Annotated in this window: 97 protein-coding genes and 1 pseudogene (1 of these 98 running past the window's edge); 56 read left to right on the top strand and 42 right to left on the bottom strand. The window is 66.5% G+C overall.

Annotation, left to right across the window (positions count from 1 at the left end):
- Window positions 1–354 carry the 3' portion of an HD domain-containing phosphohydrolase gene (locus tag LGM89_RS23640; RefSeq protein WP_226274194.1) on the top strand. It extends 1,122 nt beyond the left edge of the window, so 354 of the gene's 1,476 nt are visible here — the last part of the coding sequence; its start codon lies off the left edge, out of view; its stop codon occupies window positions 352–354.
- A 186-nt stretch (window positions 355–540) separates the two neighbouring features.
- On the opposite strand, the gene LGM89_RS23635 is transcribed toward LGM89_RS23640, so the two are convergent.
- The 8 genes from LGM89_RS23635 to LGM89_RS23600 form a co-directional block, all read right to left on the bottom strand.
- A complete protein-coding gene (locus LGM89_RS23635) occupies window positions 541–849 on the bottom strand; it encodes an EthD family reductase (RefSeq protein ID WP_226274048.1) in 309 nt (102 codons plus the stop codon).
- Between the two features lie 60 nt (window positions 850–909).
- Window positions 910–2,391 carry an MFS transporter gene (locus LGM89_RS23630; protein ID WP_226206094.1) on the bottom strand — a complete coding sequence of 494 codons (1,482 nt, stop codon included), beginning with the start codon at window positions 2,389–2,391 and terminating at the stop codon, window positions 910–912.
- Window positions 2,392–2,441: 50 nt separating this feature from the next.
- Window positions 2,442–3,038 (bottom strand): TetR/AcrR family transcriptional regulator, encoded by a 597-nt coding sequence (locus tag LGM89_RS23625; protein ID WP_226274047.1) that lies wholly within the window; start codon window positions 3,036–3,038, stop codon window positions 2,442–2,444.
- Window positions 3,039–3,170: 132 nt separating this feature from the next.
- Window positions 3,171–4,643: an NAD-dependent succinate-semialdehyde dehydrogenase gene (locus LGM89_RS23620; RefSeq protein ID WP_226274046.1), complete on the bottom strand. Its 1,473-nt coding sequence runs from the start codon at window positions 4,641–4,643 to the stop codon at window positions 3,171–3,173.
- A gap of 106 nt (window positions 4,644–4,749) precedes the next feature.
- Complete coding sequence (locus tag LGM89_RS23615) at window positions 4,750–5,241, bottom strand: Lrp/AsnC family transcriptional regulator (RefSeq protein ID WP_006749694.1); 492 nt, start codon at window positions 5,239–5,241, stop codon at window positions 4,750–4,752.
- Between the two features lie 91 nt (window positions 5,242–5,332).
- Window positions 5,333–6,733 (bottom strand): aspartate aminotransferase family protein, encoded by a 1,401-nt coding sequence (locus tag LGM89_RS23610; protein WP_089498397.1) that lies wholly within the window; start codon window positions 6,731–6,733, stop codon window positions 5,333–5,335.
- A 160-nt stretch (window positions 6,734–6,893) separates the two neighbouring features.
- On the bottom strand, window positions 6,894–7,820 hold the full coding sequence (locus LGM89_RS23605; protein ID WP_089498398.1) for a 2-hydroxyacid dehydrogenase: 927 nt from the start codon (window positions 7,818–7,820) through the stop codon (window positions 6,894–6,896).
- Window positions 7,821–7,832: 12 nt separating this feature from the next.
- Complete coding sequence (locus LGM89_RS23600) at window positions 7,833–8,693, bottom strand: GNAT family N-acetyltransferase (protein WP_226274045.1); 861 nt, start codon at window positions 8,691–8,693, stop codon at window positions 7,833–7,835.
- A 471-nt stretch (window positions 8,694–9,164) separates the two neighbouring features.
- Here LGM89_RS23600 and LGM89_RS23595 point away from each other — a divergent pair, with 471 nt between their 5' ends.
- The 14 genes from LGM89_RS23595 to LGM89_RS23530 all read left to right on the top strand — a co-directional run bounded on the left by LGM89_RS23595 (window position 9,165) and on the right by LGM89_RS23530 (window position 27,160).
- Window positions 9,165–9,833 carry a haloacid dehalogenase type II gene (locus tag LGM89_RS23595; RefSeq protein WP_226274044.1) on the top strand — a complete coding sequence of 223 codons (669 nt, stop codon included), beginning with the start codon at window positions 9,165–9,167 and terminating at the stop codon, window positions 9,831–9,833.
- 178 nt (window positions 9,834–10,011) lie between these two features.
- Window positions 10,012–11,550, top strand: coding sequence for a methyl-accepting chemotaxis protein (locus LGM89_RS23590; protein ID WP_226274043.1), 1,539 nt, complete (start codon window positions 10,012–10,014; stop codon window positions 11,548–11,550).
- 892 nt (window positions 11,551–12,442) lie between these two features.
- A complete protein-coding gene (locus LGM89_RS23585; protein WP_226206103.1) occupies window positions 12,443–14,026 on the top strand; it encodes an ABC transporter substrate-binding protein in 1,584 nt (527 codons plus the stop codon).
- Between the two features lie 79 nt (window positions 14,027–14,105).
- Complete coding sequence (locus LGM89_RS23580) at window positions 14,106–15,059, top strand: ABC transporter permease (RefSeq protein WP_226274042.1); 954 nt, start codon at window positions 14,106–14,108, stop codon at window positions 15,057–15,059.
- Between the two features lie 30 nt (window positions 15,060–15,089).
- The gene (locus tag LGM89_RS23575; RefSeq protein WP_089498403.1) at window positions 15,090–16,046 is read left to right on the top strand and encodes an ABC transporter permease; all 957 of its coding nucleotides are present in this window, start codon (window positions 15,090–15,092) and stop codon (window positions 16,044–16,046) included.
- Window positions 16,046–17,932 (top strand): ABC transporter ATP-binding protein, encoded by a 1,887-nt coding sequence (locus LGM89_RS23570; RefSeq protein ID WP_226274041.1) that lies wholly within the window; start codon window positions 16,046–16,048, stop codon window positions 17,930–17,932. The genes LGM89_RS23575 and LGM89_RS23570 overlap by 1 nt, the downstream gene beginning before the upstream one ends.
- A 199-nt stretch (window positions 17,933–18,131) precedes the next feature.
- The gene (locus LGM89_RS23565) at window positions 18,132–19,409 is read left to right on the top strand and encodes an NAD(P)/FAD-dependent oxidoreductase (RefSeq protein ID WP_089498405.1); all 1,278 of its coding nucleotides are present in this window, start codon (window positions 18,132–18,134) and stop codon (window positions 19,407–19,409) included.
- A 24-nt stretch (window positions 19,410–19,433) separates the two neighbouring features.
- Complete coding sequence (locus tag LGM89_RS23560) at window positions 19,434–19,883, top strand: helix-turn-helix domain-containing protein (protein ID WP_089498406.1); 450 nt, start codon at window positions 19,434–19,436, stop codon at window positions 19,881–19,883.
- A gap of 120 nt (window positions 19,884–20,003) precedes the next feature.
- Window positions 20,004–20,738, top strand: a complete 735-nt coding sequence (locus LGM89_RS23555; RefSeq protein WP_089498407.1) for a cupin domain-containing protein — start codon at window positions 20,004–20,006, stop codon at window positions 20,736–20,738.
- A gap of 2 nt (window positions 20,739–20,740) precedes the next feature.
- Window positions 20,741–22,066 carry an NAD(P)/FAD-dependent oxidoreductase gene (locus tag LGM89_RS23550; protein WP_226206108.1) on the top strand — a complete coding sequence of 442 codons (1,326 nt, stop codon included), beginning with the start codon at window positions 20,741–20,743 and terminating at the stop codon, window positions 22,064–22,066.
- 133 nt (window positions 22,067–22,199) lie between these two features.
- On the top strand, window positions 22,200–23,477 hold the full coding sequence (locus LGM89_RS23545; protein ID WP_226274040.1) for an NAD(P)/FAD-dependent oxidoreductase: 1,278 nt from the start codon (window positions 22,200–22,202) through the stop codon (window positions 23,475–23,477).
- The gene (locus LGM89_RS23540) at window positions 23,474–24,931 is read left to right on the top strand and encodes an aldehyde dehydrogenase family protein (protein WP_226274039.1); all 1,458 of its coding nucleotides are present in this window, start codon (window positions 23,474–23,476) and stop codon (window positions 24,929–24,931) included. Before LGM89_RS23545 ends, LGM89_RS23540 begins: the two co-directional genes overlap by 4 nt.
- Before the next feature lie 75 nt (window positions 24,932–25,006).
- Window positions 25,007–26,194 carry a M20 aminoacylase family protein gene (locus LGM89_RS23535; protein ID WP_226274193.1) on the top strand — a complete coding sequence of 396 codons (1,188 nt, stop codon included), beginning with the start codon at window positions 25,007–25,009 and terminating at the stop codon, window positions 26,192–26,194.
- A gap of 81 nt (window positions 26,195–26,275) precedes the next feature.
- On the top strand, window positions 26,276–27,160 hold the full coding sequence (locus tag LGM89_RS23530) for a GNAT family N-acetyltransferase (RefSeq protein ID WP_226274038.1): 885 nt from the start codon (window positions 26,276–26,278) through the stop codon (window positions 27,158–27,160).
- 70 nt (window positions 27,161–27,230) lie between these two features.
- On the opposite strand, the gene LGM89_RS23525 is transcribed toward LGM89_RS23530, so the two are convergent.
- The 5 genes from LGM89_RS23525 to LGM89_RS23505 form a co-directional block, all read right to left on the bottom strand.
- Complete coding sequence (locus LGM89_RS23525) at window positions 27,231–27,635, bottom strand: cupin domain-containing protein (RefSeq protein WP_226274037.1); 405 nt, start codon at window positions 27,633–27,635, stop codon at window positions 27,231–27,233.
- Window positions 27,636–27,639: 4 nt separating this feature from the next.
- Window positions 27,640–28,119 (bottom strand): carboxymuconolactone decarboxylase family protein, encoded by a 480-nt coding sequence (locus LGM89_RS23520; RefSeq protein WP_046546535.1) that lies wholly within the window; start codon window positions 28,117–28,119, stop codon window positions 27,640–27,642.
- Window positions 28,120–28,318: 199 nt separating this feature from the next.
- Window positions 28,319–29,320, bottom strand: a complete 1,002-nt coding sequence (locus LGM89_RS23515) for a bestrophin family protein (protein ID WP_089498412.1) — start codon at window positions 29,318–29,320, stop codon at window positions 28,319–28,321.
- Window positions 29,321–29,442: 122 nt separating this feature from the next.
- Window positions 29,443–29,943: an Ohr family peroxiredoxin gene (locus LGM89_RS23510; protein WP_089498413.1), complete on the bottom strand. Its 501-nt coding sequence runs from the start codon at window positions 29,941–29,943 to the stop codon at window positions 29,443–29,445.
- Between the two features lie 301 nt (window positions 29,944–30,244).
- Window positions 30,245–31,810, bottom strand: coding sequence for a PLP-dependent aminotransferase family protein (locus LGM89_RS23505; RefSeq protein WP_226274036.1), 1,566 nt, complete (start codon window positions 31,808–31,810; stop codon window positions 30,245–30,247).
- A gap of 205 nt (window positions 31,811–32,015) precedes the next feature.
- Here LGM89_RS23505 and LGM89_RS23500 point away from each other — a divergent pair, with 205 nt between their 5' ends.
- The 4 genes from LGM89_RS23500 (at window position 32,016) to LGM89_RS23485 (ending at window position 36,721) form a co-directional block, all read left to right on the top strand.
- Window positions 32,016–32,759 carry an SDR family oxidoreductase gene (locus LGM89_RS23500; RefSeq protein ID WP_226274035.1) on the top strand — a complete coding sequence of 248 codons (744 nt, stop codon included), beginning with the start codon at window positions 32,016–32,018 and terminating at the stop codon, window positions 32,757–32,759.
- An 80-nt stretch (window positions 32,760–32,839) separates the two neighbouring features.
- Complete coding sequence (locus tag LGM89_RS23495) at window positions 32,840–33,877, top strand: LysR family transcriptional regulator (RefSeq protein WP_089498416.1); 1,038 nt, start codon at window positions 32,840–32,842, stop codon at window positions 33,875–33,877.
- Window positions 33,878–34,355: 478 nt separating this feature from the next.
- Window positions 34,356–35,066: a lytic polysaccharide monooxygenase gene (locus tag LGM89_RS23490; RefSeq protein WP_226274034.1), complete on the top strand. Its 711-nt coding sequence runs from the start codon at window positions 34,356–34,358 to the stop codon at window positions 35,064–35,066.
- A 479-nt stretch (window positions 35,067–35,545) separates the two neighbouring features.
- A complete protein-coding gene (locus LGM89_RS23485) occupies window positions 35,546–36,721 on the top strand; it encodes a chitinase (RefSeq protein ID WP_319001511.1) in 1,176 nt (391 codons plus the stop codon).
- 156 nt (window positions 36,722–36,877) lie between these two features.
- On the opposite strand, the gene LGM89_RS23480 is transcribed toward LGM89_RS23485, so the two are convergent.
- From LGM89_RS23480 to LGM89_RS23470, 3 genes are all read right to left on the bottom strand, one after another.
- On the bottom strand, window positions 36,878–37,879 hold the full coding sequence (locus tag LGM89_RS23480) for a fatty acid desaturase family protein (protein WP_226274033.1): 1,002 nt from the start codon (window positions 37,877–37,879) through the stop codon (window positions 36,878–36,880).
- A gap of 56 nt (window positions 37,880–37,935) precedes the next feature.
- Entirely contained in the window at window positions 37,936–38,895 is a 960-nt protein-coding gene (locus LGM89_RS23475; protein ID WP_226274032.1) for a GNAT family N-acetyltransferase, read from the bottom strand.
- A 390-nt stretch (window positions 38,896–39,285) separates the two neighbouring features.
- Window positions 39,286–39,561 carry a hypothetical protein gene (locus LGM89_RS23470; protein ID WP_144023159.1) on the bottom strand — a complete coding sequence of 92 codons (276 nt, stop codon included), beginning with the start codon at window positions 39,559–39,561 and terminating at the stop codon, window positions 39,286–39,288.
- Window positions 39,562–39,668: 107 nt separating this feature from the next.
- Here LGM89_RS23470 and LGM89_RS23465 point away from each other — a divergent pair, with 107 nt between their 5' ends.
- From LGM89_RS23465 to LGM89_RS23435, 7 genes are all read left to right on the top strand, one after another.
- Window positions 39,669–40,550 (top strand): endo alpha-1,4 polygalactosaminidase, encoded by an 882-nt coding sequence (locus LGM89_RS23465; RefSeq protein WP_226274031.1) that lies wholly within the window; start codon window positions 39,669–39,671, stop codon window positions 40,548–40,550.
- 326 nt (window positions 40,551–40,876) lie between these two features.
- A complete protein-coding gene (locus tag LGM89_RS23460) occupies window positions 40,877–41,350 on the top strand; it encodes a hypothetical protein (RefSeq protein ID WP_089498421.1) in 474 nt (157 codons plus the stop codon).
- 143 nt (window positions 41,351–41,493) lie between these two features.
- Window positions 41,494–41,964 (top strand): universal stress protein, encoded by a 471-nt coding sequence (locus LGM89_RS23455; protein WP_089498422.1) that lies wholly within the window; start codon window positions 41,494–41,496, stop codon window positions 41,962–41,964.
- A gap of 66 nt (window positions 41,965–42,030) precedes the next feature.
- Entirely contained in the window at window positions 42,031–42,306 is a 276-nt protein-coding gene (locus LGM89_RS23450) for a DUF1488 domain-containing protein (RefSeq protein WP_089443921.1), read from the top strand.
- A 180-nt stretch (window positions 42,307–42,486) separates the two neighbouring features.
- Window positions 42,487–42,921, top strand: coding sequence for an Hsp20/alpha crystallin family protein (locus LGM89_RS23445; RefSeq protein WP_089443922.1), 435 nt, complete (start codon window positions 42,487–42,489; stop codon window positions 42,919–42,921).
- 257 nt (window positions 42,922–43,178) lie between these two features.
- Window positions 43,179–43,829 (top strand): BON domain-containing protein, encoded by a 651-nt coding sequence (locus LGM89_RS23440; RefSeq protein WP_089443923.1) that lies wholly within the window; start codon window positions 43,179–43,181, stop codon window positions 43,827–43,829.
- A 70-nt stretch (window positions 43,830–43,899) separates the two neighbouring features.
- Window positions 43,900–44,139 carry a hypothetical protein gene (locus LGM89_RS23435; RefSeq protein ID WP_226274030.1) on the top strand — a complete coding sequence of 80 codons (240 nt, stop codon included), beginning with the start codon at window positions 43,900–43,902 and terminating at the stop codon, window positions 44,137–44,139.
- Window positions 44,140–44,248: 109 nt separating this feature from the next.
- On the opposite strand, the gene LGM89_RS23430 is transcribed toward LGM89_RS23435, so the two are convergent.
- The 3 genes from LGM89_RS23430 to LGM89_RS23420 are packed head-to-tail and all read right to left on the bottom strand — an operon-like array spanning window position 44,249 to window position 46,673.
- Window positions 44,249–45,268: a TIGR00730 family Rossman fold protein gene (locus LGM89_RS23430; protein ID WP_226206136.1), complete on the bottom strand. Its 1,020-nt coding sequence runs from the start codon at window positions 45,266–45,268 to the stop codon at window positions 44,249–44,251.
- A gap of 22 nt (window positions 45,269–45,290) precedes the next feature.
- Window positions 45,291–45,626, bottom strand: coding sequence for a c-type cytochrome (locus LGM89_RS23425; protein WP_226206138.1), 336 nt, complete (start codon window positions 45,624–45,626; stop codon window positions 45,291–45,293).
- A 45-nt stretch (window positions 45,627–45,671) separates the two neighbouring features.
- A complete protein-coding gene (locus tag LGM89_RS23420; protein WP_226274029.1) occupies window positions 45,672–46,673 on the bottom strand; it encodes an Acg family FMN-binding oxidoreductase in 1,002 nt (333 codons plus the stop codon).
- A gap of 174 nt (window positions 46,674–46,847) precedes the next feature.
- Here LGM89_RS23420 and LGM89_RS23415 point away from each other — a divergent pair, with 174 nt between their 5' ends.
- On the top strand, window positions 46,848–47,837 hold the full coding sequence (locus LGM89_RS23415) for a zinc-dependent alcohol dehydrogenase family protein (RefSeq protein ID WP_226274028.1): 990 nt from the start codon (window positions 46,848–46,850) through the stop codon (window positions 47,835–47,837).
- Between the two features lie 32 nt (window positions 47,838–47,869).
- Here LGM89_RS23415 and fnr read toward each other — a convergent pair whose 3' ends face one another.
- Both fnr and LGM89_RS23405 read right to left on the bottom strand, forming a co-directional pair.
- Window positions 47,870–48,643: a fumarate/nitrate reduction transcriptional regulator Fnr gene (gene fnr / locus LGM89_RS23410; RefSeq protein ID WP_089498428.1), complete on the bottom strand. Its 774-nt coding sequence runs from the start codon at window positions 48,641–48,643 to the stop codon at window positions 47,870–47,872.
- 337 nt (window positions 48,644–48,980) lie between these two features.
- Window positions 48,981–49,628: a response regulator transcription factor gene (locus LGM89_RS23405; RefSeq protein WP_089499043.1), complete on the bottom strand. Its 648-nt coding sequence runs from the start codon at window positions 49,626–49,628 to the stop codon at window positions 48,981–48,983.
- A gap of 322 nt (window positions 49,629–49,950) precedes the next feature.
- On the opposite strand from LGM89_RS23405, the gene LGM89_RS23400 reads away from it, so the two are divergent.
- A complete protein-coding gene (locus tag LGM89_RS23400; RefSeq protein ID WP_089498429.1) occupies window positions 49,951–50,421 on the top strand; it encodes a universal stress protein in 471 nt (156 codons plus the stop codon).
- 48 nt (window positions 50,422–50,469) lie between these two features.
- Here the strand turns inward: LGM89_RS23400 and LGM89_RS23395 are convergent, their stop codons facing one another.
- The 3 genes from LGM89_RS23395 to LGM89_RS23385 form a co-directional block, all read right to left on the bottom strand.
- Entirely contained in the window at window positions 50,470–51,303 is an 834-nt protein-coding gene (locus LGM89_RS23395) for a universal stress protein (RefSeq protein ID WP_089498430.1), read from the bottom strand.
- On the bottom strand, window positions 51,300–51,803 hold the full coding sequence (locus tag LGM89_RS23390) for a universal stress protein (RefSeq protein WP_089498431.1): 504 nt from the start codon (window positions 51,801–51,803) through the stop codon (window positions 51,300–51,302). Before LGM89_RS23390 ends, LGM89_RS23395 begins: the two co-directional genes overlap by 4 nt.
- Before the next feature lie 213 nt (window positions 51,804–52,016).
- On the bottom strand, window positions 52,017–52,856 hold the full coding sequence (locus LGM89_RS23385) for a universal stress protein (RefSeq protein ID WP_226274027.1): 840 nt from the start codon (window positions 52,854–52,856) through the stop codon (window positions 52,017–52,019).
- Between the two features lie 497 nt (window positions 52,857–53,353).
- Between LGM89_RS23385 and LGM89_RS23380 the strand changes: the two genes are divergently transcribed.
- Complete coding sequence (locus tag LGM89_RS23380) at window positions 53,354–54,394, top strand: zinc-dependent alcohol dehydrogenase family protein (protein ID WP_226274026.1); 1,041 nt, start codon at window positions 53,354–53,356, stop codon at window positions 54,392–54,394.
- 70 nt (window positions 54,395–54,464) lie between these two features.
- Here the strand turns inward: LGM89_RS23380 and LGM89_RS23375 are convergent, their stop codons facing one another.
- On the bottom strand, window positions 54,465–55,868 hold the full coding sequence (locus LGM89_RS23375; protein WP_089498434.1) for an MBL fold metallo-hydrolase RNA specificity domain-containing protein: 1,404 nt from the start codon (window positions 55,866–55,868) through the stop codon (window positions 54,465–54,467).
- A 527-nt stretch (window positions 55,869–56,395) separates the two neighbouring features.
- Between LGM89_RS23375 and LGM89_RS23370 the strand changes: the two genes are divergently transcribed.
- The 9 genes from LGM89_RS23370 (at window position 56,396) to hutC (ending at window position 66,322) form a co-directional block, all read left to right on the top strand.
- Window positions 56,396–57,043, top strand: coding sequence for a BON domain-containing protein (locus LGM89_RS23370; protein ID WP_089498435.1), 648 nt, complete (start codon window positions 56,396–56,398; stop codon window positions 57,041–57,043).
- Window positions 57,044–57,086: 43 nt separating this feature from the next.
- Window positions 57,087–59,000: an ATP-dependent zinc metalloprotease FtsH gene (gene ftsH / locus LGM89_RS23365; protein WP_226274025.1), complete on the top strand. Its 1,914-nt coding sequence runs from the start codon at window positions 57,087–57,089 to the stop codon at window positions 58,998–59,000.
- Window positions 59,001–59,265: 265 nt separating this feature from the next.
- On the top strand, window positions 59,266–60,399 hold the full coding sequence (locus LGM89_RS23360; RefSeq protein WP_226274024.1) for a TIGR03364 family FAD-dependent oxidoreductase: 1,134 nt from the start codon (window positions 59,266–59,268) through the stop codon (window positions 60,397–60,399).
- Window positions 60,400–60,757: 358 nt separating this feature from the next.
- Entirely contained in the window at window positions 60,758–61,618 is an 861-nt protein-coding gene (locus LGM89_RS23355) for a transporter substrate-binding domain-containing protein (protein ID WP_039353370.1), read from the top strand.
- Between the two features lie 92 nt (window positions 61,619–61,710).
- On the top strand, window positions 61,711–62,433 hold the full coding sequence (locus LGM89_RS23350) for an ABC transporter permease (RefSeq protein WP_039353368.1): 723 nt from the start codon (window positions 61,711–61,713) through the stop codon (window positions 62,431–62,433).
- 10 nt (window positions 62,434–62,443) lie between these two features.
- The gene (locus tag LGM89_RS23345) at window positions 62,444–63,190 is read left to right on the top strand and encodes an ABC transporter permease (protein WP_226274023.1); all 747 of its coding nucleotides are present in this window, start codon (window positions 62,444–62,446) and stop codon (window positions 63,188–63,190) included.
- A gap of 27 nt (window positions 63,191–63,217) precedes the next feature.
- Entirely contained in the window at window positions 63,218–64,009 is a 792-nt protein-coding gene (locus LGM89_RS23340; protein ID WP_089443946.1) for an ABC transporter ATP-binding protein, read from the top strand.
- 7 nt (window positions 64,010–64,016) lie between these two features.
- On the top strand, window positions 64,017–65,510 hold the full coding sequence (locus tag LGM89_RS23335) for an HAL/PAL/TAL family ammonia-lyase (protein ID WP_226274022.1): 1,494 nt from the start codon (window positions 64,017–64,019) through the stop codon (window positions 65,508–65,510).
- 56 nt (window positions 65,511–65,566) lie between these two features.
- On the top strand, window positions 65,567–66,322 hold the full coding sequence (gene hutC / locus LGM89_RS23330; protein WP_069250104.1) for a histidine utilization repressor: 756 nt from the start codon (window positions 65,567–65,569) through the stop codon (window positions 66,320–66,322).
- Window positions 66,323–66,428: 106 nt separating this feature from the next.
- Here hutC and LGM89_RS23325 read toward each other — a convergent pair whose 3' ends face one another.
- The 7 genes from LGM89_RS23325 to LGM89_RS23295 form a co-directional block, all read right to left on the bottom strand.
- Window positions 66,429–67,763: an LLM class flavin-dependent oxidoreductase gene (locus tag LGM89_RS23325; protein ID WP_226274021.1), complete on the bottom strand. Its 1,335-nt coding sequence runs from the start codon at window positions 67,761–67,763 to the stop codon at window positions 66,429–66,431.
- A gap of 29 nt (window positions 67,764–67,792) precedes the next feature.
- Window positions 67,793–69,481 (bottom strand): dipeptide ABC transporter ATP-binding protein, encoded by a 1,689-nt coding sequence (locus LGM89_RS23320; protein ID WP_226274020.1) that lies wholly within the window; start codon window positions 69,479–69,481, stop codon window positions 67,793–67,795.
- Window positions 69,478–70,347, bottom strand: coding sequence for an ABC transporter permease (locus LGM89_RS23315; RefSeq protein ID WP_226274019.1), 870 nt, complete (start codon window positions 70,345–70,347; stop codon window positions 69,478–69,480). The genes LGM89_RS23320 and LGM89_RS23315 overlap by 4 nt, the downstream gene beginning before the upstream one ends.
- A 13-nt stretch (window positions 70,348–70,360) precedes the next feature.
- A complete protein-coding gene (locus tag LGM89_RS23310) occupies window positions 70,361–71,389 on the bottom strand; it encodes an ABC transporter permease (RefSeq protein ID WP_226274018.1) in 1,029 nt (342 codons plus the stop codon).
- 53 nt (window positions 71,390–71,442) lie between these two features.
- Window positions 71,443–73,083, bottom strand: coding sequence for an ABC transporter substrate-binding protein (locus tag LGM89_RS23305; RefSeq protein WP_226274017.1), 1,641 nt, complete (start codon window positions 73,081–73,083; stop codon window positions 71,443–71,445).
- 92 nt (window positions 73,084–73,175) lie between these two features.
- Entirely contained in the window at window positions 73,176–73,751 is a 576-nt protein-coding gene (locus LGM89_RS23300; RefSeq protein ID WP_226274016.1) for a GNAT family N-acetyltransferase, read from the bottom strand.
- On the bottom strand, window positions 73,748–74,899 hold the full coding sequence (locus LGM89_RS23295) for an MsnO8 family LLM class oxidoreductase (protein WP_226274015.1): 1,152 nt from the start codon (window positions 74,897–74,899) through the stop codon (window positions 73,748–73,750). Before LGM89_RS23295 ends, LGM89_RS23300 begins: the two co-directional genes overlap by 4 nt.
- A gap of 326 nt (window positions 74,900–75,225) precedes the next feature.
- Between LGM89_RS23295 and LGM89_RS23290 the strand changes: the two genes are divergently transcribed.
- The 10 genes and pseudogenes from LGM89_RS23290 to LGM89_RS23245 all read left to right on the top strand — a co-directional run bounded on the left by LGM89_RS23290 (window position 75,226) and on the right by LGM89_RS23245 (window position 88,972).
- Window positions 75,226–76,533, top strand: coding sequence for an NtaA/DmoA family FMN-dependent monooxygenase (locus LGM89_RS23290; protein ID WP_226274014.1), 1,308 nt, complete (start codon window positions 75,226–75,228; stop codon window positions 76,531–76,533).
- 33 nt (window positions 76,534–76,566) lie between these two features.
- Window positions 76,567–77,240 (top strand): annotated as a pseudogene (locus tag LGM89_RS23285) (pyridoxamine 5'-phosphate oxidase family protein).
- A gap of 604 nt (window positions 77,241–77,844) precedes the next feature.
- A complete protein-coding gene (locus LGM89_RS23280) occupies window positions 77,845–79,338 on the top strand; it encodes an NAD-dependent succinate-semialdehyde dehydrogenase (protein ID WP_226274191.1) in 1,494 nt (497 codons plus the stop codon).
- A gap of 29 nt (window positions 79,339–79,367) precedes the next feature.
- The gene (locus LGM89_RS23275) at window positions 79,368–80,534 is read left to right on the top strand and encodes an iron-containing alcohol dehydrogenase (protein WP_226274013.1); all 1,167 of its coding nucleotides are present in this window, start codon (window positions 79,368–79,370) and stop codon (window positions 80,532–80,534) included.
- Window positions 80,535–80,586: 52 nt separating this feature from the next.
- Window positions 80,587–82,050 carry a flavin-containing monooxygenase gene (locus LGM89_RS23270; RefSeq protein WP_089498453.1) on the top strand — a complete coding sequence of 488 codons (1,464 nt, stop codon included), beginning with the start codon at window positions 80,587–80,589 and terminating at the stop codon, window positions 82,048–82,050.
- 12 nt (window positions 82,051–82,062) lie between these two features.
- Window positions 82,063–83,046, top strand: coding sequence for an alpha/beta hydrolase (locus LGM89_RS23265; protein ID WP_226206180.1), 984 nt, complete (start codon window positions 82,063–82,065; stop codon window positions 83,044–83,046).
- Between the two features lie 336 nt (window positions 83,047–83,382).
- Window positions 83,383–84,873, top strand: coding sequence for a flavin-containing monooxygenase (locus LGM89_RS23260; RefSeq protein WP_226274012.1), 1,491 nt, complete (start codon window positions 83,383–83,385; stop codon window positions 84,871–84,873).
- 32 nt (window positions 84,874–84,905) lie between these two features.
- Window positions 84,906–85,856 (top strand): alpha/beta hydrolase, encoded by a 951-nt coding sequence (locus LGM89_RS23255; RefSeq protein WP_226274011.1) that lies wholly within the window; start codon window positions 84,906–84,908, stop codon window positions 85,854–85,856.
- A gap of 222 nt (window positions 85,857–86,078) precedes the next feature.
- Window positions 86,079–87,707: a GMC family oxidoreductase gene (locus LGM89_RS23250; protein WP_226274010.1), complete on the top strand. Its 1,629-nt coding sequence runs from the start codon at window positions 86,079–86,081 to the stop codon at window positions 87,705–87,707.
- Between the two features lie 575 nt (window positions 87,708–88,282).
- A complete protein-coding gene (locus LGM89_RS23245; protein ID WP_089498458.1) occupies window positions 88,283–88,972 on the top strand; it encodes a response regulator transcription factor in 690 nt (229 codons plus the stop codon).
- Between the two features lie 194 nt (window positions 88,973–89,166).
- Here the strand turns inward: LGM89_RS23245 and LGM89_RS23240 are convergent, their stop codons facing one another.
- The 5 genes from LGM89_RS23240 to LGM89_RS23220 form a co-directional block, all read right to left on the bottom strand.
- Window positions 89,167–90,141, bottom strand: coding sequence for a WD40/YVTN/BNR-like repeat-containing protein (locus LGM89_RS23240; RefSeq protein WP_226274009.1), 975 nt, complete (start codon window positions 90,139–90,141; stop codon window positions 89,167–89,169).
- A 16-nt stretch (window positions 90,142–90,157) separates the two neighbouring features.
- The gene (locus LGM89_RS23235; RefSeq protein WP_226206187.1) at window positions 90,158–92,557 is read right to left on the bottom strand and encodes an efflux RND transporter permease subunit; all 2,400 of its coding nucleotides are present in this window, start codon (window positions 92,555–92,557) and stop codon (window positions 90,158–90,160) included.
- A gap of 7 nt (window positions 92,558–92,564) precedes the next feature.
- The gene (locus LGM89_RS23230; RefSeq protein ID WP_089498461.1) at window positions 92,565–94,271 is read right to left on the bottom strand and encodes a DUF1302 domain-containing protein; all 1,707 of its coding nucleotides are present in this window, start codon (window positions 94,269–94,271) and stop codon (window positions 92,565–92,567) included.
- A gap of 16 nt (window positions 94,272–94,287) precedes the next feature.
- Window positions 94,288–95,607 carry a DUF1329 domain-containing protein gene (locus LGM89_RS23225; protein ID WP_089499045.1) on the bottom strand — a complete coding sequence of 440 codons (1,320 nt, stop codon included), beginning with the start codon at window positions 95,605–95,607 and terminating at the stop codon, window positions 94,288–94,290.
- 405 nt (window positions 95,608–96,012) lie between these two features.
- On the bottom strand, window positions 96,013–96,993 hold the full coding sequence (locus tag LGM89_RS23220) for an aminotransferase class IV (RefSeq protein WP_089498462.1): 981 nt from the start codon (window positions 96,991–96,993) through the stop codon (window positions 96,013–96,015).
- 567 nt (window positions 96,994–97,560) lie between these two features.
- Here LGM89_RS23220 and LGM89_RS23215 point away from each other — a divergent pair.
- The gene (locus LGM89_RS23215; RefSeq protein WP_226274008.1) at window positions 97,561–99,021 is read left to right on the top strand and encodes an aldehyde dehydrogenase family protein; all 1,461 of its coding nucleotides are present in this window, start codon (window positions 97,561–97,563) and stop codon (window positions 99,019–99,021) included.
- Window positions 99,022–99,162: 141 nt separating this feature from the next.
- On the opposite strand, the gene LGM89_RS23210 is transcribed toward LGM89_RS23215, so the two are convergent.
- A complete protein-coding gene (locus tag LGM89_RS23210; protein ID WP_089498464.1) occupies window positions 99,163–99,762 on the bottom strand; it encodes a TetR/AcrR family transcriptional regulator in 600 nt (199 codons plus the stop codon).
- A 581-nt stretch (window positions 99,763–100,343) separates the two neighbouring features.
- The gene (locus LGM89_RS23205; protein ID WP_089498465.1) at window positions 100,344–100,973 is read right to left on the bottom strand and encodes a TetR/AcrR family transcriptional regulator; all 630 of its coding nucleotides are present in this window, start codon (window positions 100,971–100,973) and stop codon (window positions 100,344–100,346) included.
- 777 nt (window positions 100,974–101,750) lie between these two features.
- Here LGM89_RS23205 and LGM89_RS23200 point away from each other — a divergent pair.
- From LGM89_RS23200 to LGM89_RS23180, 5 genes are all read left to right on the top strand, one after another.
- Window positions 101,751–102,608 carry an NAD(P)-dependent oxidoreductase gene (locus LGM89_RS23200; protein WP_226274007.1) on the top strand — a complete coding sequence of 286 codons (858 nt, stop codon included), beginning with the start codon at window positions 101,751–101,753 and terminating at the stop codon, window positions 102,606–102,608.
- 21 nt (window positions 102,609–102,629) lie between these two features.
- A complete protein-coding gene (locus LGM89_RS23195) occupies window positions 102,630–103,508 on the top strand; it encodes a phytanoyl-CoA dioxygenase family protein (protein WP_226274006.1) in 879 nt (292 codons plus the stop codon).
- Between the two features lie 244 nt (window positions 103,509–103,752).
- Window positions 103,753–104,901: an MFS transporter gene (locus LGM89_RS23190; protein ID WP_226274005.1), complete on the top strand. Its 1,149-nt coding sequence runs from the start codon at window positions 103,753–103,755 to the stop codon at window positions 104,899–104,901.
- A gap of 206 nt (window positions 104,902–105,107) precedes the next feature.
- Window positions 105,108–105,797 carry a hypothetical protein gene (locus tag LGM89_RS23185; protein ID WP_226274004.1) on the top strand — a complete coding sequence of 230 codons (690 nt, stop codon included), beginning with the start codon at window positions 105,108–105,110 and terminating at the stop codon, window positions 105,795–105,797.
- A 51-nt stretch (window positions 105,798–105,848) separates the two neighbouring features.
- Entirely contained in the window at window positions 105,849–106,145 is a 297-nt protein-coding gene (locus LGM89_RS23180; protein ID WP_226274003.1) for an EthD family reductase, read from the top strand.
- A gap of 303 nt (window positions 106,146–106,448) precedes the next feature.
- On the opposite strand, the gene LGM89_RS23175 is transcribed toward LGM89_RS23180, so the two are convergent.
- A complete protein-coding gene (locus LGM89_RS23175) occupies window positions 106,449–107,717 on the bottom strand; it encodes an aminotransferase class III-fold pyridoxal phosphate-dependent enzyme (RefSeq protein WP_226274002.1) in 1,269 nt (422 codons plus the stop codon).
- Between the two features lie 1,096 nt (window positions 107,718–108,813).
- A complete protein-coding gene (locus LGM89_RS23170) occupies window positions 108,814–109,689 on the bottom strand; it encodes a phytanoyl-CoA dioxygenase family protein (protein WP_089498471.1) in 876 nt (291 codons plus the stop codon).
- A gap of 928 nt (window positions 109,690–110,617) precedes the next feature.
- On the opposite strand from LGM89_RS23170, the gene LGM89_RS23165 reads away from it, so the two are divergent.
- A complete protein-coding gene (locus LGM89_RS23165; protein WP_076841491.1) occupies window positions 110,618–110,764 on the top strand; it encodes a DUF3096 domain-containing protein in 147 nt (48 codons plus the stop codon).
- 16 nt (window positions 110,765–110,780) lie between these two features.
- Here LGM89_RS23165 and LGM89_RS23160 read toward each other — a convergent pair whose 3' ends face one another.
- Entirely contained in the window at window positions 110,781–112,586 is a 1,806-nt protein-coding gene (locus LGM89_RS23160) for an alkaline phosphatase D family protein (protein ID WP_226274001.1), read from the bottom strand.
- Window positions 112,587–112,838: 252 nt separating this feature from the next.
- Here LGM89_RS23160 and LGM89_RS23155 point away from each other — a divergent pair, with 252 nt between their 5' ends.
- A complete protein-coding gene (locus tag LGM89_RS23155) occupies window positions 112,839–115,259 on the top strand; it encodes an AsmA family protein (protein ID WP_226274000.1) in 2,421 nt (806 codons plus the stop codon).
- Window positions 115,260–115,343: the final 84 nt, after the last annotated feature.

Here is a 115,343-nt window from a genome sequence, read left to right as displayed (position 1 = left end):
TCGGCCCGCCCGTGGCGAGCGGCGCTCGACGATGCGGCCGCCGCCGGCCAATTGCAGGAAGAAGCGGCGCGCGGCCGGCTATGCGGCGACGTGGTCGCGGCGCTCGTCACGGGTGGCGCGCCTGCGGCCCGGCGCATGGCCGCTCGCGCGTCGCACGACGGCCCGCGCCTGTCGCCACGGGAAATCGACGTCCTGCGGGCGATCTCCCGAGGGGCGAGCAACAAGCAGGTCGCGCAGGCGCTCTCGATGAGTCCGAGCACGGTGCGCACCCACGTCGAGAAGGCGTTTCGCAAGCTCGAATGCTCGACACGCGCCGCGGCGACGCTCAAGGCATCGGCGATGGGGTTGCTTTGACGCGATCCGCGACGCACGAAGCACGACGCACGAAGCACGACGAGCATCCGTGAATGCATCGACCCACGACCCGGCCGACATGAGGTTCAAGGTTCGCCGGTTCTGCCGTGTACGTCGTGAATCAAAAATCGCGTTGCGCCATTCAGGTAGGCCAGTCGTTCGTCGGCCCCCCGCGACCGGCGGTATTCATTCGACGCGCGAGAACACGTCCGTGATGTAGCGATCGGGCGCGATATCGGTGAACGCGTCGATATCGGCCATGATGGCGGCCGTCTCCGCGGACGCGAACGCGGCGTCGAGCGCTGCCCGATCCGCGAAGCGGCACATGGCCACGACGGCCACTTCGCTATCCTGCCGTGCGGGGAAGAACGCATCGACGTATTCGAGCCCGTACGGTTTCCACGCCTTTTCCACCAGAGGAATGTGCTGCTCGACGTAGTAGCGGGCATCGAATCGCGCACCCGTCGCGCGGCGATAGGAAACGACGAAAACCATGACGAACCTCCGGGTTGGACTGATGCAACGTTGAATGTCGATACGGGCGATCTCGGGCGATCACGGTCGTTTGCGCGCCGGGCCGAAGGCCGGCTGGCCGGCGGAGCGCACCGACGACGGCGCGGCCGGTGCACGTGCCAGCGAGATGCCCAGCGCGGCGCCGACGGCGAGGAACACCGAGATCGACAGGAGTGCGACGATAAACGCGTGCGCAATGGCTGCGGGATCCTGGCGCGCGCCCAGCACCGTATAAAAAATCCCGCCGATGATCGCGACGCTGAGCGACGTGCTGACCTGCAGCGTCGAGCTGGCGATACCGGCGATCATCCCCGACACCGCGGGTGCGACGCGCCCCGTCACCATGCGCATCAGCGTCGGCAGCGCGAGACCTTGTCCGAACCCGATCACGAAGAGCGCGGCGGCGAGCGGCACGGACGCGAGCGGCATCCCGATCGGCGTCGTGTCGATCAGGCAGGCGAGTCCGACGAGCCCCGCGATCTCGAGGCCCATGCCGAGCGGATTCACATAAGCGCCGATTGCACGCGTGCACAAGGGCGTCGACAGCGGGCCGAGCAGAAACCCCACGCCGAACGGCAGGAACACGAGGCCCGCGCTCAACGCGTCGACGTGCAACGCATTCTGCAGATACACCGAGAACAGCAGGAAGAACGCGCCGATCGCGTACAGCAACAGCGCGATCAGCAACGCGCGGCCGAGCCCCGGTGCGCGCAGCGCGGCCGGATCGAGCAGCGGTGCGCCGCCGCGGCGGCCCAGCCGGCTCTCGTAACGCCAGAAGCCCCACGCGAGTGCCGGCGCCGCGATCAGCGATGCCCAGGCCCACACGGGCCAGCCGGCCTCGCGCCCTTCGATCAGCGGCACGATCAACGCGCCGAGCGTCAGCATCGACAGCGCGGTGCCGCCGAGGTCGAGCTTGCGCGCATGCTGCGCACGCGTTTCCTTCAGCAGCGGAATGCCGAACACGACGACCAGCATCGCCAGCGGCAGGTTGACGAGGAAGATCGTCCGCCAGCCGAGGTTCAACAGGTTCAGCGAGATCAGGATCCCGCCCAGCGCTTGCCCGATGACGGCGGCGAGGCCGAAGACCGCGCCATACAGGCTGAGCGCGAGCGGCTTTTCCGATTCGGGGAAGATCGCCTGGATCGACGCGAGCGCCTGCGGCGCCATGATCGCGGCCGTCACACCCTGCAACGCTCGCCCGGCGATGAGCATCCCCGGGGAACCTGCGAGGCCGCACAGCGTCGACGCGATGGCAAAACCGATCAACCCGAGGAAAAACACGCGGCCGCGACCGTACAGGTCACCCAGCCGCCCGCCGGTGATCAGCGTCACCGCGTACAGGCCGGCATACGACGAAATCACCAGTTGCTCGGCGGACGACGACGCGCCCAGCTCCGCGCGAATCGACGGCAGCGCGACATTGACGATGAAGAAATCCAGCGGTGGCAGAAACGCGCCGACGAGCAGTACCGCAAACATGGCCCACCGACGCGGGTCGGGCGATACGGGATCATTCCGTGACATGAACGGTTCTCCATACGGAACCAATCGATTCCAAAGTGGGTAAAAAAATTTCAATCGAGAACGCGCATCGTGCGGTCGACCAGCGCGAGCATGTCGGCCTCGGACACGCCGGTCTTGCCCAGCACGCGCATGCCCTCGACCTGGCAGACGAGCAAACGCGCCAGCACCTGCTCGTCCTGCTCGGCGATCTCGCCGCTTGCCTGGCCGCGCACGATCGCGCCGGCATAGAGCTGCTGCAAGCGGCGGAACATGCGCCCGGTACGCTCCGCGACATCCGCGTCGCGTGCGGCCAGTTCCGTGGTCATCGCGACCGCGAGACAGCCCCGCCGGCCGGCCTCGCCGACGGACAGGCGCGCATAGCGCAGCAGCGAGTCCCGGATGGCGTCTTTCACGGTGCCGGGTTGCGACAGGATGTCCGCGGTTGCCTTGAGCCCGTCGGCCATATACAGGTCGAGCGCCGCCAGCAGCAGCGCCTTCTTGTCGCCGAAGGCCTTGTACAGGCTGCCGCGCGACAAGCCCGTGCCGGCAATCAGGTCGGGCAGGGACGCGCCTTCGTATCCGTGGTCCCAGAAGACAGCCATCGCGTCGCGCGCGGCATCTTCAAGTTCGAATTCGCGTGGGCGGCCCACGCCGGCGGAATTGGCCATTGATCGGTTTCGCAAACGATGCGGTGTCCAGGAATGGATCGCATTATAAGAACCGATCGGTTCCTATGTCAACGCGCGTTTTCAGGCCGGGCAGCGCGAGGCCGCCCTCGCGGACGGCTCGCGCCCGTCCAATCAATCCAGCCCGCCCTGGCACAGATACTTGATCGACAGGTAATCGTCGAGCCCGTAGCGCGAGCCTTCGCGGCCGTAGCCCGATTCCTTCACGCCGCCGAACGGCGCGGCCTCGCTCGCGAGCGCGCCTTCGTTGATGCCGACGATGCCTGTTTCGAGCCGCGCCGACACGCGCGCGATGCGCCGCACGTCCTGCGTGTAGAAATACGCGGCGAGGCCGAACGGGGTGTCGTTCGCGGCGTCGATGGCGTCATCCTCGGTGTCGAACCGGAACAGCGGCGCCACCGGGCCGAACGTTTCCTCGCACGTGAGCTGCATGTCGACGCTCGCGTCGGCGAGCACCGTCGGCGCGTAGAAGTTCGGCCCCAGCTCGGTCAGGCGCTTGCCGCCCGTCAGCACGCGCGCGCCGCGTTCAACGGCATCGCCGACGTGCCGCGCGATCTTGTCCACCGCGCGCGCGTTGATCATCGGGCCGATCTGCGCGGCCGGGTCGGACGCCGGCGCGACCTTCAGCGCGGCGACGCGCGCCGCGAGCTTCGCGGCGAACGCGTCGTACACGCCGGCCTGCACGTAGATGCGGTTCGGCGATACGCACGTTTGCCCGCCATTGCGGAACTTCGCGGCCATCAGCCCGTCGACCGCGGCGTCGAGCTCGGCATCGTCGAACACGATGAACGGCGCATTGCCGCCCAACTCCAGCGACAGCTTCTTCAGCGTCGCGGCCGAATCGCGCGCGAGCAGCTTGCCGACGGCCGTCGAGCCGGTGAACGTGATCTTGCGCACGCGGCTGTCGGCGAGCCAGTCGGCGGCCGCGTCGATGCCGCGCTCGCGCGACGCCGTGATCAGGTTCAGCACGCCCGCCGGCACGCCGGCTTCCTGCGCGAGGAACGCGAGCGCGAGCGCGGTGAGCGGCGTGTCCTCCGCGGGCTTCGCGACGACCGTGCAGCCGGCCGCGAGCGCCGGCGCGATCTTGCGCGCGATCATCGCGAGCGGGAAGTTCCACGGCGTGATCGCCGCGACGACGCCGATCGGCTCCTTCACCGCACTCAGCCGCTTGCCGCGCTGCTGCTGCGGAATGATGTCGCCGTACGTGCGCGTCGCTTCCTCGGCAAACCACAGCACATACGACGCGCCGTACGCGACTTCGCCGCGCGCTTCCGCGAGCGGCTTGCCCTGTTCGCGCGACATCAGTTTCGCGAGATCGTCGGTATGCGCGATGATCGCCGCGTGCCAGGCTCGCAGGATCGCCGCGCGGTCGCGAGCGGGCGTCGCGCGCCAGGCGGGCAGCGCGCGTACCGCCGCATCGGTCGCCGCGCGCGCGTCGGCGGCGCCGCTGTCGGGTGCATGGGCAACGGTGTCGAGCCGTGCCGGATCGGTCACGGGGAAGCGGCTGCCGTCGAGCGCGTCGCGCCACGTGCCGTCGATCAGGTTGGCGGAGCGCAGGAGTTCGGTGCGGGTCAGCGAAAGCGGCATGGCAGGTCCTTGGATGAAGCGGTTCGACGACGGCGGCGCGGCACGCGCGCGACTGTCCCGTACGGACAGCGACGCTGCCGTATTCGCGGGGGCCGCGCGCGGTGCGTCAGTGACGTTCGCCGAACAGCGATTCGAGCGGGTAGTGCCGTTTGACGAACGGCGATTTGATGATCACGTAACTGAAATACTTCTCGATGCCGATGTTCTGCTCGAGCAGCCCTTCGACGATCGTCTGGTAATGGCTCACGCTGCGCGTGATGAACTTCAGCAGATAGTCGTAGCCGCCGCTCGCGAGGTGGCATTCGACGATCTCGTCGACGTTGCGGATCGCCGCGACGAAGCGGTCGAAATCCTCGCGTCGATGGTCGGCCAGCGTGACTTCGGTGAACACGACCTGCACGTCGCCGAGTTTCTCGAGCTGGATGTGCGCGCCGTAGCCGCCGATGTAGCCGGCCTTCTCGAGCCGCTTCACGCGGATCAGGCAGGGACTGGGCGACAGCCCGACCGCATCGGCCAGTTCGACGTTGGTCATGCGGCCGCGCTTCTGCAACTGGGAGAGGATGCGCAGGTCGATGCGATCCAGCTTGCTGTCCGTCATGTTCACGTGAGTCGGGAGTCGGAAAAATGGAATGTCCGGTTACTTTAGAGTCGAAAGATATCCGCTACAAGCCCGGCTTTCCCTCGGCCCGTCAGGCCGGCTGCGCGTGCGCGGCGTCGAGCGCGCGCTGTACGCCCGAATCGGCCAGCACGTCGTCGAGCGTCTTGCGCACGCGCTCGAACAGCAGGTCGAACTCGCCCGCGGTGAAGCTCAGCGCCGGCGCGAAGCCGAGCACGCCGTCGCCGAACGCGCGGAAGACGATGCCGTTCGCATAGGCGGCCGCCGCGATCTTGTCCGGCACGTTCAGCGCCGCATCGAAGCGCGTCTTGTGCGCCTTGTCGGCCACCAGTTCGAGCGCGCCGAGCAGGCCGACCGAACGCGCGTCGCCGACGAGCGGATGCGCGCGCAGCGCGTCGAGGCCCGCGGCAAAGCGGGGCGCCATCGCCTGGCCGTTCGCGAGCAGCCCGCCGTCGTGATAGAGCTTCAGCACCTCGAGGCCGATCGCCGCACTCACCGGATGCGCGGAATACGTATGGCCGTGGCCGACCACCGGCGAATCGGCGCGGCTGCCCGCGATCCCTTCGTAGATCTCGTCGGACATCAGCACCGCGCCCATCGGCGCATAGCCGGCGGTCAGCCCCTTCGCGACGGTCATCAGGTCCGGATCGACCTGTTCGGCCTCGCACGCGAACAGCGGGCCCGTGCGGCCGAAGCCGGTGATCACCTCGTCGGCGACGAACAGGATGCCGAGGCGCCGGCACGCATCGCGCATCGCCTTCAGCCAGCCGGCCGGCGGCACGATCACGCCGCCGGAGCCCTGCACGGGCTCGCAGAAGAACGCGGCGACGTTGTCCGCGCCGAGTTCGGCGACCTTCGCTTCGAGCGCGGCGACCGACGCGGCGATCAGCGCCTGCGGATCGCTGCCGAGCGGATGGCGATACGGGTAGGGCGACGGAATGTGGTGCTGATCGGCACGCGGCAGGTCGAAATGGCGATGGAACGCCGGCAGCGCGGTGAGGCCGGCGCCGATCGACGACGAACCGTGATAGCCGCGCTCCAGCGCGATCATCTGCTTTTTCGACGGGCGGCCGGTCGCGTTGAAATAGTGCGTGATGAAACGGATCGCGGAATCGACGGCATCCGAGCCACCGAGCGTGAAGTAGACGCGGTTCAGCGACGGCGGCGCGAGCGCCGCGAGCCGCTCGGCGAGTTCGATCGCCGGCTGCGAGCCGAAATGGAAATAGCCGGTCGCGTACGGCAGCTTGGCCAGCTGGTCGGCGGCGGCTTTCACGATGCTGTCGCGGCCGTAGCCGACGTTCACGCACCACAGGCCGGAGAACGCGTCGAGCAGCGTATGGCCGGCGGCATCGCGCAGGAACACGCCGTCCGCGGATTCGAGCACGGTGACGCCGCGCGCTTCGTGCGCACGGTAATTGACGACGGGGTGGATCAGGTGTTGACGATCGGCTTCGATCAGCGCGGCTTGGTTCATGGCAGGCAGGACTCTCGTCAGGTGTCAGCGGTGAGGTCATGCTAACGGGCGAGAAATCCGGATGCGTCTTCAATTTGCGGCCCGAAACGTATGCGCGCGGCGTTTGCACGGGGCGCTTCGGCATTTTCTGCTGCGCGTCCCGTGCGGCCGGACATGGACGTCAGTAGCCGCGCGCGCGATCGACGACGCCGATCATCGGCTGGCCCGCGCGATGGCGCGCGAGGTTCGCGAGCACCGCATCGACCGCGGTGTCGGGCCGTGTCGCGCTCGCGATGTGCGGCGTGATGCGAATGCGCGGATGGGCCCAGAACGGATGGCCGGCCGGCAACGGTTCGGGGTCCGTCACGTCGAGGATCGCGCTGTCGACGCGGCCGCTCGCGAGCGCCGCGAGCAGCGCGGCTGCATCGAGCTGCGGGCCGCGCCCGACCTGCACGAGCGACGCGCCTGCGGGCAGCGCATCGAACACGCGTGCGCCGAGCAGCCCGCGCGTGCTGTCGGTGAGCGGCAGCAGGCAGATCAGTATGTCGGTGCGCGCCAGGAACGCGTCGAGCGCCGCGTCGCCCGCATAGCACTCGATGCCGTCGAGCGAGCGCGGCGTGCGGCTCCAGCCGGCGCACGGGAAACCGAAGCGCCGCAGCGTATCGAGCACGGCCTGGCCGAGCGTGCCGAGGCCGAGTACGCCGACGCGCCGCGACGCGGCCGCCCGTACGGGTTTCTCGTGCCATACCTGGTCGCGCTGCTGCGCGGCATAGTCGAACAGGTCGCGATGGATCGTCAGCACGGCCTGCGTCACGTATTCGACCATCCCTTCGACGATGCCCGGCTCGATCATCCGTACGACGGGGATGTGCGACGGCACGCGCGACAGGTCGAACTGGTCGATGCCGGCGCCGACCGAGAACACGACTTCGAGATTCGGCAACAGCGCGACCGGATCGTCCGGCGGCTGCCAGGCGGCGAGATAGCGGACGGCCGCGGCGTCGCCGAGGTCCGGCCAGATCCGGAACGGCAGATCGGGCGCCTGTTGCGCGAAGCGTGCCGCCCACTGCGCGCCGCGCACCGGGTCGGCCTTGTAGAGAAAGCTCATCGTGTGTCCCGTTCAGCCGAGCGCCTGGCTCACGATCGCGAACGCGCGCAGCGCCGGGTCGCGCGCGGGCGTCGCACCGCGCGCCATCGTGACGACGGTATCGACGCGCGGCAGCCCGAGCCCGTCCAGCCAGTCGGACAGCCCGCTGTCGCTCGGCAGGTCGACCCGCACGAACATCCCTTCGTTCAGCGCGAGCCAGTGACTGATCAGCGCCTGCGCGCGCAGCGCATCCGGCGCGATCACCGGGCCGATCACGTGGCCCGGGCCGAAGCGGCGGAACAGCGCGAAGCCGAGCAGCTCGCCGTCGCGATCGAGCGCGATGCCGTTCGCGACGTCGAGCAGCGCGTCGGTCACCGCGCCGCGCTCGTAGCCGGCCGCGCGCGACGCGAGCGCGGCGAGGCGCGGCCCGTCGTTGGTGCCGAGCGGGCGCAGGCGCTCGCCGGGCGGCAGCGAGATCAGCGGCGGCCGGAACGCCGCGCCCTGATGCTGGTTGATCGTATCGATCGGCGCGAAGCCGAACGCCGCGTACAGCGGCTCGCGTCCCGGCATCGCATGCAGAAAGACGGTGCGGGTGCCGAAGCCGTCGAGCGCGCGGGCAAGGAGCTCGCGTTCGATGCCGCCGCTCGCGCGCTCGGGCGACACGATCACCATGCCGAGCGCCGCGTGCGATTCGCCGAGGCGCCAGCCCAGCGCGGTCCCCACGACGCCGGTCTCGTCTTCGGCGACGATGCCGCCGCCGAGCTGGAGCACGAAGCGCCAGTCCTCGAGCCGGTGCGGCCACTTGACCGCCTCCGACAGCCGATGGGCGGCGGGCAGGTCGGTGTCGGCGAACGGGCGATAGGTGAGCGTGCGGGAAGGGTTGAGGTCGGACACGCCGGACTCCGGATGGGTGGAAATGACGCAGTCACTCTGCCAGCGCGGGTGCGGCGCGGATAGGACGATTCGCCTGTTTTCCGGCGCCGACGGGCGCGCCCGCGAGATCGACGCAAACCCGTTCGATCGGCGCGGACGAACGCGTGGATCGTGCTGGCGCGGCCGGTCAATCCCGCCACTCCTGCTGTGGGAGCACCACTAAGATAAATGCACGGCGGCGCTCCCGCCTGCCGGCGGGCCGCACGGTAGGCGAGCCCGCTGCGGCAGCACGGCGGCCACCGGCCGGCCCCGCCCAGCCGCGCCGCGCCCGATCGCGCCGCAGATCGTGCTGCATGTGCCGGGCAACTTGCGGCGATTGTGCGCTTTGAGCGGCGCCGAACGATGCGCGAACGACTTTTTGCCCTGATTCAATTTCGTTGAACCCAGCCCATCCCCGGCCCTGCCGGGGCTTCACACCGACAGGACGTCACCATGATCCAGTTTGAACCGAAGTACATCACCTTCGACTGCTACGGCACGCTGACCCATTTCCGGATGGCCGAGACGGCGCGCGAAATCTACGCGGACCGGCTGTCGCCGGCGACGATGGAGGCCTTCGTGCGCGCGTTCGCCGCCTATCGGCTCGACGAGGTGCTGGGCGCATGGAAGCCGTACCGCGACGTCGTCGTCAACGCGATTCGCCGCACCTGCGCACGGGTCGGCGTGACGTTCGACGAAGCCGAGGCCGAGCTGTTCTATCACGCGGTGCCGACCTGGGGCCCGCACCCGGACGTGCCGGCCGGGCTGTCGCGGCTGGCGTCGAAGTACAAGCTGGTGATCCTGTCGAACGCGATGGACGAGCAGATCATGAGCAACGTCGACAAGCTCGGCGCGCCGTTCCATGCGGTGTTCACCGCGCAGCAGGCGCAATCGTACAAGCCGCGCATGCAGGGCTTCGAATACATGTTCGACAAGCTCGGCTGCAAGCCGGAGGACGTGCTGCACGTGTCGTCGAGCCTGCGCTACGACCTGATGACGGCCGAGGATCTCGGGATCAGGCACAAGGCGTTCGTGAACCGCGGCCACGAGCCGGGCACGCCGTTCTACAACTATTACGAAGTGTCGGACATCGGCCAGCTCGCGACGCAACTCGGCCTGTAAGCCGCTAGCGCCGGCCGATTCGTCGATCGTCGCGACGGGACGCGGCCGCGAGGCCGCCGGGGCCCGTCGCGCGTTCGATCAGCGTACGCAACGAGGGTAATTACCGATATCGAGTCGTTCAAGGCGGGGCCGCCCGGGCCGATATATGTACCGAACGGTTAATATTTAGAGGCCCCGCATGAAGTTGTCCACCAAACTGCTGATGCTCGTCGCCGCGGCGCTGCTCGGCGTCGTCCTGCTCGCCGCATTGTCGCTGCACACGCTGCGCGACGCGCTGATCGACAGCCGCCGCGAAGAGATCGTCATGCTGCTGACCAAGGCCGAGCATCTGGTCGATTCGTATCGCGCGATGCAGACGAGCGGCACGCTCACGCAGGAGCAGGCGCAGCAGCAGGCCAAGGCCGCGCTGGCGGCGCTCAACGCGAATTCGAAGAGTTACTTCTGGGTCACGACGTCCGACGGCGTCAACCTCGTGCACCCGAACGCGAAGTTCATCGGCACGCGCGCGAAAGGCAACCGCACGACCAGCGGCCTGACCGACAGCGAGGCGTACCGCGCGGGCATGGCGCAGTCGCATTTCGCGCTCGTCGACGTGCTGATCAAGCGCAGCCCCGACGCGGACCTGGAGCCGAAGCTGCAGGGCGTGGTCGCGATTCCGGACTGGGACTGGTGGATCGGCACCGGATTTTTCTACGACGACATCAACGCGGCGTTTGCCCGGCTCGCGACGGTGCTAAGCGCGATCACGCTCGTCATCGCCGCGGCGCTCGCGGCCATCGCATGGGGCGTGCTGCGCAGTGTCAGGCGCACGCTGGGCGGCGAGCCTGCGCATGCGACGCAGATCGCCGCCCGCATCGCCGCCGGCGAACTGGATGTGCGGTTCGATACGGCGCACGCCGCGCCCGGCAGCCTGCTCGTCGCGCTCGGCGACATGAAGGCGCGGCTGACCGACACCATCGCCGAAATCCAGACCACGACGCACTCGATCGCCACCGGCACCGGCGAGATCGCGCAAGGCAACCTGGACCTGTCGCAGCGCACGGAGCAGCAGGCCGCGTCGCTGCAGGAAACGGCCGCGAGCATGGAGCAGATGACGTCCACGGTCAAACAGAACGCGGACAACGCACGCCAGGCGAATGCGCTCGTGGGCCAGGCGAAGGCGGCGACCGAACTCGGCGGCGCCGCCGTGCAGGCGGTCGTCGAGACGATGCGGCAGATTTCGGACGGCTCGGTGCGGATCGCCGACATCACCGTCGTCATCGAAAGCATTGCGTTCCAGACCAACATTCTCGCGCTCAATGCCGCGGTGGAGGCCGCGCGGGCCGGCGAGGAGGGGCGCGGGTTCGCCGTCGTCGCGTCGGAAGTCCGCTCGCTCGCGCAACGCAGCGCCGCGGCCGCGAAAGACATCAAGGGATTGATCGACGCGTCGGTCGAGCGGGCCGGCAGCGGCAGCCGGCTCGTCGAGACAGCGGGCGAACGCATGACGGAGATCGTCCGGTCGATCGACCGCGTGGCCGGCATCATGGGCGAGATTTCGGCGGCATCGGCCGAGCAGAGCACCGGCATCGAACAGATCGGGCTGGCGGTCGCGCAAATGGACGAAGTCACCCAGCAGAACGCCGCGCTCGTCGAGCAGGCGGCTGCGGCCGCGTCGTCGCTGGACGAGCAGGCGGCGCGCCTGCGGGCCGCCGTTTCGGTATTCCGGCTGGCCGCGTGACGGCTGCGCGCCGTCCGCCCACGGCCGGCGCATCGTCCTGCCTGACCGTTTGACCGTTTGACCGCCCGACCGTCTGACCGTCTGACCGTCTGACCGTCTAACTGCCCGACTGCCCGACTGCCCGACTGCCCGACTGCCCGACTGCCCGACTGCCCGACTGCCTGACTGCCTGACTGCCTGACTGCCTGACTGACTGCCTGACTGACTGCCCGACTGCCCGACTGCCCGACTGCCCGACTGCCCGACTGCCTGCGCCGCGCCGGCACACGCCCTGCGTGCGCGCCGACATGCCGGTGATGGACACGTCGCCGCCTGGCGGCGCGGTTCCTGACGGCTGCACGGCCCCGGTTTCCGGGCAGTCCTGTCATCTTCCCGTCTTCCCCCGAAGCCGTTCCGATCGAGCGGCATTCTTCTGAACTTTCCCACCCGACGTACCGTCGCGATCCCCGCTGCCGACGCCCGTGCGTGCGGCGATTCGCCGTGACGTACCGCTCGTTTCGGCCGTCGTCGGCAGGCGCGCACGCGTTCGATACAAACATGCGGTTTGCGTGAACCAAACGCGCGCCGGATGCCGAACGGGCAATTTTGTCGGCGCAATCTGCGGCGGCTGCGGCCTTACGATTTCCTGCATCGACACGGGTTGGGCAGCCGCCGCGACATGCCGCCGGGCACAGGGCGACACGTACGCGCACGCAGCAAATCATGCTGCGCAGGCTACCCAAAACGGTCGATTCGTATCGTGCGGGCCGCCCGAATCGCGACAAACCGCATTTTGGCGATGCTTAAATGAATTGCATGACGACGTTGCGACCGCCACCAGCACGCGGGCGCGGCGGGATTCGAGAACACGCTGGACCCACGACCCCACTTTCCACAGTCAGGAGCAGTTCGGATGAGCGACGATATCGACAATGGCGGCAAGGGCGGCTTCACGCGCCGCGACATGATGAAGGTCATGGCGGCGGGCGGCATGATGGCCGCCGGCGCCGGCGGACTGCTGATGACCCCCGGCGCTGCGTTCGCCGCGCCCGCGCCGAAGCGCGGCGGCAAGATCCGGGTCGCGAACGAAGCCGGCTCGACGGCCGATACGCTCGATCCGGCCAAGGGCTCGACGGGCGCGGACTACACGCGCTTCTTCATGTTCTACAGCGGCCTCACGCAGCTCGATGCGAGCCTCACGCCGCAGATGAACCTCGCCGAATCGCTGCAGACGACCGATGCGAAGACCTGGATCATCAAGCTGCGCAAGGGCGTCACGTTCCACGACGGCAAGCCGGTCGGCCCGGCCGACGTGGTGTTCTCGCTGATGCGCCACAAGAACCCGGCCACCGCGTCGAAGGTCAAGACGCTTGCCGAACAGTTCACGGATGCGAAGGCGAGCGGCCCCGACGAAGTCACGTTGACGCTCGCCAGCGCGAACGCGGACCTGCCGGTGATCCTCGCGACGCCGCAGCTCGTGATCGTCAAGGACGGCACGACCGACTTCTCGACCGGCATCGGCTGCGGCCCGTACAAGCTGAAGTCGTTCAAGCCGGGCGTGTCGACCGTCGGCGTGCGCAACGACAGCTACTTCAAGCCGGGCAAGCCGTATCTCGACGAGATCGAGCTGATCGGCATCAGCGACAGCGCCGCGCGCCTGAACGCGCTGCTGTCGGGCGACGTGCACCTGATCAACGCGATCGATCCGCGCTCGACGCAGCGGGTCTCGTCGACGCCGGGCTATGCGCTGAAGGAAACCAAGTCGGGCCTCTATACCGACCTGATCATGCGCAGCGACAACCCGATCGTATCGAGTCCCGATTTCGTCGAAGGGATGAAGTACCTGTTCGATCGCGAGCAGCTCCGCACGGCGGTGTTCCGCGGCTACTCGGTGATCGGCAACGACCAGCCGATTCCGCCGGGGCACCGCTACTTCAACGCGTCGCTGCCCCAGCGGCCGCACGATCCGGACAAGGCGAAGTTCCTGCTGCAGAAGGCCGGGGCGCTCGGCGCCGCGCTGCCGCCGATCTATGCGACGTCCGACGCGAACGGGTCGATCGAAATGGCCGTGCTGCTGCAGCAGGCCGGCCAGAAGATCGGGCTGAACCTGCAGGTCAACCGCGCGTCGCCCGACGGCTACTGGTCGAACCACTGGATGAAGCACCCGCTCACCTTCGGCAACATCAACCCGCGCTCGAGCGCCGACGTGCTGTTCACGCAGTTCTTCAAGTCGGATGCGCCGTGGAACGAGTCGGGCTGGAAGAACGCGAAGTTCGACCAGTTGCTGCTCGCCGCACGCTCGGAAACCGACGACGCGAAGCGCAAGCAGATGTACGGCGACATGCAGGTGATCGTGGCGCAGCAGGGGCGGGTCGGCATTCCGGCGTTCATCAGCTTCCTCGACGGCTACGACAAGCGGCTCGCGGGCCTCGGCTCGATCCCCACCGGGCCGATGATGGGCTTCACGTTCGCCGAGAACGTGTGGTGGAACGCATGACGTTGTCGTCGGCCGCCGTCGCGCGGCCGGTGCGGGCCACCGCGCCGGCCACGCGCGGGCTTTTCAGGAGTGCCGCCCCATGAACCGAATTCTCATTGGCCTGATCGGCCGGCGCATCGCGGTCACCGCGCTGACGCTGCTGATCGTGTCCGCGATCATCTTCACGATCACGAACCTGCTGCCGGGCGACGCCGCGCAGGCCGCGCTCGGCCAGTCGGCGACGCCGGAGACGGTCGCCGCGCTGCGCCAGCAGTTCGGTCTCGACATGCCGGCGCACGTGCGTTACGTGCACTGGCTCACCGGCCTGTTGCACGGCGATTTCGGCCGGTCGCTGTCCGGCGACATGCCGGTGTCGGAGCTGATCGGCGGGCGCCTGCCGAAATCGCTCGCGCTCGCGGCGATCACGACCGCCGTGTCGGTGCCGATCGCACTGCTGCTCGGCATCCTCGCGGCCGTCAAGCGCGAGTCGGTGGTGGACCGCGTGATCAGCCTCGGCACGCTGTCGCTCGTCGCGACGCCGGAGTTCCTGATCGCGACGGTCGCCGTGCTCGTGTTCGCGGTGAAGCTGCGCTGGCTGTCCGCGTTGTCGTACAGCGGCCCGATCGAAAGCCTGCACGATTTCCTGCGTGCGTATGCGATGCCGGTGCTGACGCTGTGCGCGGTCGTGATCGCGCAGATGGCGCGCATGACGCGCGCCGCGGTGATCGAGCAACTGAGCGCGTCGTATGTCGAGATGGCCACGTTGAAGGGCGCGAGCCCCGCACGCGTCGTACTGCGCCACGCGCTGCCGAACGCGATCGGCCCGATCGCCAATGCGATCGCGCTGAGCCTGTCGTATCTGCTCGGCGGCGTGATCGTCGTCGAGACGATCTTCAACTATCCGGGCCTGGCAAGCCTGATGGTCGACGCCGTCAGCAACCGCGATTTCCCGTTGGTCCAGGCGTGCACGTTGATCTTCTGCGTCGCGTACCTGACGCTCGTGCTGTTCGCCGACCTGTGCTCGATCGTGTCGAACCCGCGACTGCGAACCTGAGCGTTCCGTCCTTCTTCCGAGATGCCGCCCATGCACCCGACCGAACCCGTTCAACGCAGCAGCGCGCTGCCGCCATCCGGCGATCCGCCCGTGGGGCGGGGCAGCGTGCCGCCTGCCGCGCCTGCTCCCGACGAGCCGCGCAAGCGCCGCGGCGTACGCATCGCCTTGACCGCCGGCGGCCGCGTCGGCCTGTCGATGGCCGGCCTGATGCTGTTCATCGCCGTGTTCGCGCCGCTGCTCGCGCCGCACGACGTCGGCGCGATCGTCACGCCGGACGTGTTCGCGCCGTTCAGCGCGAAGCTGCCGTTCGGTTCCGACTTCCTCGGCCGCGACATGCTGAGCCGGATTCTGTACGGCACGCGGCTGACCGTGCTGCTCGCGCTCGCCGCGGTGCTGCTCGCCGCGGTGACCGGCACGACGCTGGGGCTGCTCGCGACCGTGTCCGGCCGCGCGGTGGATGAGACGATGAGCCGGCTGCTCGACGCGCTCACGTCGATTCCGTCGAAGATGTTCGCGCTGATGTTCGTCGCCGCGTTCGGCTCGTCGCTGCCGCTGCTGGTGCTCACCGCCGCGGTCAGCTACATGCCGGGCTCGTACCGGATCGCACGTGCGCTGGCGGTCAACATCAGCACGCTCGAATTCGTGCAGGTGGCGAAGGCGCGCGGGGAAAGCGCGCTGTACATCGCATGCGTCGAGATGCTGCCCAACATGATCCATCCGATGCTGGCCGACACCGGGCTGCGCTTCACGTTCGTCGTGCTGCTGCTGAGCGGCCTGAGCTTTCTCGGGCTCGGCGTGCAGCCGCCGTATGCGGATCTCGGCTCGCTCGTGCGCGAGAACATCGCGAGCCTCGGCGACGGCTCGGCCGTCGCGATCATGCCCGCGGTCGCGATCGCGATCCTGACGGTGGGCGTCAACCTGTTGATCGACGGTTTGCCGCATCGCGGCCGCCGCAAGGGCGCGGCTGCCGCCGCGGGAGAACACTGATGCGGGATGAATCGACTCCGGAATCGACGCCGCTCGTCGAGGTGCGCGGGCTGCGCGTGGTCGGCGGCCGGCCGGGCGGCGCGGAAACGACGATCGTCCACGACGTCGACTTCGACATCGGGCGCGGCGAGGTGCTCGCGCTGATCGGCGAATCGGGCTCCGGCAAGACGACGATCGCGCTGTCGCTGATGGGCCATGCGCGCGCGGGCTGCCGGATCGCCGGCGGCTCGGTGAAGCTCGGCGGCACGGACGTGTGCACGCTGAGCGCGCAGGCATTGACCGCGCTGCGCGGCCGCAAGGTCGCGTATATCGCGCAGAGCGCCGCCGCCGCGTTCAATCCGTCGCGCACGATTCTCGACCAGGTGATCGAGAGCGCGCTGATCCACAAGACGATGACCAGGCGCGATGCGCAGGCGAAGGCGGTCGAGCTGTTCCGCGCGCTCGCGCTGCCCGAGCCGGAGACGATCGGCAGGCGCTATCCGCACCAGGTGTCGGGCGGGCAGTTGCAGCGGTTGATGGCCGCGATGGCGCTGATCACCGATCCGGAACTGGTGATCCTCGACGAGCCGACCACCGCGCTCGACGTGACCACGCAGATCGACGTGCTGCAGGCGTTCAAGAGCGTGATCCGGCGCTGCGGGATGAGCGCGGTGTACGTGTCGCACGATCTGGCCGTGGTCGCGCAGATGGCCGATCGCATCGTCGTGCTGAGCGACGGCGTGATCCGCGAGACGGGCGACACCGAACAGATCCTGCATGCGCCCGCGCATCCGTACACGCAGAGCCTGATCGCGGCGGTCACGCCGAACGATGCCGAACGCGACGCGAAAGCGGCGAGCGCCGCGCCGGCGCCGCTGCTCGACGTGCGCGGCGCGATCGCCGGCTACGGTGGCCGGACCGCGAAGGGCTGGCCCGCGAAGGTGATCCTGCACGAAGTCGACCTGCGCATCGGGCGCGGGCAGACGGTCGGCGTGATCGGCGAATCGGGCTCCGGCAAGACCACGCTCGCGAAGGTGATCGCGGGCCTCGTGCCGGCGACGGCCGGACAGATCCTGCTCGACGGCGAGCCGCTCGCGCTCGATATCGGCAAACGCTCGAAGGAGCAGCACCGCCGCGTGCAGATCGTGTTCCAGAACGCCGATACCGCGCTCAACCCCGTGCATACCGTCGAGCGCACGCTGGCGCGGCCGCTCGCGTTCTATCACGGGATCCGCGGTGCGCGGGCCCGGCAGCGCGTCGCGGAGCTGCTCGAACTCGTGCGGCTGCCGCAGGCGGTGGCCGGGCGACGCACCGGAGAATTGTCCGGCGGGCAGAAGCAGCGCGTGAACCTCGCGCGCGCGCTCGCGGCCGAGCCCGACCTGATCCTGTGCGACGAAGTCACGTCGGCGCTCGATACCGTGGTGGGCGCGGCGATCATGGACCTGCTGCGCGACCTGCAGGCGAAGCTCGGCGTGTCGTACGTGTTCATCACGCACGACATCGCGAAGGTGCGCGCCATCAGCGACGACATCGTCGTGCTGTACGCGGGCCGTCGCGTCGAAACCGGCAGCCGCGACGCGCTGTGCGCGCCGCCTTATCACCCGTATTCGCATCTGCTGGTGTCGTCCGCGCCGGAGCTGCGCGCGGGCTGGCTCGACGATGCGGCCGAGCGCTGCCACCGGCCGCTGGTGCCGATCGGCGAGCGCGAGCACGAGGCCGAGCTGTGTCCGTTCCTGTCGCGCTGCGCGATGCGCGTGGACGGCGTGTGCAATCGCACGGCCCCGTCGCTGCGCACGCTCGAGAACGGCGCGCAGGTGCTGTGCCATCGCAGCGAGGAAGATCTCGTGCGCTTCCAGGCGGAGCCGGTGCCGGCGGGCGGCGCGACGGTGCAGCCGGTACGGCTGTGATGCGCGCCATCGTTCGTGCATCGCGCCTGCCCGCGCCGGCGATCGACGTTGCGCATAGTGTGCTGCGGCAGGCGCGCAAAACGGCAAATGACGCGTGTGGCGCGCGCGAATACGCGGCAACTGCGCTTTTTGATAGTGATTAAATGATTCTCATTGGACGGTCGCCGATCGTCGTCGCCGGAATGCTCGAGAAAATTCGATGAAACTGGAATCGTACTGGCTGGATACCCGTCCCGCGTTTCGCGCCAGCAGCGAAGGGCCGGTCGAAGGGCGTGCGGACGTAGTCGTGATCGGCGGCGGTTTCACCGGCTTGTCGGCGGCACTTGCGCTCGCGCAGCGCGGCGTGTCGGTGGTCGTGCTCGAAGCCGCGCAAGTCGCCGGCGAAGCGTCCGGCCGCAACGGCGGCCAGTGCAATACCGGTGTCGCGCAGGATTATGCGTCGCTGGCCGCGCGCATCGGCGTCGAGCAGGCGAAAGCGTTCTATCGCGCTTATGCAAGCGCGGTGAAGAGCGTCGAGACGATCGTCACCGAACAGGCGATCGACTGCGATTTCCGGCGCGCGGGCAAGCTCAAGCTCGCCGCGAAGCCGCAGCATTTCGCGGGGCTCGAAAAAACCTTCGACGCGTTGCGGCGCGACGTCGATCCGGACATCGAACTGATCGAGCCGTCACGCATCCGCGATGAAATCGCGTCCGACGGCTTTTACGGCGGGCTCCTGCAGCGCAACGGCGCGCAGATGCACATGGGCAAGTTCGGCGTCGGCCTCGCGCAAGCAGCCGTGCGGGCCGGCGCACGCGTGTACGAGCACGCGGCCGTCACGCAGCTCGACCGGCTGGACGGCGAGCGTCACCGGATCACCAGCGCCCGCGGCACGATCGTCGCCGACCGCGTGCTGGTCGCGACGGGCGCCTCGCAGCACGGGCCGTTCGCGTGGTTCCGGCGGCGCATCGCGCCGGTCGGCAGCTTCATCGTCGTGACCGAGCCGCTGCCGGATGCGCAGTTGAACCGGCTGTTTCCGCATCGCCGCGCATACGTGACGTCGCGCCAGATCGGCAACTACTTCCGCGTGACGCCCGATAACCGGCTGCTGTTCGGCGGCCGCGCGCGCTTCGCGATGTCGAGCCCGCGCTCCGATGCGAAAAGCGGCGACATCCTGCGTGCGGGCATGGCCGGCTATTTCCCGGAACTGGCGAACGTGCGGCTCGACTACTGCTGGGGCGGGCTGGTCGACATCACCGCCGACCGGCTGCCGCGCGCGGGCCAGCATGACGGGCTTTATTACTCGATGGGCTACAGCGGCCACGGCGTGCAGATGTCGGTGCACATGGGCCGCGTGATGGCCGACGTGCTGTATGGGGCGGCCGCGTCCAACCCGTGGCGCGAACTCGACTGGCCGGCGATCCCGGGTCATTTCGGGCACGCGTGGTTCCTGCCGGTCGTCGGCGCGTATTACCGGATGCAGGATTTCCTGCACTGAAGCGAGCGCCCGGGAGAATTCGATATGACAGTGCAATTCATTGGCTCGGTTGGCTCCGTCGGCTCGCCGCGTGTGGCGCAGCCCGTGTCGCCCGCGATCGGCGACGTGCTGCGCACGATCGATGCATCGTTCGCGCAGCCGCTGAACCTGGACACGCTCGCGGCGGTGGCCGGGCTGAGCGTGTCGCGTTTCACCGCGCGTTTTCGCAGCGAAACCGGCCTGTCGCCGCACCGGTATCTGTGTCTCGTGCGGATACGGCGGGCGCAGGACTTGCTGCGCGCCGGTCTCGCGCCGTCGGTCGTCGCGACCGACGTCGGCTTCTTCGACCAGAGCCATCTGTGCCGGCATTTCCGGCGCGTACTCGGGATCACGCCGCGCGATTACGTGGTCGCCCGAACGGGCGGCGCGCCGGTGCGACCGCCATCGGCGCGCCTGCGCAGCGAACGCCGCGACGCGTCGTGTCACGCGGCGTAGGCGCACGCATGAGCGACATGCCCCGCTGAGGATGTCCGGCACAAGCGCCGGCGAACGACGATTTCCGATATCGCATGACGGCTTTCGAACGAATCCGTCACGCACTGCACAGGAGCAGAAATGACCGCAGTTTTCGTGTTGCACCGGGCTGACGGCGCACCGTCTTCCACCGCATTCCGCAAGCAGGCGTTCGGCGCGAGCGATCCGTTCGCGTCGCATCGCGAGATTGCGTGGGAAGGCCCCGACGCGATGGCCGCGGGGCGGATCGTTTTCGTCGGCGAACTGGACGTGGCGAGCTTTCCGCACATCGAAACCCTGGCCGTCATCCAGGGCGAGCTGACGCTCGAAGCGGCCGGGGCCGCGCCGCTGGTGGTCGGCCCGGGGCAAGGCGCCGTCATCGGCGGCGGCACCGCACTGCGCATCGCCGCGCAATCTCCGGTACTCCTGACGTTCTGCGCGGCAGCGTGCGCGCAACCGACGAAACGCGGCGTCTTCGCGCTGCGCGCCGACGCCGATTTCAAGCCGTCCGCCACGCTGCCCGCCGAGGCGCTGCTCGGTCCCGCGCCGCAATGCCGCAGCGACAACGTGTTCACCGACGACGGCGCCGGGTACTGCGCGGGCACGTGGGATTCGACGCCGTATCACCGGATCGTCCGGCCGCATCGCGCGAACGAGTTCATGTTCCTGCTGGACGGCGGCGTCCGGTTCGCGGCGCCCGACGGCAGCGTGCAGTCGCTCGGCACCGGCGACGCGCTGTTCGTGCCGCGCGGCGCGTCGATCGGGTGGGAAAGCAGCGAACGCGTGGCGAAGTTCTACGTGATGCAGAACGTCAAACCTTCCACCGAACGAGACTGAGCATGTCCCCTCCGCTGCGCCATATCGAAACCTTGTCCACGCCGCCGGCCGCGGCCGACGTCGTCGTGATCGGCGGCGGCATCATCGGCGTCTTCACCGCTTATTACCTGGCCCGCCGCGGCATCTCGGTCGCGCTCGTCGAGAAGGGGCGCATCGGCGCCGAACAGTCGAGCCGCAACTGGGGCTGGTGCCGCCAGCAGAACCGCGATGCGCGCGAGTTGCCGATGGCGAGCAAGAGCATCGATCTGTGGGAACGCTTCGCGGCCGAATCCGGCGAAGACACCGGCTTTCATCGCTGCGGGCTGCTGTATCTCAGCAATGACGAAGCCGAATTGTCCCGCTGGGCGAGCTGGGGCGAATTCGCGAAGACTGCCGGCGTGACCACCTACATGCTCGACAGCAAGCAGGCCGCCGAACGCGGACGGGCAACCGGGCGGCAGTGGAAGGGCGGCGTGTTCTCGCCGACCGACGGCACGGCCGATCCGGGCAAGGCCGCGCCGGCCGTGGCTGCCGCGCTGATGAAGCTGGGCGGCAGCGTCCACCAGCACTGCGCGGCGCGCGGCATCGAACTCGAAGGCGGACGCGTCGCGGGTGTCGTCACCGAAGCCGGCGTCATCAAGACGCGCACGGTCGTGATGGCCGGCGGCGCCTGGGCGTCGTCGTTCTGTCGCCAGCTCGGCATCCGCTTTCCGCAGGCGTCGATCCGCCAGTCGATCCTGAGCGTGGCGCCCGTCGACACGCCGCTGCCCGATGCGATGTACACGTCCGGCGTGTCCATCACGCGCCGCAGCGATGGACGCTATGCATTGGCGATCAGCGGCCGCGCGCGGGTGGACCTGACACCGCAGTTCCTGCGCTTCGCGCCGCAATTCGTGCCGATGTTCGCGAAGCGCTGGCGCAACCTGCTGCCGGGCGGCCTCGAAGGCGTGCGCGGCGGCCATGAAACGCTGAAGCGCTGGCGCCTCGACGCGCCGACGCCGATGGAAGCCGTGCGCATTCTGGATCCGAAGCCGGATATGCCGACGGTCACCGAAACGTACCGCCGCGCGGCCGAACTGTTGCCCGAACTGCGCGACGCGAAGATCACGCACGCGTGGGCCGGGTTCGTCGACAGCACGCCGGACGGCGTCCCGGGCATCGGCGAAGTGCCGGGCGTGCCGGGGCTGATCCTCGCGGCGGGGTTTTCGGGGCATGGCTTCGGGATCGGCCCGGGCGCCGGGCACCTGATCGCCGATCTGGCGTCCGGTGCGCAACCGTTCGTGGACCCGGCGCCGTACCGGCCCGGCCGGTTCAGCGAGTCCGCCTGGGGCAAGGTCGCCGATTTCTGATGCAACGCCGTCACATGGATGAGAGGCCGCCTGTATCCGACGCGCGTCGAGCCCGGCCGCCCGCGAGCGGCAGGATCGGGGCAGCGAACGTTCGCCGGCCCGGCAGTGCGATGCGACAGCTTGGGAGTGCCTGATGCGTTTCAGTTCGTACTGGCTCGATACGTCGGAGCCATTCGTGAGCCACTCGCCGGAGTTGCCCGACGGCAGTTGCGACGTCGTGGTGGTGGGCGGCGGGATCACCGGTTCGGCCGCCGCGCTGGCGCTGGCCAAGAAGGGCGCGCGCGTGATCGTCTGCGAGGCGGGCACCGTCGGGCAGGCGGCATCGGGCCGCAACGGCGGCATGTGCAACAACGGCTTCGCGCAGGATTACGCGTCGCTGTCGCAGCGCCTCGGCACGGAACTGGCCAACCGGCTCTATCTCGCGTTCGACGCGGGCGTCGACACGGTCGAGCGGCTCGTCAACGAAGAGTCGATCGATTGCAATTTCGCCCGCACCGGCAAGCTGAAGCTCGCGGCGAAACCCGAGCACTACGACAAGCTCGCGCGCAGCCACGCATTGCTCGCGGCGAGCGTGGACCCCGATACGCGCCTCGTGACGAAGGCCGAGCTGCGCGACGAGATCGGCTCGGATCGTTATCACGGCGGGTTGCTGTTCGGCAAGAGCGCGGGGATGCATGTCGGCCGATATGTGCGCGGCCTGGCGCGCGCAGCCCAGGCGCGCGGCGCGCACATCGTCGAGCAGGCGCCGGTGCTGGGCCTGAAGCGGCAAGCGGGCGGCGCGTACGCGGTGCAAACACCGCGCGGCGAGATCCGTGCGCGCCAGGTGCTGCTCGCGAGCGGCATTTCGCACGTCGGGCCGTTCGGCTGGATCCGCCGCAGGGTCGTGCCGGTAGGTGCCTTCATCATCGTCACCGAGCCGTTGCCGCGCGAGTGGCTCGATCGCCTGTTGCCGACGCGCCGGATGGCCACCGACACGAAGAACTTCGTCAACTTCTTTCGCACGACGCCCGATAATCGGCTGCTGTTCGGCGGGCGCGCGCGGTTCGCCGCGTCGAACCCGCGTTCGGACGAAAAGAGCGGCGCGATCCTGCGGCATCAACTGGCCGCCGTGTTTCCCGAGCTGGCCAGCGTGCGCATCGACTATTGCTGGGGCGGGATGGTCGACATGACGGCCAACCGGCTGCCGCGCGCGGGCGAGCGCGACGGCGTTTACTACTCGATGGGCTATAGCGGCCACGGCACCCACATGGCCACGCTGATGGGCACGCTGATGGCCGAGATCATGGACGGGCGCGCGGAGCTCAACCCGTGGCAAGGTTTCGACTGGCCGGCCATTCCCGGGCATTTCGGCAAACCGTGGTTCCTGCCGTTCGTCGGCGCCTGGTATCGACTGAAGGACACTCTGCAATGAATTCCCCTGTTGTTCACCTGATGCAAGCCGGCAGGCTCGATCGCTTCTTCATCGACGGCGACTGGGTGTTGCCCGACGGCAGTGACCGGTTCGCGGTCGTCAGCCCGTCCACCGAAGACACGCTGGGCGAAATCCCGCTCGGCAGCGCACGCGACGCCGATCGCGCGGTGCAGGCCGCGCGCCGCGCGTTCGAACGCTGGTCCGCAACTTCACCGCAGGAACGCGCCGCGTTGCTCGACCGCGTGCATGCGTTGATGCTCGAGCGTGCCGAACTGTTCGCCACGGCGCTCGCGCTGGAAATGGGCGCGCCGATCAGCTACGCACGCGCCGCACACGTCCCGCTCGCCGCCGAACATATCCGCGTCGCACGCGACAACCTGGCGAACTATGCGTTCGTCAGGCAACGCGGCACGACCGCGGTCGTGCGCGAGCCGATCGGCGTCTGCGCGCTGATCACGCCGTGGAACTGGCCGATCTACCAGATCACCGCGAAGGTCGGGCCGGCGCTCGCGGCCGGCTGCACGGTCGTGCTGAAGCCGAGCGAGCTGTCGCCGCTCAGCGCGCTGCTGTTCGCGGAAGTGATCGCCGATGCGGGCGTGCCCGCCGGCGTATTCAATCTCGTGAGCGGCAGCGGCGACACGGTCGGCGCCGCGCTGTCGTCGCACCCGGAGGTCGACATGGTGTCGATCACCGGATCGACGCGCGCCGGCGTGCTCGTCGCGCAGGCGGCGGCGCCGACCGTCAAGCGGGTCGCGCAGGAGCTCGGCGGCAAGTCGCCGAATATCGTGTTGCCGGATGCGGACCTGTCGCGCGCGATCGCGCCGGGCGTGGCCGCCGCGTTCCGCAACATGGGGCAGTCGTGCAGCGCGCCGACCCGCATGATCGTGCCGCGCGCCGTGCTCGGCGCGGTCGAGGAACTGGCTGCTGCGGCGGCGCGCACGCTGGTCGTTGGCGATCCGTTCGCCGAGGCCACGACGCATGGGCCGCTTGCCAACCGCGCGCAGTTCGGGCGGGTCGCGCAGATGATCGACGCGGGCATCGACGAACGCGCGAAGCTGATCGCCGGCGGCCCCGGCCGGCCCGCGGGGCTCGATCGAGGCTTTTATGCGCGGCCGACGATTTTCTCCGACGTGCGTACCGACATGACGATCGCGCAGCAGGAGATCTTCGGCCCGGTGCTGGCGATCCTGCCGTACGACACCGTCGACGAAGCGGTCGCGATCGCGAACGACACGGTCTACGGGCTCGGCGCGCACGTGCAAGGCACCGACAAGGCGCAGGCCCGCGCGGTGGCTGCCCGCATCCGCGCGGGGCAGGTGCATCTGAACTACCCGGCATGGGATCCCCAGGCGCCGTTCGGCGGATACAAGCAGTCGGGCAACGGCCGCGAGTACGGGATCGAAGGGATGGAGGAGTATATGGAGATCAAGTCGATCGTCGGCTTTTACGACTGACCCGGCCGCCGCGCGCGGTTCGCGCCGGCGGTACAGTTGGAAGCCCGCTACTTTCCGAAGGTGCCGAAATTGGAACTGGATAACCCCGTCATTCCCGACCCGTTGCTGCAAGCGCATCACGCGCACTGGGCGAAGCTGCGCCGCGACCTGCATGCGCATCCCGAGTTGCGATTCGAGGAACACCGGACGGCCGACGTCGTCGCGAGCGAGCTCGAAGCGCTCGGCTATGTGGTATCACGCGGGCTGGGCGGCACGGGCGTCGTCGCGAGCCTGCCGGGCGCCGATCCGGCGCGCGGCATCGTGCTGCGCGCCGATCTGGACGCGTTGCCGATCCACGAAGCCAACGACTTCGCGCATGCATCGTGCACGCACGGGATCATGCACGCGTGCGGCCATGACGGCCATACCGTGATGTTGCTCGGCGCCGCACGCGTGCTGAAGGAACTGCCGCAGTTGCCCGGCAGCGTCCATTTCGTGTTTCAGCCGGGCGAAGAGGGCGGCGCGGGCGCACGCAGGATGATCGACGACGGGCTGTTCGACCAGTTCCCGACGGAGGCGGTATTCGGCATGCACAACTGGCCCGGGCTGCCGGCCGGCCATTTCGGGTTGCGCACCGGGCCGATCATGGCGGCCGGCTCGCGCTTCAGGATCACGGTGACGGGCAAGGGCGCGCACGCGGCGCAGCCGCACCTGGGCATCGATCCCGTGCCGCTCGCCTGCTCGATGGTGCTGCAATGTCAGACCATCGCCGCGCGGCACAAGGATCCGGTGGATCCCGCGGTCATCTCCGTCTGCATGTTCCATGCGGGCACGACGGACAATGTGATTCCGGACACCGCCGAGCTGCGCGGCACGATCCGCACGCTGTCGTCGGCATTGCAGCAGAAGCTGCAGCACGACGTGCGGCTCACTTGCGAGGCGCTGGCGAGTGCCTATGGCGCGCAGGTCGACGTGGAGTTTTTCCAGTACTACCCGGCGACGGTCAACACGCCGGCCGAGACGGCGCTGTGCGAGGCGGTGATTCGCGACACGTTCGGCGACGCGCGCGTCGACGGCGACGTGCCGCCGAACATGACGTCCGAGGACTTCGGCTTCATGCTGGAGGAGCGGCCGGGCGCTTACGTGCTGATCGGCAATGCGCAGGACGGCGCGAGCGCACCGGCGCTGCATCACCCGAAATACGATTTCAACGACGAGATCATTCCGGCTGGCGTCCGCTATTGGGTCGCGTTGGCGCGGCATTACTTCGCGCGATCGCGATGATGTGCGCAGCCGGCATTGAAGTCGGGCCGTGGCGCGCGACGACACTTTTATAAAGACTGCTTGATGAAACAGGACAACGATATGAAGGATTCCGACACGATGCCGGCGCTTCGCTACCGGCGCTTCACTGCCGCGGACGTCCCCGCGGCCCATGCGCTGACCGTCGCGCTTCGCTGGCCGTTCAGGGCGGAAGACTGGCAGTTTTCCGCTGACACGTCGACCGCGTTCGCGGCCGAGGAAAACGGCGTGGTGATCGGCACGGCGATGTGCTGGAAGTACGGTGCCGATCGCGCGGCAATCGGGCATGTGATCGTGTCCGACGCGCATCAGGGCCGAGGCATCGGCCGCAAGCTGATGGAGCTGCTCATCGACGAACTGGGGCCGCGCGTCACGTTCCTGCATGCGACGCCGGCCGGCCGGCCGCTGTACGAGAAGCTGGGTTTCAACGTGTGCGGCTCGCTCGGCCAGTATCAGGGGAACGTGGTGCGGCCGGCCGACGTGGTCCTGCCCGAAGGCGTGCAACTGCGCGCCGGATCGCCGGCCGACTGGCCGCGCCTCGTCGAGCTGGACGCGCGCGCGTCCGGCCTCCAGCGCGATGCGTTGATGGCCGCGCTGTTCCAGCGCGGTGAAAGCGTCGTGCTCGAACGCGATGGCGAGGTGGTCGGGTTTTCGGTGCTGCGGCGCTTCGGGCGCGGCGACGTGATCGGCCCGGTGGCTGCGCCGCGCGCAAGCGACGATGCGTATGCGAAGGCGCTCGTCAGCCATTGGCTGACGCAACGGGAAGGTGAGTTCGTCCGCATCGACGTGCCGGACGGGACCCGTCTGCCGGACTGGCTGGCCGAACAGGGTTTGGCGCGGGTCGATACGTGTTCGAAGATGGTGCGCAACGCGCCGGCGTCGGCGCACGAAGGGCCGGCCGATCCGATCTGCGGACAGTACGCGCTCGTCAGCCAGGCGATGTTGTAGTCCGCGGCGACGCCCGCGGGATCGCCTCGCGCACCCGGCCCGGCGTTGCCGGGCCCAGGCGGCGATCGCTTTACTTCACCGGGGTGAGAACCGGCGCGCCCTTGTTCTTGAGCAGCATCACGACGAATTTCGCCGGCTTCGTGCTGCTGGCGTTTCGTCCGACCGTGTGCACGTCGTCCGGTCCTTCGTGGTACGTGTCGCCGGCATGGAGCGTGACCGTTTTCCCGCCGTTCAGGCCCATCACGATGCTGCCGTCGAGCACGTAGACGAAGGCGTGAGCATCGTGGCGATGCACGGGATCGACGGCCCCGGGCGGATAGTTCACGACGATCATTTCCACTTCCTTGCCCGGATACTCGGGCAACGGTTCCGTGGTCAGTTGCGTCACCGTGGCGTGCGGGGCGGCGGCGGCCGGCTGAACGGGGGCCAGGAGCGACAGCGCGAGCGGTGCCAGCGCGAGCATGAGGCGTTTCATGTCGTTACTCCAGGTTGGCCTTGTCGAGCCCGAACATCTTGTCGAACGAGCCGGGCACGACGCGGAAGGCGACGTTCAGCCGGTTCCAGCAGTTGATGGCGCCCACGAGGAAGGTGAGATCCGACAGTTCCTTCTCGGAATAGTGGCCCCGCACGCGTTCGTAGAGCTCGTCGGGCACACCGTGCGACGGGATCTGCGTCAGCGCTTCGGTCCAGGCGAGCGCGGCGCGCTCGCGCGGCGAGAACAGCGTCGACTCGCGCCAGATCGCGACGTGATGCAGGCGCAGTTCGCGCTCGCCGTGGATCTTTGCCATCTTGGTGTGCATGTCGACGCAGAACGCGCAGCCGTTGAGCTGCGATGCGCGAATCTCGACGAGCTCGCGGATCGGCGTCTCGATCGTCGTCTTCTGAAACAGTCCGTCGAGTTCGACGAGCTTCTTGGTCAGCTCCGGCGATTGCTGGAAGTAGTTGATACGTTGCGTCATGATCGGTTCTCCTGAAATGTGGAATCGCGACTGCCGGCCCTGCATGTGGCGCCCCACGCACGGCCTGCCTGACAACATCGTAATCGCGCGCCCCGCGGGCCAGTAGTGCCCGGCAGGTGCGCATTCTGTTGCCGCTTCGGCACCAATCCATGTCGGGGGCGCGGTCGATCTCAACCGCGGCGGAAAGGCGCACGGTTCACTACAGCGCGATGACCGTGTCGCCGCACGGTGCGCCCGCGGGTTCCGCGAGCATCGCCCTGAGATCGCGTTCGATCGTGCCGCACAGCGTCGAAATGGGCACGTCGTTCGCGCCGCCCTCGAACGGGTTCTCGGTGCTCTCGCCGACCTGGTCGAGCGAGGTGTACATCCACGACACCGCGACACTGCACGGCACCACCAGCCAGACCATGTAGCCGTGCATGAAGCCGCTCACGCCGTCGTTCAGCCGGTTGAACTCGTTCAGCAGACCGAACGGCAAAGACAGGCAGAAGAATCGGACGAACAGCGAGCTGACGGTCGCGTACTGGCGCGGATACGGGAAATTCTTGAAACGCTCCGCGCGCGACTGGAGGTCGGTGAAATCCCCGATCGTCTTGTGCAGGTCCATGTAGAAGCTCGTCTCGAGGCGGCCGGCCGTGTGCAGCGTCGCGAGCGTGCGGCGTTGCAGGCTCAGCACGAACGTCGCGATGGAGGCGGACGCGCACGCCTGGGCCGCTTCGGACGGCGACAGGTACGCCGGGAGCAGTTCCCGGATGTCCTGTTCCCACTCCGGCACGCGATAGTACCGGCGGTACTCCGCGTTGTAGCGCTTGTTCGTGCTTTCCCAGACGCGCGGGCGGCGCAAGTCGTAGCGCAGCGCGGTGAGCCACGCAAGGTGGCGATAGACGAGGGTTCGCGCGATCTCTTCGTCGCCGACGAAGTCCTGCACGACTTGCCCCCAGCGACGGCTTTTGCTCAGGACGCCGATCCAGATGTCCAGCGCGTCCGCGGCGCGGTTGTACGTCTGGACATTCTTGAAGCCGACGATGAACGACGTCGCGGTGCCGAGCAGCGCCACGATCGTCAGCGGGATCGACAACCATCTGACCGAAAAGAACGTGTACAGGACGACCGGGACGGCCCCGAAAGCGAGGAGCTCGTAAACTTTCCAGCGCGTCCAGATCAGGAATTCCGCCAGCTTGTAGGATTTTCCGAGATGCATGTCTTTGACCTCATCGAGGACTCAGCGGGGCGCGAGACGCGCAGCGGCGCGGCCACGCACGAGGCGACGGCGGCGAAGGCAGGCGGCGGGCCGGGCGCCGCCGCCGCACGACGCGCGTCGGGTCAGTCGACGACGGTCACGACATTCACGGCGCCTTGCCTGGCCATCTTGGCGTACGGGCACAGGCGCTCCGCGGCGCGCACCCGCTCTTCGGCGACGCTGCGCTCGACGCCGCGCATCCGGACGCGAACCTCGAAGATCAACGCATGACCGCCGTCCATCGGATCACGGCCGAACGCAACCCGCACCTCCACCGCGGTCTCTGCCGGCGCCGTGCCGGCGCGTTGTTCGAGCAGGTTCAGCGCGCCATGAAAGCACGCGGCGTAGCCGGCGGCGAGCAGCTGTTCGGGATTGGTGCCGCCGCCCGGGCCGCCGAGTTCGGTGGGCAGGCGCAGTTCGAGGGCAAGGCTGCCGTCGTCGGAGCGGACGACGCCCGACGCGCGGCCGTGTCCCGTCTCGCCGCCGGTCACGGTGACGCTCGTCGTATAGAGCGGCTGAAACGCGTGGCCCCGATACCGGTCGAGGAGGGAAAGCGGAGGGGCCTGGAGCTTCTGGTCGTCCATGATGCGTGCTCGAGTTCAGCGCCGCTTCGATTCCCGGTCAGTCGTGTGTCGAAGCGTGTGGCGAACGGGGCGGCGCGGCCCCGGGCAGATAGCGTCGCCAGGCACGCGTGGCGCGAACGATCGCACGAGCGCTGCGGCGATCTTCCGGTGCGGTGCGATCCCTGGCGGGTCTCCGGGAAAAGACGCCTCCATGCTAGAGGAGCACGATCGGCGGCGGTATGGCCGTCCCGGGCGATTCAATGTTTCCCTTCGGGCACCAATCGGGATCGCGACGCGACGCCCGGCCGTTGCGCGCCGCGCGTCAGCGGTCCAGGCAGGTGCGCAGCGTTCGCGCGTGACGTTGCGCTTCGTCCGCGTCGACGATGTTCGCGAACCCGATGACGAGGCCGCGCGGCGTTTGCCGCGTGTGGCTGTTCGTATACCAGATCGACAGCGGAAGGACCGCCAGGCCGGCGTCGCGCGCGCGGGCAGCGACGGCGACGTCGTCGACCGGTCCGTCGGGCCCGTCGGTGAACTGCACCGCGAACTGGATGCCGCCCGCCGGCAATTCGACCATCAGCCGCTCGCCGAACGCCTGCCGCAGCGCGTGCACGATCAGCATGCGGCGCTCGCCGTACAGCGCGCGCATCCGCTTCAGGTGCCGCGCGAAGTGCCCCTGCTCGATGAAGTCGGCGAGGGCCGCCTGCAGGAGGGGCGGCGAACCGGCATTCATGCTGCATGCCACGCGCTCGACGCGCTCCACCGCGCGCTCGGGCACGACCGCGTAGGCGAGCCGCAGGCCGGGATACATCGCCTTGCTGAAGGTGCTGCAATAGATCACGTGATCGCGTCGGTCAAGGCTCTTCAGCGCCGGCAGCGGGCGGCCGAGATAACGAAACTCGCTGTCGTAGTCGTCCTCGACGATCCACCCCGACGTCCTGGCGGCCCAGTCCAGCAGCGCGATGCGGCGGGACAGCGACAGCGTATGCCCGAGCGGGCTCTGATGCGACGGCGTCACCAGCGCGAAGCGGGCCTGCGGGTCCAGTTGCATGCCGCGCGCGACGTCGATCCCTTCGTCGTCCACCGGCACGGGGACGAGCTGCACGCCGGTCTCGGACAGGAAGCCGCGGGCGAGCAGGTAGCCGGGATCCTCGAACCACACGCGGTCGTTCGCCCGTGCGAGGCTGCGCAGCATGAGTTCCAGCGTGGCGCGGTAGCCGCCGGTGACGAAGACCTGGTCCGGCACGCAGGTCACGCCGCGCGACAGCGTCAGATAGGTGGCGATGTGTTCGCGCAGCGGCCGGTAGCCGGCCGGATTCGGATAGCCGAGCAGCGCGCGTTCGCCGCTGCGCGCGCGCAGCGACACGAGCCGGTGCCAGACCTTGCGCGGAAACGCGTCGAGCGCCGGGAGCCCGGGCTGCAACGGGCTCGGCTCGCCGCTCAGCGCGACGGCGATCGGCTGCGGGCGCCGCGGCGGCTGGAGGTCGGCGGGCGGGATCGACGGGGCTGACTGGGCCAAAGGGGTCGAAGGGGCCGGCGTCGACGCCCGCGGCGGGGCCGCCGGTTCGCCGGGCCGGTTCGGCGGGGTACCGGTGCGCGGCGGCGACGCCCGGGTCAGCGAGATCGGCAAGGACGGCGAGACGAACGTGCCTGCCGCGCCGCGCATCTGCAGATAGCCCTCGTCGACCAGGATCGTGTAGGCCTGTTCGACGGTGCCGCGCGCCGTGTTCAGTTGCGTCGCCAGGCCGCGCAGCGCGGGTACGCGGTCGCCGGGGCGCAGGTGGCCGGCGGCGATCGCGGCCCGGAACCGCTCGCAAATCTGCAGATAGAGCGGCAACTGGTGCTGCCGGTCGATTTCGATGGTCAGCGGAAGAGTGGGCTCGGACATCGCGGCTTCTCGGGTAACGCACGCAGGGACAGGATCGGATCCAGCTTGGACTAGTCCGATCGCCGATTCTTGGCACTGATGGATAGGACATGATTCTTCCACAATTGCGTCACGCGATGCGACGGTCTTGACCGCCTCCTCCGGATCCGGCACCCGTCACGCCCGGTCGCATTCCCGTCTAATCCAATCGTCAGGAGATTGTGCGATGAAAATCGTTGTCATCGGTGGTTCGGGCCTGATCGGCTCGCGTGTCGTCACGCTGCTCGCCGAAGCAGGTCATCAGGCGCTGGCCGCCTCGCCGAGCACCGGCGTCAATACCGTCACGGGAGAGGGGCTGGCCGATGCATTGACGGACGCGGATGTCGTGGTGGACGTGACGAACGCGCCGTCGTGGGAGCCGCAGGCGGTACTGGATTTCTTCCGCACGTCGGCACGCAATCTCGGCAAGGCCGAAGTGGCCGCGGGCGTGCGCCATCACGTCGCGCTGTCGATCGTCGGCTGCGACCGGATGCCGGAGAACGGCTATTTCCTGGCCAAGGTCGCGCAGGAGCAGGCGATCGAAGCGGCGGGCGTGCCGTACACGATCGTGCGCGAGACGCAATTCATGGAATTCATCGGCGGCATCGCGGACTTCAGCACGCAAGACGGCGCGGTCCGCATCGGCGACGGCCTGTTCCAGCCGATCGCCGCGGAAGACGTGTCGGCGCTCGTCGCGCAGATCGCGCTTGGCGGCCCGCAGAACGGCACGGTCGAGATCGCGGGCCCGGATCGCGCGCCGTTCGCGGAGATCGTCGCGCGCTACCTGAAATCGGTCGGCGATCCGCGCGCGGTGGTGACCGATCGCGAGGCCCGCTACTACGGCGGGCGCGTCGAGGAAACCTCGCTGGTGCCGCTCGGGAATGCGCGACTCGGCCGCATCGGCCTCGACGCGTGGTTGGCGCGACGCTGATTCGCGTTCGCACGTGTGACGGTTCGCAGGCGCCCGCGGATCGCGGGCAATCGGGATGATTGGCATGGGGGCAGCGGAAAATGAATCATTCGGAACCATCGGAGTACGGCGTGCGGCGCGACCTGGCCGGTCGCGCCAATGCCCTGTCGGCGAGCTTTGGCGCGAGCTATGCGGGCATCCTGGCATTCGTTGCCGTGGCGAGCGAGGGCAGCTTCACCAAGGCCGCCGAACGGCTCGGCGTCGGGCGGCCGGCCGTGAGCCGGAACGTCCAGAAGCTCGAGGCGCAACTGAGCACGCGGCTGTTCCAGCGGACCACGCGCACGACCGAACTGACGTGCGAGGGCCGGCGCTTCTACGAGAACTGCCATCAGGGCGTGGCGCAGATCGTGGAAGCCATGAACGACATGCTCGAGTTGCGGCAGGGGCCGCCGCGCGGCCTCATTCGCATCAGTTCGGCCGTGGGCTTCGGCCGGAAGATCGTGGCGCCGCTGCTGGCCAAATTCGCGGACGCGTACCCGGACATCGATATCGACCTGCTGCTCGACGACCGGCCGATCGACCTGGTGTCCGAGCGGATCGACGTGTCGTTCCGCAACGGGCGCATCGAGGATTCCAGCATCATCGCCCGCCAATTGATTCCGATGCAGATGGCGCTCTGCGCGGCGCCGTCGTACGTGGCGACGCACGGGCTTCCGCAGAGCCTGGACGACCTCGACCGGCACGCGTGCATTAATTTCAGGTTCGCGAGCGGACGCCTGTTCGAATGGGAGTTCAATGTCGACGGCCGCCCGCGGAAGTACCTGCCGACCTCGCGCCTCACGTTCAACGACGCGGACCTGGTATTGCGCGCGGTGCTGAACGGCGCGGGCATCGCACAGTTGGCGGGCTACCAGATCCGCGACCATCTCGCATCGAAGGCGCTCGTCGTCGCGCTGGCGAAGCATGTGCCGGAAGATCGCGGCCATTACATCTGCTATCTGAGTCGACAACACCTGCCGACGCGCATCCGCATCTTCGTCGATTTCATGACCGAGCAGATTCGCGCGCTCGACCTGAACTGCATGACGCAGTTCAATCGGGACCTCACGGTTGCTTCGTCGACGGGATTGGCTGCTTGAAGAATTAAGGGCTTGGGGAAAGCGGGCGGCCCGCCGGCTTCCATGGAAATCGTCCACCGGCCACGATTTTTTCATCGGTCGAAGCAACGACGAACCACGCAGTGCAAGTCGAGTGCGCAAAGCCGCCTGCCGAATGATCGATAACGGTGTCTTAATGAATGGGCGGTTTATTCAATGTCGTGCAATTAAAGCCTGGAAAAAACCGGCTGAAATTAAAAACGAATCAGGCGTTTGATCGAAATTAAAAAACTATCAATACGGGACGTTTATTTTTCAGGTTTTAGCGGATAAGGTTCGGTTCGGTGAAAGTGATTTGTCAGAAAACGCGGCGATTCATCATCGCGCGCCGCGGATTCATCGGGTTGCCGCTTTTGCCGATCAGTGTGCGCGACGACGTGCCGACAGGAACCCCTGCCGGGGATCCTGCGGCGGGCCCGACACGCGCATATCCGTTCCGACATCGATGTCATGAGGGCTCATGAACAAGATCATCCGCAGATACGTTGCTTCCGTGGTGCCATGCGCGTTGACCGGCGTGGCACTGCTGGTCGCGGCGGCCGGTGCTCACGCGCACGGCCGTTTGACCGAACCGCCTTCGCGTATCGTGCTGTGCACGCAAGGGCAGAATCCGAACTGCCACGTCGACGCGTGGCACGCGAACGCGATGGAGAACGGCAAGTTCTTCCCCGCGACGCAAAGCGGCCTGTCCGATCCGTTCGCGCCGGCCGACGCGAAGAATGCCGCACCGCCGCCGGATGGCGAAATCGCCGGCGCCAGCACGAATGGCCCGCTGCCCGTGCTGAACGAGCAGTCGCCGAGCCGCTGGCAGAAGATCCCGCTGCGGCCGGGCGCGTTGCAGAATTTCAAATGGGAATTCAGCGCCGTGCACAAGACGCGTCGCTGGAACTACTTCATTACGCGCGCCGACTGGAACCCGTCGGAAAAGCTGACGCGCGCGCAGTTCGAGCCCACGCCGTTCTGCACGATCCAGAATCCCGGCCAGCCGTACTGGGATCCGAACGCGAACCTGGTGCCGCAGCAGCCGACCATTCACCAATGCCGGTTGCCGATGCGTAGCGGTTACCACGTCATCCTGGCGGTCTGGGAAGTCGCGGATACGGCGATGGCGTTCTATCAGGTCGTCGACGCGACGTTCACCAACGGCGATACGACCCGCAGCCCGTTCTGATACCGCTGCAACCCGACGCGCCCGGCGACGCCCGGGCGTCATGAATGGAAGAGCGCCGCTCAGGAGCGCCGATGCGCTCGCCGACCGACCGGGCAGTCTCCCGCCCGGCTTGCCGAAGCAGCCCCATCATTGCCTCTCCGCCCACCCGCGCGACGCCGTCGTACGGCCGGATCGCATCGCCTGAATTTCGTCGCCTTGAACAATCGGTCGGATGGCTGCGAGTTATCCGTTTGAATTGTCGAATCGCGACAATTGCAATAGAGCGATGCGATCGCGTGAATATTTCGGGTTTCGATATTGATGGAAATAATCGATTCCAGGGTTGATGCCTGATGATTATGTAGTATAACAAATCGAAGTGCCGGCGCTGAATTGAAGGATCACTACATCGGCCGTCGAATTGTTTCTCGTCGTTGAGATAAAGACGGAATCAATATCGGAATTTGTCTTCAAGTGGCAATTTGTCAGGTTGATTTCTTTTGAATTCGACCTGGGCGGAGCGTTGTCAATCGAAAGGGGAAATCATGAGCCAGACCGGAATCGAGGGCATGAAAATGAAGCGCAACCAGCACACCGGAATCATGCGGCGATCAACCTTGAAGGGCGTGCTGGCGCTTTTGCTGGCAGGGTCGTTTTTAGGCGCCGGCACCGGCGCTGCCGCGGCGAGGGCATCGGGTACCGGCACGGCGCCGGCATTCGTCTATAGCCCGTACAAGGACGCGACGATCTCGATGAACTGGAACACCAACGTCATCTCGACGAACGTCACGGGTCAGCTGAGCCCGGTGCTGTCGGTGCTGCCAACCGGTGTCCGTACGATGACGCTCGCGTTCGCGACCGGTGAATGCGGCAGCGAGAACTGGGCGGGCGTCGACGGCGGCGCAATGGCGGCTGCCAATGTGCCGCTGTTCACCGCGGCCAATGTGAATTACGTGATTTCCACCGGCGGCGCGGCCGGCATGTTCACGTGCGGGACGGATGCGGGCATGGCGGCCTTCATCGATCGTTATGCATCGAGCAACCTGATCGGCATCGATTTCGATATCGAGGGCGGGCAGACGCAACAGGTGATCAACGATCTCGTCCAGCGCGTGGCCGTCGCCCAGCAGAAATATCCCGGCCTGCGCTTCAGCTTCACGTTGGCGACGCTGGCGCCTTCCCAGCAGGGCGCGACCACGGCCAGCTCGTGGGGCGCCAGCGCCCCCGACAGCTTCAACATATACGGCGACTGGGTCATGCAGGCGATCCAGGCGGCCGGCCTGAAGAACTACACCATCGACCTGATGACGATGGACTACGGGTCGGCTAGCGCGGGGAACTGCGTGGTCGCGAACGGCACCTGCCAGATGGGACAGTCGGCGATCCAGGCGGCGATGAACCTGCACGATCACTGGGGCGTCCCGTACAACCAGATCGAGCTGACGCCGATGATCGGCGGCAACGATGTGGTCGGCGAAACCTTTACGCCGGCGGACGCGGACACCGTGGCGCAGTTCGTGAAACAGAATGGTCTCGCGGGTGTCCACTTCTGGTCGTTCGACCGTGACGTCGATTGTCCGCCCGGCGCCGCATCGTCGACGTGCAATTCGATCGGCGGTGTCGGTACGCTTGGTTATACGAACCGGTTTGCCAACGGCCTGGCGCCCGGTAAATGAATGAAGCCGGGCAGGGAGGAGACCATGCGGGCCGCTCGTATGATTGCGACGACGTTTCGCATGGTCTCCGATTTCCTCGACCGGCAACCGGAGGCATCGCCGTTGTCGAGGGCCGTGCCGGCGGCACTCGACGGCTGCGCTCGCCAGGGCGGAGCGTCAGCGTCCACCCTGGGACGATGCGCCACGCTTGTCGAAGAAGTGCCCCATCAGTTCGAGCAGCGGCCGGCGTCGCTTGGTCACGGCGAATGCCCACTCGTGGGTCTGGCGCGGCGCCTCGGCCGTCGAGACGGCATCGAGCAGCCGTTGTGCGCGAGGCAGGTCGTACCACGGCAACCACGGGTACGCATGATGGGCGACGTGAAGGTTGAAATTCAGGATCACCCAGCGTGACCAGAGCGGAACGTGGGCGCAGCTGTGCGACACCACGTCCTGCTCCCAGAGCGGCGGGCGTGCCGCGTCGTCGGCCAGCAGCGGGATCTCGGCGTGATGCGGAAGGTTGAGCAGCTCGACGGCCATCAGCAACACGACCCACAGGATCGTCGAGAACGCGATGAGGCTGCCGAGCACGCCCGCACGATACGCCAGCGCGCCGACCGCCGCGTAACCGGCCAGGTAGATCACACTGAATGCGATCTCGGTATTCGATTTCGCGCGATGCGCGGGCGTGTCGCGGTGCAGGAACGGTGCGATCCAGTGGCTGAGGAAATGATTGAATGCCATCATCGGGATCCAGTGCCGCCAGATGAATTCGAGCGTACGCGCGCCGCGTTCCGTCATCACGGAAAACTTCTGGATCATCTTGCGATTCTCCGGATCCCGTGTCGGGTGCGCGGTCCACGCGTGATGGCCCAGATGCGATCTGCGCCGCGGCAGGTACGGCAACCCGATGATCCATCCGCAGAGATGGCCGATGGCCTCGTTGCACGCGCGCGAACGCGATGCGGCGTTGTGCAGTGCCTCGTGCAAGATCAGATAGAGGTGAATCAGCGCGAGCGTGGCGAGGACGAGCGCGGCGATGCGTCCGGGCCCGCCGGCGAGCCAGAGCACCCACGCGGCGGCAAGCAATGCGACATCGGCGAACCAGAGCGCGAGCGTCAGGTGTCCGGTGGGTCCGTTCGGCAATGTCGCCTTGACCGAGCGCCATTCGTCTTGGGTCATGTGCTACCTCGATTGAGTGGATTGATGGGGGGCGCGGCGCGTGGCCGGCGTGGATCTCAGGTGGACAGGATGCGTTGGCCGATCTCGCGGTAGGCGGCATCGAGCACGTCGATGTGTGCGTCGAGTCCGTTCTTGCTCGCGAAGCCGTTGTCGCGCCGGGCGAGCAGCAGGCAGTCGTAGCGCGCGCCGCGGCTCCAGTGCCACGCCGGCAAATAGGCCGTGATGCGGAATCCGGCTTCGAGCATCGCCTTGACCAGCGTCAGCTTGTCGGCGAGCACGATCGCGCCGACATAGGCCGTCGTGCCGCGCCGTTTCAGGAAACGCAGCAGGTCGGCCGTGACGTCGCGCTCGGTCATGAACGGGCCGCCTGCATGCTGGCAGAGATAGATCGCATCGGCCCGCTCGTCGACACGAAACGTGAAGTCGTCCGAGCACTCGTACCCATGCCCCCAGAAACAGGTGTCGGGATACGGTGCCGGCGTTCCGGCGACACCGAGCGGTTCGAAGATCGCGCTGCGCAGAACGTCGGATTCGCGGAAGAGCGGCGAGAGCGGCAGGCAATGCCTGAAGCGCGGCGAGCGGAATGTCTCGAGCGCGATGACGTGATGTTCACGCACGCCATGCGCGCTGTCGGGTGACCCGTCGTGGCCGACCACGACGCCATCGAGATGTCGCAGCAACGCACGCAGCGCGATATCGGTGCGGGCAATCGCGAACGCCAGGTCGTGATCCGCGGCCGGCAACGTGTCGATCGCGGATTGCATCAGCGCCGACAGGACGCCCAAGTGACGATGATCCCGGGAAATCATCGCGCGGCCGTATTCCCACGAGCGATTCTGCGCGTTGTAGCTGACGCTCATGCAACCGATCGTCGCGTGCGTTTCCTCTTCGGCGACGAACCACAGTTCCGATTTGTTCGAGACGGCGCGCCTCACGTAGCCCGCATCGAGACAGGGGTGCGACGAGTCGCCGTATTCCCGTTCGAACAGCGCGCAGATTCCCGATGTGTCCGACACCGTTCCGCGGCGGATCCGGAGTGGCCGGTGGCGGGCGCCGTTGGGCTCGACGCGGTTCCCGCCTGCGGTGCTGCCATCAATTGAATTCATCGCCTTGCTTGCCCTGGTGAGGGTGGATGGTTGCGCGAATCGGGAGGCGACCCGCGCATCGTCGGCGACGACTTTAATTATCCTTACGTTTGATTGTCAAACAAATTCAATCGATTTATTCATTGTTGATTTCGTTTGAATGATGAGGGTGATGGTTGTCGAAAACGAGCGTGACGTCACGAGGAGAATGGCGGAAATCGGCTTGTGTGGCGGGTCTCGGGAAGGGTGCCTCACGTCGACTGAAAATGGATTGAAGAGATGAAGGCGGCATCCGCAAATCTTCTTCAGGAATTGAATAATTCATCGGAGTGGTTGAAGTGCTGTAAATAAAAATATCGTGACATCGGTTCCATTTTTTGATTCTGAAAAACAAAGTCGTTTTATTTTTGCTTTTGATGCGTTATAGGTTTCCAATGTAAAAACGCCGATTTCGCCGGCTGCGGTCGCCGCGTGTCGACGGTGCTCGACCATCACGAAGTTGACGGCTTGCCGGCGCCCACCCTGCCCACAAAAATCGACAAATCGGAACAGATGGGCGCAGTGTTCCCGCCTACCATCCGCACGTACCTCGCGCATTCGCGCACCACCGCAGTATCGGCAGAGGCATCGCCCGCGTTCCGCTGCACGTGTTTCCCTCGCACCCTCGCATCCTGACAAGCCGCCCAACAGGCAAAGGATTCGCCATGTCCGCAAGATCGTTCGCTTCATTCGTGCTGGTGCTGCTGCTCGCGGCATGCGGAGGCGACTCCGATTCGTCCACTCCCGCCAGCGCATTCGCGGCCACCTCCGTGCGGGCATCGCAGGCCGCCACGTGGAAGCCGCTCGTGCCGGGCACGAGCTGGCAATGGCAGATCGACGGCAACCGGATCAACGAGACGGTGCTGGACGGCGTGAACAACCCGCGCAAGATGTTCGACGTCGACATGGAGCTGACCGATGCCGGCACGATCCAGCGCCTGAAGGCGAAGGGCATCTATGTCGTCTGCTACATGGAGGTGGGCGGGCGCGAGGACACCCGTGGCGACGCCGGCAAGTTTCCGGACAGCGTGCTCGGCAATCCCGTCGAAGGGTATGAGGATCACGAACGCTGGCTGGACATTCGCCAGACCACGATCCTGATGCCGCTGATGCTGGCGCGGCTCGACCAGGCGAGGAAAAAGGGCTGCGACGGCATCGAGCCGGATCTCGACGACAGCTATCGCCAGGAAACCGGCTTTCCGCTGACGCGTGACGACCAGCTGCGGTACAACACGGCGCTGATTGCCGCCGCGCACGATCGCGGGATGTCGATGGGCCTCAAGAACGGCTCGGGTATCGCTGCCGCGATGGCGAAAGTGGCCGACTGGGCGCTCAACGAGCAATGCAACAGGTTCCACGAGTGCGGCGACTACGCGAGCTTCATCGCGCTGAACAAGGCCGTGTTCAATGTCGAGTACACGCGCCCGGACGGCATGACGCTCGCGGCGTTCTGCCCGGCGGACAACCAGGCCAATTTCGACGGCATTCTGAAACTGTCGAGTGACACGCTGGCGGCGCTGCCGCGTGCGGCCTGCCGGTTCGAGTGAACGGCGGTGCGCGTCGCCGCGTCCGATCGCACCGGCCGCGATGACGACACGGGCATCGCGACTGCGCACACGGACGGGGGCGCGCGCAGGCATCGGTGCGGCATCGACAGCATGCCGGTTCGCGGCCCGCGTCGCCCGGGCCGGCCATTGACGCAGGTCAACCCCATTCCTCATGCAAGCCATACAGTCGAGTCGAACGCTCGCGCGATGCCGCACGCGACTGCGCGCCGGATGCGGGATGGCGGCGGCGACGGGGCCGGATTCGCGCCGGGCGTGTTCATGCCGCCCGCTGGCGGGCGGAACGCGATGCGTTGCGGGGCAGGGTGATGAACCAACGGTTATGGGCGCTCGGCGTGCTGCTTGCATTGAACGCGTGCGCCGGCGCGCAACGGAACGCGGCCTTCCGGTCGACGGAAACGCAGTTGTTCGCGACGCGCCAGGCCGCGGTGCTGCAGTGTTCGACGCCTGCCGAATGCGACCGTGCATGGCACTTCGCACGCCGCTATGTCGAAGCGCATTCGTCGACCCGGATCACGCGCGCCGATGCGGAGACGATCGAAACGGCGGCGCCGTTTCTGGCCGGAGAAGTATATCTGTGGGCCTCCCGCACGGCGTCGGGCGGCGCGTCGGTGATCCGGCTCAAGGCGATGTGCAGGGGCATGTACGACAGCGATGGCGGCCCGGGCTGGCGGTACGACGCGTGCGCGACGAAGATCCTCGACATCGAGCGGGGCTTCCGGTCGTACGGGAACCCGGCGCGTTCGTCCGACGCGCCGACTGCGCCGGTTGTGCCGCGATGATCCGGCGTCGCGCGCTCGCTCGCGTGCCGGTTGCCGCGTGATTCCGAACCGTTGACCTCCGTCAACGCCTGTTTCCGGCGAACGCCGATGATGAAAACCAGGCCGAACGCCGCCGGCGCATCGGGTCATCCAGCGAGGTCGGTATGTACACGAACATCATGGTCGCCGTGGACGGCAGCCCTTCGTCGCAACGCGCGCTCGACGAGGGCTTGAAGGTGGCGCGCTCGTACGGTGCGCGCCTGTTCGCCGCTTTCGTCGTCGACAAGTCGCTGATGATCACGTTCGGCGGACGTCTGGACCCGGATGCATTGCTCGACGAGATCCGGCGCGATGGTGCGTCGGTCCTGCGACACGTGGAACGAACTATTGCGCACGCGGCAGTCAATGGCGAGACGGAACTCCTGGAGACCGAGATCGGCGAGAGTGTCGCCGAACGGCTGCAGCGCTACGTCGCCGAGCGGTCTATCGATCTCGTGGTGGTCGGCACCCACGGGCGGCGCGGGGTCCGACGGCTGTTCCTCGGCAGCGTCGCCGAACGGTTCCTGCGCGGATCGAGTTGCCCGGTCCTGCTCGTGCGCGGCAGCGACGCCGCACCGGCCGCGGCGGCAGCTTAGGGCCGCCATGCACGGGGGCGCCGCCAGCCGGCGCCTGCCCGTGCGCAACCTGCCGAGGTGAGCATCATGCAGATCTCCTTTCCTTCCGAACATCCGACGTATTGCGGCCTGGATCCGGCGCTGACCTTTCCGGCGCTGGTCGAAGGCCGCCGCGTGCATTGCGCGATCACCGCTGCGGCGCTGGAGGATCACTTCCGCGCGGCGTCGCCGCGCGAACAGGATCTGGTGGAGGCGTTCGCCCGCCACCGGCCCGCGATCGAGCGCGCCGCACGCTGCCTGCTCGAGGAGATGGGCGGCCGGCCGATCCTGCTCCACAGCGGCTATTTCCGGTTCTGCACGTGAACGCCAGCGGCCGTTGACGCGCATCAAGCGCGTGCCGATACGGGCAGTTACGCTGGAATCCTGATGATCGTTCGTCCGTTGCGCGGCACACGGTGCCGCGCCGATCCGGTCTTCGTCATGGCGTCGCGCGAGCGGGACGAAGGCGCGGCCCGCCTGTCTATCGTTGAAGGAGTACGAACCATGAGCAATGTCACGCGTTACGATCCGTTTTCGATCGAACCCGTCGCCGACCTGTTTCAGGGGCTGTTCAGGCCGCTGCGCGGGATGACGCTGACGGACGAGCCCGACCTGGCCTCGATGAAGATCGACGTGACGGAAAGCGACAAGGCGTACACGGTCAACGCGGAACTGCCGGGCGTCGCCAAGGACGACATCGACGTCCAGGTGACGGGCAGCACCGTCTCGATCCACGCGAAAGTCGAGCGCAACCAGGAGCAGAAGGAGGGCGAACGCGTGATCCGCCGCGAGCGCTACAGCGGCGCGATCAGCCGTTCGTTCTCGCTGTCGGGCGAGATCGACGACGCGAACGCAACGGCGACTTACCAGGACGGCGTGCTGTCGCTGACGCTGCCGAAGAAGGCGCCGGTCGCGCAGAAGAAACTGGCCATCAGCTGATCGGACGGCCGGCAGCGGGCGATGCGGGCACGCGTCGTCCGAACGGAGCTATCGGCGCGCGGCGCGATCCGCGCGCCGTTTCATTGAGGCGGTCGCGCGAACGCCTGCGCATTCGATCCGGCGCCGCCGGCGAAGTAGCGCTCCGTCTGCGCGTCGGGCGGCGTCCGTTGACCTGCATCAGCGCTCCCTCGCCGCGCGTGTGCAAATCTGGAAACGTGCCGCGCACAGGCGCGCCGCGGCTCACGGGAGTGCAGGCGATGAAGACCGACAAGCAGTTGAAGCAGGACGTTCAGGACGAACTGGAATCCGACCCGGCGATCGACGCGACACGTATCGGTGTCGAGGTCGTCAACCGGATCGTGACGCTTTCGGGTCATCCGCCGAGCTATGCGGAGAAACTGGCGATCGAGCGGGCGGCGAACCGCGTGGCCGGCGTCAAGGCGCTCGTCGTCGACATGACCGTGCATCTGCCGGACGACGACGTCCGCACCGACGAGGACATCGCGAACGCGGTGCGTTCGGTGCTGCACTGGACGGTCGGGCTGCACGACGACGCGGTGAAGGTGCAGGTCGAACACGGCTGGATCACGCTGTCCGGCAGGGTCGAATGGGCCTATCAGAGCCACCTGGCCGTGCGGGCGATCTCGCAGATGCGCAGCGTGACCGGCGTGACCGACCATATCGCGGTGCAGGGGGCGATCGGCTCGGCCGACATCGGCGGCAACATCAAGCGCGCGATCATGCGCCATGCGGAGCGCGAGGCGAAGCACATCGCGATCGAGGTGCGCGACGGCACGGTGCGGCTGTCCGGCAAGGTCGGCTCGTTCTCCGAGCGCAAGGCCGTGCGCGGGGCGGCATGGTCGGCGCGCGGCGTGCGCGCCGTCGTCGACGACCTGGTCGTCGAGTAACGTCGGCAAGCGGCAAGCGGCAAGCGGCAACCGACGACCGGATGCGCGGTCCGCGCGGAAGGGGAGTCAAATGACACTGTCAGGCGAGGTACACGATGCGGACTGGTCGGTGGCGTTCGAGACGATCGCCACCGGAACGGGCGGCTACCGTTGCAGGATCCACTTGACGCTGATGTCGCCGGACGGCGCGTGCGAGCGCACGTTCGCGCACAGCCGGACCCGCGACACCGAGCGCGAAGCCGCGATCGACGGGCTGCGCGCCGGGATGACGTGGGTCGAGTTGAGGAAGTCGAACATGTTCACGATTTGAAGTCCGGGGCGGTCGTGAACGCGTTGCCTGAGTGGCGATGTTTCGTTCGTCATCCGATGCAGTCGATGCCGCATCGCGTGTGCGCCGACGTGCGTGACCGTCCGACCGATCACGGGCGGCGTGCGGCGGCGCGGCGCGAGCGACGGGTGCGCCGCCGCGCATACCAGCCGCCGATCGCGCGCCAGATGTCGGGGGCGGATTCGCAGTACGTGAACAGCTCGAGATCGCGGCGGTCGATCATCCCTTCGTCCGCGAGGAAGGCCAGGTCCACCGCGCGGCGCCAGTACGCTTCGCCGACGAGGATGACCGGCAACGGCGGGATCTTGCGCGTCTGCAGCAGCGTCAGGACTTCGAACAGCTCGTCGAACGTGCCGTAGCCGCCGGGGAAGAATACCGCCGCCTTCGCGCGTTCGAGCAGGTGTAGCTTGCGGATCGCGAAATAGTGAAACCGGAAGCAGAGACCGGGCGTGATGTACGGGTTCGGCGCCTGTTCGCGCGGCAGCTCGATGTTGAAGCCGATACTCGGCGCGCCGCGCTCGTACGCGCCACGATTGGCGGCCTCCATGATGCCGGGGCCGCCGCCGGTGACGATGGCGAGCCGCGCGGTGCGCGTGCACCGGTCGGCGTGGCCGACGATGCGCCCGAGTTCGCGCGCGACGCGGTAATACACGCTGTGCTCGACGAGCTGGCTCGCCATTGCGACGGCGTGACGCCGGCCCGCATCGTGCGGCCGCGCCGCGAGCAGGTGATTGGCTTCGTTCAGCCGCGCGTTCGCGACGGCAGGGGCAACGATGCGCGTGCTGCCGTAGATCACGACGGCATGGCCGATGCGTTCGTTCTGCAGGCGTTCCTCGGCCTTCCAGTAGTCGAGTTGCAGCCGGATGCCGCGCATGCCCGCGCGCTGCAGGACGGTGGCATCGTCGTCGGCGGGCGTGCGGTTCGGGCGGTTGGCGAGACGCGGCGCGCGATGCGGGATGCGCTGGACGCGGTCGTCGCCGACGATCGCATCGGGCCGCGTGCGTGCGCGTTTGCCGGGCGCGGCCGCCGGCGTCGGGCCGGCTGCGGTACGTCGGCGCACTCCGCCTCGACGAGCGATACCGGCGGGAACGCGTTTGACGACGGTCGACATGAGCGGCTGGCTGGCGGGCCGGTTACTGGCTGAGCACCCACTGCACGAGCTGGTGCGCATCGTCGGCGGACAGCGGGCCGCCGCGATCCTCGGCGGACGGCATCGGCGTGTCGCCCCAGTGCACGCGGCCGCCGACGCGCAGCTTGCGTTCCAGTTCCGGCGCGGCCGCCGGGTCGCCGCGGTAGCGCTGCGCGATGTCGTGGAACGACGGCCCGAGGAACGTCATGTCGGACGTATGGCAGAACATGCAGTGCTGCGCATTGACGAGATCGGTCGGCTCGGGCACGGCCGTTTGCGCGGCGGCAAGGTGCGCCGCCGTGACGGTCACGCAGAAGGCGGCGTCACGCAGAAAGCTCATGATGTTTCCTCGTCCGGATCAGAAAGGCAGCGCCGCCGGGCGCGCTCACGAAACGACATCATCGAGCGGGCGGCGCGGCGAGTGCGGCGCATGCGGGCCGCGCCCAACCCGCAGCAGCAACTGCGGCTCGCCGTGCAGCCCGAGCATGTGACGCAGATGGGCGCGCAGCCCGGCCGTCTCGATCGGCTGGTTCAGGTACGACGCGGTATAGCCTGCACGCGTCGCGACGAGCAGGACGCGCTCCAGCGCCTGTCCGGCGGCGAGCCACGCGTCGCGATCGTCGCGCACGGTCGAAATGCAGACGACCAGCGGCGACGCGCCGACGAGCTGGTGATGCAGCGCGGCCAGCCCGTTGCCGAGATCGAAGGTCCGCACCGCCATCGTCACGACGGGCGCCGCGAAATCCAGCAGCGTCGGCACGCCGGCCGCGAACGCCGGCATGCCGTCGGTGTGCCGGCGCGGATCGATCCAGCTCGCCAGTTCGCGCCTGAAGCGCGGGTCGGCGAACTGCTGCTGATCGGCCTCTGCAACCAGCTCGGCCACCCGTGCGCGGTGCGCGATCGAGTCGACGCAGGTGATCTCGGCGCCTTCCGCGACGCCGGCCGCGATCAGCGCCTGCTGAAGGTCGTCCGGCACGGCGGTCGAGTCGAACGGCGCGCGCGTCGTGACGCGCTCCGGAATCGCATCGAACAGCGCGCCGAGCGACGCGTCGGAATAGCCGTCGTCGCACACCCGGACCAGCGCGAGCAGATCGGGATCGATATCGGACGGAAACGGGCTGATCGTGTGGGCGAGCCCGGCGTGATCGAGCGCGACGCGCAGGTTGAGCAGGGCCGCACCGCAGCTGATGATCAGCTCGCGATCGAACGGATCGATGACGGGCAACGCACGGACACGATCCGCGCAGACCGCGATCGTGGGGCCGTCGACGATGAACCGCCACGGCTGCGAGTTGTGGCTGGACGGGGCCAGCACCGCGTAGGCCAGCAGCGACCTCAGATGCGCTTCAGGGTGGGCGCTTGCGGCTAGTGGGGGAACGGATACCATTCGATCATCTCCTGGTCGCCACACGTCGGGCGTGATGCCACTTCATCGTGTCAGCAACCGCCCGTCCGCCGTTGACCCACATCAAGCGTCCGTCACCGGGCCGTGCGTACGCGACGCGCAGCGACTAGCGTGGAGAGGTGAAGCGTACGCGCCGGCGCGCGCGAGGAGGCGAGCATGCTTGCGATGATGTTTGACGGCACGACACCGCATTTGCGCGAGGCGCGCGTGCCGGACCCGTTGCCGGCGGCAGGCCAGTTGCTGATCGACGTACACGCATGCGGCGTATGCCGGACGGACCTCCACGTCGTCGACGGCGAGCTCGCGCATCCGAAACTGCCGCTGATCCCGGGGCACGAAATCGTCGGCACGGTGCACGCGCTCGGCGCGGGCGTGACGGGCTTCGCGGTGGGCGAGCGCGTCGGTGTGCCATGGCTCGGCTCGACGTGCGGCCATTGCGCATACTGCGCGACCGGCCGCGAAAATCTGTGCGACAGTCCGGGATTCACCGGCTATACGATCGACGGCGGCTACGCAGAGCGCACCGTCGCCGACCACCGCTATTGCGTGCATCTGCCGCAGCGCTACACCGATCTCGAAGCCGCGCCGCTGCTGTGCGCCGGCCTGATCGGTTTTCGAACCTTGCGCATGGCGGGCGATGCGCGGCGCATCGGCATCTACGGCTTCGGCGCGGCGGCGCATCTCGTCGCGCAGGTCGCGCATGCCGAGGGGCGCAAGGTGTTTGCGCTGACGAAGCCCGGCGATACCGTGGCGCAGCAGCTGGCGCGTTCGCTCGGCGCCGCGTGGGCCGGCGACAGCGACGAAGTGCCGCCCGAGGCGCTCGACGCCGCGCTGATCTTCGCGCCGGTGGGCGCACTGGTGCCGGCCGCGCTCCGCGCCGTCGACAAAGGCGGGACCGTCGTGTGCGGCGGCATTCACATGAGCGATATCCCGGGCTTTCCGTACGCGTGGCTGTGGGGCGAGCGCCGCATCGTGTCGGTCGCCAACCTGACACGTGCGGACGCGGTCGAATTCATGCGGGTCGCCGAGGCGACGCCGCTGCGGGTCGAGGCCGTGCGCTACGCGCTGACCGATGCGAACCGCGCGCTCGACGATCTGCGCACGGGCCGTTTGTCCGGGGCGGCGGTACTCGCGATGCGCGGCTGATGCGCGGGCCGCGCGCGCAGTGCGCGGCGAGGTCAGATTCGCCCGAGGCCTTCCGGATCGACGATGCGGATCTGCTTGCCTTGCGCGGCGACGAGCCCCTTGTGCTGGAACTTCGACATCATGCGGCTGACCGTTTCGAGCTTCATCCCGAGATATTCGCCGATCTCGTCGCGCGTCATCCGCAGCACGAATTCGGCGGCCGAGTAGCCGCGCGCCTTGAAGCGCGTGGACAGGTTCAGCAGGAACGCGGCCACGCGCTGTTCGGCGGTCATCGTGCCGAGCAGCAGCATCAGCGCGGATTCGCGGACGATTTCGCCGCTCATCATCTGGTACACGTGATGCTGCATCGGCCGGACTTCGCGGCACATCTGCTCGAGCTGGCCGAACGGAATGATGCAGACGGTGCTGTCCTCGAGCGCGATCGCGTCGCCGTTGTGGTGCCCGGTGTGCACGCCGTCGAGCCCGAGCGATTCGCCGACGATCTGGAAGCCGGTGATCTGCTCGTCGCCGTCGCGATGCATCACGATGGTCTTGAACGATCCGGTCCTCACCGCATAGATGCTGTTGAACGCATCCCCCGCGCGAAACAGCGTTTCGCCGCGCCTGACGTGCCGCGTCGTGCAGATCATCGCGTCGACGCGCGCGAATTCGTCAGGAGAAAGGTCGGTCGGCATGCAGACGGTCCGCAACGCGCACGTCGAGCAACGGGACGCGGCGCGCTTCGGTTGGTCCGCCCGGTCGACGGAATGCAGCGGGATGTACGGGCGTAACGGCGTGGTCGGCGAAACTTCGGCAGGGCGCTGCATGATCGGCTCCAGTACGTTCAGGACGGCGACGAGCCGCCGTGGGCGGGATCGCGCGGGTGGTAGCGCCCGCGGCCCTGACGGTTGTCGCACTCATGGTGAAGAACCGCGCCGGACGAGCCGGCAGACCTGTCCCGACGGCGAGTGCCGCCTTTGCTCCGCGACGCGCGTACTTGTTTTTCTTGATCTGGAGTATGGAGGTTGCGCGGCGTCAAGGAAATCAGCAGCCATGGAAGATGCAGTAGGTCACATGGAAGTGATGTAGGCGGTTTCCTACACGGGTGCGGCATTCTGTCCGGGCGCGACGCGCGGGCGCACCGGTCGTGCGCCCGCGCCGCCGTCAGAGCTCGTCCGGGTCGTCGAACAGCTTGTGGCGCATCGCATAGCGCACGAGCGCCGTGTCGTTCGGCATTTGCATCTTCTCGAGAATCCGCGTCTTGTAGGTGCTGACCGTCTTGACGCTGACACAGAGCGCTTCCGCGATTTCGGAGATCGACTCGCCGATGGTGACGCGCCGGAACACGTCGAATTCACGGTCGGACAGACGCTGGTGCGGCAGCAGATCGGTCGGCTCGTTCAGGCTCTGCGCGAACTGCTCGGCCATGGTCAGGCTGACGTAGACGCCGCCCGCCGCGATCTTGGTCAGCGCCGCGATCAGTTCGGCGCTCGCGCTCTCCTTGGTCATGTAGCCGGATGCGCCGGCGCGGAACGCGCGCACCGCATATTGCTGCTCGGCGTGCATCGTCACCACGAGGATCTGCAATGCCGGCTTCTCGTCCTTGATCTGCCTGATGAGTTCGACGCCGTTGCGGCCGGGCATCGACAGGTCGAGCACCAGCACGTTCGCGGGGGTATCCCGCACGCGCGCGATCGTGGACGTGCTGTCGCACGCTTCACCCGCGACCTCGAAGCCGCTGGCATTCTGCAGGATGTGCCGCAGACCGTCCCGAACGAGGGCGTGGTCGTCGGCGATGAGTACCCGGATCATGGCAATCCCTTCCTTGCCGGATCGCGTGGCGCGGGCCACGCGGCGGCATGCGTCGATCATCGTCGCGGACCGGCGCGCTCGATCGTTCGATGGTGGCCGACGCCGATGACCGGACGATGTCCATCGTCGTCGGGGCCGGATCGGCACGGGGTCCGGTTCGTCGATGCCCCGAAATTGTGCGCCGGTCGCCGGCGTTCGCCAATCGGGATCGATGCGGACTGCCGCCGTCGCGTGGGCTTGACCGGCGTCAACCGGATCGCGTCGGCCGGCCCCAGACTGGTTCGGCAAGCCGGTCGATGCCGGGCAACGACAGGGAGGCGTCATGTACGCACGGATCTTCGCAGCACTGGACGGCAGCCGCGGTGCGCGGCTCGCGCTCGACGAGGCGATCGCGCTCGCCCGTCATTCAGGCGGCCTGATCGTCGCCGTGTGCGTGGTCTCGGACGCGCCACGACGGACGGACGTCGACCGCGGCTACCTCGACCCGCGCGATCCGGCGGGGCTGGATGCGGACAGGGCCGCGATCGCGGTGGCGGATGCAGAGGCCGCGTTTCGCCTGTGCGGCGTGCGCGGCATCGCGCACACGATCGACGCGTGCGGCGACGCGGTGTCGTCCGTGCTGGCGCGCGCTGCCGCGGAATGCGACGCGGACCTGATCGTGATGGGCACGCACGGGCGCCGCGGCATGCGCCGCGCGGTGCTCGGCAGCGTCGCCGAATCGCTGGTGCGCACCGCCGACCGGCCGGTGCTGGTCGTGCGTGAGGGGCGGGGCGCGTGCGCGGCCGTGTTGTGACGGAAGAGGGTAGCCGCAGGCGGCTGCCCCTTCGTCATGCGTGCGGCGTCAGTGCGACAGCAGCACCGGCACCGTCATCGTCTCGAGGACGGTGCGCGTCGCACCGCCCAGCACGCGTTCGTGCATGCGCGCATGGCTGTACAGGCCCATTACCAGCAGATCGGCATGCAGGTCGGTCACCCGGTTCAGCAGCGTCGCGCCGACGCCGACCGACCGGTCGCGCGGCGTCGTCGAGAACGACGCGCGCACGCCATGCCGCTCGAGATACGCGGCGACGTCGACGCCCGGCGGCGTCTTGTCCGGATCGGGTTGGCCGTGCACGACCGTCTCGACGTTGACGAAGCGCGCGCGGGCCAGCAGCGGCAGCGCGTCGGCCATCACGCGGGCGGCCTCGCGCCCGCCGTCCCAGCCGATCAGCACGTTCTCGCCGATCGTTCGCACGTCGCCCGCGTAGGGCACGACGATCGCCGGACGGCCGCTGCCCATCACGACATCCTCGACGAAATGGCGCGCCACGTAGGTCATGCGATCGTCCGGGTCTTCCTGGCCGAGGATCAGCAGGTCGGCGTGGCGTGCGTGCAGAATCGCGGCGGCAGTTGCGTCGCCGGCCGGCGCCTGCCACTCGACGCTGCGCCCCGCGCGCTCGGCGGCCATCAGGAATTTCTCCTCGGCCTCCTTGCGCCGCTGGTCGCACAGGCGTTCGTACACGGCCAGCTTCAGCGGTTCGTCGGGCCGCCGCAGCGGTTCGAAGAGATCCTGGCAGACCGCGTAGAGGCCGATCAAATGCGCATTCCAGCGCGCCGCGAGTTCGAGCGCGAGGTCGACGCGAGTCGCGCAGCGCGCGCTGTCGTCGAGGTGGACGAGCAGGGTCTTGTAGCTCATGACGGCTCCTTTTCGGTGGAGGCCGCGACGGTCTCGGCGGGTTTGCCGGACGGGCAGGCCGCCGGAATCATCAGCACCGGGCACGTGGTCAGCCGCAGCACGCGCTCGGCCACGCTGCCGAGGAAGAGGCGCTGAACGCCGCGCCGGCCGTGCGTGCCCATGATGATCAGGTCGGCCTCGATTTCGTTGGCAAGACTGACGATCCGGTGCGGGATGTCTTCGCCCGCCGGCGCGACGTTGGAGATCTGCGGCGTGCCGGCGACGTCGCGCGCCTTCAGGCGTCGCGCCGCGTCTTCGGTGACGCGCAGCCCTTCTTCACGAAAGGCGTCGACCAGGATCGACGGATCGTAGCCGTACATGTCGTACGCCGGCACCAGGAAATCGACGACGTAGACGGGCGTCAGCCGCGCACCCGTCTCCGACGCGATGGCCAGCGCGGCGTCGAGGGCTCGGGACGACGTGTCGCTGCCGTCGAGCGCAACCAGAATGTTCGAGTACATGGCATGTCCCTTGAACGGAGGTGGATGAAATCATCATCGGCGCGTGCGCGCCGCTCGCGCTGATCTGGATCAAGCGTCGCGGTTGGCGCGGTGCGCGCGGCGATCCACGCTGCGTGGGTCGTCTCGACGGCTACCGTGGCCGCGCGCGACGCGGCCGACACGACCTGCGCGCGGCCCGCGTTCGCATTCGCGTGCGCGTCCGCAGCGGCCGGTTCAGTGCGACATCAGCACCGGGAGCGTCATCGACGCGAGCACCGTGCGGGTGGCGCCGCCCATCACCATCTCGCGCCAGCGCGGATGGCCGTACGCGCCCATCACGAGCAGGTCCGATCCCGTTTCGTAAGCGCGCGACAGCAGCGTGTCGCCGACCGACGCGCCGGCACCGGTATCGATGTCGAGCACGTTCACGTCACGCGCGTGGCGCGCGAGCATCAACGCGGCATCGGCGGCGGGAACGCGCGTGGTCGTCGCTTCGGCGTCGCCGTCGACCACCGCGGCGACCGTCGTGCGCTTCGCGTGCTCGAGGAAGGGGAGCGCATCGTGCGCGGCACGGGCCGCTTCGCGGCTGCCGTCCCAGGCGACGAACACCCGTTCGCCGATCGACGGGAATTCCCCGGTGTACGGCCAGAACAGCACCGGGCGACCGGCGGACAGCACGAGGTTCTCCGGAAACTGGTCGTCGACATAGGTTTCGGGATCGTTCGGGTCGCTCTGGCCCGCGATCACGAGGTCGGCAAGACGCGCGGCGCGCGGCACCGCGACGTTCGCGCGATCGTCGGCACGAACCCAGGCGGCCGGCACGTTTGCGCGGGCGGCTTCCGCATGGAACAGGCGCTCCAGCGCGGCGAGCCGCTCATCGCGCCGCTCGCGGTGTTCACGGAAATAGTCGGCGGAACCGGCCATCACGTAGAACGAATGCGGCTCCGGCGTGTAGACCGCGAACAGGCCGGTGAGATGTGCACCGAAACGCCGGGCGAGACGCAACGCGAGTTCGAGGCGCGAATGCGCGCGGGCGCTCGTATCGAGGTGTACGACCAGGCTTTTGTAGCTCATCGGAATCGCTCCATCGACGGGTCATCCGCCAGTGCAATCCAGTCTACGAAGCAGGGTGTCCGCGCGCTTGACTCAGATCAACGGCAATTGCGCGCTGCGGCCGCACAGTGAAACGGTCGCGGCGTCGATCATGGGTAGGGGGCGTCAGGGCGGCGGCCGGACCTTCGATCGGATCGAAGGCGGGACCGCGATGCGCTCCGCGCGTCGATGTCGCTGAACGACGTGTGCCGTGCGGGTCGCGATCTCGCGTGGCGGATGTGTGCGCCAAACCGCGACTCGGGGCATGCACCCCTTGCGGGGTGGGTTCGCGGCAACTCACGCACCTGTTGCCTTCGGCGAATCGACCCGGCAGGCGAGGCGCGACGAGACGAACGCGGGCGCCGCCATCGACCGCTATCTGCGCGAGGCCGTACGTACCGGTGCAGTTCAAGCGTGCACGCGTGGCATTCGGCTTCCGTCACGAACGTACCTGTCACCCTTTTGATGGAGGAATCCTAATGAAAGCACTCGTCTACCACGGGACCGGGCGCAAGGCGCTCGAGGAGCGGCCCATGCCGGAGCTGCAGTCGCCCACCGACGCGCTCGTGCGCGTGACGCGCACGACGATCTGCGGCACCGACCTGCACATCCTCAAGGGCGACGTCCCGACTTGCGAACCCGGCCGCATTCTCGGCCACGAAGGCGTGGGGATCGTCGAGCAGGTCGGCGCCGCCGTCGATGCGCTGAAGCCGGGCGATCACGTGTTGATCTCCTGCATCTCGTCGTGCGGCCGCTGCGAATATTGCCGGCGCGGCCTGTATTCGCACTGCACGACCGGCGGCTGGATCCTCGGCAACCGGATCGACGGCACGCAGGCCGAGTACGTGCGCATTCCGCATGCGCAGACGAGCCTCTACCGGATTCCGCCGGGCGCGGACGAGGAGGCGCTCGTGATGCTGTCGGACATCCTGCCGACCGGGTTCGAATGCGGCGTGCTGAACGGCAAGGTGCAGCCGGGCTGCTCGGTCGCGATCGTCGGCGCGGGCCCGATCGGACTGGCGGCGCTGCTGACCGCGCAGTTCTACTCGCCCGCACGGATCATCATGATCGACCCCGACAGCAACCGGCTGGACGTGGCGCATCGCTTCGGCGCGACCGATTGCATCGACGGTCGCACCGGCGACCCGGTGGCGGAAGTGATGAAGCTGACCGACGGCGTCGGCGTGGATTGCGCGATCGAGGCGGTCGGGATTCCGGCGACGTTCGAGATGTGCACGTCACTGGTGGCGCCGGGCGGCGTGGTCGCGAACGTCGGCGTGCACGGGGTCAAGGCCGACCTGCACCTCGAGAAGCTGTGGGATCGCAACATCTCGATCGCGACCCGGCTCGTCGACACGGTCAGCACGCCGATGCTGCTGAAGACCGTGCGCGCCGGGCGCCTCGATCCGAAACGCCTGATCACGCACCGGTTCTCGCTCGACGACGTCGAGCGCGCGTACGACACGTTCGGCCGCGCGGCGCAAACCCACGCGCTGAAGGTCATCATCGAAGTCGGTTGATGGCCGGGTCGCGCGCGGCGGGAACCGGCAGGCGACACCCGGTTCCCGCCCCGTCCCGTGGGACACGCCGTCAGGAGGAAAGCGCGGCCGGCTCGCGCGTGTCGCCCGATTCGACCGCATCGAGATCGACGCACTGCGCATACACCGGCACCTCGCACGGCCAGTGCAGCCGCTCCGCGATGCGCCTCCGCATCGCGTCGGCCGCGGCCGGCTCGCCATGCGTGACGAAGGTTCGCACGGGCGCGCGCTGCATCGTACCGAGCCAGCGGAGGATCTCCTCGTAGTCGGCATGCGCGGAGAGCGTCGTGATCGACTCGACCTGCGCGCGCACGCGCACGTACTCGCCGTGGATCTTCAATGTCGGCTCGTGCGCGGCCAGCGCCGCACCGCGCGTGCCGGCCGCCTGGTAGCCGACCAGCGCGATCGTGTTGCGCGCATCGGGCGCGTAGCGGCTCAGGTGGTGCAGCACGCGGCCGCCGGTGGCCATCCCGCTGCCGGCGATGATGACCATCGGGCCCTGATGGTCGGCAATCGCCTTCGACTGCTCGACCGAGCGGATCATCGTGGCCGCGTGGCCGAGCGCGTTCGCTTCGGAAGGCGTGAGCCGGTGTTCGAGGATATGGTGACGATAGATCTCGGTTACGTCGGTGGCCATCGGGCTGTCGACGAATACCGGCACGCGCGCCATCCGGCCCGACGCCTTCAGGCGCGCGATGGTGTGCAGGATCTCCTGCGCGCGGCCGACGGTGAAGCACGGCATCACGACCACGCCGCCGCGCGCGAAGGTCTTGTCGAACAGCGCGGCGAGTTCGCTCTCGGGGTCCGATTGCGGATGCAGCCGGTCGCCGTACGTCGATTCGACGACCAGGTAGTCCGCATGCGCGGGCGCCAGCGGCGGCTGCATGATCGGGGCGTGATAGCGGCCGAGGTCGCCCGAGAAGGCCAGCACCTTGTGATCCCAGTGCATCACGACGCTCGCCGCGCCGAGAATGTGCCCGGCCGGCAGCAGGCGGAACGCGAGCCCGCCGCCGAGCGCCGTGCATTCGTCGAACGCGACGGGCTTCAGCAGGTGCAGCGCGCGCTGCGCATCGTCCAGCGTGTAGAGCGGCTGCGCTGGATGATGCTTCGAATAGCCGTGGCGGTTCGCGAAATCGGCTTCTTCCTCCTGCAGCCGCGCGCTGTCGCGCAGCATGATGTCGCAGAGTTCGGCCGTGGCCGCCGTGCAATACACCGGCCCGCGGAACCCCTCGCGCGCCAGCACCGGCAGATAGCCGGTATGGTCGATATGCGCGTGCGTGAGCACGACCGCGTCGAGCGTGTCGGGTGCGACCGGCAACGGGCTCCAGTTGCGCAGCCGCAGGTTTTTGGTGCCCTGGAACAGGCCGCAATCGACCAGCACGCGCCGGTTGCCGTGCTCGACCAGGTACTTCGACCCGGTCACGGTTTCGGTCGCGCCGAGAAATGTCAGTTTCATGGATCGCCTCACGGGAGTGGACGGAGCAGTGAGTCGATTACAGCGCGGATGCGCGCGCGGCGATTGATGGAAATCAGGGATTGCCGTATCCGTATCCGTGCTCGGCCCGGCTCGGGCGAGGTTCGTTCTTCGGCCGTTGCGGCTCCGGGTTGACGTCAATCAACGCCTGGGCAGGACGGCGGCACCGGCGCGTGTCGGCACGCGTCGCTCCGGCCGCCGAGTGCGAGGGTCATCAGCAGCACGGGAACGCGAGGCCGGCGGTCAGCGCGGGGAACGTCGCGCTGTCACGCGCGGGTTGTCGCGGGTTTCGCCGCGTCCGGCGTCATGATCGTGTCGCGCTTTGCCGCGCGGTTGATCTGCATCAACGGACGCATCCGGCATTCGCGCACCCGGCGGCCACGGCCGCCAGCACGTCGTTGGTTGATCCTCGTCAAGCCACTGCCGCCGTCGTGCGCGATGCTGAAGCCGGTGCAGCCCCATCGCCGATCGCGAATGTCGCGACCGGTACGGGGTGACGGGAGACCGACATGAAGTCCGATGCAGCACTCAAGCAGGACGTCGAGCAGGCGCTGTTCTGGAATCCGGCGATCGACGCGCGACGGATCGACGTCGACGTACGCGACCGGGTCGTGACGTTGCGCGGCACGGTCGACAGCTGGGCCCAGAAGCTCGAGGCGCAGAAAACGGCGCTGCATGTCGAGGGTGCGCGCGCGCTCGTGCTCGAACTGAACGTCACGCCGCCCGCGAACGCGTGCGCGGATCAGGAGCTGGCGATCGCGATCACGTTCGCGCTCGGCTGGCAGGAGGCGCTGCGCGATCACCGGATTCGCGTCGAGGTCGACCACGGTTGCGTGACGCTCGACGGCGAAGTCGATCATGCATACCAGAGTCGGGCGGCGGAAAAGATGGTCAGCCGGATGATCGGCGTCGTCGGCGTCGCGAATCGCATCCGGGTGCGAACGGACCACACGGTGCCGGACGTCGGCACCCGGATCGCCGAAGCGCTGGCGCGTCGCGCGCAGCGTGAATCCGCCGGGATCTCGATTGCCGCCGACGACGGCATCGTCACGTTGACGGGCAAGGTCGCGTCGCTCGCCGAAAGGCGCGCCGCGTGCGGTGCGGCCGCGTCGGTCAGGGGCGTGCGCGAGGTCGTCGACCGGCTGACCGTTGCATGACGATGCATGAGCAGGCCCGCGCCCGCGGTGCCGGTTCGACGCCATGAAAAAATCATTCGATTACTCCGCGCTGCTGATCCCGTTCGCGTTTGCCGTGCTGGTGGCATATCAGCTGCTGATGGCCCAGCCGGCCACGACGTCGATCTCGTACAGCGATTTTCACCGCCTGGTCGACGCGCGGCTCGTCGACGATCTGGACATCGGCCCGTCGTCGATTTCGGGCGTGCTGCGCATGCCGCAGGCCGGTGCGAACTTGCCGGCATCCGACGCGGCCGCCGTGAAGAAGGCGGGCCCGCCGTGGCGCTTCACGACGAACCGGGTTTCCGACGACCGTCTCGTCACCGACCTCACGGCCGCCGGCATCCGCTATCGCGGCGCGCCGGATTCGGGCTGGCTCGAGACGCTTGCCGGATGGCTATTGCCGGTGATCGTCCTCGTGACGTTCTGGAGCTTCATGATGCGCCGGCCGGGCGGTGTCCGTGACCTGAGCGGCATGGGCAAAAGCCAGGCGCGCGTGTACGTGCAGCAGGAAACCGGCATCACGTTCGACGACATCGCCGGCATCGACGAGGCGAAGGCCGAGCTGCAGCAGATCGTCGCGTTCCTGCGCAACCCCGAACGCTACCAGCGGCTTGGCGGCAAGATCCCGAAAGGCGTGCTGATCGTCGGCGCGCCGGGCACCGGCAAGACGCTGCTCGCGCGCGCTGTGGCCGGCGAGGCGGCCGTGCCGTTCTTCACGATCAGCGGCTCGGCGTTCGTCGAGATGTTCGTCGGCGTGGGCGCGGCGCGCGTGCGTGACCTGTTCGAACAGGCGCAGCAGAAGGCGCCGTGCATCGTGTTCATCGACGAACTCGATGCGCTCGGCAAGGCGCGCGGCGTCGGCCTGATGTCCGGCAACGACGAGCGCGAGCAGACGCTGAACCAGTTGCTCGTCGAGATGGACGGCTTCCAGGCCAATTCCGGCGTGATCATCATGGCCGCGACGAACCGGCCCGAGATCCTCGATCCCGCGCTGCTGCGGCCCGGGCGCTTCGACCGCCACATCGCGATCGACCGGCCCGACCTGAATGGCCGCAAGCAGATCCTGGCCGTGCACACGAAGCGCGTGAAGCTGGCCCCGGAAGTCGACCTCGCCGAGCTGGCGCAGCGCACGCCGGGCTTCGTCGGCGCGGATCTCGCGAACGTCGTCAACGAGGCCGCGCTGCATGCGGCCGAACTCGGCAAGCAAGCGATCGGCATGGCCGACTTCGACGAAGCGATCGACCGCGCGATGACGGGCATGGAGCGCAAGAGCCGCGTGATGAACGACGAGGAAAAGCGGACCATCGCGTACCACGAAGCCGGGCACGCGCTCGTCGCGCAAAGCCGCGTGCATTGCGATCCGGTGAAGAAGGTGTCGATCATCCCGCGCGGCATCGCGGCGCTCGGCTACACGCAGCAGGTGCCGACCGAGGATCGCTACGTGCTGCGCCGGAGCGAGCTGCTCGACCGGCTCGACGTGCTGCTCGGCGGCCGGGTGGCCGAGGAGATCGCGTTCGGCGACGTGTCGACTGGCGCGCAGAACGATCTGGAGCGTGCCACTGCGCTGGCGCGGCACATGGTCATGCAGTACGGGATGAGCGCGAAGCTCGGGCTTGCGACGCTCGACGACGCGACCCAGCAGGGCGGTTCGCCCGGTGTGTGGACGCCGGGTGACGGCCGGTGCAGCGAACACACCGCGCAGTTGATCGACGAGGAAGTGCGCGCGCTGCTCGAAGACGCGCACGTGCGGGTCGCGGCGACGCTCGGCGAGCATCGTGACGCGCTCGAACGGATCGCGCGGTGCCTGCTGCAGCACGAGTCGATCGATCACGACACGTTGGTGGCGCTCATGATGCCGCCGGATGATTGCGGCGCGGCGCCCGAGCCGGCGCGAGCCGATGCGGAGCCGGTAGCGGTGACGGACACGTCGGCCTGATCCGCCACCGGCGACCGTCCACCGGCGATCGTCGTGTCGTCAAGTGGCAAAATTTGCCAAGTCATGCCTTTTTGTGGTTTTTCATCCGAATGTCATCCCGCGTCACGATAGTGCGGAATCGCGCGCCGGTCCCGGTAACGACCGACGCGAGCCGGCCGGTTCGCGTCGCACACGGGAATACGTCCATGGGACGCGGCAAGCAGCAACCGATACGCTCGCCCCGAACGGGCGGCGCATGTCATCTCGATAGAAGGAACGTGCAATCGTGAACGCCATCGCAGCAGCAGACGCTTATGACGTGGTCATCGTCGGCGCCGGCATCGTCGGCCTCGCCCATGCTTATACGGCGGCGCTCAAGGGGCTGCGCGTCTGCGTGATCGAACGTGATGCCGCGTGCGTGGGCGCGTCGATCCGCAATTTCGGCTTCGTCACCGTCACCGGGCAGCACGCCGAACACAGCTGGCGACGTGCGCGGGCGAGCCGCGCGGTCTGGGCGGACGTCGCGCCGCAAGCCGGCATCGACGTGCTTCACAACGGCCTCCACCTGATTGCGCGTCGCCCCGAGGCGATGCATCTGATCGACGCGTTCATGCAGACCGGCATGGCGGACGGCTGCCGCGTCATGATGCCCGGCGAGGCAAAGGCCGTCGCGCCGGAACTGCGGCTGGATGGCGCACAGGGCGTGCTGCACAGCCCGCATGAACTGCGCATCGAGCCGCGTACCGCTATCCCGTTGCTCGCGTCCTGGCTGGCGGAACGCTTCGGCGTGGCGTTTCGTTACGGCGAGATGGTGCACGAGGTACGCACGCCGGCCGTGCGTACGTCGCGCGGCGTGTTGCACGCGGAGCGCGTGATCGTCTGCGGCAATGCGGACAGCCGTCACTTGGTCGGCGACTGGTTCGCGCGGCACGCGGTGCGGCTGTGCCAGTTGCAGATGCTGCGCGTGCGGCCGCGCCGCCCGCTGACACTGCGCGCCGCGGTGATGAGCGACCTGAGCCTGCTGCGTTACGCGGGTTTCGCGGCGCTGCCCGCTGCCGACGCATTGCGCACGCGCCTGAAGGCGGAGGAACCCGTGTGCCTCGGTTACGGCATCCACCTGATCGCGGTGCAGAGCGCCGACGGCAGCCTCGTGGTGGGCGATTCGCACGAATACGGCGCCGCACCGCTGCCGTTCGCGACGCAGGAAATCGATGAGCAGATCCTGCGCCTGCTGCACGAGACGCTCGATGCGCCGGAACTGGACATCGTCGAACGCTGGACCGGCAGCTACCCGTCGGCAGCCGGTGCCGATTGCGTCATTGAAGCGCCGGATGACGCCACGCGCGTCGTTGTCGTGACGAGCGGTGCCGGGATGAGCACGGGCTTCGGGATCGCGCAGGACGTGTTTGCGGCGTGGTGAGGGCGGGGCATGCGCGTCACGCAGTCGCCGGGTTCGCGGGAGGCGCGCGAGCGATCGCCTGCCGGCATGACCGCGGGATTCGATTGGCGGTTTTAGCGTGTTTAGCGAAACATTCGAATCACGAATTTGTCTAGTCATCCTGATCGAAAGATCAGATGAAATGCACCATGTTCGTGCCGGGAATCACCACCGCGACGCACGTCAGAGCCCCGGAATTAGGGGATTTCCCGCGTTTTACCGGTTTTTTTTGATCAACGCTTGTCGCTCCATTTTTCTTCTTGCATGCTTGTATAGACAAATTCCTGAGGCCGCTTGCATGACCGAAGGGATGACGATCTTCAACGCAAGGAGAAAACTCGTGAACGGCAAGCGCATCAAGTGGGCAGTCAGGACGATCGGCATCATCGCGGCGGCAGCGGCCACGCTTTCCGCGCCGGTGCAGGCGAAGGAATGGAAGACGGTGACGGTGGCGCTCGAGGGCGGCTACGCGCCGTGGAACCTCACGTTGCCGGGCGGCAAGCTCGGCGGCTTCGAGCCCGAGCTGCTCGCCAACGTGTGCGAGCGGATCAAGGTGCAGTGCAACATGGTCGCGCAGGACTGGGACGGGATGATCCCGGGGCTGCAGGCCGGCAAGTTCGACGTCCTGATGGATGCGATCTCGATCACGCCGGAGCGCGAGAAGATCCTGCTGTTCTCGCGTCCTTATGCGGCCACGCCCGCGACGTTCGCCGTCACCGATACGAAGATCCTGCCGAAGGCGGCGCCGGGCGCGCCGATCGTCAAGCTGTCGGGCGACGCGAATGCCGACAAATCGACCGTCGACGCGCTGCGCAAGCAGCTGAAGGGCAAGACGATCGGCATCCAGTCGGGCACCGTCTACACGAAGTTCATCAACGACAGCTTCAAGGACATCGCGTCGATCCGCGTGTACAAGACCTCGCCCGAGCGCGATCTCGACCTCGTCGCCGGCCGCATCGACGCGTCGTTCGACGATGTCACGTACTACGCGGCGAACAACACGAAGAAGGACACCGCATCGATCGTGCTCGCGGGCCCGAAGCTCGGCGGCCCGATCTGGGGGCCGGGCGAAGGGCTCGCGTTCCGCAAGCAGGATGCCGACCTGAAGACGAAGTTCGATACGGCGATCGGCGCCGCACTCGCGGACGGTACCGTGAAGAAGCTCGCCGACAAGTGGTTCAAGACCGACGTCACGCCGTAAGCGCACGTCCGGCCGCCGCCGCGCAAGCGGCATGAGCCGCGCGCGGCGGCGCGCATCCTGCCGATCCTATCAACGCTTGCCGGGAGGCACGCATGGCGATCCTTGAAATGCTGGGCTTCGGAACCGAAGGCTGGGGCGGCGTGCTGCTGCTCGCCGCACTGATGACGGTTGCGCTGACGCTTGCCGCGCTCGCGGTCGGCGCCGTGATCGGCGCGGGCATCGCGGCCGCGAAGCTGTCGCGCTATCGCAGCGCCCGCCTGCTCGGCGACCTGTACACGACGGTGTTTCGCGGCGTGCCCGAACTGCTCGTCATCTACCTGTTCTATTTCGGCGGCTCGACGCTCGTCACGGCCGTGGGCCAGTGGTTCGGCGCGGAAGGCTTCATCGGCGTGCCGCCGTTCGTGATCGGCGCGCTCGCGGTGGGGATGATTTCCGGCGCGTACCAGGCCGAGGTGTATCGCGCGGCCGTGCTCGCGGTGTCGAAGGGCGAGCTCGAAGCGGCGCGCTCGATCGGCATGCCGCGCAGCATGGTGCTGCGGCGCATCCTGATTCCGCAGGTCCTGCGCTTCGCGTTGCCCGGCATCGGCAACGTGTGGCAGTTGAGCCTGAAGGATTCGGCGCTGATCTCGGTCACCGGGCTCGCCGAGCTGCTGCGCACGAGCCAGATCGCGGCGAATTCGACGCATCAGTATTTCGTGTTCTTCGTCGCGGGCGGCGCGCTCTACCTGGTCATGACGGGGCTGTCGAACCGCGTGTTCAACCGGGCGGAAGCGATCGTCGGCCGGTCGTTCCGCCGCAACTTCGCACGCAACTGACGGAGCGCCCATGTCACTCGATTTCGATTTCCTGTTCGACACGCTGCGCCAGCTGCTCGCGGCGGTACCGACCACGCTTGGGCTGTTCTTCGCGTCGCTCGTGCTCGGCGGCCTGCTGTCGCTCGTGATCGTCACGATGCGCGTGTCGCCGCGCTGGCTGCCGAACCGCTTCGCGCGTGCGTACATCCTCGTGTTTCGCGGCTCGCCGCTGCTGATCCAGATGTTTCTCGTGTACTACGGGCTCGGCCAGTTCGGCGTGATCCGCGAGAGCTTCATGTGGCCGCTGCTGCGCGAGCCGTACGTGTGCGCGGTGCTGTCGCTCGCGCTGTGTACGGCCGGCTACACGGCCGAGATCCTGCGCGGCGGGCTGATGGCCGTGCCGGTCGGGCAGATCGAGGCCGGCTATTCGATCGGGCTGTCGGGCTTCGCGCTGCTGCGCCGCGTGATCGGCCCGATCGCGCTGCGTCAGTGCCTGCCCGCGTATTCGACCGAAGCCGTGCTGCTGGTGAAGTCGACCGCGCTCGCCAGCCTCGTGACCGTGTGGGAGGTGACGGGCGTCGCGCAGCAGATCATCCAGCAAACCTACCGGACGACCGAGGTGTTCGTGTGTGCGGCCCTCATCTACCTGGGCCTGAACTTCATCGTCGTCCGCCTGCTCGGCGCGCTCGAATGGCGGCTGTCGGGCCACCTGCGCGCGCCGAAGTCGTCCGGCGCCCCCGTGGCCGACGCACGCAATGCGCGACGTGTCGCATCCTGACCGCGTCCTTCCTTCCAGGAGAAATCGATGAACTCTGCTGCTCCCGTCGCCCTGTCGGTCAGGAACATCCACAAGTCGTTCGGCGATCACCACGTGCTGAAGGGCATTTCGCTCGACGCGCACGAAGGCGACGTCATCTCGATCCTCGGTGCGAGCGGCTCGGGCAAGAGCACCTTCCTGCGCTGCCTGAACCTGCTCGAAACGCCCGACGACGGCTCGGTCGCGCTCGCCGGCGAGGAACTGAAGATGAAGCGTGCGCGCGACGGCAAGCTGCATCCGGGTGACCGGCGCCAGGTCGACCGCATCCGCTCGCAGCTCGGGATGGTGTTCCAGAACTTCAACCTGTGGTCGCACATGACCGTGCTCGACAATCTCGTCGAAGGGCCGCTGCGCGTGCAGAAGCGCAGTCGCGCGGAAGCGGTCGAGGAAGCCGAGGCGCTGCTCGCGCGCGTCGGCCTCGCGGACAAGCGCGGCTACTATCCGGCCCATCTGTCGGGCGGCCAGCAGCAGCGGGTCGCGATCGCGCGGGCGCTCGCGATGCACCCGAAGGTGATGCTGTTCGACGAACCGACTTCCGCGCTCGATCCGGAGCTGGTCGGCGAGGTGCTGCGCGTGATGCGCTCGCTCGCGGAGGAAGGGCGCACGATGCTGGTCGTCACGCACGAAATGGGCTTCGCGCGGCACGTGTCGAATCGCGTGATGTTCCTGCATCAGGGCGAGGTCGATGCGGACGGGACGCCTGGCGAACTGTTCGGCGGCCAGTGCTCCGAACGCTTCCGCCAGTTCGTGTCGAGCCATCATGACCGTGCCGCGAACTGAGGCCGCCATGACCGTATTCCGTTCGGCCCGGCCGCTCGACTGGCGGCAGATCGCGGCGGTGGCGGCCGGCGCGCCGCTCGCGTTGACTGATGAGGCGCGCGAGCGTGTCGTCGCGGCGCGCGAACTCGTCGACGCAATCGTCGCGCGCGGCATTCGCGCGTATGGCGTCAACACGGGCGTCGGTGCGCTATGCGACGTGATCGTGTCGCCCGCGCAGCAGGGTACGCTGTCGCGCAACATCCTGATGAGCCACGCGGTCGGCGTCGGCGCGCCGCTCGGGGCGGCGGAAACGCGCGCGATCATCGCGGCCGCGATCAACAACTACGCGCACGGGCATTCCGGCGTGCGGGCCGACATCGTCGACCAGCTGGTCGCGCTGCTCGAGCACGATTGCCTGCCGGAAGTGCCGGCGCACGGTTCGGTCGGCTACCTGACCCACATGGCGCACGTCGCGCTCGTCTGTATCGGGCACGGCCACGCGCGTCATCGCGGCGAACGCGTGCGCGGCGACGAAGCGTTGCGCCGCATCGGCCGCGAGCCGCTGGCGCTCGGCGCCAAGGAGGGGCTGAGCCTCGTCAACGGCACGCCGTGCGTGACGGGGCTCGCCGCGCTCGCGCTCGCGCGCGCGGAGCGGCTGCTCGACTGGGCCGACTGGATCGCGGCGACGAGCTTCGAGAATCTCGGCGGCCAGCTCGCCGCGTTCGATCCGGCCTCGCTGGCGCTGCGCATTTCGCCCGGCATCGGGCACGTCGGCGCGCGTTTGCGCGCGATGCTTGCCGACAGCGCGATGCTCGCCGCGGCGAACGGGCGACATACGCAGGATCCGCTCAGCCTGCGTACGATTCCGCACGTGCACGGCGCGGCGCGCGACGTGCTGGCGGTCACGGCGGAAGTCGTCGACCGCGAGCTCGCGTCCGTGACCGACAATCCGATCGTCGCGGGCACCCGGGACGCGCCGGCCGTCCATTCGCAGGCGCATGCGGTCGGCGCGGGCATCGCGCTCGCGATGGACAGCCTTGCGGCCGCGATGGCGCAGGTCGCGGCGATTGCCGAGCGGCGGCTCGACCGGCTCGTCAATCCGCTCGTGAGCGGGCTGCCGGCATTTCTCGCGGCGCCGGGCGGCACGTGTTCCGGGTTCATGATCGCGCAGTACACCGCGGTCGCGCTGGTGGCGCAGAACCAGCGGCTCGCCGCGCCCGCGAGCCTCGACGGCGGCATCACGTCGGGCCTGCAGGAAGATCACCTGTGCCATGCGACACCGGCCGCGCTGAAGGCGCTCGACATCATCGAGAACACCACGCGCGTGCTCGCGATCGAGTTGCTGGCCGCCGCGCAGGCGTACGATTTGCAGGAGAACGAAGCGTCGCGGGCGGCGCCGACCGACGCGCTGTGGCGTTACGTGCGCGACCGCGTGCCGGCGTATCACGACGACCGGCCGCTCGCGGACGACATCGCAAGCGCGGCCGCCATCGTCGCGGGCATACCGCCGTCGCTGGCGTGACGCAGCGGCGGGGCGACGGTCGGCAGGTCATCCCATCTTCATTCGATCGAGGGCGCATGAACGAAGCGGAACGATACACGGCGGCCCGGCCGGGGGCCGTACCGGGCGACGACGTGCCGGCACGCGCGCTGCCGGCCTACCAGCAGATCAAGCGCTACGTGGTCGAGCGGATCGCGAACGGGGACTGGAAGCCCGGCGGCGCGATTCCGACAGAAGCCGAACTGGTCAAGGAGTTCGGCGTGGCGCGGATGACGGTGTCGCGTGCGCTGCGCGAGCTGACCGCCGAGCGTGTGCTGACCCGCATCCAGGGGGCGGGCACCTTCGTCGAGCGCCGTCATTACGAATCGACGGTGCTTGAGATCCGCAACATCGCGGACGAGATCGCCGAGCGCGGCCATCGGCACAGTGCACGCGTGCTGATGATCGAAAGCAGCGACGATCCCGAAGCGATCGAAGCGCTCGGGCTGCGCACGGGGCCGGTGTTTCATTCGCGCATCGTGCATTGCGAGGAGGGCGAGCCGATCCAGTTCGAGGATCGCTACGTCAATCCGGCGCTGTTTCCCGCGTATCTCGAGCAGGATTTCACGGTCGAGACGCCGAACCACTACATGGTGCGACTCGCGCCGATCCAGCGTGCGGAATTCCGCATCTACGCGCAGAAGCCCGACGCGCAGGTGCGCCGGCACCTCGTGATGGAAATCGGCGAACCGTGCCTGCTGCTGCGGCGGCGCACGTGGGTCGGCGGGCAGGTCGCGACGTCGGTGCAGCTGTGGCATCCGGCGTCACGGTTTCATCTGGCGGGGCGGGTGTAGCCAAGGGGCGGGCCGCTGCTGCCGTTCGACGTCTTCGCCCGAAGGCGTTCGTCGGGGCGGGGCGGGCAACCGGCTGCCCGATGCGCCAGCCCCGTGCGGCCGGCATTCAGGCCGCTTGCGCGTGCCGGTTGACCGGGTACGCGAGCCCGAGATGCTCGCGCAGCGTCGCGCCTTCGTAATCGCGCCGGTAGACGCCGCGTTCCTGCAGGATCGGCACGACCTTCGTCGCGAATTCCGTGAACGCCGTCGGCGTGCCGCCGCGCACGATGAAGCCATCGGTGGCGCGCGCATCGACCCACGCCTGCAACCCGTCCGCCACCTGCTCGGGCGTGCCGGCGAACGCGGGGCGCGGCGTGGCCGCCTCGAGCGCGACCTCGCGCAGCGTCAGGCCGCGCTCGGCCGCGTCGCGCTTGATCGTGTCGGTGGTGCTGCGGAACTGGTTGCCGCCGAGTTCGCCGAGATCCGGGAACGGCGCGTCGAGCGCGTATTGCGTGAAGTCGTGGTGATCGAAGTAGCGGCCGAGATAGTCGAGCGCGTTGCCGATCGTCACGAGCCGCGCCGTGTCCTGATACTGCGCCTCCGCGTCGGCGGCCGATGCCGCGACGATCACGCTCGTGCCCTGGAACACCTTCAGGCTGTCGGGTGCCCGGCCGCGCGCCGCGAGCCGCTTCTGCACGTCCGCATAGAACGCCTGCGCGAGCGGGATCGTCTCCTGGCGCGTGTAGATCGCATCGGCATGCTCGACCGCGACCCCCTTGCCGTCGTCGGACGCGCCGGCCTGGAACAGGATCGGGCGCCCCTGTCGCGAGCGGCCGATGTTCAGCGGCCCGGCGACCGAGAAGAATTCGCCGGCGTGGTTCAGCGTGTGCAGCTTGTCCGGATCGAAGAACACGCCGCTCGCCTTGTCGCGCACGAACGCGTCGTCTTCCCACGAGTCCCACAGCCCCTTCGTCACGGTCAGGAATTCCGATGCGATCCGGTAGCGCAGCGCATGCTCCGGGTGCCTGTCGCGCGAGAAATTCTTCGCCGAGCCTTCGAGCGGCGACGTGACGACGTTCCAGCCGGCCCGGCCGTCGCTCAGGTGGTCGAGGCTCGAGAACTGCCGCGCGACGGTGAACGGATCGCTGTACGACGTCGACAGCGTGCCGACCAGCCCGATCCGCTCGGTGACGAGCGCGAGCGCCGACAGCAGCGTGAGCGGCTCGAAGCGGTTCAGGAAGTGCGGGATCGATTTCGCGTTGATGTGCAGGCCGTCGGCGACGAACAGCAGGTCGAACTTCGCGGCCTCGGCCTGTCGCGCGAGCTCGCGCACGAAGCTCACGTTGATGCTTGCGTCGGCGATCGCGTCCGGATGCCGCCACGCGGACAGGTTGCCGGACGCGCCCTGGATGATGGCGCCGAGATGGATCGGGCGGGAGGTAGCGGAAGTCGGTTGGCTCATGACGGGCAGGAACGAGAGAGGGGCGGGTGTCATGCGAACGCGGCGCGCGCGGGCGACGGGCGCGCGTCGGGCAGCGTGGGCAGCGCGTCGAGCAGCGACGCGGTGTACGGATGCGACGGCGCGGCGAACACCGTGCCGACCGGGCCGCTTTCGACCACGCGGCCGCGCCGCATCACGAGAATCCGGTCGGCGACGTGATGCACGACGCCGAGATCGTGCGAAATGAACAGCATCGCGGTGCCGTGCTCGGCCTGCAGGTCGGCGAGCAGGTCGAGCACCTGCGCCTGGATCGACACGTCGAGCGCGCTGACGGGTTCGTCCGCGACGAGCAGCGCCGGATTCGGCGCGAACGCGCGCGCGATCGCGACGCGCTGCCGCTGGCCGCCGGACAATTCGCGCGGATAGCGGTCGATGCAGCCGGCGCCGAGCCGCACTTCGTCGAGCAGCTGCAGCACGCGGCGGCGGCGCGCATCGCCGCGCACGCCGATCGCGTCGAGGCTTTCGCCGATGATCTGGCCGACCGAATAGCGCGGGTCGAACGAACTGTACGGGTCCTGCGCGATCAGTTGCAGCCGTGCGCGGCGGGCCCGCCGTGCGGCTTCGGGCACGCCGCTCCACGGTTCGCCGTCGAGCGTGACGGTGCCGTGGTCCGGCTCGATCAGGCCGAGCACGATCCGCGCGATCGTCGATTTCCCGGAACCGGATTCGCCGACGATCCCGAGCGTCTCGCCGCGCGCCAGCACGAACGACACGCCGTCCACCGCGACAGGCGCGTCGTGGCTGCCGTAGCGCTTCGTCACCGCGTCGACGGCGAGCACTTTCACGCGGGCGTCGATCCGCTTGGGCGGCAGCGGGATGCGCGCGGCCGCGGCGTCGACATCGGCCTGCGGATCCGCCGCGAGCCGGAACCCGCGCGACGCGGGCGTCGGAATCGCGGCGAGCAACTGGCGCGTGTACGGATGCGCGGGCGCGGTCAGCACGTCGCGCGCCGGCCCCTGTTCGACGACCTGGCCGGCCCGCATCACGAGCACGCGATCGGCGAGTTCGGCGACGACCGCGAGATCGTGGCTGATCAGCAGCAGCGCATCGCCGGCCTCGCGGCGCGCGCGCAGCAGCGACAGGATCTGCCGCTGCACGGTCATGTCGAGCGCCGTGGTCGGCTCGTCGGCGATCAGCAGCGATGCACCGCCGGCGAGCGCGGTGCCGATCAGCACGCGCTGCCGCAAGCCGCCCGACAACTGGTGCGGATACTGCGGCAAGCGCCGTTCGGGCTCGTCGATGCCGACCGAGCGCAGCAGGTCGGCGCTGCGCGCGTGAACGTCGCGCCGCCGCGTATCGTGCAGCGCCTCGGCGACGAGATCGCGCACGCGCCACAGCGGATCGAGCGACACGAGCGCGTCCTGCAGCACGTAGCCGATCCGGCGGCCGCGAATGGCGCGCCAGTCGCGTTCGCGATGGTGGCGCGCATCGGTGCCGGCGATCTCGAGGCGTTCGGCGTCCACCACGGCGTGCGGGCCGTTCAGCCCGACGAGGCTGCGTGCGGTGACCGACTTGCCGGAACCCGACTCGCCGACGAGCGCGACGCATTCGCCGGCATGGACGACGAGGTCGAGCGGCCCGACGACGGGGCGCGTGCCGCGCGGGCCGCGGAACCCGATCGTCAGGCGTTCGACGTGGACGAGCGGCGCGGCGTGCGGTGCCGGTGCGAAGGTCGTCATGTCGTCTCCCGGCGTTCGAAGCGAGCCTGCCAGTAGCCGCCGAGCGCATTCACGGCGACGACGGCCGCGGTGATCGCGAGGCCGGGCCAGACCGCGATCCACCACGCGTTGTACAGGTAGTTGCGGCCCTCGGCGAGCATCAGCCCCCACTCGGCGGCGGGCGGCTGCGGCCCCATGCCGAGGAAGCTCAGCCCCGACGCGCCGATGATCGCGGTGCCGAGCCCGACGGTCGCGAGCACCGGCACCTGCGCGATCGCGTGCGGCAGTACGTGGCGCCACACCAGCACCGCCGGCGCGAGGCCGAGCGTGCGTGCCTGCTCGACGTAGCCGGAGCCGGCGACGACGAAGGTCTGCGCGCGCACCACGCGCGCGAAACGCGGCACCGACGCGACGCCGAGCGCGAACACGAGGTTCGTGGCGCCCGGGCCGGTAAACGAGATCAGCATCAGCGCGAGCAGCAGGTCGGGGAACGCGGACACGACGTCGAGAAAGCGCGAGATCAGTTCGTCGAGCCAGCCGCGCGCGAGGCCCGCGAACAGCCCGAGCGCGGTGCCGAACAGCGTCGCGACCGCGATCGACGCCGCGCTGATCGACAGCGAGTAGCGGGCGCCGTAGACGACCCGCGAAAAGATGTCGCGGCCGAGCTGGTCGGTGCCGAGCCAGTGTTCGGCACTGCTGCCGAGCTGCGCGGCCAGCGGATCGGCGGCCAGCGGGTCGTAGCGCGCGAGCCAGCCGGGGGCGATCACGGCGGCCGCATTCAGCAGCAGGTAGACGGCCGCGAGCGCGAGGCCCGGATGGCGGCGCAGCCAGCCGGCCGCGCCGAGCGGCGCGCGCGGGCGCCACGGCAGGTCGAGGGGCGTGGACATCGGTGTCTCCGGTTCAATGCCGTGCGCGGCGGTCGCGCAGGCGGGGGTCGATCAGCAGGTAGAGCAGGTCGACGGCGGTGCTGAGCGCGACATAGATCGCCGCCGACAGGATCGCGATCGCGAGGATCACCGGCATGTCCTTCGACAGCACCGCGTCGACGGTGATCTTGCCGAGGCCGGGCCGGCCGAACACCTGCTCGGTGATCACCGCGCCGCTCAGCAGCCCGCCGACGAGCCAGCCGGCGAGCGTGACGGCGGGCAGCGCCGCGTGGCGCAGCGCGTGCCGCACGCGCAGCGCGAGCCCGCCGATGCCCCACGAGCGCACCGTCAGCGCATACGGCTCGTCGAGCGCGCGTTCGATGCCCTGGCGCAGCACGCGGCCGATCACCGCGCCCTGCGCGAGCCCGAGCGACAGCGCCGGCAACACGAGCGACGCGAAGCCGCGATCGCCGGCGACCGGGAACAGCTTCAGCGTGAAGCTGAACACGAACAGCAGCATGATCCCGAGCCAGAACGACGGCGTCGACGCGAGCAGCAGCTCGACGCCGGACGCCGCCCGCCCGGCCCAGCGGCGGCCGGCCGTCAGCACCGCGAGGCCGACCGCGAACACGAGCGTCACGACGAGCGCCGCTCCGGTCAGCTTCAGCGTCGGCCACAGCTGGCCGATCACAAGCGGCGCGACGTCGGTGTTCAGGATGTACGAGCGGCCGAAGTCGCCGTGCAGCACCCGCCACAGGTAGTGCAGGTACTGCAGCGGCAGCGGCTCGTCGAGCCCCCATTCCCGGCGGATCGCGGCTTCGATCTGCGGTGTGCTCAGCTGCTCGCCGATCAGGATGCTGACGATGTCGCCGGGCGCGACGTGCACGGCCGCGAACGACAGCGTGATCGCGGCCCACAGCACCAGTACGCCGGTGGCGAGCCGCGTCGTCACCGGCGAGCGCAGCACGCGGCGCCACGTGGCCGGCGACGAGGCGGGCGGCGCGGCGGGCGTGGGCGCCGCGGCGTCTTGAACGGAAACAGGGACGGCGCTCGGATGGTTCATGCTCGGCTTCTCCTGCCGGTGCCGCGCGCGGCGGACCGATGTGGCTGGCTCGCTTACTTTTTCACCCACACGTCGTACGGGTTCTCGGGCATCTGCGCGAACGGGCGGAAGCGCAGGCCCTGGACGGCCTTCGCGGCGGCGATCTGGTCCTCCGGTTCGTACAGCGGCACCGCGTACGCCTGCTCGTTGATCGCGAAGTGCTGCAGCTCGCCGTACAGCGTCTTGCGCTCCGCGACGTTCTGCGTGCGCGCGGCCGCCTGCAGCCAGCGCGTCAGTTCCGGCGCCGCTGCGCGGCTGTAGTTCAGCGCGCCGCCGCGATCGACGGGCAGGTAGTGGCCCTCGATGTCGATGCCGTCCGGCGGCGTGTTCGAGTTCGCGATCGAGCCGAACTTGCCGGTCTTGCGCGCCTCGACGTACGTGCCGTCGTCGACGTACTGGATCTTCAGGTCGACGCCGAGCCGCTGCCGAGCCTGCGCCTGCAGCGCCTGCAGCAGCACGTCGCGCTGGTCGCGCACGGTCGCCTGCGCCTGGATCACCGCGATCGTCAGCCGTTCGCCGTTCTTCGTGCGGTAGCCGCCGCTGTCGCGTGCGCGCCAGCCGGCCTCGTCGAGCAACTGGTTGGCAAGCTTCGGATTGTTGCCGTAGGTCTTTTCGATGCGCGTGTCGTAGAGCGGGTCGATCGGCGACGTGATGCCCCATGCGCGCGTGCGCTCGCCGCGATAGATCGACTGCACGATGCCGGTCGTATCGAGCCCTTCGAGCAGCGCGCGGCGCACCTTCACGTCCTGCGTGGGGCCGTAGCCGACGTTCAGGAACAGCGAGTACGGCGTGCCGGTGTTCAGCGCGTGCTGGTAGGTGAAGTCCGGGTTCTTGCGGATCAACGCCGCGTCGTTGCCGGATACGCCTTCGATCACGTCGACCTGGCCGGACAGCAGCGCGCCGGTGCGCACCGACGATTCCGGCAGGAACCGGTAGACGATCCGGTCGAGGTAAGCCGGGCCCTGATGGCCCGCCGTCGGCGGCGCCCAGCGATAGTCTGGATTCCTCGCGAATTCGATTTCCTGCCCCTTCACGTAGCGGCGCAGGATGAACGGGCCGGTGCCGGCGACGTCGGTGCCGCCCGACTTCAGGCCCGGCCGGTCGAACGCGTTCGGCGACAGCAGCGCGAACCGGCCGGCAAAGGTCAGGAATGGCGCATACGGCGCGTCGAGCGTGATCACGACCGTGCGCGCGTCCGGCGTCTTCACGTCCGCGACGTGCAGGATCTGCCCCGCGAGCTGGCTGCCGCCCGAATAGGCCGGATTGCGTGCGTTCAGGAAGTTGCGCGCGACGGCCTGCGCGTCGAGCGGCGCGCCGTCGCTGAACTTCACGCCGTCGCGCAGCGTGAACGTGTAGGTCTTGCCGTCGGGCGACACCTTGTAGCCGGTCGCGAGCCACGGCACGAAGCTGCCGTCCGGCTTGCGCGCGAGCAGGCTCTCATACACGTTGCGCAGCAGCAGCTCGACCTTGTCCTGGCCGTTCAATTGCGGATTCAGCGTGCGCGGCTCGGATTCGACGCCCCAGGTCAGCGTGCCGCCCGTGACGGGCGTGCCCTGGGCGAACGCCGCGGGCGGCAAGGCGAGGGCGAACAGCAGCGCGGCCGATGCCGTGCGGCGCGACGCGCGGAGCGTGGAATCCGGAAAAGCGAAGGTCATGCGGGGCAATCCTTTACAAGTGGCATGGCGGGTGGAACGGGGCACGACGAAGCGCGGTGCGGGACAGGTGTCGAAACGGCGCGCGTGGAACGTCATGCGCTGGCGCGAAGACGCTCGGCGCCCTGAGCGGCATCCGCCGCCGGCGGTTCCCGGTAGAGATCCGGGATCAGGATCTTTCTCAGCCAGACGAGCGGCGTGCCGAGCGTGTTCGTCGAGCGGTCGAACGCGACATAGCCTTGCCGCTCGTAGTACGGCTGCAGCCACGGATGATTGGTCGCGGTCGCGAGATAGGTCGCGGGCGCCTTGACCTGTCCGGTCAGGAATTGCGCTTCGACGTGGCCGAGCAGGGCGAGGCCGAGTCCCTGCCGCTTGAACGCGGGCGCCACCGCGAACCAGTGCAGGAACGGATACGGCGTGCGGGGGCGCTCGCCGTATACCCACGGGAACCGCACGGTCAGCGTCGCGGCAGGCGCGCGGCGGCCGTCGGCGTCCGCACGTTCGAGCACGAAGGTCGTTTCGCGCGCAACGGTCTGCGCGACGTGCTCGATCGGCGAGCGAATGATGTTGAAGTGCACGCCCTGCGGCACGAGCGGCGCATACGCGTCCTGCAGCAATGCATAAAGGGCCGGCACGTCGTCGGCGCCGGCAATGCGGATCGTATCGGTCATCGTGCGGCGCCTTCGAGATCGGGTTGACGGGTGACGGCGGCGGTGTGCGGTGCATGCGGCGTTTCTTCGGTCGCGCGTCGTGACGCCGCCAGGTCGTTGCCGTCAGCCGACGCACCGGCCAGCAGCCGCAGCGACGCAATCCTCGGTGCTGCATCGGCAAGCGGCGTGTCGACGACGAATTCCGCGATCCCGTGGCGGCGATGCAGCACGTCGAGTTCGCGCAGCACGTCCTCGCGCGTGCCGTGCACGATCCGCGTTTCGCGGGCGTCGATCCGATGCGGCCCGTCGCCCGCCTGGCGGATGTACGCGTGCGCCTGTTCGAGACTGCCGACGTTGACCGCCGGCGTGTCGCCCACCTGCACGCGAAAGCCCTGATGCCCGCTCGTGAGTCGCGCGGCCGCTTCGCGCGTGGCGGCGACGATCACGGATACGGCGAGCAGCGGCGTGCGGCCGCCCGATGCGTGGCGGTATGCGTCGAAGCTCCGTTCCAGATCGGCGGTGGCTGCGTTGAGGTGCGACGCATAGACGAACGCCCAGCCGAGCTGGGCGGCCAGCGCGGCGCTTTCGGCGCTCGCGCCGAGCAGGAACGGTTGGGCGGCGACGGGCGGAAACGGTGTCGCGTGCAGCGTGGCGGCTTCGTTCCCCGCGTCGCCCGGCGGCGTGTGGTTGCCGTCGAGATGGCGCTTCAGCTCGGCGGCGAGTTCGGCGAACGACGCGCGTCGCGCCGGGTCGTAGCCGGCCTGCAGCGCGCGCGTCGACAACGGCAGCCCGCCCGGCGCCTTGCCGATGCCGAGATCGACACGATCGGGTGCAAGTGACGCGAGCAGGTTGAAGTTCTCGGCGATCTTGTACGGGCTGTAGTGCTGCAGCATCACGCCGCCCGATCCGACACGAATTCGGCGAGTGTGGGCGAGCACATGCGCGATCAGGATTTCCGGCGACGGGCACGCGAGCGCGGCCGTGTTGTGATGCTCCGCAAGCCAGTAGCGGTGATAACCCGCGTCGTCGGCGAAGCGGGCGAGCGACACGCTGCGCGCGAGTGCATCCACGGCGGTTTCGCCCGGTGCGACGGGGCTCTTGTCGAGCACGCTCAGGCGAAACGGGAGGGCGGGTAGCGCGGTAGCGGAATGAGGGGCGTCGGACGTCATGAGGGTGCGACCGGCGCGGTTCGAAGCGGCACGATCAACGAGTTAGGCATGCCGGATTATTTTTCGACGCCGTTTGCCCGGTCAAACAATCAAGAAGAATATCGAAAGCCGAAAATATTCGTTCCGGCCCACCGGGTGGCTTGCGTTATGGTCGATGGCTGCGCGCCTTGCGGCGCACGCATGGACCCCGCCGGACGCCCCGGTGCGCAATCGTCGGCAGCATGGTGCCGGCGCGGGTCCGTCGATCGAACGCAATCGTGGGGAATACGAATGAACGAGCGAATCATGTCAACCGGCCGACCTGACGCGCATGCCGGAGCCGCATCATGAGCGAGACACGCAGACGGCTGAAGACGCTCGTCGGTGCCGCGAGCGTGCTGGCTGCGCCGGGCGATGCGGATCCCGCGCAAGGCATGCGTCGCGCGGCGGCGCTCGCGCGCAAGGCGGAAGCCGAGAAGATCACCGGCCTCTTCACGGCCGACCTGTTGCAGGCCGATCCGGCCGGGCTCGCCGGCAGCACCGGCAGCCAGGAGCCGATCGTCGCGCTGGCCGCACTGAGCCAGGCGACGTCGTCGATCGGGCTCGTCGCGACGGTGTCGACCACGTATCACCATCCGTACAACCTCGCGCGGCTGATCGGCACGCTCGATCACGTGAGCGGCGGCCGCGCCGCGTGGAACGCGGTGACGTCGTCGGTCGGCGAGGAGAATTTCGGCGACGCCGCATTGCCGGACCCGGAGCAGCGCTATGCGCGCGCCGCCGAATTCGTCGAAGTCGTCAACGCGCTGTTCGACGCGAACGATCCCGGCGCGGTGCGACGCACGCCGAGCGGTGGCGTGTCGGTCGATCCGCTCAAGCTCGGGCCGATCGATTATCGTGGCGCGCACTTCCAGGTGCAGGGGCCGTTGAACGTGCCCCCTTCGCCGCAGCGGCGTCCCGTGCTGTTCCAGGCGGGGCAGTCGGCGAGCGGCGTGACGCTCGGCGCGCGGTTGGCGGAAGTCGTCTACACGTCGCAGCCGACGCTCGAGGATGCGCGCACGTTCGTCGGCGAACTGCACCGGCAGGCGACCGCCTTCGGCCGGGCAGGGCGGCTGCCGCTCGTGATGAACTCGTTCCATTCGGTGATCGGCGAATCCGACGCCGACGTCGCGCGACGGCTGCGCGACAAGCATGAGCGCATCGATTACGAGCAAGGGCGGCTCAAGCTCGCCGACATGCTCGGCGGCGGCGTCGACTTGCGCGACCTGCCGCTCGACCAGCCGTTGCCGGGATCGCTGCTGCCGGCGATCGACAGCGTGCATCGCCGGCGCGGCCGCGTCGCGATCTTCGTCGGCTATGCGCGGCAGCGCCTGACGTTGCGCGAACTGATCATCCGCGCCCAGGAAACCGGCCACTGGTTCGTCGCGGGCACACCCGAACAGCTCGCCGATGCGATCGAAGCGCGTTATCGCGCGGGGCTCGTCGACGTGCTGTCGCTGCACGGGCTCGGGCAGCCCGACCAGGAGGACCTGCTGCTCAACGGGCTGCTGCCCGAATTGCGCCGGCGCAACCTGCTCGATACCGATTACCTCGGCGACGATTTCCGCACGAACCTGGGATTGCCGGCCTTGCAGCGCGAGACCGCGACGGCTTGAACGGCCAAACGGCGAGCAGGCGGCGCGTGTACGATGGCGGGACGGCGCTTCCGCTTCATCCTCGCGCCGCAACATCGACGCAAGGATGCTGATGTGAATCACGAGATCACGACGCTCGCGCAACTCGAGGCCATCTACGGGACGCCGCACGAACGTGCACTGTGGAAGGAAATCGACCACCTGAACGACGACTACCAGGCGTTCGTGCGCGCGTCGCCATTCGTCGCGCTGTCGTCGGTCGGGCCGCAGGGCACCGATGTTTCACCGCGCGGCGATGTGGCGGGATTCGTGTCGATCGTCGATCCGAAGACGCTCGCGCTGCCGGATCGGCCGGGCAACAACCGGTCGATACGCTGCGCAATATCGTGGCCGATCCGCGCGTGTCGCTGCTGTTCCTGATTCCCGGCGTCGGCGAGACGTTGCGCGTGAACGGCCGCGCGACGATCAGCGCCGAGCCCGGCTTGCTCGCGCGCTTTGCCGTCGACGGGAAGGCGCCGCGCACGGTGGTGCTGATCCACATCGACGCGGCTTATTTCCATTGCTCGAAGGCGATCGTGCGTTCGCGGCTCTGGGATTCGGGCACGCGGATCGAACGTGACCAGTTGCCGAGCGCGGGTGCGATGCATCGGCGATTAAGCGGCGGTACGTTCGACGGCGAATCGTACGATCGCGACCTTCCGGCGCGCACGGTCGCCGGGCTGTACTGAGTGCGTGAGTGGCGATCCGCGCGCATCGGTGCGGATCGTCCGCCCGGATCGGGCGTCGCATTTCGCGATCGCATTGAACGACTGAAGTCGGATGAGACCCGGCGGCGGGGGCCGGGAACGGCTACTTCAGCCGCTGCACCATGCCCGTTGTTTGCCCGACACTCGCGGTGTCGCCTTCGCTCCTTACGCCGCCAAGAACATCCGTCGGGTTCGCCTTGCCATCTCCCGTCCCGCGCAATCCCCTTGTCTGGCCGTCACAGCCTGGCGTGGCCATCTCCCGGCGAACCGCCGATAGCCCGTGCAACTACTGAGTTGCTGCCGAAAATGGTTTATGGTCAAATGACCATGTCAAGTGACCCATATGTTTGTTTCCTCCCCAATTGGCGGCCGCCGCATGATCGCGGATGGTCCAGACGTGGGCAACATTTTGCGAAGGCGTCCGGGTGGCGTGGCAATTGGCGCGCATCGACCACCGGAAGTCAGGCGAAATCCCGGGAGATGAAGCAGGCGTCCGCGTATCGACGCCTGGGCAGCTTTCGCCCATCGGCTGAAAGCGCCCTGGCTGAAAAAACAAGAATTTCTGGAGACGGTGCTAGTGAACGAAATGCACAGCAGGACGAACCAAGCGATTGACCCTTCGGCGCTGCGCGCCCAACTGCGAGACCGCGCGTTGCTGGAGACGCGTGCGTGGCTTGCGTCGGGATGGGCGGAGGGCACGGATGGCCGATCGTTTCCCGTTACGAATCCGGCCACGGGCGACATTCTGGCGCGCGTGGCCAGCCTCGACACCGCGGCGGTCGAGCAAGCCATTACCTCTTCGGCGCTGGCCCAACAAGCCTGGCAGAAGCGGGCCAGCCACGAGCGCGCAAAGCTACTGCGCGCCTGGTACGACCTGATCGTGGCGAATGCCGACGATCTCGCGCTGATCATGACGTCGGAGCAGGGCAAGCCGCTGGCGGAGGCCCGCGGCGAAATCATATATGCGGCTTCTTTCGTGGAGTGGTTCGCCGAAGAAGCGAAGCGGGTCTACGGCGACGTCATGCCTCACCCGCAAGGCGACAAGCGCATCGTCGTCATTCGTCAGCCGATCGGCGTGTGTGCCGCGATCACGCCGTGGAATTTTCCTGCCGCGATGATCACGCGCAAGGTCGCGCCGGCACTGGCCGCAGGCTGCTCCATCATCGTGCGCCCCGCCGACCTGACGCCGCTCACGGCGCTAGCGCTTGCCGTGCTGGCCGAGCGCGCGGGCATTCCCGCCGGTGTCCTTCAAGTGGTGTGCGGCCCGTCGCGCGAGATCGGCGCGGTGCTCACGGCCAGCCCGGTCGTGCGCAAGCTTTCGTTTACCGGCTCGACCGAAGTCGGTCGCGTGCTCATGAGCCAGTCGTCCGCGACGATCAAGCGACTGTCTCTCGAACTCGGCGGCAACGCACCTTTCATCGTGTTCGACGACGCGGATCTCGACGCGGCGGTTGAAGGTGCGATGGCGTCGAAGTACCGGAACAGCGGCCAGACCTGTGTGTGCGCGAATCGCTTTCTCGTCCAGGCCGGCATTCATGACCGCTTCGTCGACGCGCTCACGCGGCGAGTCCAGGCGCTCAAGGTCGGAAACGGCATCGAACCGGGGGTGCAGCAGGGGCCGCTGATCCAGCAGTCCGCCTGCGACCACCTGAATCAGCTGATCGACGATGCGCTCGGCAAGGGCGCGCGCATCGTCACGGGCGGCAAAGGCCATCCGCTTGGCGGCACGTTTTTCGAGCCGACCGTCATTGCCGATGCAACGCCGGCCATGCGCGTCGCGCGCGAGGAACTCTTCGGGCCCGTCGGCCCGGTGTTCCGCTTCGAGGATGAAGCGGAAGCGATCGCGATGGCCAACGACACCGAGTACGGGCTTGCCGCCTATCTCTATACACGCGACCACGGCCGCATCTGGCGTGTGGGCGAGGCACTCGAGTACGGCATGGTCGGCCTGAATACCGGCGTGATTTCCAACGAGGTCGCGCCGTTCGGCGGGGTCAAGCAGTCGGGCCTGGGCCGTGAGGGTTCCCGTTACGGCATCGAGGAATATCTGGAAATCAAGTACCTGTGCACCCAGGTCTAACGGCCACCGTCCGCATCAAGGAAACGTCAATGGAAATGCTCCCGCATTCGATGCTCTTCGAAACTGTTCCGTCCATTCTCCAGGAATGGGGTTGTGCGCGCCGCCTGGGTCAGGTGATGGCGGCATGGACGGAGCGCCGCCATGTCCTGATCGTGACCGACGCCGGGCTGCACGAGGCCGGTGTGCTGGAACCGGCGAAAGCGTCGCTGGCGGCCGAGGGATTCCGCGTGGCGGTGTTTGACGAGGTCGTGGCCGACCCGCCGGAAAACGTGGTGTTGCGCTGCGTCGAGTTTGCACGCAGCGCCGAGGCCGACGTCGTCATCGGCCTGGGCGGCGGCTCGTCGATGGACATCGCAAAACTGGCCGCCGTGCTCACCGTGTCGCGGCAATCGATCGCGGAAATGTACGGAATCGGCAACGTTCAGGGTGCGCGCCTGCCGCTGGTGCAGATCCCGACGACGGCGGGCACCGGGTCGGAAGTCACCAACATTTCCATCGTTTCGGTTAACGAAACAACCAAGATGGGCATCGTCGCACGTCAGCTGTATGCCGACAAGGTGATCCTGGATGCCGAATTGACGGTCGGCCTGCCACGCAGCCATACCGCTGCGACGGGCATCGACGCGATGGTTCACGCCATCGAGGCCTATACCAGCAAGCACAAGAAGAATGCCCTCTCCGACGCGCTCGCACGCGAGGCGCTGCGATTGCTGGTGAGCAACCTGATCCCGGCTTGCGAAAACGGCGCGGACCGGCGCGCCCGGGAGGCCATGCTGCTGGGCGCCACGCTGGCGGGGCAAGCGTTCGCCAATGCCCCGGTGGCCGCGGTCCATGCGCTGGCGTATCCGTTGGGCGGCCATTTCCATATCCCGCACGGCTTGTCCAACGCGCTGATGCTGGCGCCCGTGCTGCGTTTCAACGCCGACGCGGCGGCGTCGCACTACGCGGAACTGGCGGACGTCGTCGGCGCGGGTGGAACGGGCGACGCCACGGCGCGCACGGCGGCGTTCATTGCCTTCCTGGAAGACCTGATGGACCGATCCGGCGCGCCGCGACGCCTGCGCGACGTGGGTGTCACGCAATCGAGCCTGCCGACCCTCGCGGCCGATGCGATGAAGCAGCAGCGCTTGCTGTTGAACAATCCGGTCGTCGTCACGGAGTCGGACGCATTGCGCCTGTACGAACAGGCCTACTGAACCGACGCCGGCCAATCCGCAGTCGCCGTAACGTTAATAGAGAGAATGCACCGTGAACAATGTAGAAAGGATTGAGCACCACGAGATCGTTATCCTGGGTGCAGGCTTCGGAGGCCTCGGCATGGCCGCCCGCATGAAAATCGCGGGCATCGACGACTTCGTCGTACTGGAGAAGCGTCCCGATCTCGGGGGCGTATGGCTGGACAATTCGTATCCCGGCGCGGCATGCGATACCGAATCGCACCTGTACTGCTACAGCTTCCATCCGCATTTGCGCGTGAGCGCGATGTATGCCGGCCGCAACGAGCTGCTGCACTATCTGAAATCGCTTGCCGCGCGGTTCGACCTGACGGAACACCTGCGATTCAACCTCGAGATTCGCAGTGCCGAATGGGATGCCGGTGCAAGCCTCTGGCGGTTCGCGCTGAATGACGGCTCCCGGATGACCGCACGATTCTTCGTGCCGGCATGGGGGCAATTGAACCGTCCGATGATCCCCGCGGTTCGCGGCCTGGCGGATTTCAACGGCGAGTATTTCCACTCCGCCGAGTGGCGGCACGACGTGGACCTGAGCGGCAAGCGGGTGGCAAGCATCGGCAACGCCGCCAGCGCCGTGCAGTATGTGCCGCTCATCGCGCCGAAGGTCGATCACCTGACGGTATTCCAGCGAAGCGCGAACTGGATCATGCCGCGCAACCAGATCGTCTTCTCGGCGGAGCAGCTCGATACCTACGAGCGCGAGCCCCATCTGTTCGAAGAAAGCCGGAAATCGCTGCACGCTTTCCGCGAGTCCGGGTTCGAGCGGACGCGGATGGGGTCCAGCGCGCAGCAGGAAGGCAAGAGTCTCGCGCTGGCGCACCTGCATCGCCAGGTGCCCGACCCCGTCCTGCGCGAGAAACTGACGCCGGACTATGAATACGCGTGCAAACGGATTCTGCGATCGGACGACTACTACCCGGCACTCATGCGCGACAACGTCGCGCTGGAGACGGCGGGGGTCGAATCGTTCGTCGACGAGGGCATCGTGACCCGGGACGGCCGCCTGCTTCCGTTCGACGTGGTCGTGTTCGGAACCGGCTTCGAGAGTCAGGCTTTCCAGGGCAGCCTGCAGGTTCGCGGCACGGACCGCACGTTGGCCCAGGCGTGGGAGGACGGCCCGGAAGCGTATCTCGGCATGACCGTGCCGGGCTTTCCGAACATGTTCATGCTGTATGGGCCGAATACGAACCTGAACCACAACTCCATCGTGTCGATGCTCGAGATCCAGCAGAACTACATCATCGACGCGATCGGCGGCATGGCTTCGGCCGGCGTGAAGGCGGTCGACGTCGATCGGGCCGTGTTCGACGAATACAACAGCAAGCTGCAATCGGCGATGGTCGGCTCGGCGTTTTCGGCGGGCTGCTCGAGCTGGTACAAGAACGCGCAAGGCAAGGTGATCAACAACTGGCCGGGCACGGTGGACGAATACCGCGCCGTGACGCAATGGGATCAAAGCGTGTTCGCTGCGATCTGAGCGGGGATGCCCATGACATCGGTGCACTGGTTGCCGCTGACCGAGGTGGCTGACGATGCGCGGGACGCCGTTCGGGCGTTCCGCGAACTGGGCGGGCGACACTACGGCAGCTTTTCCGTCGACCAGTCGCGCGTGAACTTCGTGCGGGCCTGCGAATTGAACGGCCTCGCCGCCGACGCAGCGGTTGCCCACGACGATATCGATGTTCCCGTCGCGGACGGCAGCATTCGGGTACGGCTCTATCGTCCGCCCGCCGGGGATCGCGTCGAGGACAAACCGCTGATCGTCTTCATTCACGGCGGCGGGTGGGTGATCGGCAGCGTGGACACGCATGACGGCATCTGCCGTCATCTCGCACGGCACGGCGGGTGTGTTGTCGCTTCCGTGGAGTACCGGCTAGCGCCGGAGCAGCGGTGGCCGGTCCCGCTCGAAGACTGCGAGCGGGCATTGGACTACCTCGCGGCCAACGCTTCCGCGCTCGCCATCGATGTGTCCCGGGTGATCCTGGCGGGCGACAGCGCCGGCGGCAACATGGCGACCCTCATCGCCAATGCGGCATCGGCGGCGGGACCCGCGATCATCGGGCAGATCCTGTTCTATCCCGTGACGGACCTGACGGCGTCGCTTCCGTCCTACCAGCGCATTCAAGGCGGATTTCCGCTGGTCGCCGAGTCGATGCGCTGGTTCCGGGAGCACTACGTGCCGGCCGGCACGCCGTTCGATCTTCCACGCCTGTCCCCGCTGCTGCATGCGGAAGGCCGGCGGCAGCCGCCGATGTTCATTGCCACGGTGGGGCTGGATCCGCTGTGTGACGAAGGCGTTGCCTACGCATCGTGCGCGGCCCGCGCGGGGAGCACGGTCGAGCATCTCCATCTGCCCGGGCATCATCACGGCATCATCACCGCGGCCCGCACGATCCCGGCAGCGAGATACCTGCTGGATCGCGCCGTTTCCTTTGTCCGGCGGCTTGCCGAACCAGACGGCTTCAAGGCTTGACGCGTCGATCGTCGCGCGGGTCGGCGCATTCGCCCCTTGCGACCGGTCGGGTAATGGAAACTCCTGATTCAAATTGTCCCTCGACTGCATAGACTGGGAACCGTGGAACTTGGTCAATTGATCATGTTCGGGGTGACCGGTCAAACCGGGATGCACACCTCAATGACCCGCGTGCATGCCTGGCCGGGTGCAGCGGGGGGCACGTACTGGTTTGAAACGTTGTCGCCGGCATGCACGTGCGAGCGTCTTTTTCTTCCGTAGTCACATGACCAAGTCAAATGATCTAGTCGTGCGGCGTTACGGATATTTTCAATAACGGGTCATCGGAGGGATCTCATGACTAAGAATCAAGCAGATTCGGGTTTGCCTGAGCACGTAGAGGTACTTATCATCGGGGCGGGGATCTCGGGGCTCGATGCCGCTTGTCATCTTCGCATGAACTTGCCGGACCGCTCGTTCGCCATCCTGGAAGCCATGGATGGATTCGGCGGTACGTGGTGGACCCATCGCTACCCGGGCGCGCGTTCCGACAGCGACCTGTACACGTACGCATTCGGATTCCGCCCGTGGCAGGGCCGCTCGATCGCCACGGCGGAGGAGATCCACAGCTATCTGGGCGATGTCATCAAGGAATACGACCTCGCCTCGAAGATCCACTACGGGCATCGTGTTCAAACGGTGAGCTGGTCGAGCGAGCAGAAGCGCTGGACGGTCGAGGTGTCGCGCAAGGATACCGGCGAACACTTCTCGATCACCACGGACTTCCTGTGGCTGGGGGCGGGGTACTACGACCATCGGCAGGGCTTTACGCCGAAGTGGAACGGGTTCGACCGCTACAAGGGAACGGTCGTGCATCCGCAGCACTGGCCGGAAGACCTCGACTACGCCGGCAAGCGGGTGGTCGTGATCGGCTCGGGCGCGACCGCCGCGACGCTGATTCCAGCGATGGCCGGCACCGCGGCGCATGTGACGATGCTGCAACGGTCGCCGACGTTCTTCACGGCGGTTCCGTGGACCCACCAGCTGGACGCGACGCTGCGTGAACTGAGCCTGCCCGAGGAGTGGCGCTCCGAGATTCTGCGGCGTGCACACCTGAAGCAGACGTTCGACCTGATCAACCTGTCCGCAGCGAACCCGGACGCCGTTCGCGACTGGTTGATCAACGAGACCCGGCAACAGCTGCCGGAAGGGTTCGACGTCGACAAGCACTTCAATCCCAGCTATCGCCCGTGGCAGCAGCGCGTGGCGGCGGTGCCGGAGGGCGACCTCTTCACGGCGATCCGGGAGGGCAAGGCGTCCGTCGTGACGGACACCATCGAATCGTTCGACGAAAGCGGCATCGTGCTGGCGTCGGGCGAGCACCTGCAGGCGGACATCGTCGTGACGGCGACGGGCTTCGACATGAGCGCTTTCGGCCAGATCGCGTTCCACCTCGACGGCGAACCGGTCGACATGTCGAAGCGGGTCTCGTATCGGGGAATGATGATCGAGGGTATCCCGAACATGGCGTTCATCTACGGCTATTACCGGTCGAGCTGGACGTTGCGCGCCGATCTCGTGTGCGAATTCACCTGCCGCGTCCTGGCGCATATGGACAAGGTGGGCGCGAAGACGGTGGAGCCGTGCCTGCGCGCCGAAGACGCGGACATGCAGCGGCTGCCGTGGACCGACCCGAACAACTTCAATGCCGGGTACGTGATGCGCTCGCAACACCAGATGCACTTGCGTGGCGATCGCATGCCGTGGCAGCACCACTTCGAGTACGAGGAGGAGCGCCAGACCATTCCGGAATTGAGCCCGGATGCCGAAGTCCTCGTGTATCGCTGATCTCCGCGCAACGTTCGAATAAAGGTGAAGTTATGGCACTCGATTTGTACCTCGCTGGTTTTCTCGAATCCCTTGCCGGGTCCGGCGCGAAACCGCTGTCGCAGTCCAGCCCGGAAGAGGCGCGCGGATTGATGCAGCATCTGGCGCGCGCCGTTCGCGCACCGGAGGCCGTGGTCGACGTTCACGGCGTGGAAGACCTGACCGTTCCCGGCGCGACCGGATCGCTGCGGGCGCGGCTGTACCGTCCGACCCAGGAGCGCAATCTGCCGACGGTCGTCTATCTCCATGGCGGCGGATTCGTGATCGGCGATCTGGATACCCACGACAATATTTGCCGGGAGCTGGCGCGCGGCGCCAACGCGGTCGTCGTCTCGGTGGATTACCGGCTGGCGCCGGAGTATCCGTATCCGGCCGCGGCGGACGATGCGATCGCCGCCACCCGATGGGTGATCGCGAACGCGGGTGAGCTGGGCGGCAGCGACGTCGTCGCGGTGGCCGGAGACAGCGCCGGCGGCAATCTGGCCGCGGTCGTGACCCAGCAACTGCACGCCGACGGCATTGCGCTGTCCGCCCAGTTCCTGATCTACCCCGCGGTCGCGCAGGATCGCGCCGGCTTTCCTTCCTTCAAGGAAAACGGCGCAGGCTACTTTCTCGACCTCGAGACGATCGCCTGGTTCGAGCGACATTACGTGCCCGACGGGACCAACCGGGAGGATCCGCGACTGGCGCCGATCCGTGCGAAGGATCTTGCCGGGTTGCCGCCCGCGGTCATCCTGACCGCCGAATTCGATCCGCTGCGCGACGAGGGCGAGGCCTATGGCCGCTTGCTCCACGCGAGCGGCGTGAAGGTCGACACGATCCGGTGCGACGGCATGATTCACGGGTTCTTCGACATGGGGGCGATCTCCCCGGGCGCCCAGGCGTGGATCGAGAAGGGCATCGCGAGCTTTCGAACGTTACTCGGCGCCGCGCGGCACCATTGATACGTTGGCGGAAGCGACCTGATTTCGCTTTTCGCCATTTCGTGGCCGCACGCGGTTCGATGGATGACCTCCAACGGTGCCGATGCGGCCGCGCAGTGCTGATGCATGACGGCATGAAGCCGATCGCGCGGCGGCTCGCTGAGGCCGCGACGCGAATGGTGGAATCGATGCATCAGGTAGTTGCTTGTGAAGCGTGCAGGCATCTATCGAGGACACAGACCCGTGAAGAACTCATTCGATTATCTTGTTGTAGGCGGCGGCTCGGCCGGCAGCGTGCTGGCTTCGCGTTTGACCGAAGATCCCGACGTGACGCTGTGCCTCTTCGAAGCCGGCGGCACCGGCGATGGATGGCCCGTCACCGTGCCGGCCGCCCTGGTGCTGATGATCCCGTCCAAGCTGAACAACTGGGCGTTCGAGACGGTGCCCCAGAAGGGGCTGCAGGGGCGCCGCGGCTACCAGCCGCGTGGCAAGGCGTTGGGCGGATCGTCCGCGATCAATGCGATGGTGTACACGCGCGGCCATCATGCCGACTACGACGATTGGGCCGCGCTCGGCAACGAAGGCTGGGGCTGGAACGACGTCTTCCCGTATTTCAAGCGAAGCGAGCACAACGAGCGGCTCGGCAATGAATGGCACGGGCGCGGCGGCCCGCTGTGGGTCAGCGACCTGAGGACGGACAATCCATTCCAGGCGCGTTGGCTGGACGCCGCACGAGAGTGCGGCCTGCCCGTCACGGACGATTTCAACGGTGCGGAGCAGGAAGGCGTCGGCATCTACCAGGTGACCCAGAAGAATGGCGAGCGCTGGAGTGCGGCACGCGCCTATCTTTTTCCGCACCTGAAGACGCGCGGCAACCTGACGGTGGAGACGGGCGCGCAGGTCCGGCGCATCGTGTTCGACGGCAAGCGGGCCGTGGGCGTCGAGGTCACGCGTGGCGGGAATGTCGAGACGGTCTGGGCGAAGAAAGAGGTGATCCTTTCCGCCGGCGCGCTTCAATCGCCGCAGTTGCTGATGTTGTCCGGCGTCGGGCCGAAGGACGAACTCGAGCGTCACGGAATCCAGGTCGTCGCCGATCTCCCGGGCGTGGGTGAGAACCTGCAGGATCATCCGGACTTCGTCGTCAGCTACAAGACGAACAGCCTGGATGCGCTCGGCGTATCGGTGCGCGGCGCGATCAAGACGCTGGGCGACATCCGGCAATACCGGAACTCGCGAACCGGTACCCTGACCACCAACTTCGCCGAAGGCGGCGCATTCCTGAAGACGCGTCCCGATCTCGATCGCCCGGACGTTCAGATGCATTTCGTCGTCGGGCCCGTCAGCGATCACGGACGGAAGGTGCGGCTCGGACATGGTCTTTCCTGTCACGTGTGCCTGCTGCGGCCGAAAAGCCGTGGGTCGGTCAAGCTGCGAAGCGCCGATCCGCTCGATGCGCCGTTGATCGACCCGGCATTCCTCGAGCACGACGACGATCTCGAGGTCCTGGTCGACGGGTACAAGCTGACCCGGCGGTTGATGGCCGCGCCGGCGATGGCCCGGTTCGTGACGGAGGACGTGTTCGCGTCCCGGTCGCGATCGGACGACGACATTCGTGCGTTGCTGCGCGAGCGGACCGACACCGTGTACCACCCGGTCGGAACCTGTCGCATGGGGAACGACGCGCTCGCGGTCGTCGATTCCCAGTTGCGCGTACGGGGAACGGAAGGATTGCGCGTGGTGGATGCATCGATCATGCCGACGCTGGTGGGCGCAAACACGAACGCGCCGACGATCATGATCGGTGAGAAAGCCTCTGATCTGATCAGGAGGATCTCCCGATTCCCGTCCGCGATACCGGAAAACGCGGTGTGAGTGACCTTCTCGCCGACGTTCGTCGGCACGAAGGCCTCATCCGCACGTGAACGTCGCGAGCATGATGTGTGCAGCGACGTCCATGACCCGAAGGCAAGGGCTCGCCGGCCGGTTGCGGCAAGACTGGACGTTGCCGGGGCATCGCGCGCTTTCGGGCGTCGAGCGCTCGCGCGGTGAGTCCTGGTGATGCGGCCAACCGCCGATCATGAACGCATCCTTGCTCGTTGAAGCGCAAGGCGAGCACGAGGCAAGCGATGCCGCCACCCGACGCGCGGATGCCGGGTGGCGACCTGTATGCGCCAACCACCGGAGAAAGACCGCTGCTTGCTTCATGGCGATGAGTCGCCGCAACCGACGAACCAGTCGGCCGATCGATCTCGCTCGGCGTCCGGCCTCGTCCGGGCGCGGGAAATATTCTTCCCCAGCCTCTATCCCGATGGCGTCGGCGTGTGTCATGCCGAACGCCGTCTTCAATTCGACGAGCGATGCCTGTGAACGGGGACCCCCGTGCGGTGCCTGAACGCGGTCCGGAAGGTGTCCGCTTGCACGAAAGGCAACGACTCGGAAATTCAATCATGCACTCGCTCATACTCATCGCGGATGACGCACCGGAAATGTCGTCGACGCTCGATACCTGCCTGACTCGCCATGGCTTTCGAACATTCCAGACCCACCCCGCCCAGACCGTGCTGGCTACGCAACTGAACCTGAAGCCGGATCTGGTCATTCTCGACGTCCGTGAACTGCGTGCGGATACCCTGGACATGCTCGCCAGGCTTCGACGGCAAAGCGATGCCCCCATCGTCGTCATTTCGGCGTGTGACCGGGAGGGGGAGCAGCTGCGCGCACTGCACGCCGGCGTCGACGACTACATCGTCAGGCCGTTCGATCCGGACGTGGTCGTCGCGCGATTGCTCACGATTCTTCGGCGCTCCGGCACGCTCGCGCCTGAACGTCGCCTCCGGGTGGGTACGCTCGAAGTCGATACGGAAAGCTATATGGCGTGCGTGAGAACGTCCTCCGGCGAAACGCCGGTCTCCGTGACACTCGTCGAATTCCGCCTGCTGGCTCACATGGCCAGGCTGCCGAATCGTGCATTTACGCGCGTCGAATTGCTCGATGCGTGCATGGCGGACGTCAGCGCATCCACACGCACCGTCGACAGCCACATGAGCCGGTTACGGAGAAAGCTGATGGCCGCCGGCGCGTCGGGCATCGTGGAAAGCGTGCACGGCATCGGCTATCGACTGCGAAAATCCGGCTGACGGGGGAGGGTGTCGCGCGTGGCGTGACACGGCGGCTCGTCCGTCAGCCGCTTCTTCTTCGAGTGATCCGTGCCCCCGGGTGGGAGAACTCGATCGCCGTTTGGCTCGACCCTCCATCCGAGGTCAGGCAGGCTTCGACACGGCGGGCCGCGATTCACGATCGCGGCCCGCCGCGCGCTTCAGACATCCGGCCGTTACTGCGCGATGACCCCGTCGCGAGAGAAGATCAGCCACTTGTCGCCGGTCGACGGGAGCGCCGCGGTGTACGTCGTCCCGGTCTGGGTACGCAGGCGCTGGAACGTCTTGCCATCATCGGTACTTTGAGCCTGCAGCCCGTCGACCCCTATCGCCAATACCGTGGCGCCTCGGGACGCAAGCGCGGTAATGGAATTCCGGGTGTCGAGCGTCGCGCGCGACCAGGTATGGCCGTTGTCCTCGCTTCGCATCAGCGTGCCGCGCAGCCCGCCGACCAGCAGCACGCCGTCGGGCAGCGCCACGCCGCACCAGAACGACCCCTTGTAACCGGTCTCCACGCTTTCCCACGTGTTGCCCTTGTCCCGGGAAATCAGGAGTTGCCCCTTCTCGGCCGTGGCGAAGATCTCGCCATTGCCGTTCGAAAACAGGCCGAACAGATTCAGGTCCGACTTCTTGCCGTTCGGGAGCACGGCTTCCTTTTTGGTCCAGGTCTTGCCGCCGTCATCGGTGACGAGGATGAGCGACCAGAGTCCGACGGCCACGCCGTGGTTGGCATCGGTGAAATGCACGCCGAACAGCGGGCGATCCTCGCTCGTCACGAGACGTTGCACCTCCCACGTCTCGCCGCCGTCGGTCGTCTTCAGGATCGCGCCCCAGTGGCCGACTGCCCACCCTGTCCTGGCGTCGATGAAACTGACGGACGTCAGCGTCGAGCTCAGGGGCACGGACTTGGCCTGACGGTACGTCGCACCGCGGTTGTCGGACAGCAGGACGATGCCGTTCGCGCCGACACTCACGACCCGCTGGCCGGCCCAGGCCGCATCCAGCACGGGGGACTGGGTCGCGATGCTGGACTGGACGGCCGGCACGGGCCGGAGTTCCGATGCGGATGCCGCGCCCGGCATGCTGCCCAGCAGCGCGCCAAGGACGACGGCGCCGGCCGACAGGGAGAGAACCTTGCGATACAGGGTCATGGAATCCTCTTCTTCTTCAATGAGCGAGCAGGCCGGGGGCACGGGCGGGCTTGCGCCGCGGGAAGATGCGCTCGAGCCAGACGGCGAACGCGGGCAGAACCGTCATGGCCATCACCATGTTGACGATGAACATGAACGCCAGGAGCTTGCCCATGTCCGCCTGGAACTTGAGCTCGGAGAACGACCAGGTGGCGACGCCGATCGCGAGCGTGATCGCCGTGAAGATGGTGGCCGTCCCGATCTCGAGGATCGACTGTTCGAGCGCCTTGACGATGCCGACGCCGTTGGCGAGATGCAGCTGCAGCCGGTTGTAGATATAGAACGCATAGTCGACGCCGATACCCACCGCCAGCACCATCACGGGCAACGTGGCGACGGTCAGGCCGATCTGCAGCTCCTTCATGAACCAATACCCGACGAAGGTGCCGATCGTCAGCGGCAGGCAGCAGGCGAGCACCGCGCGCAGGTCACGGTACGTGACGAGGACGAGCAGGACGATGGTCGTATAGACGTAAAGCATCATCGGCAATTCGCTGCGCTCGATTTCGTCGTTGACCGCGGCCAGCACGCCGGCGTTGCCGGACGCGAGCCGGATCTTCACGCCCGGCAGCTTGTCCGTATCACGGAAATGCTTCGCGGCGTTGATCACCTGGGTGATCGTGGTCGCCTTGTGATCGGCCAGATAGATGTTCACCGCCGTCATGCTGCAGTCCTTGCGCATCACGCCGGGCGTGCGGGCCACCTCGCCGGCCAGCGATGAATAGTTGTCCGGATCGATGGGGATCGCGGACATCTTCGGATTGCCTTCGTTGTATCCCTCGTTGTATTGCCGCAGCAACGACGAGAACGAAACGACCGACAACACGCCGGGGACGGCACGCATCGACCAGACGAAGCGATCCTGGTAGGCGCCGACCTCCACGTTGTTGCAGGACTGGGGCGGCGCTTCGAAGACGATCGAAATCCAGTCCAGGCCGACGTCATAGCTCGACGCAATCGAAACCGAATCCTGGTTGAACCGGGCGTCGGCACGCAGCTCGGGCGCGCCGGCCTGCAGCGTGCCGACCACGCGGTCCCGGCTTTCCCAGGCCGCCACGGCGAACACCACGACGGCGGCCAGCAGGACGATCGCCGCATTGCGCGGAATGGCGACTTTGGCGAGCACGCGGAGCACGCGGCCACGACGAACGGCGTGCAGTTCCGCATTCTTCGCATAGTTGCCATCGACCTTGAGCAACGACGCCGCCAGCGGCAGCATCACCAGGTTCGTGACGATCTTGTACGCCACGCCGAGCGAAGCGGTGATCGCGAGCTCGCGCACCATCGGGATCGGAATCAGGATCAGCGTGACGAAGGACACGAACGCGGTCACCAGCGCGAGCGTGCCGGGAATCAGCAGCCCGCTGAAGCTGGACCGGGCGGCTTGCTCCACCGACTTCCCGTGGGAGATCTCGCGCACGATGAAATTGATCTGCTGGACGCCGTGTGAAACGCCGATCGCGAACACCAGGAATGGAACCAGCACGCCCAGCGGGTCGAGCCCGTAGCCGAGCAGATGCAGCGTGCCGAACTGCCAGACGAGCGAGACGAGCGAGCAGGTCAGCGGCAGGATCGTCAGGCGAATGGAGCGACAGTACCAGTAGACGGCCAACGCGGTCAGGAGCAGGGCGATCGCGCAGAACTTCAGGACGGACGACGCACCGTTTGCAATATCGCCGATCTGTTTCGCGAAACCGATGATCTGGATTTCATAGTTCGCATCCTCGAACTTGGCGCGCAATTGCGTTTCGAGCGCCTTGTCGAATGCCACATAGTCCACCCGCTCGCCTTTGGCATCCAGCTCGTTGAGATCGGCGGTGACCATGGCGCTGCTCTGGTCGCGCGACACGAGGCTGCCGACGAAACCGCCCTGGGCGGTCGAGCGCGAAATGGCGCCGACCGTGTTGCCGTCGAGCTGATCGGGCGTCACGGTGCCGGGAATGAGCGGGTCGGCCCGGAATCCGTCTTCGGTGATCTCGTTGACGAATGAATTCGGTGTCCAGAGCGATTGAACACTGCTGCGAGATACGTTCGGCAGGAAGGTGACCGCCTGGGTGACTTCATACAGGCGCTTCAACGCAGCCGGCGTCCAGATGCTGCCCTTGCGGGCCTTGACGACGACGATCAGGCGGTTGGCGCCGAGCAGGTCACCGCGATACTCGTTGAACGTCTGCGTGTATTCGTGGCCCAGCGGCAGCTGCTTCTCGAACCCGGCATCCATGCGCAGCTTGACGGCGAAGCAGGCCATGACGACCGTGAACAACACCAGGAGCCCCAGCACGAGACGCCTGTGACCGAACAGCGTATTTTCCAGCGAATGAAGAATTCTTGGCAGCTTGCTGGGTCGGGCTGCGTCGGAAACAGGCGGTTGATTCATATTGACCTCAGAAATTGCGAGATGCGACGATTGCCACGAAGTCCCTGTCACGTAGCGGGTTGGCCAGCGGGTTGGTCGGGCCCATGAAACGGGTGTAGTTCAATCCGACCTGCCAGTTCGCCGGGTTCTGTATGAAGTTCACATACAGGTTCATGGCCGTCACGCCGCGCATGAACTGGGCATTCACGTTCGGCGTATTGCCGAAGAGGCCGTACCGGACGAATATCCCCGGATTGACCTGCCACCCGGGAATGACGGTGCCGTCGTACACCCAGTTGAAATCGACGTCGATCCCGCCGGAGTATTTCGTTCCCTGGGCACTACCCGGCGTGTTGAGTGCGCCGGTCGCGAACAAGTCGTTGAATTCGTTCCCCCACAGAAGCGCGCCAGGCGAAATCGGCGATCCGCCGTAGCTCTTGTGAAGCCCCGGATAAGCAATGATCACCGTCTCGGTCGTCAGCGTGGCGGTCTGGGCGCCGAGCAGCTTCAGGAAGGCGCCCGAATTGCCCGGTTGCAGCGAATAGAGGGTCGTCAGGTGCCACTGGAAGCGCTTCTCGTCGACCCAGCAGTTCCCCCCTTGCGCGACGCATCCGCTGGCCGGATTCAGCGGAACGGCGTCTCGCGGCCGGTACGAGAGCTCGGTGCCGATCGCCCAGTCGCCCACCGGGAAGTTGGCGCTGACACCGATCATGTGGCGGTCTTCCGGAAACCGGAAGACCGTCCCGCCCGTCGAGCTCAGCGAGACTTGCGGGAACTTGTCGTGGTACGCGATCGTGTAGAAGCCGAGATTCAGGTCCGTTCCCGCCGGCTGGTAGCGAATGGAAAAACCATACTGCCCGCCGTTCTTCGGATGGATGGTCGAGGCGCCGTACGTGTTGTTGCCGGGCCCGACGATCTGGTTCGACCAATAGCTGCCAACCGGCGGCAGGTAATTCTGGTTCCAGTTGCTCTGGAAGTACCCTTCGACGTTCACGCCGTGACCCACGCCGGATGCGACGCTCACGATCGGCGCCGGCAGGATGATCTCCTTGACCTGCGCGCCGGGCTGGGACGCGCGATTCACGTCGATCGCATTCGTCGCATTGACCCCGCCGGTTTCCCAGATGCTTTCGCCCCAGCTGACGACCTGGTTACCCACGCGGATGCGCGCGATCTGGTCGCCGACGTTGAACTGCTTGCTGACCCACAGGTCGAGCAGGCGCGGCTTGAAGCGGATGTTCTTCTCGGCATCGGACGGGAGCCCGCCGCTCAGGTTGGGCGAAGGGTTGTAGAACAGGTCCTGTCCGCTGGTCGCGCCTGTCGTGCGGGTGCCGGAGTAGTCGTATTGCCAGGTGCCCCGTGCCATGAACGTGAGCCCTTGCGACGGCATCTTCAGGACCAGCTCGTGGTTGCCCTTGAGATAGCTCGTGAACGGATCGCCCTTGCCGTAGTTGATGTCGCCCTGATCGGAGAGGCCGCTCAATTGACCGAGCCGGCCGCCACCCGTCTGCGCACCGGTGGCCACGTTGTAGGTCGGCGACACGAGATTGCTGCTCGGCGACGCGGTGCGAATGCCGACGCCTGCCGATATCGTCGAATCGAAACTGCCTTCGACGTTGCCGATCGTGAACGTGAAGGCATGCGCGCTGCCGCACCCGACGGCGACAAGCGCCGCGATTGCCGCGCGCACGAACACCACGCTGGAGCGGGGCTGTAATGAGGAGGTGGTAGCCATTTTGTCTCGGCCCCTGTCAACGCTCGCTCAACGCACGGAGATTATCGGCGTTGTAGAAGCTCGGCTTGTAGTGTTGGTCCGCCGACGAGTCGACCGACCACTTCGCGTCCCGTCCGGCCGCGAGCATCGAACCATCCACGAGATACCGGCCGTCGACGAGGTTGTATTGCGCGAATGCGAGCGTGTCGCAGCTCCCCGTTTCGTACACCGGAATGATGTAGCCCTCGCGAACCTTCGAGACGTTGCCCTGCGCGTCGTAGTCCACCGCGCCGAGGTAGCTCCAGCTGTCTTCGTCGACGTAGAAAAGGCGCTTGGGCGCGGTATGGCGCATCCCCTGCTTGACCGTGGCTTCCACGACCCACACGCGATGGAGTTCGTAGCGACGCTTCGCCGGGTTCACGAAGTCCGGGCCGTACGCATCGTCAAATTTGTCCGAGAAGTCGTACATGCCCAGGTCGTTATAGGTAACGATCATTTCCTTCTTGCCGAGCAGCTTCCAGGAGAAGCGGTCCGTCTGGCCGGAGAAGACCAGCGCTTCATCGATGTTGTACTGGTTGTCGAAGCCGATCTGCGGCGCATCGTACGCATACGACGGCATGCGACGGGTCCGGCGCTGCCCCGGGAAGTAGTAGAAGACTTCGGTCGGCTTGTCGGCATAGTTCGTGAAGATCGCGGCCTGGCCGGCAATGGCCGCCGGGGACTTGTACGCGTAGTAGGCGTTGCCTTCGATCTGATTGACCTTCGCGAACGTCGTGCCGGCCTTGTCGCCCCACGGCTGGTAAATCCATGCGTCGGACACGTTCTTGATCCAGTCGGACGCGCCCTTGCGCGGCGAGACGACGGTGATGATGTCGCGCATCTCGACGCCGGCGCCGCGGTAGTGCAGCTTCGCGTTCCACATCACTTCCGCGCCGGTCTTGGGCGCAGGGAACGGGTAGCCGGGCAGGTGGGCATCGGCGAGTTCCGATCCGTCAGCCGACATCTTGGCGAAGCCCGCGTTGTTCTTCGTGTTCTCCGCGACGAAATCGGGGACGCCGCACGTGCGCCGGGACGGATAGACCGGCATCGTGAAGCCCTTCAGGTTCTTCAGCAGTGCAATCTGGCCCGGGTTGAGCTTGTCCGCGTACTTGTCGACATTGCTGGCGTCGATCGTGTACAGCGGCTTGTCGGACTTGTATTTGAAGAAATCCGCGCGGCGCTTGCCGTAACTCCAGCCTGCCCCGACGTTGCCCACGGGGGTCCAGGCGGGAATGCCGCTCGCGGTGCCGGCGATTTCGGCGCCCGACGGCGTATGTGAGGCATCCGTCCCTTCCGCAAGCGCACCGGTCAAAGACATCGCGACGGCGGAAGCGATGACGGACAATTTCGCTGCCGATCGGATGAGCGAAGCGGATTTCTTGAAAGCATGAGTCTTGACCACGGCTATCTCCTTGACCTTGACCAGGTAACGTGCGCCCGCCAAAGGGTTGTGCATAGGTGAAAACGGATGAAGGGTCCGATAGTCCAGCCCGTTTATTAGCTATGCGAAATGAATTGGGGTGTGCTTGTACTTTGTTTTGCTGAATCACCGAACTCCAGGTCATCGCTATGACGTAGAAGTTCGTATTGTCCGGCGCCTGGGCGTCGCGCCGGACGGTTTGTCAATGCATGCAGCTATTGGGCGCCCGCCAGGGCCGGATACGGCTTGTTCGACCGGACCGGCTTCGTACGCGCCACTGTCGAACGGCTTCTGGTTTCCGGCTTATGCCGGGACCGACGAGAAGTACTCCGCCCGTTGCGCGTGCCATCCTGCCCAGCGCTTCTCCCAGTAGAGGTTGTGAATCTTCTCGGAGATCGGGCCGGGGCCGTTGTGGTTGCCAAGCGGTTGATCGTCGACGGCGCTGACGGGCATGATCCCGCCTGCCGACGACGACGTGAATGCTTCGTCGGCCTCGCGCAGCTGGGTCGCGGTGTACGTGCCGATGTTCACCTTGATGCCGAGCTCGGCGGCGATATCGAACACGCTCTGGCGCGTGATGCCCAGCAGGCAGCCTTCGGCGGGGGTGTAGAGCTCCCCGTTCTTGGCGAAAAACACGTTCGCACCGGCTGCCTCGGTGAGGTTGTCGTGTTCGTCGACGAGCACCGCCCAGTCCTTCTCCTGCGTCATGGCTTCGAAGAGCGCGAGCTTCATGTCCATCCAGTGGAAGTTCTTCGCCGTGGGGTCGACCGCCTTCGCGGAAATGCGGTTGTACCGCTTGCTGATCAGCAGGTTCGAGCCGCGCGTGCGGACCTCGTCGTCGGCCTGGAAGAAGAACGGCACGGCGAAGGCGAACATCGCGTTCTTCATCGCGCTGCGGTCGCGGCGGTCGACGCTCAGCGGGCCACGGGTGACGCACCACCAGACGTACGCGTCCTTCAGGCCGGCATTGCGCACGAGCGTGTGGAGAATTTCCCGGACCTGGTCGCGATTGAACGGATTCTCGAGGAAGAACTTCGCCGACGACTCTTCCATGCGCGCGAGGTGATCGTCGAGCCGGAAGAAGTTGCCCCGCGAGACGGTGACGACATCGTAGGCCGCGTCGGCGTGCAGGAACCCTGCGTCGACGAGCGGGACGGTCGCTTCGGTGATGGGAACGTACTTGCCGTCACAGAAGGCGCTGCCATCTTCATAGCGGGGTTCATGCGGAGCGCGAGCATGCAGCGGATTCTCGTGCATGATCTGCTGGACTTGAATGATTGCCATGGTAATTACCTTTCGCTCCCGAGGGAGAGTTGTCGTTCGATGTTGACGTCAAAAGCGACCGGATCGCGGTGCGCTTCCTTGCGGATTGCTTGCTTCCAGGCTATCCGCCGTGAAGTCTGCCATATGACTTGATCAAGTGACCGTGTAGTGGAAAGTATTGCTCGAAAAATTCCTTGTCGATGAAGGTTAACCCTCTGTGATGCCTGCCTCGATACGCTAGCGGCGAGCAGACTCGTGCTTGCCGGCCGGTGATCGTCGAACGTCCGTGCCGGTAGCCAAACCGATTCACCTGAGATAAGAGACTTCGGCGTGTCGCGCGCTTCGCCGGAAGCCGCCTCGTGGTTTCGTCTCCATCATCATCCGGTCACACGCGCTGCAGATCTTTTGCAGCAGCATGACGGTTCGTTCCATGAAGCGTCTTACTTTGGCTTGCCGGTGGCAATACTGATTATTACCGAGTCATGTGACTTGGCCAAATGATCAAAAAAGACGTTAGTATGGATCTTCCCGGGCGATCCAGAAGGCTGAAGACTCGCCCTCGATACCAAAATGACATGGAGCGAGCAGATGCCGATTTTCGAAGCAGACCATCTCCGCAAGGCGTTCATCGGCGGCCGTTGGGTGGGGCCGGTGAACGGTGGCGTGGAGCACGACATCATCAACCCGGCGACGGGCGAAGTCTCCGGCGCGTTGCTGTTCTCGGACGAAGCCGATGTGAACCTGGCCGCGCAGGCGGCGCGCGACGCGTTCGCGGCATTCTCGACCACACCGCTCGTCGAGCGGCTCGCGATGCTCGAGCGCGTGATCGCTGCCTACACCGAGCGGTTGCAGGATATGGCGGACGCCATCACGCTCGAGATGGGCGCGCCGATGGACGCCATTTCTCGCCCGCTTCAGGCGGCACTGGGGCTCTGGCACCTTCATACGACGCTGGAAGTGGCGAAGCAGTATCCGTTCGAACGCACCCAGGGCACGTCGCGGATCGTGAAGGAGCCGGTGGGGGTGTGCGGGTTGATCACGCCGTGGAACTGGCCGATGAACCAGGTCATGTGCAAGGTGGCGCCGGCGCTGGTGGCGGGTTGCACGATCGTGTTGAAGCCCAGTCAGAATGCGCCATACTCGGCGATTGTTCTCGCCGAGATCCTCGAGAAGGCCGGCGTTCCTCCCGGCGTATTCAATCTCGTGCAGGGCTCCGGGCAGCGCCTGGGCAGGGCCATTGCGTCCAGCCCGCTCTTCGACATGGTGTCGCTGACCGGTTCGACGAGCGCCGGCGTGGAGGTCGCACAGGCCGCTGCGACGACGATCAAGCGGGTGACGCTGGAGCTGGGCGGAAAGTCGGCGAACATCATTCTGGATAGCGAAAACTTTCAGCAGGGTGTCACGCATGGCGTGCTCCAGATGATGGCCAACTCCGGCCAGACGTGCACCGCGCCCTCGCGCATGCTGGTGCCGGCGCATCGGCTCGAGGAGGCGGAGCAGATTGCGGTCGCGGCGTGCGCGCAGGTCGTCGTCGGTGATCCGCGCGCTCCCGGTACGACCATGGGGCCGATGGCAAACCAGCGCCAGCATCGCAAGGTGCAGGAGATGATTCAGACGGGCATCGACGAGGGCGCGGTGCTCCTGTCGGGCGGGCTCGGCAATCCCTCCGGGCTCGAACGAGGCTACTACGTCAAGCCGACGGTCTTCAGCCGCGTGAACAATCGCATGACGATTGCAACCGAGGAGATTTTCGGCCCCGTCCTGGTGATCATCCCGTATCAGGACGAATCGGACGCGGTCGCCATTGCCAACGACTCGCCGTACGGATTGTCCGGCTACGTCTACGGCGACACGATCGAACAGGCGGAGCGCGTCGCGAGACAGTTGCGGACCGGGATGGTGCATTTGAACGGCGCGCCCGTCGACATCGCGGCGCCGTTCGGTGGGTACAAGCAGTCCGGCAACGGACGAGAGTGGGGCTACGCCGGTATCGAGGAGTTCCTGGAGACGAAGTCGATGTTCGGCGCGGCGCCGGGCGCCGTCAGCTAGCGGGAAGCGACGACGGGCGTCCGGCTGTCCGCGGACGTCCGTCTACGGAAAGGCGGCAGGATCGAGGCCGGTCACGAGGCATCGTGCGGATGGGCAGTGTCGGGTTGCCGGCGATGGTGCAATGACACGCCGCGTCGGCGCTCAGGCCTGCACCGTCGAGCTCGAGAGAGAGGTGGCAAACGCCTCCAACGCTGAACTTACACTATCCAGGTTCGCCTTGAGCTCGCGGATATTCGTGTCGCCTTGCCAACTGTTCAGCAATCCATCGATCAGGATGATGCTCATTCTGGCGACGGATTCAATCGCGTCAGGGTTGACTTGTGGCGCGCACTTGCCGAGGTAAGCGATCGTTCGCTCGATGGTCTCGACATAAGTTTTCAACGCGAAATCGGGGCGATGACGCTCTGCCCACTGGATCAGTTCAGACTGTGCCCGGGCGTACGACGGATGCTGCACGAGCCAATCGACATTCTTGCGCAGCTGCCATCCGGCGAGTTCGCCGAAAGAATGAAATTCCCTGTCGGCGAGAGCATTCGCCGCGAGCAGGTCGAACAGGGATTCGTACACCGCGTCGAACAGATCGTCTTTGGTATGGAATACATAATGCAGCGATGCCAGCGGGCAACTCGCGGCTTCGGCGATTCGCCGCGTGGTGGCTCCAGCGACGCCGTGCGCGGCGATCACTTCAACGGCAGCGTCAACGAAATCTTGTCGCCGCAACGCAGCGCGAACTCTTGTCATTGGTAAACTCCGGTACCCGAAAATCCTCTTCCGTTCACGTCATACACAGGTGTAGTGTTTATCCGTGATACATGGTCAAGTGACCATAACGCTCGTGAATTATGTCGGCTTCTTGAAAGTTTGTCCATGAATGGGCCGGGCCGCGGATGCCATGAATATTCAGTTCGCTTTTTTGCGCTGATTCTGGAAGTTTTGATCGTATGACTTGATCATTTGATCGGTCAACGTTAAGCAGACAAAGAGACGCTGTCGATGGAGGTAAACCCGTGAGCGCAAGAACTGCGACGTAAGTCCGAGGGCTGCCTGCCAGGAGCGTCGGGTTTCGATGCGAATGGAAACGGGGTGCTTGGCTGCAGCCGGTGTGGATTCTCGGTGAAGCCCGTTACGTCGCGTCGAACGTGCGGGGTCGAACGCGAACAAGGGCTCCTGAAAGCACCTTCGAGCAGAGCGTGCGCGCAGGGCGGCGCATGGGTGAAATTGCAACGTCATGCGCCGCGAGCCGTGCGGTCATTTGAAGCGGCGACGCTGCCGCTGTGAGGGCACCGGGGGGGAGCCGGTGCCTCCGCGTAGGTGGCAGCGGTTCAGTGCTTCCGTACCGACTTGCGAGGGGTCTTGGCGGCAGGGCGCGCGTCCGACAGTGTCGCCGCGTAGGCGGCCAGCATCTTGCAGGCGTGGTCGACATCGGTTGCCAGACGCTTCGAATCTTCCTGGGCAAACCACGAGAAGAGCAGGCCGTCGACCAGGACGATGGTCAGCCGCGCAATGGCGTCCAGCACCTTGGCATCTGCACGGGGCTCGGCGGTGGTCAGATTGCTGCGGGCACCTTCCTGGGAGATGCGAAGCGCGTTAACGGCCATGTCGGGCTGATGCCTGAGCGCCCACGTATACAACTCCGACTGGGTCTTCGCGTATGTCGGGTTGGCTTCGAACCAGGTCATCACGGAGCGCAGGTTGAACTCCGCCAGGTCCGACAGGGTGCCGTGCTCCGGAGGCTCGGGGCTATCCGAGCGGATCAAGTCGATCAGGGACTCGTAGACGGCGAACAGCAGCTCGTCCTTTGAGTGAAACACGTAGTGCAGGGACGCCAGTGGGCATCCTGCAGCCTCGGCGATGCGACGGGTCGTGGCACCCTTCACACCGTGCTCTGCAATCACCGCGACAGTCGCCGCGACGAGGTCCTGGCGGCGGACTTCAGCCCGTACTCGCTGCATAGGCCAGCGCTCCGTTTTATGTCTTCGTCCAAAGGCGCTACCCGTGCAGGGTAGTCGAATCCTCGGATATTAGCATGACGATGGGCGGCATTTCGCTAGCAACACAAGGCATTGTCCCCCACGGATATTGCGCCGCCGTGGCGTCGTGAGACGTGCCGTTCGCAGGTACGTGCCGGGCATGGTGATGGCGTCGATGCGCCGCGGCGCAGGACGAACATCACGGCAGCAATGCGACTCGGCGGCAGGCTCCCTGAACCAGAAGACGGACTCGCCATCGTGGATCGGCCCGGCGCATCAAGCGGTGCTCCGCTCGTCGAGCGGTGCTTGCGTTCCTGCTTCGATGAGGCCGTCGCAGAGCAGCGCAGGTACGGTGACTCTCACACGTGCACGGTAAAGCAGCCGTGCGGATCGTGGAATGGGCGCCACTGCGTTGGCTCGTGCGGCGCCTTCATGACGAGGCTAATGGAAACTCCGTATTCCCAATGTCCTGTCGAAGCATAAGACTCGTGCCTGTAGATTCGTGGTCATTTGATCAAGTCAACCGTCTGCACCGCGATCGTGACGCTGAGCCTCATCTGGTGCGGCGAATTCCCCGCGCCGGGGCATGCGCATCACCACCGTGCGCGTTAGCCGCCCTTCACGAAGGGCGAACACCCGGATCCGATTGGCATACGGCTTGCTTGATAGTCATATGACCAAGTCTAATGATTCGTGCGGTTGACTTGAACGAAGGATGTTTCTCGGTAGTGTGGTCAACGACAACGATAGGGAATACGAATGAGCCATGTGATTGCCGTCTTGGGCCTGGGGGTGATGGGGTCCGCCATTGCCGCCACCCTGATTGACGATGGTGCGGAAGTCGTCGTCTGGAACAGGAAGGCTGAAAAGGCGCAGCGTCTGCGCGAACTGGGCGCCCGGGTTGCCGAGCGTGCCACGACCGCCTTTGATGAGGCGGACGTCATCGTCGTCGTGACGGCAACACCGGTTGACCTCGCGGCGGACTTCGAGGCGCTGGGCGAGCGCCTGAAAGGGAAAACGGTGGTCAATCTGGCCACGGGTCGCCCGTCCGAGGTCCAGAAGCTGGATCAAATCGTGCGTGGCGCCGGAGCAAACTTCATCAGCGGAACTATCCAGTGCTTCCCGCCGGATATCGGCCGCGAGAACGCCGTCATCCTTTTTGGGGGCGACGAGAAGATCTGGCGCGAAGTGGAGCCTCTGCTCCGGAAGATTGCTCCGCAATCCACCTACGTCGGTGCACGACCCGACGTGCCGAACGTGCTCGATGCCGGGTTGACGGGCACGTTCGTTTTTGGGGCGGGCGCGGCCTTCCTGGAAGGTCTCAGATTCGTGGTGAACTCGGGCATTTCGATCGACGAGATTCGCGACCTGATCCCAAACTATCTCGCCGGTCAGACTCACTTCATCGAAGGCCTGTTCGAGTCCGTGGCGGCTTCCGACTATCAACCGCGCGGAGCGGACCTCGACATCTACGCACGAGCGACCGAACTGTTTCAGCAGGCGCAGGAAGATATCGGGCAGCCGCCGCGAATCCTGAAGGCGCTACGCGAGCGAATCCTGTCATCCATTGCAGAAGGCAGTGGTGACCGAGGATACGCCGCGCTTTTTAATCATTGACAATTTGTTGGAGGAATCATCATGTCGTTGCAGCGCCTTTCAAGTGGTAGCACTCCTGAGGATCTTGCCAATGCAGTCAGGCAGGATGGTGGAGCGATCGTCAAGAACTTTCTCGATTCCGATTTGCTTGCGCGAATCCAACGTACGCTCTTCGACACGCTCGAGTCGGCTCCGAACGGAGTAGACGATTACTTCGCCGGTACCCAGACGCGTCGCGTCTCGCGCCTCTTCGCGCGTACCGACTGGATGGCCGAGGTTGCGTTGCATCCGCTCTATCTGGGTGCGGCGCGCAGCATCCTGCAGACGCCGATCAAGATCTGGAGCGGCGAAAACCAGGTCGATGTCGCGCCCGATATCCAGGTGGGGGTGACGCAAGCCATCCAGATTCTGCCGGGGCAGGGCCTTCAGCCGTTGCATCGTGACGATTCCGTATGGCTCTGGCGGCACCCGAACTATGGGCGCGAGGCCCGGTTCCAGGTGATGGTGGCCGTATCGGACTTTACGGCGGAAAACGGCGCCACGCTCGTCATCCCGGGCAGCCACAAGTGGGACGACGAGCGCATGCCCAAGCAGGAGGAAGCCATTCCCGCGACCATGTCGGCCGGCGATGCGCTGTTCTTCATCGGCTCCACGTATCACGGCGGCGGCAAGAACACCAGCGATGCGCCGCGCACCGGCCTGACGATGTCGTATGACCTGGCGATCCTCCGGCAGGAAGAAAACCAGTACCTCACGCTGCCGATCGAACGCGTGAAGCGCTATCCGGAAGAGCTGCAGCGCCTGCTCGGCTGGACGTACGGCACGACTTTCGCCGGCTTCGTCGAGCGTAACGGTCAAATGTCGGATCCGAACGACCTGTTGAAGATGAAGGATTTCCTCGAGGTCGGGCATTTCGATTAACGCACGGGTTGGGTGATGGAATCCTGGCCCGGTTTTCACGCGGAAATCGGGCGATTCCATCATCTGGAGGCATCGTGGCCGCTCGACGGGATGCCTGGATCGGTGCAGAGCGAGCGATTCTGATATTGCGATTTTTCGGTTGGATGCAGCAGTCTTCGAAACAGTGCCAGTATGAATGCGAGCAAGAGGGCGATTCGATGCCTCGTCGCGATCTCGTATTCGTGCAAACGACAAGGAGTCGATCGTGAGTGTCGAAATCAAGGGAATCCGAAAAATCGCGCTGCTTTATACAGGGGCCGTGGTCTGGACTCCAACCTATCTGCTCCCATTCAGCATCGAAGAATCGATGGCCCGGTTCGGGCTGTCCGAAAGCACCGCTGGCTGGCTCGCGTCCGCGGTGCTGCTCTGTCTTTCGCTTTCCATCATCTTTTTCGGTCGTCACACGGCGACGTTGAACAAGAGAACGGGTGCGCTTGCTGCGGCAGCGCTTGCCGTTCTGTCGACGTGTGCGATGTTTTCACATAATTTCTATGTATTCGTCGCCGCGAAGCTGGTTCTCGGCGCCGCGTTGGGTGTCAGCTGCGTGTGCGCGTATGGGGTGATTGCACACGTCAAGCACCCGGAGAAGGTCGCGGCGCAAGTCGCCGTTGCGATGGCCATCATATTTTCCTGTGCGATGTACGTCGTACCGATCCTGAATGTGAAGATGGGTCATATCGGGGTGGATGCCGTCCAGCTCGCCGTGGTCGTGGCGGCGCTGTTTTTCGGCGCGTTCATGCATCCTGCCGTCAACGCAAGCGAGGAAGCGGTCGGGAAGGACGCCATCAAATCCAGTGACGTCCGAGGGATGCTGATCAGTGCATTCTTCATCTACGTCTCGCAGACGGCCCTCATGGGATTTGCCGCTGAGGTCGCTGCGACCCGGGGCGTCGAAGCGGAGCAACTCGGCATGCTGTTCATGCTCAATGCGGCCCTCCAGTTGCCGGTGGGGGTGGCGGTCAACTGGCTGGGCGATCGCTTTGGTCTGTTCAAGCCGATCGCACTTGGACTCGCGCTGTTGATCGCATGCAGCCTGGGCATGTATTGCGTGGGCGGCAAGTGGGCGTTTCTCGTGTCGACGGCGCTCGTCAGTGCCGGCGCCACGCTGGTGGCGCCTTATATGGTGGGGGCACTTTCGCAAATGGATGCCAGCGGAAGAAGCACTGCGACCTGTGCGTCGGCAATCAATCTTGGCCTGACGGTGGGCCCGGCGATTGCCGGCACGGTGTTCAGCGTGGCCGGTTTGCGCGCGGTCGGCTGGCTCTCCGTCGGGTTGCTGGTGGTGCCGATCTTTCTGACCAGCGTGGCGATCCGGCAGTTCAAGGCAAAACATGCCGAAGCCGCGGTCGCCTGACGTGCGCGGCGAAGCGATCAACCGAGCGCGGCCGCACTGACCGCACCGGTACCTGGGCGGCGCCAGCATGCCTGACATGCCGGTGCGGCGCAGACATCTCCCGGAAGCGCCGTCTCGCGTCGACAGGCAGCGCAAAAAAAACTGCCGTGAACGTGGACGACGAACGTGGCGGTAGACAAACATCTCGACGATCACGGAATTTTTTCATGGAACTCAAATTCTATCTTTATTGCCTGGCTGATCTCGCGTTGATCGTGACTTCGTTCATTTGTGGCGTGAAGTACTTCCGGAAGCGCAACGGCCTTCTTGGATTCGAGTCGCTGGTCGTGACGTTCTCGGCGACGAATTTAATGATCAATGCCTTGACCGACAAGGCGATTTTTTTCAGTATCTCGCTTTTCTGCGACGCGTTTTCAAGAGGCTTCGGCGTGCCGATCATCATCGTTGCGGGGATGATGTCGGTTACGCATCGATATAAGCCATCGATTGTCGGCGACGTGTTGTATGCGGTGGGTGCGCTGGTGGGGACGGTTATTTTGTGGACCGCGGATTTCATGGTTGGACCCAAGCCGTATTTCTATCTGGTGATGTGGTCGTTGTTCTCGATTTACCTCATTTACGTTGTCAAGAAACTGGCGAATGCCGGAGAGTATCGTAATGCTGCGAGTGTGATCCTGACACTCGTATCCACGCAGATCATTGCGAGCATCTACGACTTCTTCCATATCCCCGGCGACAGCGATCATATGATTTTCTACATATTTGCATTGCTTTCGTGGTCCTATATGTCAGTTTCGTTGTATTACGCCTATTGTGCGCTGGAACGGGTGCAGGAAAAGGAAGGGAATCTGATTCGAGGTTATACCCTTGGCCGCCTGGAGCGAAAACCGCAGTAATTGTCGCGTTCCTTCGGGAATGTATTTGAATCTTCATTCGAGAGATCGGATATGGCTACCTTGATCGTGAGTTATCCCGCTGTAGAGGGTATGGAATTTGATCGCGAGTACTATCTTGCCACCCACACCGCGCTCGTACGGGCGGCGTGGGGCGAATGTGGCCTCCAGTCGGTGGAGGTTCTGTTTCCGGCTCCGGGCCCACAACCTTTTGCCTGCGTCACGCTGCTGCGTTTCAGCGATCAGGCTGGAGTCGACGCCGCGCTGGCTTCGACCAGAACAGCCGAGGTGGTCGGCGATGTGCGGAACTTCACCAACGTCCAACCGGCGATCTTCCGCGCCGGCGACTGACCGAGTCGTCGACGACCGAACCTGATTGACGAGGGCAAGAAGGTCTGGGACAAAGTGTCCGCGTGAACCCATGCACTCGGGCCTTGACGACGAAGAAAAGACCTTCGAAGCAGAATGCCGGCCGGCCACGGACGGGATGAGCGACTGGAACTTGACGAAGACGCGGTTCGGGAGTGGATCGAGCCTGGCCTGAAGCCGGACGTATCGATTGCTCGCACGGCCACTCAGGGTTTTGACGCCGGGCGAACGCGCTCGGCAATACAGCCTTCGGCCGCAGGCCGAAGGCTCATCCAGCATCCGGCATCAACGCTGCACGGTGTCCAGGATATCCAGGCGGCTCACTGCCGCCGCCTTCTGCTTGATCGCGCCAAACGCCGTTTCGGTCGCCTCGAGCGTACGCGCGATGTCTTCGTCGGTATGGCTCGCCGTAAAGAACATGTTGTGCCACGGGTGGAGATAGGCGCCATTCTTGATGACTTCCGAAGCCCACGCCCGGCCGCGCGACACGAGCTCGTCGTCACCCGCGAACAGCATCTGGGGCATGACGCTCGGCCCGGTCTGCTTGAGTTCGAAGCCATGTCGCTCGGCTTGCTCGGCGAGGCCGGCGCGCAGCTTGTCCGCCAACCGCCTGGTGTGTTCGAGGTAGTCGGTTTCACGTACCAGGCGCAGCGTTTCGATGGCCGCGGCCATCGGCACGGCCGAGAGCCAGTAGGAGCCCGTGACGAAGATCTTCGTCGCCGCCTCGCGTGCCTTGTCCGAACCGAGCACCGCCGCGATCGCATAGCCGCCGCCGATGGCCTTGCCCCAGCAGCTGAGGTCCGGGTGCACGCCCCAGTCCGACCATGAGCAATCACGCGACAGGCGCAGCCCCGTGCGGACCTCGTCGACGACCAGAAGCGCTTCCTGCTCGTCCGCGAGGCGACGGCACTCCTTCGCGTATTCGATCGACGGGAAAAACTGATCGTAGAGCACTTCGTGCCGGAACGGCGTGGCGTAGATGGCCGCTACGTCGCCGTCGACGCTCTTGACGGCGGCATTGAGGCTCTCGATGTCGTTGTACTCGAAGTAGACGACGTGAGCGCGGTCTTCCTTGGTAATCCCCGTCGTATAGGGCACGTTCCACGGGGACGCACCATGGTACGTGCCGCGCGCCACGAGAATCTTGCGCTTCTCGCGATACGCGCGCGAGATCACCATGGCCATCGACGTGGCGTCCGAGCCGTTCTTGCAGAACATCGCCCAGTCGGCGTGGCTGACCTGTTGAGTGAGCGCCTCGGCAAGCTGAACCATCACCTCGCTGGGGCCCGTCGCCGTGTCGATCTTCTGCAACTGGAGGGCCGCGGCTTGCTCGATCCGCTCGTTGCCGTAGCCGAACAGGTTCGTGCCGTAGCCACACACGTAGTCGATGTACTTGTTGCCGTCGACGTCCCAGAGATGGGACCCTTTCGCTTTTGCGAAGTACAGCGGGAAATCTTCCGTCAGGTACTTGACGCTCTGGTGACCGTACATCCCGCCCGGGATGACCTTTTCGGCTCTTGCGAACCACTCGTTCTTCCTTGCCAGCCTGTCCATGTGCGACTCCTTGTGGAAAATTCGTTTTCGGAACGTCAGACCCGATATAGATTCATTTGACTTAGTCATTTGACCAAATGCGTGAACCCCGGAATTTTGGGGAATGCTGCCGCCGAAATCTCGCGTCCGGGCGTTGGATCGACGCGCCGTCCAGCCTCGCGCCGCGAATGCAGCGCCGCAGCGTCACCCACTTCGGCTTCTGTCGTCGCCTTCGTTAAATGGGTCATTTGACCAAGTCTAGTGTCTACAAATGTCATCCAGACGGAAATTGGCGTTTTCCACTAGTCCGGCACAGCAGTGGCTCAACGTCTCGCTCGGCATGCCGCGGCGATGGGCGAGGCGAGTTGAGCAGCGGCAGTTCGCCGGCGTGCGCGGTGCTACGTCGCTATCTGATCCGCATGAGGAAAACCCCCGCTCGACCTTCAAGCAGGGATGCGGGGCGATCACGGTGAGGATGGGGGCTGGGGGGGAGCGGCGGTGTACTTCCGCCAGAAGGTGTCGCGGCGGGCGATCGTGGTGCGTACGGGCGTGTTCAGTCGCACGATGCACGCATGGCAGGGGCAGACTGATCTACGCAGTCGGAAGTATCCGCAGCGCGCGGGCCCGCGCGTCAGCGATGCATGGACCCACTAAGCGTCGGGCCGGATCGAGACAGAAAGCCGACGATCGAAGCGCGAACAATGCGCTACGCGGATCGTGCTGGATACGATCCGCGCGCCAGGCCACGCCGGCAGGTTCGATCTTTCCAGATGGAGGCTATTGGCTCGAGTCGTAGTGCTCGATATGGTAGAGAACCATGAATCCCGGGCTCAATACAAGAAGGAGCCCGGCAACGAGAGAGATTGCGACAAATAAACGCTTCACCATGATCACGCTCCTGAGTTGGATGAGGTGCAATAGAAAGTCGATTCTTGAGGGCCATCCCCGGAAAAGCGCGCAATCCCCGCATTGTTCGCAAGATCGCAACGCGATTCGTCAGGTCGATCTTCATGGGGTGTTTCGCTGGCGGTGATGCTGTCGTGGCCCGCGCATGTGCATCACGGAATCCGTGGAGGGGGATCCCCCTCCCGGACGGATGCAGGCGTCTGTTCGTGGCTCAGAGACCGAGATGCGTCGCGATATCGTCGTAGTCGACTTGCCACAGGCCCGGCGTGCCGGCGGGATATTGCGAGCGGAAGCCGATGATTCGCTGAACGCGTTTCGACAGGCGCCTCACGGTGTCCATCTCGACGATGAACGGATACGCTTCCTCCGGCGTCAGGTAGGACGGTTGCATCGGAATCGTGAGCCCGCGCCGGCGCTCGTTCTTCGTCACGTTCGCGCCGCCGCCGTGGATCACCTTGCCGCTGAACAGCAACGCGTCGCCGGCATCCATCTCGGCGGCAATGGTCATGTCGGGCGTGCCCTTGCTGTTGAAGTAGTCCTCGTCCCAGTTCTGGCTTCCCGGAATAATTCGGGTGGCACCGTTTTCCTCGGTGAAGCGCGTCAGCGCAATCATGAGGTTGGTGAACACCGTCGGCCCGTTGACGCCGAGCGCGCACAGGGGCGGAAAATTGCCGACATCGCGATGTAGCATCTGTGCCGTGTTTCCCGGGCCGATGTCGATGACCTGCGCGGTCGAAAGCCACCAGTCGCCGGACTCTTCACGGTAGAGCACCTCGCCGAGTTCATGAAAGAGGTCGTCATCCAGAACATCCCCGAACGTCTTGCTGTGCGTGACCATGTTCGTCAGGCGCTTCGTATAGGTGCCGTGGAATTCCTTGATCAGTTCGTTGTCGTGCGACGACCCTTCGCGAAGCCGCTCGAGCGGCGCATCGACCTCGCGATTGATGTTCGCGACCTGCTCCTGAGTCAGATAATTCTTGATCCGGACTCCACCATATTGATTCATGAGCGACACGATCTCTTGCGCGCTGGTCTGCTTGGAGACGGTGGGGAGCGCGTCCTGAATGGTCTGAATATTTGCGTTCATGTTTGCCTCAAAGTTGCGTGGACGGGTAAATCAGACGCGGTGGCACGTTCTGATTCGGTGGTGATCCAGACATCAAGTCGAGTGTTTGACTGAGTCATTTGACTGCGTATGCCTTCGCTTTCTGCGATACGTTCCTGTCACGCCGGTTGACGGAACGCGCACGTTGTTCCCGACGTTGTCGCGACCACCGGGTGGCCCAGTACGTGTTCCCGGAAGCGACAGACAGGAGGGCATTCGCCGGGTTTTTCGGTGAACTGGCGTATTCGCGACGAATCAGGTCAAATGACCAAGTCGTATGATCGAGGAAGTTAACATGGCGTTTTTCGACGGTCGATCATGGTTAACCCGTCGCGTTTGAATGGTGTAGGGATGAAAGGAGAGCGGTCGTTCCGGCGTGGATGCGAAAGTTGTGGTCATGCCTGGCGTGGTGTGGCGAGACATGATTCGGAATCGAATGGCCACGCCGGCGACGACGTTCCTCGACACGTTCAGTCTTACGCTCAGGTTCGCGCATACGGGCGGGCTCAGTGTGGCGCGAACCAGGTGATCGGGCACGCAAGCTGCTCGCTCGTCGTCAGCGCCTGCGTACGGGACCGGTTCCCGTGCCGTTGCGTGCGCCACGATCGACATCCTTCCCCGGCGCGGCTGCACGGCGACCGGCGCGCGATCCGCGGACGATTTTTCAAGCCCTTGTCAATTCTGTTCCGGCATCGCGACGCGTGACGGCTTCTCCACGACGAAGCGCCGTGAGATGCGCGAACGCCATGGCGCGAAGGCATGCCGGTATTTTTCATAGCGGCTCGCGCGCTGAGCCAGGCACGGAAATCGCTCCGGCCCGCAATGAAACGCTGCACGACACATGCCGGTCGTGTTTCGGCGAGGCGCTTCACTCAGCGATTTCGCGATCTATTGTCATGAGGGCAACGCCATGCATACATTCACGAACTGGAGCCCATTGGTCTCGCTGATCGCCGGGATTCTCATTCTGGTGGTACCGCGCCTGCTGAACTACATCGTCGCGATCTATCTGATCGTCATTGGACTGCTCGGGCTTTTCGGCGGACATTTCCACTGACGCGCCGCGTCGGCGTCTAGATACGTTCGACGCGTACCTCGACTGAATCCCGGGGCACGGTCAATCGCGTGCGGCCAAGCAGGGCGTCCGCGGGCGCGGTGCCGTCCGGGTTCAGCGGCCTCACCTTGTTGAACGTAACGGAAAAGTATTCCGGTGTGACGGTGGCCGATGCATACCCCTGTGCGTCGTGGTCGGCGTGGCACAGATCGGGGTTGTTCGCCATCAGGAAGCGGTCGAGCCTGGCCGGAGTCGCCACGATCGACGCGAGCGGCGTCCCGTTCCACGCGGCTTTCAGGTACATATAGAAGGACAGGCTGCTGATGCCGGCGCAGACGAAATCGACGATGACCGGCACCCCCGTCGCGGGATCGGGATCGTCCCGCACGACGCCGCCCTGAAAGGCATGCAGGTCGCCGGTGATCGCGACGACGTTACGGATCCCGTGCTCCCTCAAGTAAGCGAGCAGTTCGTGCTTGTGCGCCGGATAGCCGTCCCATGCGTCGCAATCCACCACGAGGCGGGCCGCCGGCGCCGCGGGTGCGCCCGGCATCGCGAACCACAGGCGGTTCAACATCACTTCGTTGCCCCATACTTTCCAGGTGGCCGGCGAGTCCTTCATCAAGGTTTTCCACCATCGTGTCTGTTCCGGGCCGAGCATCGACGGCGGGCGGCCGAGCTGCTGGGTGTCGCGCGCCTCGTCACGTTGCAGCACGTCCTGCTTGACGAAGTAGCGCGAGCCGGCCGCATCGTCCCCGTGCACCGGGTCGTGCCCGTGCGCACGTGCGATAGCGGCTTCGCTCACGACGTGGTCGTCGCGATACAGCCGCTCGTCCGTCATCACCAGATGCATCAGCGTGCCGAAACGAAAATCGCGGTAGATGCGAATGTTCGTGTACGACGGATTGTCCGGCTCGAAGCGCACATCGTCCCAATCCACCGGCATGTATTCCGCCCACGCGCGACTGGCGCTGCGGCGCCGCGCGGTTTCCTGCCGCTCCTCGTTGGTGTAGACCTGATGGTCCTGCCAGCAGTCGTCGGAAAATTCGTGGTCGTCCCAGATCGCAATCATCGGCAGGCGCTGGTGCAGCGTCTGCAGGCGCGGATCGGTTCGATAGGTGCGATAGAGCGTCCGGTAGTCGTCGAGCGTGTCGGCATACGCGCGGCCGTCCGCGAGCAGCTTGCCGCCGCTCAGGTGCAGCGGAGGATGCGCCGGTTCGGCGCGGCCGGGAGGAGCGGTTCCGACCGTTTCATAGATGTAGTCGCCCACGTGCACGACGAAATCGAGGTCGCGCTCGTCGGCCAGCAGCGTCATCGCTTGCCAGTGGTTGACGCTCCAGTCCTGGCAGGTGAGCCACGCGAAGCGAACCCGTCCGTTGGCCTCGTTTGCCGCCGGCGCGGTGCGCGCGACACCCGTCACGCTGACGTCGTCGCCGGCGACGAACCTGTAGTGGTAGGTGGTCTTCGGCGAGAAGGCCGTCACCTTCGCGCGCACGGTGAAGTCGTAGAGGGCCAGCGCCCGCAACGGGACGCTGGCGACGAGCGTCGAGAAATCCGCCCGCGTCGACACTTCGAGTCGCAGCGGGATTGCGCGCGCAATGCCTTTTGCATCGTGCTGCACGCCGCTGGAGACCGGAACGCATCGCGTCCAGAACACGATGGAGCGATCGCGCGGATCACCGCTGGCAACACCTTGCGGGAATCGATGGAGGTTCTTGCGCACCGGGCTGCCCGGCGGGGCCGCCGGTGAAACGTCGTGCGTGACGGCGGCGGCGGCCGCAATGGTAAAAAAAGCCGACGACTTGAGGAAATGGCGACGATCCATTGATCCTCCCGATCGACATCCCGTGGAGGCGGGAAGCGCTGCGGCAGGCGCCCGCTTCTCGCGTGCGACAGCTTGCCACCGCTCCCGCGGCGCGCGGCAGGGGAGCAGTCGATCCGGAACGTTACTGCGAAGCGCGACGACCGGAAAGTCGTGATAACCCCATTTCGAATTCCCGCACGCCATCCGGCGGAAGGCTCATATATGCAGGAACGCGCCTTGCTGCATACCGGGCAGCAAACTCGGGAGTGAGCAATGCACATCGGCCACAGCGTCGGCAAGGCGGCCGCGTGGCTTGCCGTGAGCGTCACCCTGGCGCTTGCCGCGCTGGTGATCGTCATCGTGACGTTCGACTGGAATCGAGCCCGGCCCTGGATCGATGACAAGGTGTCGGACGCGATCGGACGGCAGTTCGCCATCAACGGCGACCTGCAGGTCGGGTGGCGTCGGCCCGCGAGCGAGCAGGGCTGGCGCGCATGGGTGCCATGGCCACGATTCATCGCACGCAATGTCACGATCTCCAACCCCGATTGGGCGCGCACGAAGTATTTCGTCACGCTGGACGCGATCAGTTTCGAGGTCGAGGCGCTGCCGCTGATGGCACGCCGCATCGTGATTCCGGCAATCGATCTGGTCAATCCGTCCGTCGACCTCGAGCGACTGAAGGACGGGCGAGCCAACTGGACGTTCAAGTTCAAGCAGCCCGCCCAATCGGGCCGATGGACGCTCGACCTGCATGAGATCGCGTTTGCACAAGGCAATCTCGGCTACTACGACCAGCAGAAGCAATTCGATCTGAGCGCGGTGATCGACACGCTTGGCCAGCCAATCCCGTTCGGCGCGGTGATGAAGCAGCAGGAGGCGCTGGCGCACCACGAATCGGCAAAGGCCGTCGGGCCGGCGGGTCAAAGGAAGCTCGCGGCACAGGCGCACGCGGGTGCGGCGCAACCGGTGGTGCCTGCATCGGGTGCCGAAGCGGCGTCACGTGCATCGGCCGCGGCTTCGCAAGCGTTGGCCGCGGCTTCGCATGCTGCCGCGACGACATCCGGCACCGCCATCGCCCCGGCTGCATCAGGCAAGGCAGCGGTATCGAACGCCCCTGCGACTGCCGCACCGGGGGCGGCGGCCTCGGCGCCCGCGGCCTCCACCGGCGTCGGCACTTACACGATCGGCTGGACCGTCAAGGGGATCTACAAGAAGGGCAAGGTCGCCGGCACGGGCAAGATCGGCAACTTGCTGGACGTACGGGGTGCGCAACGTCCGTTTCCGGTTCAGGCCGATTTGCGCTTCGGCGATACGCACCTGGCGCTCGTCGGCACGCTGACGGACCCGTCTCACCTGGCCGCGGTCGATCTCCGGCTGTGGCTTGCGGGCACCAGCATGGCCAAGCTGTATGACGTCACGGGCATCACGCTGCCCGAAACCTCGCCCTATGCGACCGACGGCCGGCTGGTCGGCCAGTTCCGGGCGTCCGGGAACGTCTTCAAGTACGAGAACTTCACGGGACGCGTCGGCGGCAGCGATCTCGGCGGCACGCTGGTGTACGTGTCGCGCGAACCGAGGCCGTTGTTGTCCGGCACGCTGGAGTCGCGGCTCCTGCAGTTCTCCGACCTCGCGCCGCTCATCGGCGCCGACACGAATGCCAGCAAGGCACGGCGGGGGGCTGCGCCCACCCAGCCCACGAACAAGGCGTTGCCGGTCGAGACATTTCGCACGGACCGCTGGAAGAAGATCGACGCCGACGTTCGATTCACCGGTCGGCGCATCGTCAAGACCGCGAGCCTGCCGATCACCGACCTGTCGACCCACATCGTGATGCAGGACGGCGTGCTGACGCTCAACCCGCTGAACTTCGGTGTCGCGGGCGGGACGCTTGCGTCGAACATCCACCTGGACGGCAGCGGCGTACCGCTCAAAGGGCGGTTCTCGCTGCAGGCGCGGCATCTGAAACTCAAGCAGCTGTTCCCGACCTTCCCGGTGATGCAAACGGCGCTCGGCGAGGTCAACGGCGATGCCGCGTTGTCGGCCACCGGCAATTCGCCGGCGGCGCTCGCCGCGACTGCCAACGGCGAGGTGAAGACGTTGGTGACCGACGGCACGGTGAGCCTCTTGCTGATGGAAGCCGCGGGGCTGAACGTCGCCAACGTGGTGTACGAGAAACTGTTCGGCACACGCGACGTCAAGATCAACTGCGGCGTGGCCGACTTCGTGGCCACCAACGGCGTGCTCGACTCGCGCGTATTCGCGCTCGACACCGAGGATGCGGTGATCGGCATGGACGGCAACGTGAACCTGCGGGACGAGACCATGAACCTGACGATCCATCCGCATACCAAGGGATTCCGGGTGATTTCGCTCCGCTCGCCGCTGTACGTCACCGGCTCCTTCAAGCAACCGCACGTCGGGGTGAAGGCGGGCGCACTGATCGCGCGGGGCGGTGCCGCGGTCGGGCTGGGCTTGCTGAACCCGTTCGCCAGTCTGCTCGCGCTGCTGCAGCCGGGCCGCAGCCGCCCGTTGCCGTGCGGGCAGATGCTGGCCGACATGGAGCGGCGCCCGGTCGCGCCACCGCCGGGCGTCCGGCAGAAGACGAAGGCGGCGCCGGCGTACATGAATGCGCCGTCGGCGGCTTCCTCGGCTTCCGCGCCAGTGGGTGGCGAACTTCGGCATGCGAAGTGAGTGAGGTGTGCGATAGCAACGCGGATGCTTCGCGCCCACGTGGGTGCAGCCAGCGCGTGTCGTCGATACGCAAGCGTCGCGGGC

This window comes from Burkholderia sp. AU31624, from assembly GCF_020420065.1.
Classification (GTDB): Bacteria; Pseudomonadota; Gammaproteobacteria; order Burkholderiales; family Burkholderiaceae; genus Burkholderia.
Note: the sequence above shows the minus strand (reverse complement) of the source record. Positions and strands in the feature narration are given on the sequence as shown.

Coding starts and splice junctions, on each gene's coding strand:
- LGM89_RS23635 (WP_226274048.1), bottom strand. CDS start 849: ATGGTTTTCGTCGTTTCCTATCGCCGCGCGACGGGTGCGCGATTCGAT.
- LGM89_RS23630 (WP_226206094.1), bottom strand. CDS start 2,391: ATGTCACGGAATGATCCCGTATCGCCCGACCCGCGTCGGTGGGCCATG.
- LGM89_RS23625 (WP_226274047.1), bottom strand. CDS start 3,038: ATGGCCAATTCCGCCGGCGTGGGCCGCCCACGCGAATTCGAACTTGAA.
- LGM89_RS23620 (WP_226274046.1), bottom strand. CDS start 4,643: ATGCCGCTTTCGCTGACCCGCACCGAACTCCTGCGCTCCGCCAACCTG.
- LGM89_RS23615 (WP_006749694.1), bottom strand. CDS start 5,241: ATGACGGACAGCAAGCTGGATCGCATCGACCTGCGCATCCTCTCCCAG.
- LGM89_RS23610 (WP_089498397.1), bottom strand. CDS start 6,733: ATGAACCAAGCCGCGCTGATCGAAGCCGATCGTCAACACCTGATCCAC.
- LGM89_RS23605 (WP_089498398.1), bottom strand. CDS start 7,820: ATGAGCTTTCTCTACAAGGCCGACCCGGTGCGCGGCGCGCAGTGGGCG.
- LGM89_RS23595 (WP_226274044.1), top strand. CDS start 9,165: ATGATCCAGTTTGAACCGAAGTACATCACCTTCGACTGCTACGGCACG.
- LGM89_RS23590 (WP_226274043.1), top strand. CDS start 10,012: ATGAAGTTGTCCACCAAACTGCTGATGCTCGTCGCCGCGGCGCTGCTC.
- LGM89_RS23585 (WP_226206103.1), top strand. CDS start 12,443: ATGAGCGACGATATCGACAATGGCGGCAAGGGCGGCTTCACGCGCCGC.
- LGM89_RS23580 (WP_226274042.1), top strand. CDS start 14,106: ATGAACCGAATTCTCATTGGCCTGATCGGCCGGCGCATCGCGGTCACC.
- LGM89_RS23575 (WP_089498403.1), top strand. CDS start 15,090: ATGCACCCGACCGAACCCGTTCAACGCAGCAGCGCGCTGCCGCCATCC.
- LGM89_RS23570 (WP_226274041.1), top strand. CDS start 16,046: ATGCGGGATGAATCGACTCCGGAATCGACGCCGCTCGTCGAGGTGCGC.
- LGM89_RS23565 (WP_089498405.1), top strand. CDS start 18,132: ATGAAACTGGAATCGTACTGGCTGGATACCCGTCCCGCGTTTCGCGCC.
- LGM89_RS23560 (WP_089498406.1), top strand. CDS start 19,434: ATGACAGTGCAATTCATTGGCTCGGTTGGCTCCGTCGGCTCGCCGCGT.
- LGM89_RS23555 (WP_089498407.1), top strand. CDS start 20,004: ATGACCGCAGTTTTCGTGTTGCACCGGGCTGACGGCGCACCGTCTTCC.
- LGM89_RS23550 (WP_226206108.1), top strand. CDS start 20,741: ATGTCCCCTCCGCTGCGCCATATCGAAACCTTGTCCACGCCGCCGGCC.
- LGM89_RS23545 (WP_226274040.1), top strand. CDS start 22,200: ATGCGTTTCAGTTCGTACTGGCTCGATACGTCGGAGCCATTCGTGAGC.
- LGM89_RS23540 (WP_226274039.1), top strand. CDS start 23,474: ATGAATTCCCCTGTTGTTCACCTGATGCAAGCCGGCAGGCTCGATCGC.
- LGM89_RS23530 (WP_226274038.1), top strand. CDS start 26,276: ATGAAGGATTCCGACACGATGCCGGCGCTTCGCTACCGGCGCTTCACT.
- LGM89_RS23525 (WP_226274037.1), bottom strand. CDS start 27,635: ATGAAACGCCTCATGCTCGCGCTGGCACCGCTCGCGCTGTCGCTCCTG.
- LGM89_RS23520 (WP_046546535.1), bottom strand. CDS start 28,119: ATGACGCAACGTATCAACTACTTCCAGCAATCGCCGGAGCTGACCAAG.
- LGM89_RS23515 (WP_089498412.1), bottom strand. CDS start 29,320: ATGCATCTCGGAAAATCCTACAAGCTGGCGGAATTCCTGATCTGGACG.
- LGM89_RS23510 (WP_089498413.1), bottom strand. CDS start 29,943: ATGGACGACCAGAAGCTCCAGGCCCCTCCGCTTTCCCTCCTCGACCGG.
- LGM89_RS23505 (WP_226274036.1), bottom strand. CDS start 31,810: ATGTCCGAGCCCACTCTTCCGCTGACCATCGAAATCGACCGGCAGCAC.
- LGM89_RS23500 (WP_226274035.1), top strand. CDS start 32,016: ATGAAAATCGTTGTCATCGGTGGTTCGGGCCTGATCGGCTCGCGTGTC.
- LGM89_RS23495 (WP_089498416.1), top strand. CDS start 32,840: ATGAATCATTCGGAACCATCGGAGTACGGCGTGCGGCGCGACCTGGCC.
- LGM89_RS23490 (WP_226274034.1), top strand. CDS start 34,356: ATGAACAAGATCATCCGCAGATACGTTGCTTCCGTGGTGCCATGCGCG.
- LGM89_RS23480 (WP_226274033.1), bottom strand. CDS start 37,879: ATGACCCAAGACGAATGGCGCTCGGTCAAGGCGACATTGCCGAACGGA.
- LGM89_RS23470 (WP_144023159.1), bottom strand. CDS start 39,561: ATGCGCGAGGTACGTGCGGATGGTAGGCGGGAACACTGCGCCCATCTG.
- LGM89_RS23465 (WP_226274031.1), top strand. CDS start 39,669: ATGTCCGCAAGATCGTTCGCTTCATTCGTGCTGGTGCTGCTGCTCGCG.
- LGM89_RS23460 (WP_089498421.1), top strand. CDS start 40,877: ATGAACCAACGGTTATGGGCGCTCGGCGTGCTGCTTGCATTGAACGCG.
- LGM89_RS23455 (WP_089498422.1), top strand. CDS start 41,494: ATGTACACGAACATCATGGTCGCCGTGGACGGCAGCCCTTCGTCGCAA.
- LGM89_RS23450 (WP_089443921.1), top strand. CDS start 42,031: ATGCAGATCTCCTTTCCTTCCGAACATCCGACGTATTGCGGCCTGGAT.
- LGM89_RS23445 (WP_089443922.1), top strand. CDS start 42,487: ATGAGCAATGTCACGCGTTACGATCCGTTTTCGATCGAACCCGTCGCC.
- LGM89_RS23440 (WP_089443923.1), top strand. CDS start 43,179: ATGAAGACCGACAAGCAGTTGAAGCAGGACGTTCAGGACGAACTGGAA.
- LGM89_RS23435 (WP_226274030.1), top strand. CDS start 43,900: ATGACACTGTCAGGCGAGGTACACGATGCGGACTGGTCGGTGGCGTTC.
- LGM89_RS23430 (WP_226206136.1), bottom strand. CDS start 45,268: ATGTCGACCGTCGTCAAACGCGTTCCCGCCGGTATCGCTCGTCGAGGC.
- LGM89_RS23425 (WP_226206138.1), bottom strand. CDS start 45,626: ATGAGCTTTCTGCGTGACGCCGCCTTCTGCGTGACCGTCACGGCGGCG.
- LGM89_RS23420 (WP_226274029.1), bottom strand. CDS start 46,673: ATGGTATCCGTTCCCCCACTAGCCGCAAGCGCCCACCCTGAAGCGCAT.
- LGM89_RS23415 (WP_226274028.1), top strand. CDS start 46,848: ATGCTTGCGATGATGTTTGACGGCACGACACCGCATTTGCGCGAGGCG.
- fnr (WP_089498428.1), bottom strand. CDS start 48,643: ATGCAGCGCCCTGCCGAAGTTTCGCCGACCACGCCGTTACGCCCGTAC.
- LGM89_RS23405 (WP_089499043.1), bottom strand. CDS start 49,628: ATGATCCGGGTACTCATCGCCGACGACCACGCCCTCGTTCGGGACGGT.
- LGM89_RS23400 (WP_089498429.1), top strand. CDS start 49,951: ATGTACGCACGGATCTTCGCAGCACTGGACGGCAGCCGCGGTGCGCGG.
- LGM89_RS23395 (WP_089498430.1), bottom strand. CDS start 51,303: ATGAGCTACAAGACCCTGCTCGTCCACCTCGACGACAGCGCGCGCTGC.
- LGM89_RS23390 (WP_089498431.1), bottom strand. CDS start 51,803: ATGTACTCGAACATTCTGGTTGCGCTCGACGGCAGCGACACGTCGTCC.
- LGM89_RS23385 (WP_226274027.1), bottom strand. CDS start 52,856: ATGAGCTACAAAAGCCTGGTCGTACACCTCGATACGAGCGCCCGCGCG.
- LGM89_RS23380 (WP_226274026.1), top strand. CDS start 53,354: ATGAAAGCACTCGTCTACCACGGGACCGGGCGCAAGGCGCTCGAGGAG.
- LGM89_RS23375 (WP_089498434.1), bottom strand. CDS start 55,868: ATGAAACTGACATTTCTCGGCGCGACCGAAACCGTGACCGGGTCGAAG.
- LGM89_RS23370 (WP_089498435.1), top strand. CDS start 56,396: ATGAAGTCCGATGCAGCACTCAAGCAGGACGTCGAGCAGGCGCTGTTC.
- ftsH (WP_226274025.1), top strand. CDS start 57,087: ATGAAAAAATCATTCGATTACTCCGCGCTGCTGATCCCGTTCGCGTTT.
- LGM89_RS23350 (WP_039353368.1), top strand. CDS start 61,711: ATGGCGATCCTTGAAATGCTGGGCTTCGGAACCGAAGGCTGGGGCGGC.
- LGM89_RS23345 (WP_226274023.1), top strand. CDS start 62,444: ATGTCACTCGATTTCGATTTCCTGTTCGACACGCTGCGCCAGCTGCTC.
- LGM89_RS23340 (WP_089443946.1), top strand. CDS start 63,218: ATGAACTCTGCTGCTCCCGTCGCCCTGTCGGTCAGGAACATCCACAAG.
- LGM89_RS23335 (WP_226274022.1), top strand. CDS start 64,017: ATGACCGTATTCCGTTCGGCCCGGCCGCTCGACTGGCGGCAGATCGCG.
- hutC (WP_069250104.1), top strand. CDS start 65,567: ATGAACGAAGCGGAACGATACACGGCGGCCCGGCCGGGGGCCGTACCG.
- LGM89_RS23325 (WP_226274021.1), bottom strand. CDS start 67,763: ATGAGCCAACCGACTTCCGCTACCTCCCGCCCGATCCATCTCGGCGCC.
- LGM89_RS23320 (WP_226274020.1), bottom strand. CDS start 69,481: ATGACGACCTTCGCACCGGCACCGCACGCCGCGCCGCTCGTCCACGTC.
- LGM89_RS23315 (WP_226274019.1), bottom strand. CDS start 70,347: ATGTCCACGCCCCTCGACCTGCCGTGGCGCCCGCGCGCGCCGCTCGGC.
- LGM89_RS23310 (WP_226274018.1), bottom strand. CDS start 71,389: ATGAACCATCCGAGCGCCGTCCCTGTTTCCGTTCAAGACGCCGCGGCG.
- LGM89_RS23305 (WP_226274017.1), bottom strand. CDS start 73,083: ATGACCTTCGCTTTTCCGGATTCCACGCTCCGCGCGTCGCGCCGCACG.
- LGM89_RS23300 (WP_226274016.1), bottom strand. CDS start 73,751: ATGACCGATACGATCCGCATTGCCGGCGCCGACGACGTGCCGGCCCTT.
- LGM89_RS23295 (WP_226274015.1), bottom strand. CDS start 74,899: ATGACGTCCGACGCCCCTCATTCCGCTACCGCGCTACCCGCCCTCCCG.
- LGM89_RS23290 (WP_226274014.1), top strand. CDS start 75,226: ATGAGCGAGACACGCAGACGGCTGAAGACGCTCGTCGGTGCCGCGAGC.
- LGM89_RS23280 (WP_226274191.1), top strand. CDS start 77,845: ATGCACAGCAGGACGAACCAAGCGATTGACCCTTCGGCGCTGCGCGCC.
- LGM89_RS23275 (WP_226274013.1), top strand. CDS start 79,368: ATGGAAATGCTCCCGCATTCGATGCTCTTCGAAACTGTTCCGTCCATT.
- LGM89_RS23265 (WP_226206180.1), top strand. CDS start 82,063: ATGACATCGGTGCACTGGTTGCCGCTGACCGAGGTGGCTGACGATGCG.
- LGM89_RS23260 (WP_226274012.1), top strand. CDS start 83,383: ATGACTAAGAATCAAGCAGATTCGGGTTTGCCTGAGCACGTAGAGGTA.
- LGM89_RS23255 (WP_226274011.1), top strand. CDS start 84,906: ATGGCACTCGATTTGTACCTCGCTGGTTTTCTCGAATCCCTTGCCGGG.
- LGM89_RS23245 (WP_089498458.1), top strand. CDS start 88,283: ATGCACTCGCTCATACTCATCGCGGATGACGCACCGGAAATGTCGTCG.
- LGM89_RS23240 (WP_226274009.1), bottom strand. CDS start 90,141: ATGACCCTGTATCGCAAGGTTCTCTCCCTGTCGGCCGGCGCCGTCGTC.
- LGM89_RS23235 (WP_226206187.1), bottom strand. CDS start 92,557: ATGAATCAACCGCCTGTTTCCGACGCAGCCCGACCCAGCAAGCTGCCA.
- LGM89_RS23230 (WP_089498461.1), bottom strand. CDS start 94,271: ATGGCTACCACCTCCTCATTACAGCCCCGCTCCAGCGTGGTGTTCGTG.
- LGM89_RS23225 (WP_089499045.1), bottom strand. CDS start 95,607: ATGTCTTTGACCGGTGCGCTTGCGGAAGGGACGGATGCCTCACATACG.
- LGM89_RS23220 (WP_089498462.1), bottom strand. CDS start 96,993: ATGGCAATCATTCAAGTCCAGCAGATCATGCACGAGAATCCGCTGCAT.
- LGM89_RS23215 (WP_226274008.1), top strand. CDS start 97,561: ATGCCGATTTTCGAAGCAGACCATCTCCGCAAGGCGTTCATCGGCGGC.
- LGM89_RS23210 (WP_089498464.1), bottom strand. CDS start 99,762: ATGACAAGAGTTCGCGCTGCGTTGCGGCGACAAGATTTCGTTGACGCT.
- LGM89_RS23205 (WP_089498465.1), bottom strand. CDS start 100,973: ATGCAGCGAGTACGGGCTGAAGTCCGCCGCCAGGACCTCGTCGCGGCG.
- LGM89_RS23200 (WP_226274007.1), top strand. CDS start 101,751: ATGAGCCATGTGATTGCCGTCTTGGGCCTGGGGGTGATGGGGTCCGCC.
- LGM89_RS23195 (WP_226274006.1), top strand. CDS start 102,630: ATGTCGTTGCAGCGCCTTTCAAGTGGTAGCACTCCTGAGGATCTTGCC.
- LGM89_RS23185 (WP_226274004.1), top strand. CDS start 105,108: ATGGAACTCAAATTCTATCTTTATTGCCTGGCTGATCTCGCGTTGATC.
- LGM89_RS23180 (WP_226274003.1), top strand. CDS start 105,849: ATGGCTACCTTGATCGTGAGTTATCCCGCTGTAGAGGGTATGGAATTT.
- LGM89_RS23175 (WP_226274002.1), bottom strand. CDS start 107,717: ATGGACAGGCTGGCAAGGAAGAACGAGTGGTTCGCAAGAGCCGAAAAG.
- LGM89_RS23170 (WP_089498471.1), bottom strand. CDS start 109,689: ATGAACGCAAATATTCAGACCATTCAGGACGCGCTCCCCACCGTCTCC.
- LGM89_RS23165 (WP_076841491.1), top strand. CDS start 110,618: ATGCATACATTCACGAACTGGAGCCCATTGGTCTCGCTGATCGCCGGG.
- LGM89_RS23160 (WP_226274001.1), bottom strand. CDS start 112,586: ATGGATCGTCGCCATTTCCTCAAGTCGTCGGCTTTTTTTACCATTGCG.
- LGM89_RS23155 (WP_226274000.1), top strand. CDS start 112,839: ATGCACATCGGCCACAGCGTCGGCAAGGCGGCCGCGTGGCTTGCCGTG.